Source organism: Streptomyces poonensis (assembly GCF_014650915.1).
GTDB classification, from domain to species: domain Bacteria; phylum Actinomycetota; class Actinomycetes; order Streptomycetales; family Streptomycetaceae; genus Streptomyces; species Streptomyces poonensis.
Genome location: NZ_BMVW01000004.1, coordinates 349,227 through 463,740, shown reverse-complemented (window position 1 = coordinate 463,740; position 114,514 = coordinate 349,227). Strand labels below are relative to the sequence as shown.

The window sequence follows — 114,514 nt, the reverse complement described above, 5'->3', positions numbered from 1 at the left end:
GCAGGGCCTCGTCGAGGGCGGCTTCCGGGGCTAGGTGGACGAACAAGGGCATCCAGTAACCGCCGTCGGGCTGTTCGACTCCGATGACGAGGGACTCCTTGATCTCAGGGAGGCGTTCGACGACTTCGTAGATGTCCGCGGAACCCATGCGGACGCCCTGCCGGTTGAGTGTGGAGTCGGAGCGGCCGTGGATGACGACGGAGCCGCGGGAGGTGACGGTGATCCAGTCGCCGTGGCGCCAGACTCCCGGGTAGGTGTCGAAGTAGCTGTCGTGGTAGCGGCTGCCGTCGGGGTCGTTCCAGAAGTGGATCGGCATGGACGGCATGGGGTTGGTGACGACGAGTTCGCCGACCTCGTCGATGACGGGTTCGCCGCTCGGGTCCCAGGACTGCAGGTCGGTGCCGAGGCTGGGGGCCTGAAGTTCGCCGATGTGCACGGGGAGGGTGGGGACGGCTCCCGCGAAGCAGGAGCACACGTCGGTGCCGCCGCTGACGGAGGCGATCCACAGGTCCGCCCCGCTCTCCGCGAACTCGTCGTGCAGCCAGCGGAAGCCGTCGGGCGGCAGCGGGGAGCCCGTGGTGCCGACGCACCGTACGCGGGACAGGTCGTAGTCGCGCGCGGGATGGACGCCCGCCTTCCGGCAGGCCATGACGTACGCGGCGGAGGTGCCGTAGAGGGTGGCGCCGGTGCGTTCGGCGACGCGCCACTGGGCGCCCGTGTCGGGGTGGCCGGGGCTGCCGTCGTACAGGACGATCGTGGTGCCCGTGAGCAGGCCGGAGACGAGGAAGTTCCACATCATCCAGCCGGTGGACGTGTACCAGAAGAAGCGGTCGTCGGGGCCCAGGTCGCAGTGCAGGCCGAGTTGTTTGAGGTGCTCGACGAGGATGCCGCCCTGGGACTGGACGATGGCCTTGGGCAGGCCGGTCGTGCCGGAGGAGTACAGGACCCACAGGGGGTGGTCGAAGGGAACCTGTTCGAAGACGGGGTCCGGGTCGGCCGAGGTCAGGGAGGACCAATCGAGGGCGCCCTCGGGGGTCTCCGTGCCGAGCAGCGGGACGTGGACGACGGCGCGGAGGGTGGGCAGTTCGCGGCGGAGTTCGGCGACGGCGTCCCGGCGGTCGTGCTCCTTGCCGCCGTAGCGGTAGCCGTCGACGGTGAACAGGACGACGGGTTCTACCTGCTGGAAGCGGTCGAGGACGCTGCGGGCGCCGAAGTCGGGGGCGCAGGACGTCCAGACGCCGCCCACGGCTGCCGTGGCGAGGAGGGCGACGACGGCCTGGGGGATGTTCGGGAGGTAGCCGCTGACGCGGTCCCCGGGGCGTACTCCGAGGGCGCGCAGTTCGGCGGCGAGGGAGCCGACCTGGCGGCGCAGTTCGGACCAGGTCACCGGACGCGGTTCATGGGTCTCGTCGACGTACAGGAGGGCCGCTTCGTCGGCGCGGGTGTCGGCCGCGCGGAGGGCGTGTTCGGCGTAATTGAGGGTCCCCCCGGTGAACCACTGGGCGCCCGGCATGGAGCGGTCGCCGATAACGCGCGCGTAGGGGGTGGAGAACCGTACGTCGAACCACTCCGTGACGGCTTTCCAGAAGGTGTCCAGGTGGTCGACGGACCAGCGGTGCAGGGCCGCGTAGCCGCCCTCGGCCGGTGCGCCGTGGTACTCGGCGGCCCAGGCTTGGAACCGGGTGATCCGCGCGCGGGCGATGCCCTCCGGATCGGGCTGCCAGAGCGGTGAGGGGTGCGCTGAGGTCATGGGGCGGCTCCCGGGCTGTACGCGGTGTGTGCGTCTGGGCGCGCACGGGCTGGGGTGTGCGCGTGACGCGGCTGACAGGACGATGCCACGTGATCGATTCCCACACCAGGGGTCGCCGCACATGGTCGGCGTCGTGAAGATGTGGTCCGACCATGGGTGAACGGCAGTTGAACGACTCACGCCTGTGGGCGGGACAGTGGCAAGGTGACCCGCATGGAAGCTCGTGACCTGGTGCGTTCGGTGAAAGCGGTCGGTTCGGCGGGGGCAGCACAGGGACTGCGTGCCGTGCGGGCGGCATGGCGCAGAAGGCGTACGGACGCCGCCGGGTTGCCGGGACGGGGTGCGGAGCGTGCCCGGGTGCCCGGGGCGGTGCGGGAGGTGGAGCCGGGTCCCGGAGGCGGGATCGTCCGGTTCGCGCGGTCCGAGCTGAGGGTCACCGTGTGTGCGAACGGCGCTGTCTTCTGGGGCTGGGACGGAGCCGATCAGCAGCCGTCGTACGCCGTCGCGGGCCGGTGTCCGGAACCGGATCCGCGCGTCGTCCTGGAGCCCGACACGGACGGCGCCTGGCGGGTGGTCGCCGAGCGTGTGACGGTCGTCGTGTCGCGGCACGGTGCCGTCGAGGTCCAGACGCCGGGCGGGGTGACCCTGCGCCGGGACCTGCCGCCCCGCTGGTGGGAGCCTGCGGACGGGGGCGCGGCGCGCTGGATGCAGCGCGCCGAAGTGGGCGCGGACGCGCGGTTCTTCGGGCTGGGCGGGCGTGCGTCGGGTCCGAGGCTGCGGGCCGGGACGTACCGGCTGTGGAACACCGATCCCGGGCATGCGCCCGGGCCCGGTGACGACCCGCTGTACATCACCATGCCGGTGCAGATAGTGGTGGCCGACGCGGGGACGCATCTGGTGTTCCACGACACCTCGTGGGACGGCACGGTGACGCTGCGGGAGGGCGAGGAGGGCGCCGGCTCCGGGCACGACCGGGCGGGGACGGCCGAGGTGCGGATGGACGGCGGTCCCCTGCGCTGCTGGGTGGTGGTGGGTACTCCCGCGCGCGTGCTGCACACCTGGGCCGCGCTCACCGGTGCCCCGGCGCTGCCGCCGGCGTGGGCGCTGGGCCACCATCACGCACGGTCGGGAACCGGCGGCGAGCAGGAGGTGCGGCGGGTCGTCGCGGGCCACCAGGAGCACGGCCTGCCGCTCGACGCGCTCCACCTCGGCGTCGGCCACCAGGACGCCCGCCGGGTGTTCACGGTCGACGGGGAGCGCTTCCCGAAGCTGCCGGTGCTCGCAGAGGAACTGCGCCGGGGCGGGATCCGGCTGGTGTCGGTCGTCGATCCGGCGGTACGGGCGGAGCCGGGGAACCCCGTGTACGACAGCGGGGCGGCCGAGGACGCCTTTGTGCGGGACCCGGCGGGGCGGGTCGTGAAGGGCCTGGTGCGGGCCGGGGAGTCGGTGTACCCGGACTTCACGCGCGCGCGGGTGCGCGATGGGTGGGGCGAGCTGTACGCGGAGCGGCTGGCCCAGGGGTTCGCCGGGTTCTGGCACGACATGAACGAACCCACGTCGTTCACGGCCTTCGGGGAGAACACGCTGCCCCGGTCGGCGCGGCACGATCTGGAGGGCCTGGGCGGTGACCACCGGGAGGCTCACAACGTGTACGCACTGTGCATGGCGCGGGCCGGCCACGAGGGCCTGCGCGCACTCGCGCCCGGCGAGCAACCGTTTCTGCTCTCACGCTCCGGCTGGGCCGGTATGCAGCGCTACGGAGGCGCCTGGTCCCCGAACATGGCGACGGACTGGCCGGGGCTGCGGGCGTCGCTGTCCCTGGTGCTGGGGCTCGGTCTGTGCGGAGTGCCGTACTCGGGCCCCGACGCGGGCGGTCCGGACGGGAGTCCCTCGCCGGAGCTGTATCTGCGCTCGTTGCAGCTCGGTGCTTATCTGCCGCTGTTCCGGACGCACGCGGGTTCAGGTGCAGGAGGCGGGGAGCTCTGGGACTGCGGCGACGAAGTGCTGGCCCACGCGCGCGAGGCACTCCTCGGGCGGCGGCGTCTGCTGCCGTACTTCGTGACGCTGGCGCACCTGGCGCGCCGTACGGGGGCGCCCTACGTGCGACCGCTGTGGTGGAGCGCCCCGGAGGACCGGGCGCTGCGCGACTGCGAGGACGCCTTTCTGCTCGGTGACTGCCTGCTGGTGGCGCCCGTGCTGGGGCCGGGGGCGGACCGGCGTGCGGTACAGCTGCCGAGGGGGCGGTGGTACGACACGGTGACCGAGGAGGCGTACGAGGGGCCCGGGCAGGTGCTGGTCGGGGCGCCGCTGTCCCGTATCCCGGTGCTCGCGCGCGCGGGTGCCGTCCTGCCGGTCAGGGGTGCCGATGGCGGCCTGGAGCTGGAGGTGTGGGCGCCCGCGCGCGGACGGACGGGGGGCGGGGTCGTGGTGTCCGGCACGGGCGGCGGCCGGGGCGAGCCGGAGATCGAGCGTTATGTGTCCCGGTGGCGGGATCGCACGGTCGTGGTGGAGCGGCACGGCGACGACGGGCCGGGCGAGCTCCCGTGTCCCGTACGGGTGCGCGGGCTCGCCCGGCGATGACTCAGACGTACCGGCCCTCGAAGAAGGCCTGTACGGCCAGGGTGTGCAGGGGGAAGGCGAGTTCGGTCGGCCTGCGCAGCAGGTGCCAGCCCTCCGTCTCGTCGGTCGCGACGGACGGGGGGAGGTCCGCGGCGGACCGTTCCGGGAGGAGACCGAAGACCAGCAGATGGCCGTCGGGCGAGCTCATGGCGTCGGCGAGCCGGACGTCGCGCTCGGCGGCGTCGATGCCCGTCTCCTCCTTGAGCTCACGGACGACGGCGTTCCGCCAGTCCTCACGGTGGTCGATGAAACCTCCGGGCAGGGCCGTGCCCCCGCGCGCGGGTTCGATGGTGCGGGTGATGACGACCAGTGCGGTGCCTATGGCGTCGTACACGGGCTGAAGGGCCACCGCGACCGGCAGCGGGTTGCGGTAGGCCACCGTGTGGCAGGCCGCGCAGGTGCGGGGCCAGCCGGAGACGTCCTCTCCGTAGGGCTCTCCGCAGCTCGAACAGTGGCTGTCCGGGGCGGAGTTGTCGTGGGGAAGTTCGGTTGCGGACACGCGGCGGACTGTAGCCGATCACGTCGAGGACGTTCTCCGGGACGACTCAGTGGGTCAGTGGCTCGATGAGTCAGCGGCTCTGGGAGCGGACGCGAGAGACCTCCTGGACACCGGGAAGTCGAAGTAGGTGTCCGGGTGGGGTTCCGGCTTGTAGGTGAAGTGCCACCACTCCTCGGGGAGATTCACGAACCCCACGGCCTCCAGGGTCCCCTTCAGGAGCTGCCGGTTGGCGCGCTGCACGTCGCTGATGCGCGGGTCGTCGGTGTGCGACAGCGTGTCGAAGCAGTCGTACCCCGTGCCCATGTCCACGGAGTTGTCCGGGAAGCGCTCGTCGCGCGGTGCGTGACAGGGCACAAGGGGCTCTCCCGGGACGTACGGACGGGTCGGCCGGGCGGGGAGTCGTACCACGGTGAGGTCGACCGTCGAGCCGCGGCTGTGGCCGGACTTCTCGGCGATGTAGCCGTCGGCGAACAGGCGGGTCTTGTCGACCCCGGGGTAGAACTCGGTCTTCATCCGCTGGTCGTCCAGGTCCTCGGCCCAGCGGACGAAGTGGTCCACCGCGCGCTGCGGGCGGTAGCAGTCGTACACCTTGAGCGTGTAGCCGCGCTTCAGGAGCTTCGTCTGTGCCTTGTGGAGGGCTTCGGCGGCGGGCCGGGTGAGGATGCACAGCGGCTGCCGGTAGCCGTCGACGCGGTCGCCGACGAAGTTGTGCGCGGTGAAGTAGCGGATGTCGTGGAGGATCGTCGGGTCCACGCTTCTCAGGGCGACGAAGTCCTCGGGTGCTCTGGGTCCGGGGGTCGCCCCGGCCGGTGCGGCCGTCGTGGTGAGGGCGAGCAGTGAGGTGGCGGCGATGATCAGTGTGCGCAGCCGGGACACGAGTCTTGTCATGTCTCCTCATCTACCCACGGAGAAGTGGGTCGGCGGCAGAGCGCTCGGAGGGCGTACGCCCGGGGGTGACCGGGACCGTCCGCTCGCCCCTCGCGAGCCGTACCGCCCTGTGGGACGGTGGCAGGACCGGACCGTCGGGCGGGTCCTCGTCTACGGGAGGTCTCGATCATGGGCATCTCAGCGGAGCGCACTCCGGACGCCGGGGCGTTGGCGGAGGAGATCTTCAACGGGCTGCGCACGGCGCTGGAGGTGTTCGCCGTCGACGTCGGGGTCCGCCGTGGGCTGTACCGGGCACTGGCCGCGCACGGCCCCCTGACGCCCCGTGAGCTGTCGAAGACGGCCGCTGTGCATGACCGGTACGCGCGCGAGTGGCTGGAACAGCAGGCGGTGGCCGGGATCCTGACGGTCTCGGGGCCGGACACGGAAGGCGGTCACGCGCGGCGCTACGAGCTGCCCGCGGAGCACCGGCGGGTGCTGGTCGACCAGGAGGACCCGCTGTACCTGGCGACGGGCCCGCAGTTCATCGTGTCCATCGCCGGGGCCCTGCCCGAGCTGCTGGAGGCCTTCGGTACGGGCGCGGGAGTGCCGTACGAGCGCTACGGACGGGGCACCCGCGAGGGCATCGCGGGGCTGAACCGGCCCCTGTACCGCCCGGAGACGGTGCGTTCCTGGGTGACCGCCCTGCCGGACGTGCACCGGCGGCTCGCCGACGCGCCCCATGGCCGGGTCCTGGATCTGGGCTGCGGTCTCGGCTGGTCGACGATCGCCCTGGCCCGTGCCTTTCCCGCCGCGCGGCTCACCGGGATCGACCTGGACGCCGCCTCCGTGGAGGAGGCCCGGCGCAACGCCCGGGAGGCCGGCCTCGGCGGGCGGGTGTCGTTCGCCCGGGCCGATGCCGCCGGAGTCCGTCCGGACGATCCGGTGGACCTCGTCACGGTCTTCGAGGCCCTGCACGACATGGCGGACCCGGTCGGGGCGCTCGCGGCGGTGCGCGGGCTGCTGGCTCCCTCGGGAGCCGTACTCGTCGCGGACGAGAAGGTCAGCGAGGAGTTCACCGCCCCGGGGTCCGAACTGGACCGCCTCAACTATGCGTTCAGCGTGCTGCACTGCCTGCCCGCCACCCGCGCGGAGGGTGCCCGGGTGGAGGCGGGCACCGTACTGCGGCCGGACATGGTGCGCGCGTACGCGCGCGAGGCCGGGTACGGCGCGGTCGAGGTGCTGGACATCGAGCACGACCTGTGGCGCTTCTACCGGATCACTCCCTGACCCGGTTCCGGCCGCTCCTCGCCGTGAGCCGCTGTCACCACCCGCCCGTGAGCCGCCCTCCCTGGGCCGCCCTTGCGCTGATCGGGCGCCCCGGAGGACAGGTGGGTTGTCCGACATTCGCCCCCTCGAACCGGCGCTCCCTCCCCCGCAGGTCACACGCGGCCCTCGCCCTCGTGCCGCCCCCAGGCGTCGCCGTCCGGCGACCTTGACGCTCCCTGACCGCGGGTTGACACTTCCGGTGTCAGTCGGCATCGCCGCATTCACACGGCTTCGTACCCGCACGGCACCGCTCGGGTGTCCCGCCCGCGCAGTCTGCGCAGAGGGCCGTTCCCACGGGCGATCCGGCTGCGACGGCACGCTCGTCACGGGCGCCGGGCGGGGCGCGGAACCTGCCCGCCTCCGGCTGAACCGGAGCGGCCACGGGAAGCGCGCACGAAGGACCCGGAAGGCACCACCCCGGCCAGGGCCTAGGAGCCGCCATGAGCAACGGAGACATCTTCGTCGGTGAGGTCATCGGTACGGCGATCCTGATCCTCTTCGGCGCGGGTGTGTGCGCCGCCGTCACCCTCAGGTACTCGAAGGCGAGGGCCGCCGGCTGGATCGTCATCGCGTTCGGCTGGGGCCTCGGTGTGCTGGCGGGCGCGTACACCGCCGCTCCCCTGTCGGGCGGCCAGCTCAACCCGGCCGTCACCCTCGGGATCGCCGTCGACACCGGGGTGTGGGGCAAGGTCTGGGTCTATCTGCTGGGCCAGATGGTCGGCGCCATGCTGGGCGCGGTCCTCGCCTACCTCGTGTACTTCGCCCAGTTCCGGGCCAATGTCCGTGATGTCGGCACCACGGAGGGGACGGCGGACGAACCGGTGCCGACCATCGGCATCTTCTCGACCGTCCCGGAGATCCGGAACCCGGCCGCCAACCTCATGACCGAGATCATCGCGACGACGGCCCTCGTGCTGCCGATCCTCGCCTTCGGGCTCACCACGGGCCTCGGCAAGTCCGGCACCCTGGTACTGATCGTGTCCCTGCTGGTCGTCGGCATCGGCCTCTCCCTGGGCGGACCCACCGGCTACGCGATCAACCCGGCGCGCGACCTCGGCCCGCGCATCGTGCACACGTTCCTGCCGATCCCGCACAAGGGCACCTCCGACTGGGGATACGCCTGGGTCCCGGTCGTCGGCCCGCTGATCGGAGGGGCGCTCGCGGGCCTCATCTACAACGCGGCCTTCTGACCGCCTTCCGACCGCCTTCCGTCTTGCCCACCGACCGCCCTCCGGCTTCTGCCGCATCCGACGTAAGGGGACGTCATGCCGGACACCGCCCAGAAGTACGTCGCCGCCATCGACCAGGGCACGACCTCGAGCCGCTGCATCATCTTCGACCAGGACGGCGGGATCGTCGCCGTCGACCAGCGCGAGCACCGGCAGATCTTCCCCAAGCCGGGCTGGGTGGAGCACGACGCCACCGAGATCTGGTCCAAGGTGCAGGCCGTGGTCGCGGGGGCGCTCGCCAAGGCGGGCCTGCGCGCCGACCGGCTCAGCGCCCTCGGCATCACCAACCAGCGGGAGACGACGGTCCTGTGGGACCGCGCGACGGGCAAGCCCGTGCACAACGCGATCGTCTGGCAGGACACCCGTACCTCCGCGCTCTGCAACGAGCTGGGCGGCGCCGACGGGCAGGACCGTTTCCGCGCGCGGACCGGTCTGCCGCTGGCGAGTTACTTCTCCGGGCCGAAGGCGGCCTGGCTGCTGGACAACGTGCCGGGCCTGAGGGCTCGCGCCGAGCGCGGCGAGATCGCCTTCGGCACGATCGACTCCTGGCTGATCTGGAACCTCACCGGCGGGACCGCCGGCGGCCGGCACGTCACCGACGTCACCAACGCCGGGCGCACCATGCTGATGAACCTGGAGAGCCTCCAGTGGGACTCCTCGATCCTCTCCGCGATGAACGTGCCCGAGGCCGTCCTCCCGGAGATCAGGTCGTCGGCCGAGGTGTACGGCACCGCCGTCGGCCAGCTCGCGGGGGTGCCGGTCGCCTCCGCGCTCGGCGACCAGCAGGCGGCGGTGTTCGGGCAGGCCTGCTACGACGTGGGCACGGCGAAGAACACCTACGGAACCGGCAGTTTCCTGCTGCTCAACACGGGCAACCGGCCCGTGCCGTCGAAGAGCGGGCTGCTCACCACCATGGGCTACAAGATCGGCGACCAGGCTCCCGTGTACTGCCTGGAGGGGTCGATCGCGATCACGGGCGCCCTGGTGCAGTGGTTCCGCGACCAGCTCGGCATCATCCGCACGGCCGGCGAGATCGAGTCGCTGGCGGCGAGCGTCGACGACAACGGCGGCGCGTACATCGTGCCCGCGTTCTCCGGCCTGTTCGCCCCGTACTGGCGGTCCGACGCGCGCGGCGTCGTCACCGGGCTCACCCGGTACGTCACAAAGGCGCACCTCGCGCGCGCGGTGCTGGAGGCCACGAGCTGGCAGACGCGCGAGGTCGTGGACGCCATGGTGCAGGACTCCGGGGTGCGGATCACGACCCTCAAGGTCGACGGCGGCATGACCGGGAACAACCTGCTGATGCAGCACCAGGCCGACGTCCTCGACGTGCCGGTGATCCGTCCCAGGATCGCGGAGACGACCTGTCTGGGCGCCGCGTACGCGGCCGGACTCGCCACCGGCGTGTGGAACGACCTCGACGAGCTGAAGTCGCACTGGCAGAAGGACGCCGAGTGGACGCCGTCCATGGACCCGTCCGTCCGTGACCGCGAGTACCACAACTGGCACAAGGCGGTGGAGAGGAGCTTCGGCTGGCACGAGGACGGAACCGGCTGAGGACGTCCGCACGCGCGCGCGTGCCTGTATCGCGGTCGACGGGTACGGGCCGCGCTCGCGTGCGTCAGGTGGTGACGCTGCGGTCGCGGTCGGCCGCGTACGTCATGGCGTGCCGTACGACGGTGACCAGGACCTCCTTGACGGACTCCCGCTCGCGCGCGTCACACAGGACGACCGGCACGTCCGGGTCGAGGTCGAGGGCCTGACGGACGTCCTCGGCGGGGTGACGGGCCGCGCCCTCGAAGCAGTTGACGGCGACCACGAACGGTATGGAGCGCCGCTCGAAGTAGTCGACGGCGGCGAAGCAGTCCTCCAGGCGGCGGGTGTCGACCAGCACGACCGCCCCGAGAGCACCGCTCGCGAGCTCGTCCCACAGGAACCAGAAGCGGTGCTGCCCGGGGGTGCCGAAGAGGTACAGCACCAGGTCCTCGCGGAGCGTGATGCGCCCGAAGTCCATCGCGACGGTGGTGGTGTGCTTGCTCTCCACGCCGCGGGTGTCGTCGACCGGGCGTCCCGCCTCGGTGAGCACCTCCTCGGTGCGCAGCGGTCTGATCTCGCTGACCGCGCCGACGCAGGTCGTCTTGCCCACGCCGAAACCGCCGGCCACCAGGATCTTGAGCGTGACGGGCTCGACCGGGGGCTTGCCGCGTTCTGAACGCCCGAGGATCATCGGTTTCTTCCTCTGTTCTTTGTCGGTGATCGCACGCCCGATGGGCGGTGAGGCAGGGCGTCAGAGCGCCCGGAGGCCGTTGATCACGTCGCGCAGAATGCTTTCGTCCACCAGCTCCGCGGGCGGCACGGGACGGGTCACATGCACCAGTTCCCCGTCCACGAGGTCGCCCACGAGGACACGTACCACTCCGATGGGCAGGTCGAGTTCCGCGGCGAGTTCGGCGACCGACTGCGGGCTGTCACGGCAGAGTTCGACGATGTGCAGGTGCTCCGGGGACAGCGAGCCGTCCGCCTCCGTGTCGTCTGCGTGTGGTTCCGTCACGACCAGCGCGATGAGGTCGAGGCGGTGCTGGACCGCATGGCTGGTGCGGCCCCGCGTCATGGCGTACGGACGGACCACCGGTCCGGCATCGTCATCGAACCAGTGGTCGTTCCCCTGAACGTCTCCGCTCATGTCATCCCACTACCCGCCTCAGGGCACATCGGTGCGCGGAGCGGCGCCCAGATGCACCCCGACGCGCTTGACCAGGAGTGTCATCTCGTAGGCGACCTGCCCGACGTCGGAGTCGGCGTCCGACAGAACGGCCAGGCAACTGCCGTCGCCGGCGGCGGTGACGAACAGGAAGGCGCCGTCGAGTTCGACGACCGTCTGCCGGACGCTGCCCGCGTCGAAGTGCCGGCCGACGCCCTTGGCGAGGCTGTGGAAGCCGGAGGAGACGGCGGCCAGGTGCTCACTGTCCTCACGGGTCAGATCCTTGGAGACGCCCGTGGGCAGTCCGTCGCTGGACAGCACGAGCGCCTTGCGGATGCTGGCGACGCGGTCCACGAGATCGTCGAGGAGCCAGTTCAGCTCCTTGGACCCCGTGCCGGCGGCGGTGGACCCTGGGACCTTCGGTGCGGTCATCGACCGTCCCCCTTGTTCGTTCCTTGTGCTGCGCCGTCCTGGGCCTGATCGCCCACGGCGTTCTCCTGGCGGCCGCGTTGCCAGCCCCGCTGGAGCGAGGCCATCCGGCTGCGTACCTCTTCGGCGTCGCGGTCCGCGAGGGCCGCCTCTTCCCTGCGGGCCCCGCCGGGCTCCGGGTGCCGTGCGGGGCCGCCCCTCAACTGCGGGGCCAGACTGGCCTGCCGGACGCGGCGGGGCAGCGCGCCGTCCTCCGATTCTGCCTCGCCGCCCCGAGCGCCCGCGCGCGGGGTGTCTTTCCCGGTGCCCGCGCGCGGGATGTCCTTTCCGGAGTCCGCGCGCGGGATGTCCTTCCCGGAGCCCTCGCTGCCGAGTGGGTCCGTACGACGGCGCCTGGTCAGTACGGACGGTCCCTCCCCGTCGCGGGCGGCGGACTCGGGGTGTCCGGCGGACCGGACGCGGGAGGGGGCGGAGCGGCCGGGGCGCGCCGGCGGCTGATCCGGCTCCTCGGTTCCGGACATCGCCGGCCCGCTGTGCTGCGGCAGTTCCTCGTCCTCCTGCGGCGCCCCTCCCGTCACCGGGCGGCCGTGCGAGCTGACGAGCTTGGGCTTCCGGCGCCGGGGCAGCGGCACCGGCCCACCGGTGTCTGCGAGGGTGTCACGGTCGTCGGGCGCCTCCAGCTCGACCGGGCCGTCCAGCGGCGGGGCCGGCAGGCCGGGGAACCGCACCGGTACCTCGGCGAGGGCCGCCCGGCGCTCCGCCTCGATCTCGGCCTCCCTGGTGGGGTGGGCACGGTCGAGACGGAACCCGATGCCGTTGGTGTCGGGCACGTCGTCGCTGAGCAGCGCGTCCGGGATGAAGACCACGGCCGTGGTGCCGCCGTACGGCGAGGGCTGCAGGGAGACGCGGACGTTCTGCCGCTGGGCGAGCCGGCTGACCACGAACAGACCGAGCCGGTCGGTGTCGGACAGTTCGAACTCGGGAGTCTCGGCGAGCCGCAGGTTGGCGTCGAGGAGCGCCTCGGCCGACATACCGAGGCCGCGGTCGTTGATCTCCAGGGCGAAGCCGTTGGCGACGCGCTCGCCCAGCACCTGGACCGCCGTGTGCGGCGGGGAGAACACCGTGGCGTTCTCCAGGAGTTCGGCCACGAGGTGGGTGAGGTCGGCGACCGCCGGGCCGGTGACGGCGACGCGGGGCAGCCGGCGCACCTCGATGCGCTCGTAGTCCTCGACCTCGGCGACGGCGGCCCGTACGACGTCCATGAGCTGGACGGGCTTGCGCCACTGCCGGGAGGGCGCGGCGCCGGAGAGGATGACGAGGCCCTCGGCGTGGCGGCGCATGCGCGTGGTCAGGTGGTCGAGGCGGAAGAGATCGGCGAGCTCCTCGGTGTCCTCGGTGCGACGCTCCATCGTGTCGAGCAGGGTGAGCTGCTTGTGGAGCAGCACCTGGCTGCGGCGGGCCAGGTTGACGAAGACCTCGGAGATGCCGTCGCGCAGTTCGGACTGCTTGACGGCGGCTTCGACGGCGGCGTGCTGGAGGGTGTTGACGGCCTGGCCGACCGCGCCGATCTCGGTCTTCTCGTACTCCAGGAGCGGGGCCTCGGTCTCCACGTCGACCTTCTCGCCCGCCGACAGCCGGCGCATCACGCTGGGCAGCCGGACCTCGGCCGCCTCGTGGGCCTCCTGACGCAGCCGGCGCAGATCGCGTATGTGGGCGCGTCCGACGCGCACGGACAGGAAGAGCGAGATCAGGACGGCGGCGAGGCCGAGGAGGCCCGGGACGGCGGCCTTGACGATGACGGCGACGACGAGGGGACGCACGCGCTCCTGGAACCGGTCGCCCGACTGGACGCCCAGGTCGGCGAGTTCGTCGAGCACCTGTCCGGCCGCGGCGTCCCAGCTCTTCGCGGTGACGCCGGTGGGTGTGCCGGGACCGGAGTCGATGACGGCCCGTTCGGCGATGCGCAGGGGGGTGGTACCCGCGTTCGTCCAGTAGCGCTCGAAGCGTTCGCGCTCCGCCGCGGGCAGCAGCGGCAGGTTCACCTCGTACGTCAGGCGGCGCTGGGCCACCAGGTCGGTGACCTTGCGGACCTCGTCACGGGTGAGCCGGCCGGAGACCAGGGCGGAGCTGAGGAGGGCGTCCTCCCGGGCGAGCAACTCCCGCGCGCGGGCGACGTTGACGAGGGCGCGGCCCTGCTTGTCCAGCTCCACGTTGTCCAGCGTCTGGAGGTTGACCAGCAGCAAGTAAGCGGGGTCCACGAGGGAGTTGTAGAGGTCGTAGGCCTGGGAGACGTCGACCGTGCCCTCCTGGACGCTGCTGCGCAGGGACGGCAGGCCGTCGAGGGCGTCCAGGACGGCGGTGAGGCGCGCGGAGGTGCCCTCGCCCATCTTGTCCCGCAGCCCGCCGTCCGCACCGCTCTCGCGTATCTCGGTCACGGCCCTGTCGGTGGCGGCCCGGCTGCGCCTCAGCGCGGTGAGCGCATCGGAGGCGCGGGGGTCGGCGAGGTGGACGAGGGTCTGGCGGCGCTCCTCCTGGAGCACCTGGACGGTGTCCTCCGCCGGATACCCGATCTTCTCGACCACGTCCGACACTTCGAAGAGCCGGTCGACGTCACGAACCGTGAGAAACGTGGTGAAGCCCCAGATCGCGGTCAGGGAGAGCAGAGGCACGAGCAGCAGCGCCACGATCTTCCTGCGGATGGACTTCCCGCGAAAGGGCATGGCCTCCCCCAGCTCGGCCCCCACGCAACGGGGGACACATGTGCGTCAACAAACGGCGTGAGCCTACTACCGTCACACAGGTAACTCGAAGAGCTGTCCGAGTGCACGCCTCTCGACCAGGGAACCGGACATGGGGAGTTGTCCGTTCATTGGGGGAGATCGCCTCCTGCCCTCCGGCATGACGGCGACCGCGTCCCGGCTGCGAAGTCCGACGACTGGCCGGAATTCTCCGCGTGTCGGGAATCTTCGGCGGACGTCCAACGTCCTTCTGTACAGAGATCGGGGGCGGAATCGGCTGCAGGCGCCGCATGCCGCGCTCAGGCGGCGTAATACTGCGCAAGCCGGGCAGCCGGAGGGGTGCCGGGAGCTGGTGGTCCCGGAGCGAGTCGGCTGCCGGCAGTGGGGAGTGACGGTTGATGGACACGGCGGAGCGGAACGGGGCGCCCGGCGGCATGGTGGACCACCTCGCGGCAGACGGGCGGTACGAGTCGGGTGTGGCGGGCCGGCAGCCGTACTACCGGCCGTTGTGGGTGGAGGAGCCCGCGAAGAGACGGCGCATGCCGGATCCCGTACGGACCGCGGCCGTGCGTGCGGTACTGATCATTTCTGTGACCCTGATCCAGGCGATGACAGCCTTCCTGTGCACGTTGGCCGGTTCCTGGCTCGCCTTCCCCATGGTTCTCAGCAGCGTGGCCAGCACGGTGGTGGCGACGTGGAGCGTGCTGGACGTATGGGTCACCCGGCAGGTCTGGAACCAGCGGAACGGCGTGGTGTCCGCGCCGAGCAGCACGGCTCGCGCGTTGCGCCGGGAGCGCCGCCAGGCCCGGCGGAAGGCACGGGCCGCAGAGCGCTCCCGGCAACGAATACGCCGACAGCGGGGCAGGGCCGGGCAGTTGTCGCACCCGTGATCGGCTTCGCTTCGCTCCGGTCGGCTCCGCTTCAGCCGAGTGCTGTCCGGCCCGGGGGTGAGCCGGGGATGAGCCGGGGATGAGCCGGGTATGACCCGTGTCCGCCGGTGAGACGCCTGCTGAGAGGCTGTCCGACAGACCCGGACGAGCAGCGACAGCGCAAGGAGCAGCCCTCATGTCTCCCACCTATGACGTGATCGTGGTCGGTCTCGGCGGCATGGGCAGTGCCGCCGCCCACCATCTGTCGGCACGTGGTGCGCGCGTGCTCGGCCTGGAGAAGTTCGGTCCCGTCCACCAGCAGGGCTCCAGTCACGGCGGCTCGCGGATCACCCGGCAGTCCTACTTCGAGGACCCGGCGTACGTCCCGCTGCTGCTGCGCGCCTACGAGCTGTACGAGGAGGTGGAGCGCGCCACCGGCCGGGAGATCGCCACCCTGTGCGGCGGCGTGATGGTCGGGCGGCCGGACTCCCGTGCCGTAGCCGGATCGCTGCGTTCCGCCGAGCAGTGGGGCCTCGCCCACGAACTGCTGGACGCGGGGGAGCTCCGCCGCCGCTTCCCGACCCTGAACCCCCGCGACGACGAGGTCGCCCTCTTCGAGGAGAAGGCCGGTCTGGTCCGCCCGGAGAGCATGGTCGCCGCCCATCTCGAACTGGCGGACCGGCAGGGCGCCGACCTGCGCTTCAACGAGCCGATGCTGCGCTGGGAGCCGTACCGCGACGGGGTGCGTGTCCGTACCGCCGAGAACACCTATACCGCCGGCCAGCTGGTCGTCTGCCCGGGGGCGTGGGCGCCGCGGCTGCTCACCGACCTCGGTGTGCCGTTCACGGTCGAACGGCAGGTCATGCACTGGTTCCAGCCGGTGAACGGGGTGGGCTCCTTCCTCCCCGAGAACCACCCGATCTACATCTGGGAGGACACCGAGGGCGTCCAGGTCTACGGCTTCCCCGCCATCGACGGCCCGGACCAGGGCGCCAAGGTCGCCTTCTTCCGCAAGGGAGGGATCACCACCCCGGAAACCATCGACCGGACGGTCCACGACCACGAGGTGGCGGAAATGGCGGAGCGCATGTCGCGCTGCATCCCGGATCTGCCCGGCACCTTCCTCAAGGCCGCCACCTGCATGTACACCAGCACCCCCGACGAGCACTTCGTCATCTCCCGCCACCCCGCGCATCCGGAGTCGGTGACCGTGGCGTGCGGGTTCTCCGGGCACGGCTTCAAGTTCGTGCCCGTGGTCGGTGAGATCGTCGCCGATCTCACCCTGACCGGCACCACCGCTCACCCGGTCGGTCTGTTCGACCCCCGCCGCTTCGCCGCCACGCCCGCTTGAGGAGTGCCCCGGCCCCTCAGGGGGCGACCGGGCCGGTGCCGGCCGCCCCTCGGGGTCAGGAGGCAGCCGGTGCCGGCCGCTTGTACATCCGAGTCGCCGTGATCTCGCTGTGCACCGCCTCCCCCGCCTGGGGCGGCTGCGGCAGGCCCGGGCGGAGGTGCTCCTCCACGCTGATGTACTTCAGACCGGCCCGCAGGTCGGCGTCGTTGCGCAGCCGGATGACCAGCGGGAACTCGGCGAGTGCGGTCGTGTCGAACAGACCGGTGGTGTAGAGCAGCTGCACCCCGAGGGCGTCCGACACGGCCCGCTGGAGCTCCAGCAGATACGTGGCGTTGGCGCGCCCGATGGGGTTGTCGAGGAACAGCGTGCCCGCGTGCCGGTGCTTGTCGCGACCCCGGTCGTTGGAGCGCAGCGCCGCCATCGTGCAGTACAGCGCGATCGCCGCGGTCAGCAGCTGTCCGCCGGAGAACACGTCGCCCATCTGCCCGACGGGCACCCGCTCGGCGCGCAGCACGGCGTCGGGCTTGAGGATCTCCACGGCGACGCCCTTGGGCTGGAGGGCCGCGGCGACCCCGCGCAGCAGCAGGGACATGCCGTCGCGCCGCAGATCGGAGTTCTTCCTCACGGCCGCGCGGGTGGCCTCGTCGATGACCTCGCCGAGCCGTTCGACCAAGGTGGCCTGGTCGGGTTCCTCGAAGCGGATGCGCAGGAACTCCTGCCCGGACCACTCCCCCAGCCCCTCCGGCAGCCGCGACAGCCGCTGGGCGGACCGCAGCGTGGCGAGGGCCGACTCCACGAGCCCGCGCAGCCGATCCACGATCGAGTCCCGGTTGCGCTCCAGCTGCTCCAGCTCGTCGGTGAGGACCCGCAGCCGGGGCGCGAAGGCGTCCGCCCACTTCTGCGCGTGCTCGGGCAGCGCGGACGCGGGCAGCTCGCGGATCTGCTGCCGGGCCGGGGTGCGGACCTGCTCGTAGCGGGTGGAGTTGGCGTGCCGGACGAGGATGTCGCTCGCCTCGCGTACGGCGGCCTCGGCGGCGGACAGGTCGGCGGCGCAGCCGCGCAGCGAGCGGCGGGTGTCGGCGGCGGCCTTGCGGGCCTCCTCCAGGCTGCCGGGGTACGGCTCGGGCGCTTCCTGCTCCTCGGCCGGGGCGTGCTCGCGCAGCAGGTCGCGGAGCAGGGCGGCCGTCTCGTCGAAGCCGCCGGCCGCGTCCTCGGCGGCACGGTGGGCCTCCAGCAGGTTCGCGTGGGTCTCGCGGGCCTGGTTCAGCGCCTCGGTGCGGGAGGCGAGTTCGGCGGTGGCGTTGCGCAGGAGGGCCTGGGCGTGCTCGGCGCCGACCGGGAACAGGTCCGCGGGCAGCTCGGTGTGCGCCTCCTCGCCGTCCTCGGGGGCGAGCCGCTCGGCCTCGCCGCGCAGCCTCCCGAGCTGCTCGCTCGCGGTGGACATACGGGTCTCCAGGAGCTGCACGAGCTCCTCCGCGCGCGCGGCGGCGGCCTGCCGGGAGGGCCCGTCGGAGCCGTCGGGTGACTGGAGGAGCTGCTCGGCGCGGTTGCGGACCTTGTTGCTGAGCCGGTCGAGCTCGGCGCGGGCAGCGGACTCGTCGCTCTCGGCGCGGGCCTGTTCGGCGCGCAGGTCGGCGCCGACGCCGACCTTCTCGTACACCTGGGAGGCGGCCCGGTAGGCCTCGCGAAGGGCGGGCAGGGACGCCTGCGGCGGCTGCGCCGGGGAGTCGTTCTCCGGTACGTCGTCGGGGGCGCCCGCGATCTCGGAGCGCTCGCCGCGCAGGGCGCGGGCCGTGCGGCGGGCGTCGTCGGCGGCGCGCTGGGCGGCGCGGCGGTCCTCGTCGGCGGCGCGGGCCCGTTCCAGGCAGGTCTGGGCGCGGGCCTCCGACTCGGCGGCCTCGTCCGCGAGCTCGCGCAGCCTGACCTGCCAGGTGGCGCGTTCCCGCAGCCGGGAGGCGAGTCCGGCGAGGGCGTCGGCGGCACGCCGGGCCCGCTGTGCGGCCTCCTGGCGTTCGTCGCGCACTTGGGCGGCCTCGGCGGCGGCCTCCTCGGCCTCGGCGCGCACGGTGCGCGCCTCCGCGAGTTCGGCCTCGGTCTCCTCGGCGAACGCACGTGCCTCGTGGGCGGCGGCGGCGAGTTCGGTGAGGCGTCCCGCCGGGCAGCCGGTGCGCCAGGAGGTGAGCCGTGCCGCGAGCTCCCGGTCCTTGCCGAGGCGCGCGGCGAGCGTACGGATCTCCTCGTCGCGCTCGGTCGCCCGCGCGCGCAGCGCCTGCCGCTCCTCGTCGGCGGCGTGCTCGTCGTGCATGGCCGGGTTCGGCGGGACGAGGAAGACGCCGGTGTCGCTCCCGTCCAGGGCGGGGGTGGGCGCGAGCAGCGCGGCGGCGGTGCCCACGGCCACCGTGGAGCGGGGCAGCAGCGCGGCGCCGGAGAGCGCCTCACGGGCCCGGACGTGGCTGTCCGGGTCGGTGATGATCACGCCGTCGACCAGCTCGGGCCGGGCGGCGAGCACGCGCGCGTGGTCGGCCGGGTCGACCGCCTGGGCGAGGTAGCGCCAGCCGGGGAGGGCCGGGATGCCGTGCTCGCCGAGGAACTCCACGGTGGCGAGCACGTCCGGACCCGGCGGGAGCAGTCCGCCGTCGCCGAGGGCGCCGAGGATCCGGGCGTCGTCGGCGGCTGCGGTGCGCAGCTCGAAGAGGTGCCGTTCGGCGGCGGCGACGTTCTCGTCCAGCAGCTCGCGCAGTTCGTCGGCGCAGCGGTCCAGTTCCTCGGGGGTGAGGGGGCCGTCGGCGAGGTCGCGGACGGCCGCGCCGCGAGCGGACGTCCCGGCCGCGCCGTCCTGCGCCCCGCTCGCGCCGTCGGTGCCGCCCTCGCGCTCACCGTCGGCGTCGCCGCGCCGCGGCGCCGGCACCCCGCCTGAGGCGCCCGGCAGGCTCAGCAGCTCCGCGAGCCGCTCCTCCGCGGCCAGCGCCTCGGCCGTACGGCGCTCCGCCTCGTACGCGCGCTCGGCCGCCGTGGCCGCGTCCGCCGCGCGGGCCGCGGTCAGCTCGGCGCGCGACTCGGCGGAGGCGGCTTCCCGGGCGTGCTCGGAGGCGCGGCGGGACGCCTCGCGCGCGGTGTCCCAGGCGGCGACGGCCGTCTTCTCCGCGTCACTGGCGGCGAGCGCGGCCCGCGCCGGGTCGGCGTCCGGCGCGCTGTCGTCGAGCCAGCCCGCCCGTACGGCCTCGGCGGTCTCCTGCTCGGCCTCGGCGAGCCGCTGCCGCAGGTGCCCGGCCTCGCTGCGGGCACGCTGGGCCTCGGTGGCGGCGGTCGTGGAGTCCCGGTACGCGGTCTCGCCGGCCTCCTGGAGCGCGGCGGACCGCTCGTCCCCCTCGTTGGCGAGGGACTCGGCGCTCTCGGCGGCGCTCTGCAGGGCGCGTACGAGGTCGACGGCGGCCTTGGCGCGGGCGGCGAGCGCGGGGGCGGCGTCCCGCTCGGCCTCCTGGATCGCGGCGGCCACGCGCGCGACGCGGTCGGCGGCGGCGCGGTGGCGCAGTACGGCCTCGGCGGCCTGCCAGGCGGAGTGCAGGGTGCGTGCGTCGGCGAGCTCGCGCTTCTGCGCGGCGGCGGACTTCTCGGCGGCGGCGAGCGCCAGGGAGGCGTGCCGGTAGGCGAGTTCGGCCGCGATGAGCGCGCTGCGCTCGCGGACGCTCTCGGCCTCCGTGACGGCGTGCGCGGCGGCGGTGACGCGCTGCGCGAGGTCGGCGCCCCGCTCCCGCTCCTGTCCGGCCCGGGCGGACAGCCTGCGGGCCAGCGTGCGGGTGCGGCGCTCGGCGGCGGCGTGGATGTCCCGGGCCCGCTGCCGTGCCTCGGCGGCGTCGACGATCCGGCCGAGCAGGTCCACGGAACCGGCCGTGAAGTCCCGCTCGGCGATCAGCTCGGCGCGCCGTCCCAGCTTGTTGCCGAAGCCGCCGACCAGGTCGGCGAGTCCGTCGGTGTCACGGGTGTCGGTGACGGCGCGCAGCAGCAGATCGGTGAAGTCGGAGTCCTTCTTGACCGCGAACAGGCCGGCGGCCTCGCCCTCGTCGGCGTTCATCTCCCGCTGGTAGCGGAAGAGTTCGGGGTCGAGGCCGAGGTCGGTGAGGTGCTCGTTCCAGCGGTCGTGGATCTCCTCCCAGTGCACCTCCAGGTGCGGGTAGGTCTTGCCCGCCTCCATGAGCGCGTCCCGGAAGCCCTTCATCGTGCGGCGCCGTCCACGCGCCCCGGAGACGCCCTCGACGGGCGGCCGTACGGCGGTGGACTCGGCGACCGGGAGGTTGTCCAGGCTGAGTCCGGGGCCGGGCCGGAAGGAGTACCAGGCCTCGGCGAACTTCCGCGGGTCGTTGGAGACCTGCCGCCCGCGCCACTCGCTGACCTTGCCGACCACGACGCACTCGCCGGTCAGCGTGTGCTGCCACTCCAGGGCCACGTGCCCGCAGTCGTCCGCGAGCAGGAACTTGCGCAGCACGCCGGAGCTGGCGCCGCCGAGGGTGTTGCGGTGGCCGGGCAGCATCACCGAGAAGATCAGCTTCAGCAGGACGGACTTGCCGCCGCCGTTCTCCAGGAAGAGCACGCCCGCGGGGGCCGGGCGGCGCGGCGGGCCGACGGGCTCCTCCTCGAAGAACTCCGCCTGCTGCGGCGCGGGGTCGGGCACGGGCTCGCCCACACCCCGCAGGTCCAGCACGGTGTCGGCGTAGCGCGCACCGGCCGGCCCGATGGAGTAGAGGCGGACCCGGGACAGCTCGTACATGGCGGCGGACTTTCGCGGTCGTGAGGGTGGTTCGGAGGCGGATCAGGCCGGGAGCCTGGTCAGGAGTGGAACGGCAGCCCGGCGTCGGCCACCAGCTCCAGGTCGTCGGTGTCCTCGGCGGGCAGCAGCGTGGCGGTGCCGTCGGTCACCGGGACGACGCCCAGCTCCAGCAGTTCGGCCAGGGCGGCGCTGCCCGCCATGTCGCGCACCTGGAGCTGGTAGCGGGCGGTCGTGCGGTAGGTGCCGCCGTTGTCGTCGCCGGTGCGCTGCAGGAACCCGGAGTCGGTGAGGAACGCGACGGCCTTGCCGACGATGCCGGTGGTCGAACCGGCCAGTCTGCGCGCGTCCTTGGTGGCCCCGGTGGCGCTGCGTCTGGCCCAGATGCGCCAGGCCGCCTCCAGTCCGGGGGCGTCGGTCGCCGGGTCGGTGTTCTCGCCCTGTTCCTCGGCCCGCTCCTCCAGCCGACGGCAGGCCTGCCGTACGAAGGAGTCGACGCCGTTGACGGACACGCGCCCGATGTACCCGTCGTCCGCGAGGTCCTCGGGGCGGGGGAACGCCAGGGCGGCGACGGCGAGATGGGCCAGTCCGTGCAGGAACCGGTCGCCCGCGTCGGACGACGTACGACGCGCGTAGTCGCTCATGCGTACGGCGAACACGGAGTCCTCGGCGGCCGTCACGGCCATCCCCGCGCGCGGGGACACCTCCAGGACCACCAGCCCCAGCCCGGTGGCCACGGCGTCGGCGAGCCGCGCGAACGGCGGGTCCTCCCGGTAGCGCCGCAGCAGCTCCCCGTACTCCTGGTCGCGGGCGGGCTGCAGCTTGGGCTGGAGGCCGAAGGCGACGAGCCGCGCCGCGTCGGCGGCGTCGGCGGGGGTGACGGCGGCGGACGCCGGAGCGGCGACGGCCTCCGGCTCACTCCACTCGACGTGCTCGGTCACGGCTGGGGCTCCTCGTTCGGTGGTACGGGTCGTTGCGTTGCGCTCAGTGGCGCGTGAGCTGCCGTTGCGCAGCTCGGCGGCGAAGCGGTCATGATCTGTCCGCCGCCATTCCCACCGCGTCCAGGAGCGCCGTCCCCACGATCAGATCCGCGCCCCCGAACTCCGCGTCGTCCAGCTCGGTCCCGTCGTCCACCGCGAACAGCAGCTTCTCCTCGCCCTGACGGTAGGCGGTGCCGACCGGCGGGCTGGCCGCGTGCACGGCCAGCAGGGCGACCAGATACGGCAGTTCGGGGTCCTGGCGGCGGGCCTCGGCGAGCAGGCCGGACAGCCGGCGGGGCGCGTCCGCGGGCAGGTCGAGCAGCTCCGTGGCGGCGGCCAGCTGCTCCTCGCTGAACCGGCTGTCGTCCGGGGTGGCGATCAGATCCGGCTCGGGCATCTCGGCGCCGAGGTGCTCGCGCTCCACGGGCGGCGTCAGCAGCAGGTCGACGAGGTCCCCGACACGCACGGAGGCCCGTGTACGGAATCCCGTCCCGCGCGCGAAGAACGCGTCCGTCACACGGACCGCCTGCTCCAGGGGCATCGGGAGCACGGGCGCGACCAGATGCCCGTACAGGTCTATCCCCGATTCCGCGGCAGGCGTGGCGAAGGCCTGGCGGTCCTGCTCGGCACGGAAGAGGGGGCCGGCCTCCAGCAGGCGGGACTGGAGCTGGGTGTGCCGGCGGATGCAGTCCTTGACGATGTCGACCAGCTCGGCGGCGCGCCGCTTGTGCTCGGGTTCCTCGGACTCGTCGCGGGCCTTGCGGATGTTGGTGAGGATCGCGTTCTCGTGGCGGTAGCGGTCGGCCACGTGGTCGAGGGCCTCGGCGATCATGTCCGGCACCGCGTGCAGCCAGTCCACCGCGCGGACGTTGCGGCGGGTGGCGTCCAGGGCCTTCCTGAGCGTCTCCGAGTACTGCACGGTGCGGTAGCGGGCCTGTTCGGCGGCGAGCTGGGCGTCGGCGAGCCGGCCGCGGCTGATCAGCACCTCCAGCTTGACCTCGGCGGCGATCTGGGCGCTGGTGACATCGGTGTCGAGGGCGCCCACCAGGACGTTGACGGCCTCGTCGGTGGTGCGCAGGTAGACGCCGCCCCCGTACCCGGGGACCTCCTCGATCAGCTTGAAGTCGTAGTCGCGCCGGACATAGGTGCCGTCGGGGGCGAACGTGCCGTACACGGCCCGGAAGCCGCGGTCCACGCTGCCGACGTTGATCAGGTTCTCCAGTACCCAGCGGGCGACGCGCTCGTGCTCGGCGGCGGGGCGCTGGGGGGCCTGCGCGGCGATGCGCGGGACGAGCCGGGCGACGATCTGCTCGTGGTCGGCGCCCGTGTCGAAGTCCATGTTGAGCGTGACGAGATCGATGGCCGCGAGGGCGATCTCCGCCATGCCGTACACCGAGTACTCACCCGCGAGGTTGGCCTTGCGCGCGTCGAGGTCGTGCAGCGGCGCGGTGCAGGCGAGCGCGCGCAGCCGCCGCGCCAGCCCCTCGTCGGCGGCCGGGCCCGGCGCGGGCCGCGGCCCCGCGCTGAGCTGGGGCGGAACGCTGTCCGTCGATGCAGGCGAAGTCACGGTGCACAGATTAGGTCCTCGCTCTGACAACGACCCAAACGGCGGGGGCGCTCCGCGCGGGAGCGGGAGGCGGGGGCGGGGATCGCAGCGGGGAGGACCGCGGATTCCGGGCCGGGTGCGGGCCCACCGTTCCGACACCGGCCGCGCCCACGCCGCGAACCGCGAAGCCGCGAGGGAGAGGTGCGCGGCCGCGCACCTCTCCCGACACCCCCAGGCACGGCCCCACACCCACGCGAAACCCTCAGGCACGGCCCCACACCCTCCCGAAACCCTCAGGCACGGCCCCACACCCTCCCGAAACCCTCAGGCACGGCCCCACACCCTCCCGAAACCCTCAGGCACGGCCCCACACCCTCCCGAAACCCTCAGGCACGGCCCCACGCCCACGCGAAACCCTCAGGCACAGCCAGCCCCACGCCCACGCGAAGCCGCCTGCCTGGAGCCCCGGACTCCGCCCGGCGGCGCGCCCGGTCGTCAGCCGATCCCGAAGCCGATGCCCTGCCCGGCGTCGGCCACCCGTCGCCCGTACACCTCGACCAGCCCCCTCAGCGAGTCGTCGAGGTAGCCGGCGAGGAGCCGCTCCGCGCCGTCGCGGTCGCCCGACTGGAGGGTCTGGAGGATCTGCCGGTTGCGGGCGAGGTACGGCTCGTGGAGGCGGCGCGGGTCGTCCACCACGTGGAAGGCGAGCCGCAGTTCGGCGAAGACGCTGCGCATCAGCTCGTCGGTGCGCTCGCTGCCGGCGAGGGCGACCAGCTCCCGGTGGAAGTGGATGTTGGCCGTGGACACACCCTTCCAGTCGCTCTCGCGGGCCGACCGCTGCCCGTCCGCAACGGCCTTCGCGAGAGCCTCCACCGCGTACGGGGGCTCGCCGAGGCCGCGGACCACCGCGCACTCGACGAGGCTGCGGGTGCGGTAGATGTCCTCGACGTCCTCCACGGTCAGCACCCGTACGAAAACGCCGCGGTTGAGCTCGTGCACGAGCAGCCGTTCATGGGTGAGCAGGCGGAACGCCTCGCGCAGCGTGTTGCGGGAGACGCCGAGCGCCCCGCCGATGCTGTCCTCGGACAACCGGGTGCCGGGCGGGAAGAAGCCCTCGGCGATCCGGCTTCTGAGGATGTCCGAGACCCGCTCCGCCGTGCTGGTGCGGCCCAGCAGTGCCCGGTCGTCGGCCAGTCCCGTCAGTTCTGCCATGCCGGGAATCTAAGCGTAGGGACAAGAACGAAACAACATGGGTATTGAGGGATTGTTCAACGATCCTCTACCTTGCTGGAAGGAGTCGGACACCCGCTCAGCTCCGGCAGGCGCCGGCTTCCCCGCACGGCACGGCTCAGTTCGCACGCGCCCTCCGTCCTCATTGCGAGGTGCCCATGAGCACGAACCCTCCCCCTCACGCCCCGACAGCCCGCGCCCGGCACCGCGCCGATGATGCGGGCACCGACGACCACGCGTCCGGCAGCGCGTCCGACGGCGCTCTCGGCTGGCTGCGCGCCCTCGGCCCGCGCGGCCGCCGCGCCTTCGCGGGCGCCTTCGGCGGCTACGCCCTCGACTCGTACGACTACTTCACGCTGCCGCTGAGCATGGTCGCGCTGGCCGCCTCCTTCGGCCTGGACAGCGGCCAGACCGGACTGATCACCACGGTCACCCTGGTCGTCTCGGCGATCGGCGGAGCGGGCGCCGGAGTGCTCGCGGACCGCGTCGGGCGGGTGAAGGCACTGATGATCACTATCGCCGTGTACGCGATCGGCACCGTGGCCTGCGGTTTCGCTCCCGACTACGAGACGCTGCTGGTCTTCCGGGCCGTGCAGGGACTCGGCTTCGGCGGTGAGTGGGCGGTCGGCGCGATCCTGGTCGCCGAGTACGCGAGCGCCAAGCACCGGGGTCGTACGCTCGGCGCGATCCAGAGCTCCTGGGCCGTCGGCTGGGGTCTGGCCGTCGTCGTCTACACGCTGGTCTTCGAGTTCCTGGACGAGGACCTCGCCTGGCGTGTGATGTTCTGGACCGGCGCGCTGCCCGCGCTCCTCGTCGTGTGGGTGCGCCGCCGGGTCGAGGACGCGCCGGAGGCGGCCGCCACGCGCGAAAGAAGCAGCGCGAAGGGCTCCTTCACGGCGATCTTCAAGCCCGGCACCGCCGGCGTTCCGGGCCTGCTGCGCACCACGGTCTTCGCGACGTTGCTCTCGACCGGTGTCCAGGGCGGCTACTACACGCTGGCCACCTGGGTACCCACGTATCTGAAGACGGAGCGCGATCTGTCGGTGGTCGGCACCGGCGGTTATCTCGCGCTCCAGATCTCCGGGGCGTTCATCGGCTACATCACCGGCGGGTACCTCACCGACCGGCTGGGCCGCCGGCGCAACATCTGGCTGTTCGCGGTCCTGTCGGCGCTGTGCATCTGGGCGTACACGAACATCCCGAGCGGCGCCGACGGGCTGCTCCTGGCGCTCATGTTCCCCCTGGGGTTCTGCATGTCGGCCATCTTCAGCGGCTTCGGCTCGTACCTCAGCGAGCTGTACCCGGCGGCCGTGCGCGGCACGGGGCAGGGCTTCACGTACAACGCAGGACGCGCCGTGGGCGCCGTCTTCCCCACGACGGTCGGCTTCCTGGCCGGCAGCTGGGGTGTGGGCGGTGCGCTGGTCTTCGGCGCGATCGGTTACGGCCTGGCGGCACTCGCGCTGCTCGGGCTTCCGGAGACGCGAGGGAAGGAGCTCGTGTGAACCCCTCCACCACTCAGGGTCACCTCACGGACCTGACGACCCGGAACATTCCCACGACCCCCGGCGTACCCGAGGCGGAGCACGCGCGCGCGTGGACCCCCGGCGAGGCACGGGCCCGGTTCCGTGCCGGCCTCACCGGTCCCACCACCGGCATCGCCGCCGGGCGCACCCAGGCGAACCTGATCTCGGTGCCGGCCGACTGGGCGTACGAGATGCTGCTGTTCTGCCAGCGCAACCCCAAGCCGTGCCCGGTGCTGGACGTCACCGACGCCGGTTCCTGGACCACCCCGCTCGCCGAGGGCGCGGACCTGCGCACCGATCTTCCGCGCTATCGGGTGTGGGAGCACGGTGAGCTGGTCGCGGAGCCCACGGACGTGGTCGACGTCTGGCGCGAGGACCTGGTGTCCTTCCTGATCGGGTGCAGTTTCACCTTCGAGTGGGCGCTCGCCGAGGCGGGCGTGCCGCTGCGCCACATCGAGCAGGGCCGCAACGTGTCCATGTACGTGACGCGCCGCGCGTGCCGTCCCGCGGGGCGGCTGCGCGGCCCCATGGTGGTGTCGATGCGGCCGGTGCCACCGGAGCACGTGGCGACCGCGATCCGGGAGACGAGTCTCCTCCCGGCCGTGCACGGCAGCCCGGTGCACTGCGGTGAGCCGTCGGGCCTCGGCATCGCGGATCTGGCCCGCCCGGACTTCGGCGACCCGGTGGACGCCGGACCGGACGACATCCCGGTGTTCTGGGCCTGCGGGGTGACGCCGCAGGCCGTGGTGATGGCCTCGCGCCCGCCGTTCGCCGTCACCCACGCCCCGGGACAGATGTTCCTCACCGACGCCCGGGACGAGCAGTACCGGGTGGCCTGACGCACCGGCCCCCCTCCGAGCACCACCGGACCTGGCGCACCGGGCCTGACACAGTGGGCCGGGAGCGCCAGGCTGGAAACAGCGGGTTCGCGGGTCCACGGGCCCGCGGGCCTGCCGCGCACGGCCCGCACGACAGAACGGAACCACATGACCTCGATCGACCTGAACGCCGACCTCGGCGAGGGCTTCGGCCGCTGGCGGCTCACCGACGACGAACAGCTGCTGTCCGTGGTGACCAGCGCCAATGTGGCCTGCGGCTTCCACGCGGGCGACCCGGTCACCATGCGGCGGGTGTGCGAGCTGGCGGCCGGGCGCGGCGTACGGATCGGCGCGCAGGTGTCCTACCGGGACCTGGCCGGGTTCGGGCGCCGCGCGATGGACGTGCCGCCCGGCGAGCTGGCCGCCGAAGTGGCCTACCAGATCGGCGCCCTGGGGGTGTTCGCGCGCGCGGCGGGCACGCGCGTGTCGTACGTGAAGCCGCACGGCGCGCTCTACAACCGCATCGTGCACGACGAGGAGCAGGCCCGGGCGGTGGTCGACGGCGTCCGTCTGGCGGATGCCGGACTCCCGGTCCTGGGACTGCCCGGTTCACGCTTCCTGGCCCTTGCCGGGGAGGCGGGGCTGCCGACGGTCACCGAGGCGTTCGCGGACCGCGCCTACACCGACGAGGGCACGCTGGTGCCGCGCGGCCGGGACGGTGCCGTGATCACCGACGGCGACGCCGTGGTCGAGCGGTCGGTGGGTCTCGCCCGCTCCGGCACGGTCGTCTCCCGCTCCGGGAAGCGCGTTCCGGTGCACGCCCGGTCGCTGTGCCTGCACGGGGACACCCCGGGCGCCGTGGAGCTGGCCCGCCGGGTCCGCGCGGCGCTCACGTCCTCGGGCGTCCGGGTGGAGGCGTTCGCATGAGGGTCCTGCCGGCCGGGGACCGCGCGCTCCTGATCGAGGTGGCGTCCGGCGAGGAGGCGCAGGCGCTCCACGCCGAGCTGCTGCGCCGCCGCGCCTCGGGCGAGCTCACGGCCGCCGAGATCGTCCCCGCCGCCCGGACCGTCCTCCTCGACGGCCTGGACGCCCCCGCGCGCCTGGCCGAGCGGCTCGTCTCCTGGGAGGTGCCGCCCGCGCCCCCGCGCGCGGAGGACGTCGTCGAGATGCGCGTACGGTACGACGGCCCCGACCTCGCGGACGTCGCCGCGCACTGGGGGGTGGCCCCGGACGAGGTGGCCCGCATCCACGCGGCGGCCGAGTTCCGGGTGGCCTTCTGTGGCTTCGCGCCCGGTTTCGGCTACTTGACCGGGCTGCCCCGCGAGGTCCCGCGCCGGGCGACCCCGCGGACGGCCGTCCCGGCGGGTTCGGTGGCGCTGGCGGGCCCGTACACGGGCGTGTACCCGCGGTCCTCCCCCGGCGGCTGGCAGCTGATCGGGACGACCGACGCGGTGCTGTGGGACCACACGCGCGAGCCGGCCGCCCTGCTGACGCCGGGCACCCGGGTCCGCTTCGTCCCGGTGGGGGCGCCGTGACCGACCGTGCCCTCGTCGTCGTGCGCGCCGGGGCCCTCACGACCCTGCAGGACCGGGGGCGGCCCGGCCACGCCCATCTCGGCGTGCCCCGCTCCGGAGCGCTGGACGCGCCCGCCGCCGCACTGGTCAACCGGCTGGTGGGCAACCACGCGGACGCCGCGGTGCTGGAGACCACGCTCGACGGCTGTGCCGTACGGCCGCGTTCGGCGGTCACCATGGCCGTCGGGGGCGCGCCCTGCCCGGTCACCCTGGACGGGCGGCCGGCAGCCTGGGGGACCCAGCTGTGGGTGCCCGGAGGGGCCCTGCTCGACCTCGGGCCCGCCCGCTCGGGAGTGCGCAGCTATCTCGCCGTCTCCGGTGGCGTGGCCGTCGAACGCGTACTGGGCAGCCGTTCGACCGATCTGCTGTCCGGGCTGGGACCCGCCCCGCTGACCGACGGGACCGTACTGCCGCTGGGACCTCCGGCGATGGTCCACGCGCGCGTGGACGTCGTTCCGCACCCGGCGCCGCCCACCGAGCTGGTGCTGCGGGTGACCCCCGGGCCCCGCGACGACTGGTTCACCGCGGCGGCCCTGCGGACCTTCACGACCCACCCGTACACCGTGTCCAGCGCGAGCAACCGCATCGGCCTGCGCACAGAGGGACCCGCCCTGGAACGGGCGGTCACGGGTGAACTGCCCAGCGAAGGCATGGTCCTGGGCGCGGTCCAGGTGCCGCCGGACGGCCGCCCGGTCGTCTTCCTCGCCGACCATCCGACGACCGGCGGCTACCCGGTGATCGCGGTGGCGGATCCGGCCGACCTGTCCGCGGCGGCCCAGGCCGCACCGGGGACACCGGTGCGGTTCGTGGCGGTACGGCGGCGGGGCTGAGAGGGCGGCCGTACGGCTCTCGCGGCAGCCGTACGGCGCAACCCGCCGTACGGCCGCCCTCACCGGCCCGTACGGCCCCCCTGCAGCCGTCCGCGGGCACGCCGGGCTCAAGCCGCGTCCGCCCGTTCGGGTGCCGTCAGCGCGGCCAGCGCCGACGCCACCGCGCGCGAGGCACCGAGGTCCAGCCGGGCGCTCGTGCCGCGGGCCTGGTGGCGGACCTCCGCCGCGGCGAGGGCGAGGAGCTGCGGCAGCAGATCGGTGCACCGCCGGGCGACCCAGGCGGTGCCCTGCGTGGCCAGCCACCGCAGGACGGCCGACCGGGAGGGTTCGGGAAGCCGGGGCTCGGCACCGGGTGCCGCCCCGGTGGCGATGCCCGCGTCCGCGAGCAGCGCGTGGAAGCGCACCGCGAGCTGCCGGTGGCCGCGCTCGCCGGGGTGCAGCCGATCGGCGCTCCACATCCCGGGGTCCGTCACCCAGGCGCCGTCGCAGGCGTGCAGATGGACCGCTCCGTACCGCTCCGACAGGGCGTGGACGACGGTGTTGACCCCCTGCTGCCGCCGGGCGAGCGGCCTGGCCAGCGCGCCGGGCAGCCCGAGCAGCGCGCCGGGGTCGGGCAGGCAGGCGGTGAGCAGGACGGCATCCCGCGCGCGGAAGGCCGCGTACACCGCGTCCAGGCGGGCGGCGACGGCGTGGATGTCGAACGTGCGGCGCAGGGTGTCGTTGACGCCCACGACCACGGACACGACGTCCGGGCGCAGCGCCAGTCCGACGGGGGTCTGCCGTTCCAGGACGTCACGGGTCTGGGCACCGCTGACGGCGAGGTTGGTGAACTCCGCGCCGGGGCCCAGTCCTTCGGCGAGGAGGGCGGCCCAGCCGCGCCAGCCGTTCCCGACGGGATCGCCCACGCCCTCCGTCAGCGAGTCGCCGAGCGCCACGAACCGCGGCGCTCTCATCGGACGGCCCCTTCGACCGCTTTCTCGACGGGCGCCTCGACACCCTTCCGCACCGGCTCCGGTTGCGTCACCGGCTGCTCCCCCACCGGCCGTCGTACGGGCGCGTCGTGCGCCGCCAGGAAGGCCTCCACGGCGGTGCGCCACCCGAAGAGCTCAGCACGCGCGCGTGCGGCCTCCCGGCGTTCGCGCTCAGGGCGCCCGAGCAGCAGTTCCACCGCGTCGGCGAACGCCTCCCCGCTGTCCGCCGCGGTGGCCCCGGCCGCTCCGACGACCTCCGGCAGCGCGGACGAGGCGCTGGCCACCACGGGTGTGCCGCAGGCCATCGCCTCCAGCGCGGCGAGCCCGAACGTCTCCGCGGGCCCCGGCGCCAGGCACACGTCGGCCGAGGCCTGCAGGGCGCCCAGCTCGGTACGGTCGGCCAGGTGCCCGAGGAACGTCACGGGCAGCCCGCGCGCCCGCTGTTCCAGGCGTCCGCGCAGCGGCCCGTCCCCGGCGACGACCAGCACCGCACGCCGTCCGCGCCGCAGCAGCGCCTCCAGCGCGTCCAGCGCCGTCCCGGGCCGCTTCTCCACGGACAGACGGGAGCACATCACCAGCAGCGCGTCCTCCACGCGCGCGTGCCGGGCGCGCACCTCCGGGTCCCGCAGCGCGGGGTGCCGTCCGGCGAGGTCGACGCCGAGCGGCGCCCGGACGACGTTGCGCGCACCGATCCGCACGAACTCGCGCTCCGCGAACTCGGTGGTGCACACCACGCGCGCGTAGGTGTGCGCCGTACGGAGGTTGAGGGCGTCGGCGGCCCGCCGGGCGAGCCCTTCCGGCAGTCCCCAGGTGCGTAGCACCCCGTCGGCGGTCTCGTGGGAGACCATCACCGCGGGCACCCTCGCCCGCCGGGACCACGCCCCGGTCCAGCGCAGGGTGGTGCGGTCGGACACCTCCAGGCGGTCGGGCGCGAGCGACTCCAGGAGCGCGGCGACGCGCCGCCTGTCCGTGAGGACGCGGTAGCCGCCGGTGCCGGGGAGCAGCGGTCCGGGCAGGGTGATGACCCTTCCCTGCTCGGTCTGCCGGTCGGTGTACCGCTCGCCGGGCACGACGAGCACCGGGTCGTGCCCGGCCGCCGCGTACCCCGTGCCCAGTTCGCGCAGGGCGGTGCGCAGCCCGCCGGACGCGGGCGCCACGAAGTTGGCGAGCCGCACGATCCGCAGTCCCCCGCCACCGCCGTACGACCGCGGCACCTGTGCACCGGCCGGCGCACCGGACGGATGCGAGCCGGCGCCACCGCTTCCTCCCACCGCACGCCCGCTCACGCCGCCACCACCGACCGCGCCGCCAGCACCTCCGCGTAATGCCCGAGGAGCATCTCCCCCACGGCCTCCCAGGTGCGTCCCTCGACGGCGGTCCGCGCCGCCGCGCCGTAAGCGGCCCTCAGCTGTGCGTCGGCGGCCAGGGACCACACGGCGTCCCGTACGGCGGCCGCGTCGCGCGGGGGGACGAGCAGGCCGGTCCGCCCGTGGGCCACCAGGTCGAGCGGGCCGCCCGCGGCGGGCGCCACGACGGGAACCCCGCTGGCCATGGCCTCCTGCACGGTCTGGCAGAAGGTCTCGTAGGGCCCGGTGTGCACGAAGACGTCCAGGGAGGCGAAGATTCGGGCGAGTTCGTCCCCGGTGCGGCGCCCGAGGAAGACGGCGCCGGGCAGCGCCTCGCGCAGCCCCGGTTCACTGGGCCCGTCGCCGACGATTACGACCCGTACGCCGGCCATGCCGCACACGCCCGCGAGCAGCTCCACCTGTTTCTCGGGGGCGAGCCGGCCGACGTAACCGACGAGGAGCTCGCCGTTCGGGGCCAGTTCGCGGCGCAGCTCGGCGTCCCGGCGGCCGGGGCGGAAGCGGACGGTGTCCACGCCGCGCGGCCAGAGCCGGACCCTGGGCACCCCGTGCGCCTCCAGGTCGTGCAGGGCGGCACCGGAGGGTGCGAGGGTGCGGTCGGCGGCGGAGTGGACGGAGCGGATGCGCCGCCAGGCGGCGGCCTCCCCGGCGCCCATGTAGGTGCGGGCGTATCCGGCGAGGTCGGTCTGGTAGACGGCGACGGCGGGGATGCCGAGCCGGGCGGCGGCCGCCATGCCGCGCACCCCCAGGACGAACGGGCTCGCCAGATGGACGAGGTCGGCGCGGTGCTCGGTGAGCGCCGTGACGAGCCGCCGGCTGGGGAGGGCGACGCGGACCTGGGGGTAGCCGGGGAGCGGCAGGGAGGGAACGTGAACAAGGGGGACAGCGGGACACGGCACCTCGGCGGCGGCCGGGGTGCCCGGGGCGGGTGCCGGGGCCACGACGAGGGGGGCGTGACCGCGCGCGGTCAGGTGCCGCACGGTCTGGAGGGCGCAGTGGGCCACGCCGTTCACATCGGGGGGAAAGGATTCGGTCACGATGACGACACGCATACGGGTGTTGTCCTCGCGCTGGACGTGGACGCGTCAACGTCGATCTTTCCGGGCGGGAAACGGTCCATGAGCGTTGCGCTCCGTGACCGTTCCGCTCCGCGACCCTTTCCCCCGGGTCACCCGGTGTTCACACGGCGGGCATGTCGGGCCCGATCCGGCTGCGTACGGCCGTCTGGACCTCCGCCTCCTCGGCGGGATCGGCGGCGAGCCGGCGCAACTGGTCGACCACGCGCGCGTCACCCGTCTCGGCGTGCCGTGCGGCGACCTCGCGCGTGGACTCCTCGCAGTCCCAGAGGCATTCGACGGCGAAGCCGGCCGGGAAGGAGGGGTCGGTGGCGGCGAGCGCCCGGGCGGCGCGGCCACGGAGATGGGAGGAGGCGGTCTCGCGGTAGATGTGCCGCAGGACGGGTGCGGCGCAGGCGATGCCGAGGCGCCCGGTGCCGTCGACGAGGGTCCACAGGGTGGGCGCGTCGGGCCCTTCGCCCCGTACGGCCTCGCGGAGCGCGGCGAGCACCAGATCGCTGTCCTGGGCGCCGCCGCGGCAGGCCAGGACACGTCCGGCGGCGGCACCGAGCGCGTCGGGGCGGTGCGCCCAGCGGCGCGCGCGCTCCACGGCGGCGACGCTGCGCATCCGCTCGAAGGCGTCGACGGCGGCCTCCACGACGGCCGCCGAACCGTCTGCCACGGCGCCCTCGATCAGGTCGAGGGCATCGGGATCGTTGCCGTCGGCGAGGTAGCGCAGGGCGGTGCAGCGGGCGCCGTCACCGCCGGCGCGGGCGGCGTCGAGGATCTCGGCGCGGTCCTCGGGGCCCGCTACGGCCATGAGGCAGCGCGCGGCCGGGACATGGAGCGCGGCGCCGCGGTCGAGGCCCTGCTGGGCCCAGTCGAAGACGGCCCGCACGCTCCATCCCGGGCGCGGTCCGGAGGAGTCCATCTGCCGCTGCCAGCGGTCGAAGCAGCCGGTCTCCTGGGCGGCGCGCACGCGCGCCGCGATCGCCGTACGGGAGTCCTCGGCCCACAGCCGCCACGGACGGGGCTCGAAGGCGTCGCGGACGGCGGCGGCGAGCTCGGCCTCGCCCTCGGCATCGGCGGGGAAGCGCGCGAGCACGGGTGCGGCGAGGGCGCGCAGGCCCGCGTCGTCGTCCCTGAGGGCGAGCTCGTCGAGGGCCCAGGCCCAGTTGGTGCCGGACGCGGCGTACCTGCGGAGCAGTACGAGGGCGTCCCGCCTGCCGTACGAGGCGAGGTGGCCGAGGACCGCGAGGGCCAGACCGGTGCGCGACTCGCAGGTGTCGAGCACGTCCTCGGGGGCGAAGAGGTGCCGCTCGATCTCGTCGAGCCCACCGTGCAGGTCGAGGTAGAGCCGGGCGTAGTAGAGCGAGCGGTTCTCCACCTGCCAGTCGTGGCGGGGGTCGCTCAGCACACAGTGGTTCAGGGCCGCGAGTGCCTCGGCCCGCGGGGCGGTGAGCGCGTGCAGCGTGCCGTCACCACGGCCCCGCTGCAGCAGGCCGAGCAGCGTACCGCTGGGCGCTATGACCGGTTCGAACATGGGAAACAGCCTCACATCAAGCGTCGACGCAACCGGGGATCGTGCTTTACCTGGCCGCGTGACAACACGTCGGAGCGCCCGCCGTCTCTTGCTTGCTGTAGACCATCTTCCTCTGCCTCTCGTCGGTGGCCCATGCGGGCCGCATCACGGCCCGCGCGGTGCGGCAACACCTGCCCGGCCATCGCGTCCGTGAATCACGACGTCATGATGACCCGGCGGTTCTTCCCGCCGCGACCGATATTTCCGGCGGCCCCGTACCGCCTCCCCCGTTTTCCGTGTTCTACCTGCTCAGGACAGTCGGATCAGTGTGCGCCGAACAGTTCCAGCAGCTCCGCCTTGCCGAACATCCGGGCCGTGTCGACGGCCGACGGCGTGCCCGCGAGCGGGTCGGCGCCCCCGTCGAGGAGGGCCTGGATGACCTCCTGCTCACCCTTGAAGACCGCTCCGGCGAGCGGGGTCTGGCCTCGGTCGTTGGCGCGGTCGGCCTCGGCGCCGCGCTCCAGGAGGGCGCGTACCGCCTCGGCGTGGCCGTGGTAGGCCGCGAGCATCACGAGGGTGTCGCCCCGGTCGTTGGTGAGGTTGGCCGGAACGCCCGCGTCGACGTACGCCACGAGCTCCTCCGTACGACCGCGGCGGGCCAGGTCGAAGATCTTGGTCGCGAGCTCCACGACCTCGGGGTCGGGGGCTTCACTCATGGCCGGACCGCCTCTCGCAGCGAGCAGTTCCGAGCTCGGGCGAGCTCGGCGGACAACGTGGGGTGCGCACGGTGGCGGGTCGCTGCCGCCGTACGGGTGAATCGTCAGCGTACTGGGCTCCGGACACACATGACCGGAGCCGACCGAGGCAAAGATCACAGCTGTCCCGGTCGGGCGCAACATCGCTGATCAGACGGCCCTGGGACGGCTGCGCCGGGAAGGTGAAACCGTCCGATATTCACCCAGTTGCACCTTTTGTCGTATGGATACATCCTGTGACCCTGGAAGAACTCAAGGTGACTGTCCCCCTCGACCAGGAGAGCACAAATGATTCTTTCGATCTCAGGCGTCGTCCTGCTCGGCATCATCGTCTTCCTCTTCTTCCGCAAGGACGGGCTGAAGGCCTCGCACGCCATCGTGGTCACGCTGTTCGGCTTCTACCTCGCCAGTACGGCCATCGCGCCGAGCATCAAGGCGGGCGGCGAGAGCCTCGCGAGCCTTCTCGGCGGAATCAACTTCTGAGCCGTCCCCGTCCGCGCGCGATCCGCGTCCGCCGGACACACCCGTCCCCGCATCCGCACCCGCATCCGCACCCGCATCCGTAGGAGACCGCAGTGGTCCGGCGTCCCCTCCCCCGCATTCTGCGCAGCGGCGGCGCGCACCTCGCCCGGAGCCGGGAGCTGGCCCGGACAGCGGCCGACGGCGCCTCCGACGTCCTCCACCCGCTGATCACGATCACCCGCGGACTGCGCCGGCTCGTGGCGGCCGGACGGCGCAAGTGGGCCGACACCCCGAAGGACAAGCGCGGCTCACTGCTCTTCCTGGTGGCGTCGGTGGTCCTGGTCGTCGCCCTGGTGCCGTACGGACCGCTGCTCGCCGTCGCCGGGCTGATGGCGGCGGCGGCCTGGCACGGCCGCGAACGTGCCGCGCCGTCGCCCACGGGTCCGGACGAGGCCCAGGCGCAGCGCCTCCAGTCGCTGTACGAGGCCCTGGTGCCGTACTTCACGGCCGCCGCCGACCCGGAGCCCCTGTACGTCCACGGCGGCGAGTGGAACAAGGCGTTCCCCGCGTACGGGTTCGACGACACCGGCCGGGTCCGTCACCTGGAGATCCGTTATCCCGCGTACTTCACGGACGGCGAACCCGAGTCCCGCGCGCGGATCGAGCATCTGCTGCACGCCAAGGCCGGCCGCGGCCGCGAGTACCGCTTCGACTGGGACGAGGAGGGCAACCAGCTCACGGTCACGGTCCTCGCCCCGCTCCCCACCGACATCACGGCCCAGCACTTCGTCACGACCTCGGGCGAGACGGTCCTCGGCTTCACGGACGCGACCACCGTCCGGCGCACGCTGCCCCTCGACCGCGACGGCGACGACGGCGGGCAGCGCGACGTTCCCGCGGTCGTCTGGCGCACGGGCCCGCGCTCGACGGAACCGCATCTGCTGGTGGCGGGCCGGCCGGGCAGCGGTACGACGACCCTGCTGCGCTCGATCGCGCTCCAGGCCCTGCGGCACGGCGACGTCCTGATCGTCGAGGGCGGTGGGACCGGGGAGTACGCGTGTCTCACCGGCCGGCAAGGCGTCCTGGCCGTGGAGTGCGGCCTGGCGGGCGCGCTGGCGAGCCTGGAGTGGGCGGCGCACGAGACGGAGCGCCGGCTGATCGCCGCCAACCGCGCACGCCAGGCGGGCCACCCGCCGCCCGACGACATCAGGCGCCCTCTGTGGATCCTGCTGGACCGGCCGGGCGCACTCGGTCACCTGGCCGCCGCCGACGGCGGCCGGGACCCGCAGTCCCTGCTCCAGGTGCCGCTGCGGCACGGCCGACCGGCGCACGTCACGATCGTCGTGGCCGAGCAGTTCGACGGCCTGGACGCCCTCTCCGACGCGGTACGCCAGCACACACACGCGCGTGTGGTGCTCGGCCCCGCGTCCCCGGAGCAGGTCGAGGCGGTGCTCGGCGCGCCGCCGCAGACCACGCCCGCCTGGGACGTCCCGCCCGGCCGCGGGTACGCCCGCCTCGGTGCGGGCCCGGTGCACCGTCTCCAGGTCCCGGCCACTCCGGACCCGTACGACGACGCCACCAGCGACAACGACCGCCAGGCGGTACTGGCCCTGCTGCCGGAACGCACGGCTCCGGCCGACGCGACGGCCGCGGAGGCCGCCCCGGCGGACGCGGGCGTCGTACCGCCGAAGCCCGACCGGGAGCCCGATACAAACTCCGATACAACCTCCGGTACGAACCCCGGCGCGAAAACCGCCGAGGTCGCGGTCGCCGAAGGCTGACGGGCGGATCCGCGGGAAGCCGCCACTGACACCACCTGACGCCACTCCTGACACCGCCGCTGACACCGTCACCGGCATGCCCCGGCCGGTCTCACGCCACGAACGTCCGCGGCGCCTCCGCACCGCCCCCGGAAGCGCCCGTCCGCACCAGGTGCGCCGCCGCAGCGAGCCGTACGGCCGCCTCGTCGGCCACCGCGCCGCCCACGGTGAACGGCAGCCGGACGTATCCCTCGAAGGCGCCGTCCACCCCGAAGCGGGGCCCCGAGGGAACGCGCACCCCGACCCGTTCCCCCGCCTCGGCGAGCCGCGAGCCCGACAGGCCCCCGGTGCGCACCCACAGCGTGAGTCCTCCCCGGGGCACCGAGAACTCCCAGTCGGGCAGCTCCCGGCGCAGGGCGGCGACGAGCGCGTCCCGGTTCTCGCGCGCCTGCGCCCGGCGCACGGCCACGGCCTGCTCCCACCCTCCGGTGCTCATCAGCCAGTTGACGCCCAGCTGCTCCAGCACGGGGGTGCCGAGGTCGGCGTACGCGCGGGCCGCGACCAGGCTGCGGATGACGTCCGGCGCGGCGCGCACCCAGCCGATCCGCATACCCGCCCAGAACGCCTTGCTCGCCGAGCCGACCGTGATGACGGTCGAGCCGGCCGGATCGAAGCCGCACATCCGCCGGGGCATCTCCACGTCCGCGTCCAGGTGCAGCTCGCTCATGGTCTCGTCGACGACGAGCACGGTCCCGGCGGCGCGGGCCGCGTCGACGAGCCGGCGCCGCTGGTCCTCGTCGGCGAGCGCGCCGGTCGGGTTGTGGAAGTCGGCCACCACGTACGCGAGCCGGGGCGCCGCCTCGCGCAGCACCTGCCGCCAGCGGTCCAGATCCCACCCGGCGAGGTCCTCCGCCATCGCGACCGGCACCAGCCGGACGCCCGCCTCGCGCATCAGCTGGAGGATGTTGGCGTAACTGGGGGACTCCACGGCGATGCGCTCGCCGCGCCCCGCGAACAGGTGGCAGATGGCGTCGATCGCGCCCATCGCCCCGGTGGTGACCATGATCTGTTCGGGCATGGTGGGGATCCCGCGCGCGGTGTAGCGGTCGGCGAGCAACGCGCGCAGCGCGGGCAGCCCGGCCGGGTAGTCGCCGTGCGTGTGCGCGTACGGGGGCAGCTCCTCCAGCGCTCCCCGCACGGCCCGGGTGAGCCAGGGCTCGGGGGCGGGCAGGGCCGCGGTGCCGAGGTCGATGACGGAGCCGAGCGCCTCGGGCGGCAGCGGCTCCAGCCCGCGCGCGGGCAGTGGGTTACCGGCCGGAACCGCGGTCCAGCTGCCCGCTCCCCTGCGTGACTCCAGGAACCCCTCGGTACGCAGGGCCTCGTAGGCCGCCGCGACCGTCGTACGGCTGACGGACAGCGAGAGCGCGAGCTCCCGCTCGGCGGGCAGCCGGGCGGCGACCGGCACCCGGCCCTCCAGCACGAGCAGCCGGACGCCGTCGGCGAGCGCGCGATAGGCGGGCGGACGGCGGGTGCCAGGGCCGGAGGGGCGCTCCTGCTGGGAATTGAGCAGCCGGGCGAGCTGTGCAGCACCCACCGCCGAGGTCCACTGCGCCATGATTTCCAGTCCACCTTCCCCGAATTGGCCATGGATGGCGTGCGCCACCAAGCCACAGAGTGACATGCGTCAGGCCACTGCCACCAGCTGAGGGGGAACGTCTTGTCCACCGTCCCGAACCCGCCCCGCCGCCTCGGACGACGGCTGCTCCAGCTGTACGCGGGTCTCACGCTGTACGGCGCGAGCTCGGCGCTCCTGGTGGAGGCCGGCCTCGGTCTGGAGCCCTGGGGCGTACTGCACCAGGGGCTGGCCGAGCTCACCGGGCTGACGATCGGCGTGGTGTCGATCGTGGTCGGGGCGGTGGTGCTGCTGCTGTGGATCCCGCTGCGCCAGCGGCCGGGCCTCGGCACGGTGTCCAATGTCTTCGTGGTGGGCCTCGCGATGGACGCCACGCTCGCGGCGGTGCCCGACACGCGTTCCCTGATCGCGCGTGTGCCCCTGCTCCTCGCCGGCGTCCTGCTGAACGGCGTGGCGACCGGCCTCTACATCGCGGCCCGCTTCGGCCCCGGCCCGCGCGACGGGCTGATGACGGGTCTGCATCAGCGCACCGGGCGTTCGATCCGGCTGATGCGGACGGCGATCGAGGCGGCCGTCGTGGTGACCGGTTTCGCCCTCGGCGGCACGATCGGCGCGGGCACCGTCCTCTACGCGATCAGCATCGGCCCCTTGGCCCAGCTCTTCCTGCGGGTGTTCTCCGTTCCCTCGGCGCACGGCAGTACCGTCGTCGCCTCGGGTCCACCGGAGCGGGCGATACTGCGGAGGTGACCATGACGACGACTCCCGCGCGCCACCCGTACCTGGACCATCCCGGCCCGATCGCCTTCGCCCACCGGGGCGGCGCGGCGGACGGCCTGGAGAACACCGCGGCCCAGTTCCGGCGCGCGGCCGAGGCCGGCTACCGGTACATGGAGACCGATGTGCACGCCACGGCCGACGGGAAGCTCGTCGCCTTCCACGACGCGACCCTCGACCGGGTCACCGACGGCACGGGCCACATCGCCGACCTCTACTGGAAGGACGTCCGGCACGCGCGCGTGGCGGGCGTCGAGCCGGTCCCCCTCTTCGAGGAACTGCTGGAGACCTTCCCCGAGGTGCGCTGGAACGTCGATGTGAAGGCGGAGGCGGCCCTCCATCCGCTGCTCAACCTGATCGCGCGCACCAGGGCCTGGGACCGGGTCTGCGTCGGCTCGTTCTCGGAGCCGCGCGTCGCCCGCGCCCAGCGCCTGGGCGGCCCCCGGCTCGCGACCTCGTACGGCACCGGCGGCGTCCTGGGGCTGCGGCTGCGTTCCTGGGGCCTGCCGGCCGCCCTGCGCCGCTCGGCGGTCGCCGCGCAGGTGCCCGAGTCGCAGTCGGGCGTCCCGGTGGTCGACCACCGGTTCGTCCGGGCCGCCCACGCGCGCGGGCTGCAGGTCCACGTGTGGACCGTGAACGAACCGGAGCGGATGCACCGGCTCCTGGATCTGGGTGTAGATGGCATCATGACCGATCACATCGACACGCTGCGCGAGGTCCTCCAGGAGCGGGGCACCTGGGTCTGATCCCCACGAATCCCCCTCGCGCGGCTGTTCACGGGGACACGGGGAAGCGAGGGCACGGGTGGGCACGGACACCCTGCGGGCGGGCGCCCATGGCGAGGCCGCCGAACGACGGCGCGAACAGCGCGGCTGGTACTTCTACGACTGGGCGTGCTCGGTCTACTCGACGAGCGTGCTGACCGTGTTCCTCGGCCCGTACCTGACGTCGGTCGCCGAGGCGGCGGCGGACGCCGACGGCTATGTGCACCCGCTGGGCATCCCGGTCCGCGCGGGCTCCTTCTTCGCGTACTCGGTGTCCCTGTCGGTGATCCTCGCGGTTGTGATCATGCCCCTGGTGGGCGCGGCCGCCGACCGGACGGGCCGTAAGAAGCCACTGCTCGCGGCCGCCGCCTATCTGGGGGCCGCGGCGACGGCGGGCATGTTCTTCCTGGACGGCGAGCGCTATCTGCTGGGCGGCCTGCTGCTGATCGTCGCCAACGCCGCCCAGTCGGTCGCGATGATGCTCTACAACTCCTACCTGCCGCAGATCGCCCCGCCCGAGGAGCGCGACGCGGTCTCGTCCCGGGGCTGGGCCTTCGGGTACGCGGCCGGTTCGCTGGTCCTGGTGGTGAACCTGGTCCTGTACACGGGACACGACTCGTTCGGCGTCTCGGAGAGCACGGCGGTGCGCATCTGCCTGGCCTCGGCCGGGCTCTGGTGGGGCGCCTTCACCCTCGTACCGCTCCGGCGCCTGCGCGACCGCCGGGTGCCGGCCGGCCAGGTCACCGCCCCTGGGCTGCGCCGGCTCGCGGCCACCGTCCGCGACATGCGCCGCCATCCGCTCACCCTCTCCTTCCTCCTCGCCTACCTCGTCTACAACGACGGCATCCAGACGGTGATCTCGCAGGCCTCGGTGTACGGCTCCGAGGAGCTCGGGCTCGGGCAGTCCACGCTCATCGTGGCGGTGCTGCTGGTGCAGGTGCTGGCGGTGGCCGGGGCGCTGGGGATGGGGCGGCTGGCCCGGAGGTACGGCGCCAAGCGGACGATCCTGGGCTCACTGGTCGCCTGGACGCTGACGCTGGCCGCCGGGTACTTCCTGCCGGCGGGCGCACCCGTCTGGTTCTTCGCGCTGGCCGCCGGGATCGGCCTGATCCTCGGCGGCAGCCAGGCGCTCTCCCGCTCGCTGTTCTCGCATCTGGTGCCGCCCGGCAAGGAGGCCGAGTACTTCTCGGCGTACGAGATGAGCGACCGCGGTATGAGCTGGCTGGGCCCGCTTCTGTTCGGCGTGACCTACCAGCTGACCGGGAGCTACCGCGACGCGATCATTTCTTTGGTGATCTTCTTCGTGCTGGGATTCGCTCTGCTCGCGCGGGTACCCGTCCGCCGGGCGATCGGCGACGCGGGCAATCCGGTGCCCGAAAGGATTTAGCGCGGGAGGCGAAAGGGCTGTAGTGTACGCGTTTGGCCTGCCAGGCGGACCGTTACTGCGCGTCAAAGATGACGAAACGCTGTGTGACATCTGCTGTCAGATGTGACAAACCGGGCGTCGGTGGGTACAACAAGGGCGGCTACGACGGCGACGCATGACCCGGAACGGACTCGAGACGGGAATCTTTACCGCCGACCGGACGTTGACCGGATGACGACGACAGCGACACCTGTCCTGTGGGCGACAAGCCCGGGAGGCACGATTCATGAGTGAGCGAGCTCTTCGCGGCACGCGCCTCGTGGTGACCAGCTACGAGACGGACCGCGGCATCGACCTGGCCCCGCGCCAGGCCGTGGAGTACGCATGCGAGAAGGGGCATCGTTTCGAGATGCCCTTCTCGGTCGAGGCGGAGATCCCGCCGGAGTGGGAGTGCAAAGTCTGCGGGGCCCAGGCGCTCCTGGTGGACGGCGACGGCCCGGAGGAGAAGAAGGCCAAGCCCGCGCGTACGCACTGGGACATGCTGATGGAGCGGCGCACGCGCGAGGAGCTCGAAGAGGTCCTCGAGGAGCGACTGGCCGTCCTCCGCTCCGGCGCGATGAACATCGCTGTTCATCCCCGGGACAGCCGCAAGTCAGCGTAACCCCTCCGGGGAGCAGGGCGGCCGGCGAGCACAGCACAGCCGAAGACCGCGGGTGCCGTACGTGAATGTCACGTACGGCACCCGTGGTTTTCGCGTTGGGGTGAAGTGGACCGGCGCTGGGTGAACCAGCTCGGGGTGAACCGGCTCGGGGTGAACCGGCTAGAGCTGGGAGGACCGGTTCCGCACGGGCCATCCTCGTGGCAACCGGAGGAACCGGTACACCGGTCTCCCACGGGGACGACCGGAAAGCGACCCACAAGAACCGGCCCCGGCCTTCCCACGGAGCCGCCCCGAAGCGCCCGGAGGCACCGGCAACCGGCAACCGGCAACCAGCCGTCACGGGGCCGCCACAGCGGCTCAGCCGCTCGGCGACAGTGGGCTCGGCGCTTCAGCGGTTCAGCGCTTCAGCGGTTCAGCGGCGGGCGCGGACCCTGCGGGGCGCCGGTGTCACCCACGTCGCCCCTGTCGTCCCTGATGACCTCGCCCTGGACGACCTTGCCGTCCGGGCGGTGCATGCGGGCCTGCTGGAAGACGCCGCCGAAACCGCCGTCCGCCGCCGCCTCGCGGAGCTTGCGTTCGAAGGTGCGCTCGGCGTAGCGGCCGACGGCCTTCTGGACCGGCGGGATCAGCAGCACCAGGCCCACCGCGTCCGAGATCAGGCCCGGCAGCATCAGGAGCAGGCCGCCGAGCATCAGGAAGCCGTTGCCGTCGCTCCTGGCGCCCGTGGGCGCGGTGCCGGACTGCTGCTGCTGGAGCGTCTCGGTCAGATTGCGGAAGGCCCGGCGCCCGGCCCGCTTGACCACCACAGAACCGAGGACGAACCCGGCGACCAGCAGCAGGAAGACCGTGAAGCCACTGGCCGCGCCCGCGACCAGCGACAGCAGCCAGATCTCCAGCACCAGCCACGCGGCGAGGCCGAGCGGCAGGAACGTCCGCAGCCGGGAGCGCCGCGGCCGTGCGGTGTACGGGGGAGTCTGAGCGCCAGTCATGCTTCCAGTGTGCCCGGACCGGGCTCAGCACGGCATAAAGGGGTGATCAGGCGCTGTTCGGCCGCTCGGGGCGTACCGGCTTGTCGTCCCGGCTCAGCGCCTTGCCGACCCGCTCCCCCACCCCCCATGCGGTGACCCGCCACAGGGCCTCCACCAGGATGTCGCGGCTCATCTTGGAGTCGCCCAGTTCCCGCTCGACGAAGGTGATGGGCACCTCGACGACGTGGTAGCCCGCCTTGATCGCGCGGCGGGCGAGGTCGACCTGGAAGCAGTAACCCTGGGAGGCGACCTCGTCGAGGCCGAGACCTTGGAGGGTCTCGCGGCGGAAGGCGCGGAAGCCTCCGGTGACGTCGCGGATCGGCACATCGAGCAGGACGCGCGAGTAGAGGCTGCCGCCGCGGGAGATGAACTCACGGGACTTCGGCCAGTTCACCACCCGTCCGCCCGGCACCCAGCGGGAGCCGAGGACGAGGTCGGCGCCCTTCAGCGCGGTGAGCAGGCGGGGCAGCTCCTCGGGCTGGTGGGAGCCGTCGGCGTCCATCTCGATCAGGACGCCGTAGCCGTGCTCCATGCCCCAGCGGAAGCCCGCGAGGTAGGCGGCGCCGAGCCCCTCCTTGCCCTGGCGGTGCAGCACCTGGACGTGGTCGTCGCCGGCGGCCAGCTCGTCGGCGAGCTTGCCCGTGCCGTCGGGGCTGTTGTCGTCGGCCACCAGGACGTGCGCCTCGGGCACCGCCGCCCGTACCCGGCCGACGATCTTCTTGATGTTCTCCGCCTCGTTGTAGGTCGGAATGATCACCAAGGCCGTGCCGAGCGGGCCGAACTGCCTCCCCTGGGCTGTTGCCGCGAGGGTCCCGTCGCCGTCGTTCACTGCTGCCCCTTCAAGTCCGTACGCAGGGGTCCACCATAGTGGGCGGGCCCTGCACCGCCGCGGCAGCACGTGCGTACGGGGGTGTCGGCCGCGCGCGAGCGGGGCGGAACCGTGTCGAGGGGGTCCACGGCGCCCGGATCGTCCGCCCGGGTCGCACGCGGTGGCGCCGCGGACGGGGGCCCGGCGCCCTTGCCCTTCGGGCGCCCTGGCCACCGCGCCGAACCGGGATCACTCGCCGGGTCGGGCGAACACCGTCTCCCCGCCCACGACGGTGCGCAGACAGACCGGAAGGTCCGTGCCGGGGCCGAGATCGGGCAGCCCCGGAGTGCCCGAACGGGGGTCGGTCGACCAGCGGGCGACCCGGTCGTCGGGGGCCTGGACCACGAGCTCGCCGGTGCGCCACACGGCGTAGTCCGCGGGCGCGCCCGGCACGAGGACACCGGCGTCGTCCCGGCCGATCGCCCGCCAGCCGCCGCGTGTGTGCGCGGTGAACGCGGCGCGGACGGACACCCGGTGCTCCGGGGTGCGGTGGAAGGCCGCCGCGCGGACGGTGCCCCAGGGGTCCAGCGGCGTGACGGGGCTGTCCGAGCCGAACGCGAGGGGAACACCGGCGCGCAGCAGGGCAGCGAACGGGTTGAGCGTACGGGCGCGCTCGGCGCCCAGCCGCCGGGCGTACATGCCGTCCTCGCCGCCCCACAGGGCGTCGAAGGCGGGCTGCACGGATGCGGTGAGACCCAGCTCGGCGAAGGCCGCGACCGTCTCGGGGGTGAGCATCTCGGCGTGTTCGACCCGGTGCCGGGCGGCACGGACGCGGGCGAGGCCGACCTTGTCGGCGGCGGTGCGCACGCCCTCGACCACGGCGTTCACGGCGGCGTCGCCGATGGCGTGGAAGCCCGCCTGGAGCCCCGCCTCGGTACAGGCGACGACGTGGGCGGCCACGGCCGCGGCGTCCAGGTGGGCGGTGCCGGTGTGCCCGGCGTCGGCGTACGGCTCGTGCAGGCACGCGGTGTGCGAACCGAGGGCGCCGTCGACGAAGAGGTCACCCGCCGCGCCGATCGCGCCCAGCGCGCGGGCCCGCGCCACGCCCTCCTCGCCCCATTCGGCCCAGTAGCCCACGACGCGGGGACCCGGCTCCTCGGCCGCGAGCCGCAGCAGGGCGGTGAAGTCGTCCTCCGAGGAGATCTCCGGGCCGCCGCACTCGTGGACGGTCCCGATGCCGAGGGAGGCGGCGCGGGCGAGCGCGGCGCGCTGTGCCTCCGCGCGCTGGGCGGGGGTGACGGCGCCCAGCGCGGTGGCGCGTACGGCGTGGTGGGCGTCGCCGGTCAGCGGACCGTCCGGAAGGCCGGTGCCACCGGGGACCAGGTCGAGCAGCGCGCTGGTGACGACCGCCGAGTGGACGTCGATCCGGCTCAGATAGAGCGGACGGCCTCCGGTGGCCTCGTCGAGCTCCGCGCGCGTGGGCGGACGGCCGCCCGGCCAGCGGGAGGCGTCCCAGCCGTGGCCGAGGAGCACCCGGTCCGCCGGGCGGGCCGCGGCGAACTCGCGCACGCGCGCGAGGGCGGCCTCCAGGGAGGGCGCGTCGGACAGGTCGAGGCCGGTCAGCGCCAGACCCGTGGCCGTGGTGTGCACATGCGCGTCGGTGAACGCGGGGGTGACCAGGGCGCCGTCCAGGTCGATCACCTCGTCGGCGCCGTCCGCGAAGGCGTCGGCCGCGCCCTCGGAACCGACCCAGGCGATCTGCCCGCGCTCCACCACCATCGCGGTGGCGAAGGGGTCGGCGGGGCTGTGGACTTCTCCACCGCGCAGCAGCACGGTCTGTGACGAGGTGGTGCTCTCACTCATGGCACCAGTCTCGCGCCTCGCGGTCGGCGTCCCGCGCGCGGGTCGGCCGGAACCGCACCGGCCCGCCCCGCGCGCGACGGCCGCTCCCAGAACCGTGGGGCCGGCCACCGGTCCCCGCAGGGCCGCCCACCGGTTCCGTGGTCGCCGGCGCGGGTCCCCGGCGCACGGCTAGATACGCGGCGGCCTGGCCTCGTACGGCGTCGACAGCACCACCGTCGTACGCGTCGACACGCCCGCCAGCGTCCGCAGCCGGGCCAGCAGTTCCTCCAGCTCGTGCGGGGTGGCGACACGGACCTTGAGGATGTAGTTCTCGTCGCCCGCGACGCTGTGGCACGCCTCGATCTCCGGGACGCCGGCGAGCCGCTCGGCGATGTCGTCGGGAGCGCTGGGGTCGAAGGGTTTCACCGAGATGAAGGCGGTCAGCGGCAGCCCGACGGCCTCCGGGTCGACGACCGCGGCATAGCCGCGGATGACGCCGCGCTGTTCCAGCCGGCGCACCCGCTGGTGCACGGCTGACGTGGACAGGCCCGTCGCCTTGCCCAAATCCGTGTAGCTCATCCGCCCGTCCTCGACGAGCAGCTGCACGATCTGTCGGTCCAGCTCCTCCATGGAGCAAGAACCTACAGGGCGGCTGATCTCCTCGGATACCCGAGCGACGCAGGTCATAGCCGGTTCGTGATGTCTTCGGGAGTTGCCCGTGCGCTGTCCGTGTGCCGTCCGGGTGAGAAACGCTCCTCAGCGACCGCCCACCATCGGAGTGTGACGAACGCCACAGTTCCGGAACAGGCTTCGTGATGTCCCCGTGATTACCGCGGGAATCGGACGGGAAGTGGTTGGTGTGGTCGAGGCCGCAGCGCCTTCACGGCCCAGCCCGAGGGGGAGTAACCCATGCAGAATCCCAAGCGCCCTGGTCGTACCGCACCCAAGCGCCCGCAGTTGGTCGTCGAGCCCGAGCCGGAGGGTGTCGAACCCGACGACGAGTTCGACGCGTACGACACCTTCGAGATGTACCGGGTGATCTGCCCGGACTGCGCACAGCCCATCGCGCTCCTGGCGGACGAGGAGGTCCTGCCCGAGCACGCGCTGTGCGCCTCGCCGTGGAATCCGTTCGGGCTCACGGTCTGCGCCGGTACGGGCCGCGCGGCGGCCGACGCCCGGCCCGCGGACGCGTCCACGGAACCCCACGAGCAGGATTCCGCCCTCCTGCTGACGCTCCCTCAGGGGCTCGACTGGCGGATGCAGCCCTTCTCGCACATCGGCGGCCCCGGTTCCCGCCCCATGCGGATGCCGGTGATCCACCGGCAGGCCGCGTAGCGGCTGCGCCCGTCGCGCTGGGCGCACGTCCCGTTCACCCCGCCGGCTTCCCGGTAACTGCCCTGCACCATGGCCCATGTCTGCCGTGGTGCAGGTTCGGTATGTCCGGTGTTCCGATGTTCCGGTGTTCCGGTGTCCGGCGTCCCGTACCTGGTATCCGATGTCCGGCGTCCGGTGCGGGATCTGCGGTCGCCGTGACATCCGCGGTGACGAGCCGTCAACCCCGCGTGCCGCCCGGCCGGTTGCTCAGGTACCGCGGTACGAGCCCCCTACAGGCCCCGTACGGGTCCGCCCTGACACACAGGCTCGAATCCCGGGGCGGGTGACCGTGTCGGCGGTGTGCACGTTGTCCCGGTATGACCCTCACCTCTGCAGTGGCCGGGCGCCGTCTTCACATCACCGTCCCGGCGTCGTCCGCGGGAACGGTGCCACGGCGGCCCGGGACGTCACCCCAGGATCCGCCCATCTACCGGGCCATGATGCGCAATTGGGCGGAACGCGGGCGCACGCTTCCCGGCTGCCACGACCCGGAGTGGGCCCGGCTCGCGACACCTCCGCACGAGGCCGACCCGTTCACGGCACCCGCGGACCCGTACGGTCCGGGCACCGTCCTCAGCGCGAGTCGGGACCCGCGAGGTGACGGGCGATGACCATCCGCTGGATCTGATTGGTCCCCTCGACGATCTGCAGCACCTTGGCCTCGCGCATGTACCGCTCGACCGGGAAGTCCGCCGTGTAGCCGTACCCGCCGAGGACCTGGACGGCGTCCGTGGTGACCTTCATCGCCGTGTCGGTGCAGTGCAGCTTCGCCATGGCGGCCTGCTTCGAGAACGGCAGGCCGGCGTCCCGCAGCCGCGCCGCGGCCAGGTACAGGGCCCGGCCCGCCTCGATCTGCGTCGCCATGTCGGCCAGCAGGAAGCGCAGTCCCTGGAAGTCGGAGATCGGGCGCCCGAACTGCTGCCGCCCGGTGGCGTACGCGACCGCCTCGTCGAGTGCCGCCTGCGCCAGGCCGATCGCGCAGGCCGCGATGCCGAGCCGTCCGGAGTCCAGCGCGGACAGAGCGATCGCGAAGCCCTGCCCCTCCTCGCCGATGCGCCGCTCGTCGGGGATCCGCACCCCGTCGAAGTGGACCTGCGCGGTGGGCGAGCCCTTCATCCCCATCTTCTTCTCGGGCGCCGCGGCGCTCAGCCCCGGGACGTCACCGGGGACCAGGAAGGCCGTGATGCCCCGGGGACCCTCGGCACCGGTGCGCGCCATGACCGTGTAGAAGTCGGCGATCCCGCCGTGCGTGATCCAGGCCTTGGTGCCGTTCAGCACCCAATGTCCCCCGCCTTCCCGTACCGCTTTCGTACGGAGGGACGCGGCGTCCGAGCCCGAGGACGGCTCGGACAGGCAGTACGCGCCGAGGAGACCGCCGCCCAGCATCGCGGGCAGATGCTCGACCTGCTGCTGCTTGGTGCCGTAGGTCGCGAGCGCGTAGCAGGACAGGGAGTGCACGCTGACGCCGAGGCCGACGGTGAGGCGGGCCGCGGCCAGCTCCTCCAGAACCTGTAGGTAGACCTCGTACGGCTGGTCACCGCCGCCGTATTCCGCGCCGTACGGCAGGCCGAGCAGTCCCGACTGTGAGAGCAGGCGGAAGAGTGCGCGGGGGAAGCGGCCGGCGTCCTCCTCCTCGGCCGTATGGGGGACGATCTCTCGCTGGGCGATCTCACGGACGAGCGAGATCAGCTCCCGGGCCTCGTCCGTGGGCAGCTGACGGTCCACCGGCGGTACGGCGCGGTCGAGCATGGCGGCGCTCTCCTCCCTGTCGGGCGCTCTCGGTGGACGCGCTCCGGGATGAGAGGCGCCACCGGGTCTCACAGGCCTGGCCGGCAACGCCCTTCCGGGTCTCGGAAGCTGCTGGTCAGCGGCCATGGCGGTTGCAGTATGCCCGCTTGGGAGCAGCACGTCACCGGTTAACGACCGTTTATTAGGACACATCTTCCGGGACCTGTCACCGCTCCCCCCTCCGCCCGCGCGTCCACTCGCGCGCCCGCCCTCACGTCATGGTCCGCACCATTGACCGAAGTGGTCTAGTCCTTCTACCGTTCACGCGACCGCCTTTTCGCGTTCATGCCAATCGGCGGGCCAGTACAGCGAGCCCAGTACAGCGAACCCAGAAACAGCGAACCCAGCACAGCGAGTCCAGGCACCACACCCCCACGTTCCCCCACGCTCCCCCACGGAGACAGGATGCTCAGACCACACCGCTCACTCGTCCGCTCACTGATGTCCGCCCTGTGCGCCGCCGCCCTCGGCGCCGGGCTGCTCGCCGGCGCGGGCACCGCCGGCGCCGCCGGGACCACGGCCGAGGCGCCCCAGCGGGCCGCGGCGGGCTCCAAGGTGATCGGGTACTTCACCGAGTGGGGCACCTACGACCGCAAGTACTACGTCAAGAACATCAAGACGTCCGGCTCGGCGGCGAAGCTCACCCACATCAACTACGCCTTCGGCAACGTCACCGGCGGCAAGTGCGCGATGGGCGACGCCTACGCGGCGACCGACCGGGCGTACACCGCGACCGAGTCGGTGGACGGCGTCGCCGACACCTGGGACCAGCCTCTGCGGGGCAACTTCAACCAGCTGCGGAAGCTGAAGAAGCAGAACCCCGGCCTCAAGGTGCTGTGGTCCTTCGGCGGCTGGACCTGGTCGGGCGGCTTCGGCGAGGCGTCCCGCAACCCGGCGGCCTTCGCCCAGTCCTGCTACGACCTGGTCGAGAACTCGAAGTGGGCGGACGTCTTCGACGGGATCGACATCGACTGGGAGTACCCGAACTCCTGCGGCGCCACCTGCGACACCAGCGGCCGGGACGCCTACCCGAAGCTGCTGTCGGCGCTGCGCGCCAAGTTCGGCGCCGACTACCTGATCACCTCCGCGATCCCGGCCGACGCCACCGCCGGCGGCAAGCTCGACGCGGCGGACTACGCGGGTGCCGCCCGGTACGTCGACTGGTACAACCCGATGACGTACGACTACTTCGGCGCCTGGGACGCGACCGGCCCCACGGCCCCGCACTCCGCGCTGACCTCCTACAGCGGTATACCGAAGGCCCAGAACCACACCTCGGCGACGATCGCCAAGCTCAAGGGCCTCGGTATCCCGTCCTCGAAGCTGCTGCTGGGCATCGGCTTCTACGGCCGCGGCTGGACCGGGGTCACGCAGTCGGCACCCGGTGGCACGGCCACCGGCGCGGCGGCCGGCACGTACGAGGCCGGGATCGAGGACTACAAGGTCCTCAAGACGAAGTGCCCGGCGACGGGCACGGTCGGCGGCACCGCGTACGCCAAGTGCGGCAGCAACTGGTGGAGCTACGACACCCCGCAGACCATCGCGGGGAAGATGACCTACAAGAACGCGCAGGGCCTGGGCGGCACCTTCTTCTGGGAGCTGAGCGGCGACACCGCGGGCGGTGAACTGATCAAGGCGATCAACTAGCCGCACGGGAACGGTGCCGGGGGCGGGGGCGGGTCCACGATCCGGACCCGCCCCCGGCATGCGGCGTCCTCACGCGCTCAGGCATCGCGACGCTCAGGCATCGCGACGCGCGGGCATCAGCGGCGCGCAGAAATCAACAGCGCTCAAGCATCGCGACGCGCGGGCTGCGGGGCGAGGTAGGCGGGTTCGAGTTCCTCGATGACGCGCATCGTGCCGCCCAACGTCTTCACCAGCAGCTCCCGCATGGCCTCGCGGGACAGCTCGGGGCGGTCGATCCAGTCGAGGGTGGCGCCCTCGACACCGCACACCCAGCCGAGGAGCCCCATGCGGGGCAGCGCCCCTATGTCACGCCGGCCGTACGCCCCCTCGGCGATGGTGGCGACGATCGTCTCGCGCACCGCGTCCCGGATGGCCTGGACCTGGGTGTCGAAGCCGACGCCGCCGCTGACGATGGTGCGGTACGCCTCCTGATTGCCCTCGGCGTAGCGCAGATAGCCGTCGACGGTCCGGTGCACCCGCTCCACGGGCGGCGCCTCCAGGCCGCCGGCCGCGAGGGTGACGAGGTCGGCCACCGAGTCCTCGACGATCGCGAGGTAATAGCCGCGCTTCGACTTGAAGTAGTAGTAGATCAGCCCTTTGGCGACATGCGCCTGCCGTGCGATGTCGTCCATCGACAGCGCGTCGTACGAGGTGTCGGCGAACAGCTTCCGCCCGATGGCTATGAGTTCGGCGCGGCGGGCGAGGGAGCGGCCGGTGCCGCGCGTCCCCGCTCGCCCGGTCGTGCGTGGTGGACTGTCAGTCAATGTGGGCCCAAGTCTCCAGCCGCCAGCGGGACATCGGCAGTATGGCAGACCGGTACCACTTGTTTGTTCGACTGAAGATCGACAGAGCCGACGGCCCGGAGGCCGGCCACCGAGGTCCGGTCCGGTGGACCGGCCGCTCAGGTCACAGCAGGCCGACCTGCGTGACCAGCATCGCCAGGACCACGACGAAGGTCCAGCCCATGATGTGCTCGAAGATCTTGGGGCCGTCGTCCTTGGGGCCGCCGGTGCGGGCCCGGGTGCCGGTGGCGGTGGCGGATGTCGCGGTCATGGCTTCTCACTGATCCCGTCGTGCGGTGGACTCCCCCCACCCGTCCGTCCACCTTGCCACCGAATGGGGCGATTGCCGCGGAGACGTTGGTCACAACGCTACGGCCCCCGGTCGTACCGGGGGCCGTAGCCGTCGATGCGACGACGGAGGTCAGCACATACCGACCGCCGCCAGCGCCCTGCTCTGCCGGGCGCTGGGACGTGCCGGGTAGTACAGGTAGCAGACCCCACCCGTGCCGGAGACGACCTTGCCGGCGGCGTTGTACCGCTTGGTTCTCAGCCAGATGTTCTCGAATTCCCGCCGCTTGTAGACCCGGCGCACGGCCTGGTTGCTGGGCGACGCCGGATCGTTGGCGATCACGTCACCGGCGGCGGTGAAACCGATCACGGTCATCAGATGGCCGGCCGTGCCGTAGCCCGCGCCGGTCAGCTCCGAGGCGAGGAACGACTGCGAGGTGATCACGGGGATCCCGGCCGCGATCAGTTTCTCCACGTCGGTGAGCGAACCGAGCCGGGTCACCACCGCTTCGAGGTCCTTGTACGTGGCGGCGTACGCGGCGTTGAAGGGCCAGTTCCCGCAGCCGCCGTACTGGTGGTCGAAGGTGAACCGGGCCGCGTGGCACACCTGCGGGTCCGCGTACGCGGGGTCGACCCAGGCCAGGTCCTGCGCGGTGGGCCGCCGCCCCCAGTACTCGATGATCATCTGCGAGGAGGTGGGGCTGCACCAGGCCTCGCCACCGTTGTCGTACTCGGGGTACTGCCCCTTGTGGATCTCCTGCGAGTAGCGCGGGACGACCAGCTCCTTGGCGAGCCGTGGGGTGGAGGCCGGGACGGTGAAGCGGTCGGGGACGTCGGAGCCCATCGCGCCGATCCGCCACACGGTGGGGGTGAGCGCACTGCCGGGCCGCCGGTAGAGGGTCAGCCGCAGCCGGTACGCGGCGATCCGCAGCCCCGAGGCCGGGGCGTCGATCGCGAGGGTGTCCGTCCAGACACTGCTCCTGCCGTCGCCCTGGCCGTCGACGGAGGTGCGCTTGATGTCCTGGTCGCCGGCCGCCCACCGGGCCAGCACGTACCAGGGCGTCTCGGCGCCGTCGGAGTACGTGCCGCGCACCTCGGCCTGGAGCCAGGAACCGGCCGGGGTGTGCGCGTTCCAGGAGGCGATCACCTCGGTGGCCGGGACGGTGAGCTTGTGGGCGGGGGACGTCCAGGTGGCGTACTCCCAGGCGGAGGTGGTGGCGGTGTGCGGGTCGGCGTAGTCGGTGGTGCCGGCCGGCCGGTCGATCACCAGGCCGGGGCGGGCGCCCGCCACCGCGCGCGTTCCCTGCGCGCTGCCCGAGCGCCAGTCGTCGTACGAGGTCCAGGCGCGGTTGTCCACCGTGGGGGCGCGGAGCCTGCCGGCCGAACCGCGCCCCGGCGCCTCCAGGAGGAGGGCGAGGTCCTGCGGGGAGCGGCCGGCGGCCGCGGCGGGTCCCGCGGCTCCACCAGCGGCCGCGGCGACAGCCGCGGCCAGAACGGTTCTGCGGGACAACTGCGAAGCTCTGCTCATGGGTGGGTGACCCCCAGTGGTCCGGACGGCGGGGTTCGAGCGACGGCTGTGCGCCAACTATGAATGTCGTACCCCGACTTCTGCCAGCACCCCGCACGCGGCGTCACACCAATATTGGACGGGACCACTGGCAGCCCGCGGGGGCGGCGGAGGTGACGCGGGTTCCCTGGGTAGAGTCGGCCACCGCACCGTCTCCCCCACCACCCCGGGAACCGTCATCCACCAGCTCGCCACCCGTCTGCGCCGCCTGACTCCCTCCTGCGGCCCTGTCCGGCTGATCGGCGTCGACGGGCACGCGGGCTCCGGGAAGAGCACCTTCGCCGGCCGGCTGTCCACCGTGCTCGACGGCGCCCCCGTGCTCCATCTGGACGACATCGCCACCCACGAGGAACTCTTCGGCTGGACCGGGCGACTGCTGGAGCAGGTGATCGAGCCGCTCGCCCACGGCGGCCGCGCACGCTATCTCCCGTACGACTGGAACGCGCGCGGCTTCGGGCCCGCCCGGACGCTGCCCGCGGCACCCGTGGTGCTGATCGAGGGGGTCGGCGCCGGCCGCCGTGCGCTGCGGCCGTATCTCGCGGAGCTGCTGTGGATGGACGTGCCGCGGGAGGAGGCGTGGGCGCGCGGGCGGTCGCGGGACGGGGAGGCGCAGCGGGACTTCTGGACGGGATGGGTCGCCGCCGAGCGCCGGCACTTCGCCGAGGACCCCTCCCGGCCGTTCGCCGGCCTTCTGGTGCGACAGTTCCCCGAGGGATACGAGGTCCTGCCGGGACCGGCCGGGACCAGTGATGCGCCCCTCTCCCTCACGCACCGTGACGGGCCGTCCGCGGTGTGCTGAACTTGTGAAGGCCCTTGCGTGAGAACTTCCGTCAGTGCTCCAACTCGGCTTGACCCGGGGGCCGTACAGGACTTACGTTCTCAATGTGCGGCCTTTCGAAGCCGCCGTAGACGCGAAGCCCCCGGTTGTTCCCCCGTGATCGGGGGCTTCGTTCTGCCCTTCATCCCCTCTCTCCGGCGCCTCCGGGGCACGATTCGTTCACCCTGGGTCACCGAGCACGGCGCCCGCCGTCCGCCCCCACCTCGGAAGACGGGCCCTGCGGCACTCTTCGGCGGGCCACTCCCCCGCAGGTACGATGCCCTCGGTGCGACCTTCGGACGGCTGCTTGAGCGCACCGTTACAACTCCCGTCCGCAGCACGACGGTTCGACGAACGCTGCCGACGGCACTGGTCGGTGACAGTCGATGGCATACCGACGGGGGCACGGTTTGTGGGGGACGTGATGGACTTCGGCACGCGGGGCCCCGAGGCTCCCGCCGACCTCGCCTGGGTGCGAGGCGTGGACGCCTACACGATGGGCGCCTATCCGCAGGCGGAGGAGGAGTTCCGTACCGCGGTGCGGATGGACCCCGGGATGGCCGACGGCTGGCTCGGCCTGCACGCCCTGCGGGTGGACACGACCACCGCGCTGCTCAGAATGTTCCGGCACCGGGACCGCTTCGGGGAGCAGCGCGCCCGCCACCGGCGCACCCTCAACTCCTGGTACTGGCTGGGCTGGTGGGTGCAGCCGGTACTGGAGAGCCCGCGCGACCTGCTGCTGGCCCACGCCTCGCACTGGCTGGACGGCCGGCACGTCCCCGAGCTGGACCGCGCCCTCGCGGGACTGCCCCCCGTCGACGCCGATCCCCAGGTCCGCTTCCTGCACGCCTGCCGCGCCTACCTCGTCAAGGACTGGGAGCAGCTGGTCCGGCACACCGACCCGCTGGTCAACGACCCGATGCTGGGCATCGAGGCCGGGCTGTTCGGCGGCATGGCCCGGGTCCGGCTGGAGATGTACGGCCAGGCGGAACCGTTGCTCTCGGCCGCGCTGATGCGCTGCCGCAGCGAGCAGCCGCAGCGCAAGGAGCTGCGGTACTGGCTGGCCCGCGCCCACGAGGGCACCGGCCGGTCCGCGGCGGCGCTGCCCCTGTACCGGGCCGTGCACCGGGTGGACCCGGCCTTCATGGACACCTCCGCCCGGCTCGCGGCGATCGCCGACGGGGACGGGTACGACGAGGCGGCCGACCTCGCCGCGATCGCGCTGAGCGGGGGCGGGCCGGACCTCCTGGAGGGACCGGACGGCGTCGACCCGCTCTTCGGCTTCGAGGAGCGCGACCTGAAGATAGAGCCGGATCTCCCGCCGCCGGGCGGTCTGCCGCCGGAGACGGGCGACACGGTGGTGCGCGAGAAGGCCGCCGCGGCGCCGGCACAGCCCTTGCCCACAGGCCCCACCGATCCGGCCCTGCTGGAGGACGCGCTCGCGCAGCTGGAGCGGATGGTGGGCCTGGAGCCGGTGAAGCGCCAGGTCAAGGCGCTCTCGGCGCAGCTGAACATGGCGCGGCTGCGGGCCGGCCAGGGGCTGCCCGTCCAGCCGCCCAAGCGCCACTTCGTCTTCTCGGGTCCCTCCGGCACCGGCAAGACGACGGTCGCCCGTATCCTCGGCCGCGTCTTCTACGCACTGGGGCTGCTGGGCGGCGACCACCTGGTGGAGGCCCAGCGCGCCGACCTGGTGGGCGAGTATCTGGGCCAGACCGCGGTGAAGGCCAACGAGCTGATCGACTCGGCGATCGGCGGCGTCCTGTTCGTGGACGAGGCGTACGCGCTGTCCAACTCCGGGTACGGCAAGGGGGACGCGTACGGCGACGAGGCCCTGCAGGTGCTGCTGAAGCGCGCGGAGGACAACCGCGACCACCTCGTCGTCATCCTGGCCGGCTACCCGGAGGGCATGGACCGCCTGCTGGCCGCCAACCCCGGGCTGTCCTCCCGCTTCACCACCCGCGTCGACTTCCCCTCGTACCGCCCCCTCGAACTCACCTCGATCGGCGAGGTGCTGGCCGCGGAGAACGGCGACATCTGGGACGAGGAGGCGCTGGACGAGCTCCGCTCCATCAGCGGGCACGTCGTCGACCAGGGCTGGATCGACGAGCTCGGCAACGGGCGGTTCCTGCGGACGCTGTACGAGAAGAGCTGCGCGTACCGGGATCTGCGGCTGTCGGGCTATCCCGGCACCCCGACCCGCGACGACTTGTCGACCCTGCGACTGCCGGACCTGATGCAGGCGTACGGGGAGGTCCTGTCCGGGCGGGCGCCGCAGGATCCGTCGGCCATGTGAGCCAATCCCGTGGGGGCCGGGTGTCGTTCGCACCGGGTCTCGTCCGCAACCGGACCGGATTCCGTCCCCCGGTCAGCCGGTCAGCCGGTCAGCACCGCCTCCTCCGGGGGACCGCTGGTGCGGGGCTGCGCGATCCGGACGGGCTGGATCTGCCGGTGCGCCGGGTCGCGGACCTCGCCCACCAGCAGCTCCAGCACGTCCTCCAGGGCCACCAGACCCACGATCCGGCCCGAGGCGTCGGCCACCTGGGCGAGGTGGGTGGCGGCACGGCGCATGACCGTGAGGGCGTCGTCCAGCGGGACATCCGCGCCGAGGGTGGCCATGGGCCGCCATATCTGCTGCGGGACCGCGCGGCCGGTGTCCTCCAGGTCGAGGACGTCCTTGACGTGCAGGTACCGGCCCATGAAGGCGCCGTTCTCCGCGACCACCGGGAAACGGGAGTACCCGGTGCGGGCGGTGAGCTCCACGACCTGGGCCGGGGTCACCGCCGGCCCCACCGTGACCAGCGCCTCCCGGTCCAGCAGGACGTCCGTGACGGGGCGGGAGCCCAGCTCCAGGGCGTCCTCCAGGCGCTCCTGCTCCTCGGGGTCCAGCAGCCCGGCCTGACCGGAGTCCTCCACCAGGCGGTTGAGCTGCTCACTGGTGTAGACCGCCTCGACCTCGTCCTTGGGCTCGACCCGGAAGAGCCTCAGCACCAGGCGGGCACAGGCGCCCAGCGCGACCGTGACCGGTCCGCACAGCCGGGCGAAGGCGACGAGCCCCGGGCCGAGCCACAGCGCCGTCCGCTCGGGGGCCGCCATCGCCAGGTTCTTCGGCACCATCTCGCCGATGACGAGGTGGAGGAAGACGACCGCGGCGAGCGCGATCACATACCCCAGGGGGTGGATGGCGCCGTGCGGCAGGTGGATCGCCTCGAACACCGGCTCCAGCAGCCGCGCCACGGTCGGCTCGGCGACCGCTCCCAGCGTCAGCGAGCAGACGGTGATGCCGAACTGGGCCGCCGCCATCATCCGCGGCAACCGCTCCAGGCCGTACAGCACCTGCCGTGCCCGCGCCGTCCCCAAGGGCTCGATCTGACTGCGGCGGACGGACACCAGGGCGAACTCCGCGCCGACGAAGAATCCGTTCGCCAGCACGAGCAACAGCGCGAACAGCAGCCGCAGCACGCTCATCGGGCGGCCTCCGTGACAGAAGCGGCCGCCATGGCGGGAGCGGTTTCCACGGCACGGGTGGGCTGCACGCCCCGGACGGGCTGCGGAACGGGGGCAGGCCGCGTCCCGGGCTCCGTTCCGAGGACGAGCTCCCCACCGCCGCCGGGACCCGCCTCCGCGGCCGGAACGAGCCGTACGAGACGTACGCGCTCCGCCCGGTAGTGGCCGACCTGCACGACCGACAGCCGCCAGCCCGGGAGTTCGGCCCGGTCACCGGGGACCGGGATGCGGTCCAGCAAGTCGGCGACGAGGCCCGCCACGGTCTCGTACGGTCCCTCGGGCACGACCAGTCCGATGCCGCGCAGGGCGTCGACGCGGCAGCCGCCGTTCACGTCCCAGGCAGGCAGGCCGTCCTCGGGCGGAGCGGGGGCGAGTGCGGGCACGTCCTGACCGTCGTGCTCGTCACGTACCTCGCCGACCAGTTCCTCGACGATGTCCTCCAGGGTCACCACACCGGCGGTGCCGCCGTACTCGTCGATCACGACGGCGATGGGCTGTTCGCTGCGCAGCCGGGCCAGCAGCAGCTGCACGGGGAGCGTCCCGGGGACCAGGAGCGGTGTCTGCGCGATGGTGCCCACCGGGGTGCGCAGCCTTTCGTGCGCGGGCACGGCGAGGGCGTCCTTCAGATGGACCATGCCGACCATCTCGTCGATGCGCTTCCGGTAGACGGGGAAGCGGGACAGGCCGGTGGCGCGGGTCAGGTTGACGACGTCCTCGGCCGTCGCGGACGACTGCAGCGCGTTCACCCTGACCCGCGGGGTCATCACGTGCTGCGCGGTCAGCCCGGCCAGGGACAGGGTGCGGACGAAGAGGTCCGCCGTGTCCTGTTCCAGCGCTCCGGCGCGGGCCGAGTGCCGGGCGAGGGAGACGAGCTCACCGGGGGTGCGGGCGGAGGCAAGTTCGTCGGCGGGCTCGACGCCGAGGGCGCGGACGAGGCGGTTGGCGACCGCGTTGAGCCCGGCGATCACGGGCCGGAACAGGCGGGAGAAGACGTACTGCGGGCCGGCCACGAAGCGGGCGACCTGCAGCGGCCGGGACACCGCCCAGTTCTTGGGCACGAGCTCGCCGATCACCATCTGCACGGCCGAGGCCAGCAGCATGCCGACGACCACGGTGACTCCGGACACCGCTCCCCGGGGTATGCCGACCGCCGTGAACGGGCCGTGCAGCACCTGGGCGAGCGCCGGTTCGGCCAGCATGCCGACGACGAGTGAGGTGAGGGTGATGCCGAGCTGGGTGCCGGAGAGCTGGAAGGACAGCTCCTTGTGGGCGTCCACCACCCTGCGGGCCCGCCGGTCGCCCTCGGCGGCGGCCTTCTCCGCGTCCGGCCGCTCGACCGTCACGAGGCCGAACTCGGCCGCCACGAAGAATCCGTTGGCGAGGATCAGCAGGAGCGCCGCCCCGAGGAGCAGCAGGGGGAGGGTCATGATGCCGCCGTCCGGGCCGGGGCACGGAGCGGGTCCGTGCTATGTCGGCAGGGGGCGGCGCAGGTACTGCAGGACGATCCGTCCATCGCCGGAGGGTGTCACTCCTCGGGTAGCAGGAACCCCTGCGCACCGGGAGCGGATACGGCAGGAGCGGTGGCGTGGGGGGACGCCTCCGGCACCAGAGTAATCAAGACAGCGGCCTGTACGGCAGGGTCACATGCCCTGATCCGTCCCTGAACATCCGGTGGCCTCGCCCCTGAGTCCGCCCTGGGCATCCGGTGGCTTCGGCATCGAGCCGGCCCCGACACCCGGTGCATCAGCATCCGCGTCCGCGTCCGGCCCCGACCCGACTCACGGCCGTCTCACGGCCGTCTCAGGGGCCGGCTGAGCGAGCGGCTCAGGACCGGCCCGGACCGGCTCAGTCCTCGCGCGGCTCGCGCGCGGCGGTCCCCCGGGCCTCGGTGAGCGCCCGCAGCGCCCGTGCGTCCTCGATCGCGTGCTGCTTGGAGATGCCCGGCTGGATGCCGAGCGCGGGCAGGCTGGTGCCGTCGCTGAGGTCCAGGAAGACCCAGGGGTCGCCGGGACGGAGGTTCACCCGGAGGATCTCCGCCCAGGCGAGGCGCCGCTTGCCCGCGATGTTCACGACGGTCACCCCGGACTCGTCCGCGACGACCTTGGGCCGGGCGAGCAGGAACAGCACACCGGCGAGCAGCGCCGCGGTGAACACGAAGCTGAGGCGCTCCCCCGTGCCGAGCTGTTCCAGCAGCAGCGCGACGGCCGTGATCACCACGAAGATCGCGACACCCGCGGTGTGCAGGACGGCACGGGTGCGACCCGGCCGGAACGTGACGGGGAGGGCAGGCAGATCCGACATCGGGAAACGGTTCCTCGAACCTCTGGAGAGGGACGGGCTCGCAGGGCGCGGGCGGGAGCGGACGGGGTACGGACGGCGGCCGGGCTCAGAGCCGGCAGGCGTGGATGGCCGTGGTCAGGATGGCCCGGGCACCGATCTCGTACAGGTCGTCCATGATCCGCTGGGCCTCCTTGGCCGGGACCATCGCGCGGACGGCGACCCAGCCCTCGTTGTGCAGCGGGGAGACGGTGGGCGACTCCAGGCCCGGAGTGAGCGCGACGGCCTTCTCCAGCTGCTCGACGCGGCAGTCGTAGTCCATCATCACGTACGTCCGGGCCACCAGGACGCCCTGGAGGCGGCGCAGGAACTGCTGGACCTTCGACTCGGCGGTCTCATCGGTGTCCGCGCCGGTACGGCGGATCACGACCGCCTCGGACTTCATGATCGGCTCGCCGAAGACCTCCAGGCCCGCGTTGCGCAGCGAGGTGCCGGTCTCGACGACATCGGCGATGACCTCGGCGACGCCCAGCTCGATGGCGGTCTCCACGGCGCCGTCGAGGTGGACGACGGCGGCGTCGATGCCGTTGTCGGCGAGGTGCTTGGCGACGATGCCCTCGTACGAGGTGGCGACCGTCATGCCGGAGAGGTCCTCGAGGCCCTTCGCCGTGCCCGGCTTGGTGGCGTAGCGGAAGGTGGAGCGGGCGAAGCCGAGGGGGAGGATCTCCTCGGCGTCGGCACCGGAGTCGATGAGCAGGTCGCGGCCGGTGATGCCGATGTCGAGGCGGCCGGAGGAGACGTAGATCGCGATGTCGCGGGGGCGGAGGTAGAAGAACTCGACCTCGTTCTCCGGGTCGACGATGCGCAGTTCCTTGGACTCGCGGCGCTGCTGGTACCCGGCCTCATGCAGCATCTCCGCCGCAGGGCCGGACAGTGAACCCTTGTTCGGGACGGCGATGCGCAGCATGAGTGGGGCTTCCTTCGGGTGAGAGGGGTGTACGGGGGAACGGGTGCTTACAGGTGGGCGTAGACGTCGTCGAGGGAGATCCCGCGCGCGACCATCATCACCTGGACGTGGTAGAGCAGCTGGGAGATCTCCTCGGCGGCGGCGTCCTTGCCCTCGTACTCGGCGGCCATCCAGACCTCGGCGGCCTCCTCGACGACCTTCTTGCCGATGGCGTGCACGCCCTTGCCGACCAGTTCGGCGGTGCGCGAGGTGGCGGGGTCGCCGTGGGTCGCCTTGTGCTGGAGCTCGGTGAAGAGCTCCTCGAACGTCTTATTGGACATGGTGAGCCCTACCCTACGCGCACCCTCGGGTGTCTCAGCGCCAGGGCTCGGATACCGAGCGGAGCGTGGCGGCGGTCGCCACGGCCGCGGTGACCGCTTCGTGCCCCTTGTCCTCGGTGGAGCCGGGCAGGCCCGCGCGGTCCAGGGCCTGCTCCTCGGTGTCGCAGGTCAGCACGCCGAAGCCGACGGGCACCCCGGTGTCGACGGAGACCTGGGTGAGGCCCTGGGTGACGCCCTGGCAGACGTAGTCGAAGTGGGGGGTGCCACCGCGGATGACGACGCCGAGGGCGACGATCGCGTCGTACCCGCGGCCCGCGAGGACCTTGGCGACGACGGGGAGCTCGAAGCTGCCGGGGACCCGGAGCAGGGTCGGCTCGTCGATCCCCAGCTCGTGCAGGGCGCGCAGGGCGCCCTCGACGAGGCCGTCCATGACCTTCTCGTGCCACTGGGCCGCGATGACCGCGACGCGCAGGTCGCCGCAGTTGCGTACGGACAGTTCGGGTGCGCCCTTGCCGCTCACGTCTCTCCTAGGGGTGTCGCTGCTTGCCGTTTTCGTTCGTTACTGGTTGCCGCAGGTGGACGCGGAGCCCGTGTCCAGCCAGGGCAGGTCGTGCCCCATCCGGTCCCGCTTGGTGCGCAGGTAGCGGAGGTTGTGCTCGCCGGCCTGGACGGGCATCGGCTCCCTGCCGGTGATCTCCAGGCCGTGGCGGGTGAGCGCCTCGGTCTTCTCGGGGTTGTTGGTCATCAGGCGCAGGCTGCGTACGCCGAGGTCCTTGAGGATCTGGGCGCCCGCGGCGTAGTCCCGGGCGTCGGCGGGCAGGCCGAGCTCCAGGTTGGCGTCGAGGGTGTCACGGCCGCGCTCCTGGAGCTCGTACGCGCGCAGCTTGGACAGCAGGCCGATACCGCGTCCCTCGTGGCCGCGCAGATAGACGACCACGCCCCGGCCCTCGGCGGCGATGCGCTCCAGCGAGGTCCCCAGCTGGGGGCCGCAGTCGCAGCGCAGGGAGTGGAAGACGTCGCCGGTCAGGCACTCGGAGTGGACGCGGGCGAGGACGTCCTCGCCGTCGCCGATCTCGCCGTGGACGAGGGCGACGTGCTCGACGCCGTCGACGGTGGAGCGGTAGCCGTACGCGGTGAACTCGCCGAACGCGGTGGGCAGGTGGGTCCTGGCCTCGCGGCGGACGGTGGGTTCGGAGGTGCGGCGGTAGGCGATCAGATCCTCGATGGAGATGATCGTCAGGCCGTGCCTGCGGGCGAAGCGGAACAGTTCGGGCAGGCGCAGCATGCGCCCGTCCTCGCCGGCGATCTCGACGATGGCGCCCGCGGGACGCAGTCCGGCGAGCCGGGCGAGGTCGACGGCGGCCTCGGTGTGGCCGTTGCGCACGAGGACGCCGCCGGTACGGGCGCGCAGCGGGAAGATGTGCCCGGGACGGACGAGGTCGCCCGCCTGCGCCGTGCCGCTCGCCAGCAGCTGGAGCGTGGTGGCGCGGTCGGCCGCCGAGATGCCGGTGGTGACGCCGTGGGCGCCGGACGCGTCGACCGAGACGGTGAACGCGGTCCGCATCGACTCGGTGTTGTCGCTGACCATCTGCGGCAGGTCGAGGCGGTCCAGTTCGTCGCCCTCCATGGGCGCGCAGATCAGGCCCCGGCACTCGCTCATCATGAAGGCGACGATCTCCGGGGTGGCCATCTCGGCCGCGATGACGAGGTCGCCCTCGTTCTCCCGGTCCTCGTCGTCGACGACCACGACGGGGCGGCCGGCCGCGATGTCCGCGATGGCCTGCTCCACCGGGTCGAGGGTGAGGCCGTCGAGGCTGTCGGTGCTGTAGAGGACCCGCATCGAGGGCTTGGTCTCGGGTTCCTCGGGGAGGGGGCTGCTGGTGCGCTCTCGGGGCGGCGCGGGCGACGGGCGGGCGGTCATGCGGGGGCTCCTTCCATGGCGGGCTGCCGGGAGCGCAGCCACCAGTCGCGCATGCCCCACAGGACGAGCGCGCCGTAGATGACGTAGACGAATCCGGAGAAGGCGAAGCCGTTGGCGAAGTTGAGCGGGACGCCGACGACGTCGACGAGCAGCCAGGCGAACCAGAACTCGACCATGCCGCGGGCCTGGGCGTACATGGCGACGACGGTGCCGACGAATATGTACGCGTCGGGCCAGGGGTCCCAGGACAGCGCCGGGTAGGCGGTGAACAGCGCGCCGACGGCGAGGGTGCCGAGCGCGGCGGCGGCGACGAGCCAGGCGCGCTCGCGCCAGGTGGCGAACCGTACGGCGATGCCGCCGTCCTGCGCCTGGCCCTTGCCGCGGTTCCACTGCCGCCAGCCGTAGACGGCGACGAGCATGACGACGATCTGCTTGCCCGCGCTGCCGGAGAGGTGGGCGGTGGCGAAGGCGGCGAAGAGGACGACGCCGGACAGGAACTGCACGGGCCAGCTCCACACGGAGCGGCGCCAGCCGAGCGCCAGGCCGATCAGACCGATGACGTTGCCGATCATGTCCGACCACTTGATGTGCTGGTCGAAGAGGACGAAGGCCTCGGAGTTGAGCCAGTTCACTTGTCTGCCCCCTGTCCCGCGAGCAACCGCTCGACGTACTTGGCGACGATGTCGACCTCGAGATTGACAAGATCGCCGCGCTGCTTGTTCCCGAGCGTGGTGAGGGCGAGCGTGGTGGGGATCAGGCTGACGGTGAAGTGGTCGGCGCCGGCGTCGACGACGGTGAGGCTGATGCCGTCGACGGTGATGGACCCCTTCTCGACCACGTAACGGGCCAGGTTCGCGGGGAGTGAGATCTTCACGATCTCCCAGTGCTCGGACGGCTCGCGCTCCAGGATCTCGCCGGTGCCGTCGACATGGCCCTGCACGATGTGGCCGCCGAGCCGCGCGCCCACGGCCGTCGGTCGCTCCAGGTTGACGCGGGAGCCGACCCCGAGGGCACCGAGGCTGGAGCGCTGGAGCGTCTCCGCCATGACATCGGCGGTGAACTCGTCGCCCTCGTGCTCCACGACGGTGAGACAGACGCCGTTGACGGCGATGGAGTCGCCGTGCCGGGCGCCCTGCGTCACGAGGGGGCCGCGCAGGCGGAAGCGGGAGGAGTCGCCGAGGTTCTCGACGGCGGTGATCTCACCCAGCTCTTCGACGATTCCGGTGAACACTTCCCGGGTCCTCCTGCCTCATGGGGCTCGGATCGGACTCCGGGGCTGTCGAAAGACGACAGATGTCAGCGAAGCTGCGGCACACAGGCGACGACGCCGCGTGAGAGGCCCGTCCCCTGAAGGGCGGACCGACAACAGACGGCGGCGCGCACGTATGCCCGCCCGCCGCGCACTGCCTCCCATCCGGACTTTAACCGTCGGTCCAGGAATTTCACCTGGTCAACCGGCCGCTGGAAGCGACCGGGTCGCGGACTGTAACCGCCGGTTCGGACTTTCACCGACCCCGGAGTGCGCTGCTTCTGGTACATGGCCAGTGTGCCACGCCTGATCGGCACCCAGAGAGCCGGCTGCTGTGGAGTGGCTCACAGACCGTGCCGCCGGGCTTCCCCGGGGGCCGATGAAAGGGCCAACTAGGAGGACGGCAAGCCCTCTTGAGTACCTGAACGACGCATGACGGCGCACGACGATGCGTTCTTCCGCATCACTCCTCGGCAACCGATCCGGACCCATTGACCAATTGGTCTAGTCCTTTTAGGGTCTGCGATCACGGCATCCGCCCCAGAGCGGCCCGGCGGCGGTGACGAAGGCCCTTGCCCCGCCGCCGGGTCTTCACCACGGCGAGGTTCCCGTCAGCTGCTCCGTACGTACGAGCCAGGTCCTACGCCCGTTCCTCAGGTCTGGACGACGGCGCGAAGAGCTCGTCCTGGGCCGCCTCCCGGGCCATCAGCAGCGCCCCGCGCACGACGGCGCCGCCACCGAGTTCGCTCACCCGCACCTCGGCCGACAGCGGTGACATCCGGAGCAGCCGCTCCTCGACACGAGCGGCGAGGACGGCGCCGCCCGCCTGCCCGATCTCGCCGCCGAGCACGACACAGCCGGGGTCGAGGACGGCGACGACGGAGGCGGCGCCGACGGCGATCCGCTCGGCCAGGGCGTCGAGGAAGCCGGAGGCGGCGGAGCTGTCCGGGCCATCTCCATGACCACTCCCATGACCATCCCCATGACCCACCCGGTCCGCCCGGTCCGCCCCTCCCCCGGCCGCGCTCACGGCCTCCCCGACCAGCTCGGCCGCATACGGTCCGGTGGCCGTGCGCCGCGCTCTCAGTCCGTGTTCCTCCGCCAGGCGCACCACGGCCGCGTCCGCCACCAGCGCATGGAAGCCGCCCGCACAGTCGGTCGCCGAGGGCAGCGCCCCCGTACCCGGCACCGGCAGGAAGCCGATCTCGCCCGTACCGCCGGAGGCTCCGCGCCGCAGGCGCCCGTCGAGGACGACGGCCGCCCCCGTCCCCATGCCGAGCCAGAGCAGCACGAACGTGTCGCGGTCGCGGGCCGCGCCGTCGCGCTGCTCGGCGAGCGCGGCGAGGTTGGTCTCGTTCTCCACGAGCACGTGGGCCGTGAGGCGCTCCCCGAGGGCCGCGACCAGGCTGCGGTGCCATGCGGGCAGCCCGGTGGAGTCGCGGAGTTCGCCGGTGCCGGGGTCGATCAGGCCCGGCGCGCCGATGCCGACCGTGTGGAGCCGGTCGGCGCCCGCCTCCCGGGCCGTGCGCTCCACCAGCGCCACCGCCCGCTCCACCGCGGGCCCGGTGCCCGTGCCGTCGGCGACCGGCAGGGACGCCCGGGCGAGCTCCGTGCCCAGCAGGTCGCAGACGACGACGGTGACGCCCTCGGTGCGTACGTCGAGGGCGGCCAGGTGGGCACGGTCGGCGACGATGCCGTACAGGCGCGCGTTCGGGCCGCGCCGCTGCTCGCCCGACTCCCCCACGACCGCGATCAGTCCGGCGGCCGTGAGCCGCTCCACGAGGTCGGCGACCGTCGGCCGGGACAGGCCGGTGAGCTGCTTCAGCTGGCCGGCCGTCAACGGGCCCTCCTGCTGGAGCAGGCGCAGGGCGAGCCGGTCGTTGATGACCCGGGCGGTGCTCGGTGATGCGGGCATGCCGGGATCCTCCCAGGTCGGCGGGGCACCAAACAGGGGGGTCACCGGGTTGCTGCCGGGCGACCGATCAGGCGGCCGATGTGCCGTCTATCTATTAGGAAGCCTTCCTGATAGTTTACGCGCGGCACGGCCCCGAGGGGTGCACCGAGAGGGCGTACCCCGGATGCGGTCGGCCGGAGGTGGGGAGGATGACAGAAGCATGAGCGAAGTGGCCTACGATCCGCGCACCGTGCGGCGCGCCCGCTACGCCGTGGCCGCCGTGTTCGCGGTGCACGGCGCGGTCACCGGGTCGTTCGCGACGCGGGTCCCCTGGATCCAGGACCACGCGGAGGTCGGCGCGGGCCAGCTGGGACTCGCCCTCGCCTTCCCCGCGCTCGGCGCGTCCGTGGCCATGCCGCTCGCGAGCCGGATCAGCCATGTCCTCGGCGCCCGTACGGCGCTGCGCGTGCTGATCGCGCTGTGGACGCTCGCCCTGACCCTGCCGTCCCTCTCGCCGAACCTGTGGACGCTGTGCCTGGCGCTCTTCGTGTACGGCGCGACCGCGGGCATGGCGGACGTCGCGATGAACGCGCTCGGTGTCGAGGTGGAGGCCCGGCTGCACAAGTCGATCATGTCCGGGCTGCACGGCATGTGGAGCGTGGGCGCCCTGATCGGCTCGGCGGCCGGCACGCTCGCCGCGCACCTGGGCTCGGACGCCCGGCTGCACCACGCGCTGGCCGCGGCGGCCCTCACGGTGCTGGGGGTGACCGCCTGCCGGTGGGTGCTCGACCTCCGACCGGCGGAGGACGAGGAACCGCCGCCCCGCTTCGCGCTGCCGCCCAGGTCCGCGCTGCTCATCGGCGCGGTCGGGTTCTGCGCGGTGTTCGCGGAGGGCGCGAGCCTGGACTGGTCCGCGGTCTACCTGGAGGACCGGCTCGGCACCTCGGCGGGTCTCGCTGCGGCGTCCACGACCGGCTTCATGCTGACCATGGCGCTGGCCCGGATCGCGGGCGACACCGTCGTGAACCGCTTCGGCGCGGTCCGTACGGTGCGCGTCGGCGGGGTGCTGGCGGTGCTCGGCGGACTGCTCGTCGTCCTGGCGGACCACCCGGCGGCGGCGATGGCGGGCTTCGCGCTGCTCGGCCTCGGCATCGCGGTGGTCGTACCGCTGTGCTTCGCGGCGGCCGGGCGCAGCGGCCCGAATCCGGCCCAGGCCATCGCGGGCGTCGCCACCGTCACGTACACCTCGGGTCTGGTGGCCCCGAGCGCGATCGGCACGCTGGCCCAGGCGACGAGCCTCGTGGTGTCGTTCGGGCTGGTCACGTTTCTGGCGGGCGGGCTCGCCGTCTTCGCGGGCGTACTGCGCGCCGGCGACCGGAACCGGGACGGGACCCGTCCGGAGGTCAGCTCTCCGGACGCAGCAGTTCCCGGCCCAAGGCCCTGAACCGCTCGCTCCACGGCGTGGGCCGCAGGGTGGTGGCGTCCAGCCGGACGAGGACGCGGCTGCCCTGCGCGTACGTCACCGCCCCGTCGGCCGAGCAGAACCGGAACCCGTACGTCAGGCCGGTGTTCCCGAGCCGCTCCAGCCACAGGTGCACGGCGTACGCGCCCGGCCGGTCCACCGGCGCCTCGTAGCTGATCCGCAGCTCCCGGACCGCGTTGCAGAAGTCCCCCGCCGCCTCCCAGTCGCCCGCGTACCCGACGAAGCCCCGCTCCTGCCACAGCTGCGCCCAGGCCCGCTCGACCATCACCGGGTAGCGGGCGTTGTGCAGCAGGCCGAGCGCGTCCAGGTCGTCGAAGTGGACGGTGACGGGGACCAGCCGGCCGTACTCGGGGGCGGACGGATGAGCGGCGGGCGCGGTCGGGGCTTCGGCGGTCATGGGCGGGACTCCAGCGGACGTACGGAATGAGCGGCTCCATCCTAAGCGGTCGCTCATCTCCGCAGGCCGGACCCCTGAGCGGACGCTCAGAACGAAGCGGACGCTCAAGGTCCTTTTTGCCGTGACAATGTTCCGGACAGACGCACGCACGACGAAAGCGAAACCCCACCATGGATCTCGGCGTCCGCTGGAAGCTGCACGGAGACGGGCGCACCCCCGCGCCCGGAGCGGTCGTCCGCCCCGACGAACGGCTCTCGTGGCCGCGCACCGCCGGGCTCGGCGCCCAGCACGTGGTCGCGATGTTCGGGGCGAGCTTCGTCGCGCCCGTCCTCATGGGCCTCGACCCCAACCTCGCGATCATGATGTCGGGCGTCTCGACCATGATCTTCCTGCTCGCCACCCGCGGCCGGGTGCCCAGCTACCTCGGCTGCTCACTGTCCTTCGTGGGCGTCGCCGCGGTGATCCGCGCGCAGGGCGGCAGCAGCGCGACGGTGACGGGCGCGGTGTTCGTCGTCGGTGCCGCGCTGTTCCTGGTGGGACTCGCCGTGCAGAAGTTCGGCGCTCGGATCATCCACGCCGCGATGCCGCCGATCGTGACCGGCGCGGTCGTCATGCTCATCGGCTTCAACCTCGCCCCGGTCACCGCCGCCACCTACTGGCCGCAGGACCAGTGGACGGCGCTGCTGGTGATGCTGTTCACCGGACTGGCGGTGGTCTGCCTGCGCGGTTTCTGGTCCCGGATCGCGATCTTCCTGGGCCTGATCTTCGGGTACGGCATCTCGTGGGTCTTCGACCTGGTCTTCGGCAAGATCAACTCGATGGACGCGAGCGGCAAGGTCACCGACCACTGGCGGCTCGACCTCTCCGGCGTCGGCGACGCGGCCTGGATCGGCCTGCCCGACTTCCACGGCCCCACGTTCGAGTGGTCGGCGATCCTCGTCGCGCTGCCGGTCGTGATCGCACTGGTCGCGGAGAACGCCGGGCACGTCAAGGCGGTCGGCGAGATGACCGGCGACAAGCTGGACGACAAGCTGGGCACGGCGATCTCGGCGGACGGCGTGGGCTCCATGCTCTCCACGGCGCTCGGCGGCCCGCCCAACACCACGTACTCCGAGAACATCGGCGTCATGGCGGCGACCCGCGTCTACTCGACGGCCGCGTACTGGGCGGCGGCGGTCTTCGCGCTGCTCTTCGGCCTGTGCCCGAAGTTCGGCGCGGTCGTGGCCGCGATCCCGGGCGGCGTCCTCGGCGGCATCACGGTCATCCTGTACGGCATGATCGGCCTGCTCGGCGCCCAGATCTGGATCAACGCCAAGGTGGACCTGCGCAATCCGCTGAACCTGGTGCCGGCCGCCGCGGGCATCATCATCGGCGTCGGCAACGTCTCCATGGACTTCACCGACAACTTCTCGCTGAGCGGCATCGCGCTCGGCACGATCGTCGTCATCACCGGCTACCACGTACTGCGGGCCCTGGCCCCCGAACACCTGAAGACGCAGGAGCCGCTGCTGGACGAGGGGACCTCGTCGTACGACTCGGGCGCGGACCCGGACGGCCCGGGTGAGAGCACCGGCTCCCGGCGCACCAGGCCGTAGGCGCGCCAGGCCGTAGGCGCGGCCGGGCGAGAACCTGCCCGCCGCACCCCGGCAGCCGTCGGACTCGCCCGGCAGCTCGATCCACGGACGGGCGTCGGCACGGCTCCGTTCCCCCGTTCCGGGGAAGCGTCCCGCACGGCGGCTCCCCCGTCGGCGCGGGGCTGGGACTCTGCCCCCATGACGCGGTTCGACCCTCTCACCACTCCTGTGGACACGGTCCTCTCCCGCATGCGTGCCCTGGACGCAGCCCTGCCGCGGCGGGACGGGGTCGCGGTGTTCAACCGCGTCTATCTCGCCGTCACCGAGGCGGTCGACCGGCACGTGGACGCGGGACGCTTCCCGGACGCCGAGGCCGCGATCACGCTGGACGTACGGTTCGCCGAGCGCTATCTGACCGTGGCCGAGGGACGTCACCCGCCCGCCTGCTGGCGGCCGCTGCTGCAGTTCCGGCGCCACCCCGGCGTACGTCCCCTGCAGTTCGCGCTCGCGGGCATCAACGCGCACATCGGGCACGACCTGGCGCTCGCCGTCGTCGACGCCTGCCGGACGCTCGGCTGTGCGCCCCCCGAGCTGGAGGACGAGTTCGACCGCGTGGGAGACATCCTCGTCTCGCTGGAGGAGCGCATCCGCGAGGACCTGATGCCGGGTCCCGACCTGCTCCAGATCGCCGATCCGCTGACCCATCTGCTCGGCGCGTGGAGCCTGGAGCGGGCGCGCGACGCCACCTGGTCGGCGGCCCGGGCGCTGTGGGCGCTGCGCGGACTGCCGGATCTCGCCGAGGAGTTCGCCGGGCGCCTGGACACGGCGGCGGGCTTCGCGGGCCGGATGCTGCTCACACCGCTGCCTGACTGATATAGCCCTCAACTTCCCCTCCGCGGAGGTACGTTCGAGGCCCGGACCTCTTCGCGAAGGAGCGCAGGGCATGGCGACACGACTCGGACTCGGTCTCCCGCAGATGCGGCAGTACGACCTCGGCAAGGACGTTCCCGACGTGGCCCGGACGGCCGAACGGATCGGTTACGAGAGCCTGTGGGTGTTCGAGCGGATCCTGTTCCCCGAACCGGCGACCCAGGGCCTGTACGGCATCGAGGGCCTCCCCTGGCCGGACCAGTACCGCGGGGTGGCCGACCCCCTGGTCACCCTCACGCTCGCCGCCTCCGCCACGGAACGGGCCGCCCTCGGCACGAGCGTGCTGGTCGCCCCGCTGCACGGGCCGTTCCAGCTGGCCAAGGCGCTGGCCTCGCTGGACGCGGCGAGCGGCGGCCGCGTCGTCGCGGGCCTGGGCACGGGCTGGTCCCTCGACGAGTACGCGGCCGCGTCGGCACGGCCCTTCGAGGAGCGCGGCCGGGTCCTGGACGAGGTGATCGGGGTGTGCCGTGCGGTGTGGGGCCCCGATCCGGTGACATACGACGGGGAGCACACGAAGATCGCGTCCGCCGTGGTCGGGCCCAAGCCCGCCCGGCCGATCCCGATCCTGCTCGCCGCGAACACGCGGAGGGCGCAGATCCGGCTCGTCGACCGGGCCGACGGCTGGCTGCCGGTCGGCATGGGCGTCGAGCAGATCACCGCGCAGTGGCGGGCGCTGCGGGATCTCGCCGCCGAGCGCGGACGTACGGAGCCGCTCCGTACGGTGCTGCGGGTCAACACGCAGTACAGCGCCAAGCCGTACTCCGGCGCCGACCGCCGCCCCTTCCAGGGCGACGCCGACCAGATCGTCGAGGACCTCGCGGCCCACGCCGGTATCGGCCTGGAGGAGATCCTCATCGATCTGCAGGGCTCCACGCGCGACGCCCGGGAACTCGAAAACGTGGCGGCCGAGGTGTACGAGAAGGCGCGGGCGGCCGGGGTCTGAGCCCGCCGGCCGCCCCTGTCCGTCGGACCCCGGGTCAGTCCTCCGGCAGTTCCACCGGCGCGATCTCGTCGTACACGTCGCCGGGCCCGGGGTTGGACGGGTCGGTCGTGCCGCCGAAGTGGTGCATGACGCCCCAGACCGCGTTGAGCGCGGTCTGGACGGCGCCCTCGGCCCAGCCGGCCGTCCAGGAGATGTCGTCGCCGGCGAGGAAGATGCCGCGCTTGTCCTCGGGCAGCCGGTCCTGCACGAAGTGCGTGAACAGGCGCCGCTGGTAGCGGTAGTGGCCGGGCAGGTTCGCCTTGAACGCGCCCATGAAGTACGGCTCGTTCTCCCAGGACACGGTCACCGGGTTGCCGATGATGTGCTTCCGGATGTCGACCTTCGGATAGATCTCGCCGAGCGACTTCAGCATCACCTCCATCCGCTCGTTCGCGGACAGCGGCAGCCACTTCAGGCTGTCGTCGCACCAGGTGTAGGAGAGGCAGATGACGGCGGGCCTGTCCGGGCCGTCGTCGAGCAGGTACGTCCCGCGCGTCATCCGGTCCGTCAGCGTCATCGACATGACGTCCCGCCCGGTGTCCTCGTCCTTGTCCAGCCAGAACGGCCGGTCGACGGGCACGAACAGCTTGCTGGACTCCATGTAGTGCGTGCGCTCGATGGCGGTCCAGTGGTCGATCGGGAAGAGCGCGTCGTCACAGGCGATCTTCGACAGCAGCATCCAGGACTGAGCGGTGAAGATCGCCGCCTGGTACGTACGGATGTCGCCGTGCGCGTCCGTCACGGTGATCCGGTTGCCCGCGGTGCGGTGCAGCCGGGTGACGGCCGGGCGGGGCTCGCCCCCCTCGTGCAGCGCGGCCAGCGAGGTGCCGTACGGCCAGTGCACGATCTTCTCCGGCTCGCGCTCCCACAGCCGCAGCGGGAGCTGCTGGGAGCCGCCGACGATGCCGCGGTGGTGGTCGTCGGCCTCGGTGTAGACGACGCGGAGGATCTCCAGGATGGAGTTCGGGAAGTCGGTGTCCCAGCCGCCGGTGCCGAAGCCGACCTGGCCGAAGATCTCCCGGTGCCGGAAGGACTTGAAGGCCGGCGAGTCGCAGAGGAAGCCGTAGAAGGTCTGGTTGTCGAGCTTCTCGACGAGCCGGGACCAGATCTCGCGGATCCGCGGCACGTCGCGCTCCCGCATCGCCCGGTTCATGTCGGAGAAGTCGGCACCCTCCTCCAGGCACCGCGCCCAGGCGTCCGCCACGTCCCGGTAGACCTGGGGCAGGTCGGCGAGGGTCTCGGCGTAGTGGGTCTCGCCCTTGAGGTCGACGACGGTCGAGGGCGTGGCCGGCGAGAGGGGGTTCGGGAAGGGCCGCGTCTCCAGCCCCACCAGGTCGATGTAGCGCTGAAGGGCCGTGGAGGACGGCGGGAACCGCATGGCGCCCATCTCGGCGGTCAGCGACGGGTCGCAGCCGTCGAAGCCGACGGTGCGCAGCCGCCCGCCGATCCGGTCGGCCTCGTACACGACGGGCTTCAGGCCCATCTTCATCAGCTCGTACGCGGCCACGATGCCGGACAGCCCGCCGCCGATGACGGCGACCTCGGTACCGTGCTCGGTCGCGGGGACCTGCCCGAGGCCCGCCGGGTGGGCGAGGAAGTCGTCGTACGCGTACGGGAAGTCCGGGCCGAACATGGTGATCGGCGGCTGGGCGTCGGTGTGCTGGACGGCGTTGGGCACCGTGGACGTCATGGGGTGCGGACTCCTTGCACGAAGAACCGGGGAGCTGACAAGCGTGTGGGGAGGAACGGACCGTTACCGCGTCACCGTCGGGCGAGCGATCCGTAGAGACCGGGCCTGCGGTCCTCCAGATACGGGTTCGCCCTGCGCGAGGCGGCCAGGAACTCCGCGTCGACGTCGGCGAACACGAGGTCCTCGCCGCGTCCGGCGCGGGTGCGGGCGACCCCGTCCGGTCCGGCGAGCGTGGAGAGCCCGACGAAGTCGAACTCGCCCTCCCGGCCGACCCGGTTGACGTACGCGATGTACATCTGGCTCTCGAAGGCGCGCACCGGGACGAGGCTCTCGGCGACGAACTGGAAGGGGTGCATCTGCGCCGTGGGCACGAGCAGGAGGTCCGTGCCCGCGAGGGCGTGGGCGCGGACGTTCTCCGGGAACTCCACGTCGTAGCAGATCATCAGGCCGACGCGGAGGCCGTTCAGCTCCGCCTGGACGACCGGCTGCTCGCCCGGGGTGAAGTGGTCGCGTTCGAAGCAGCCGAAGAGGTGGGTCTTGCGGTAGTCGGCGAGGCGGGCGCCGTCGGCGGAGACGAGCTGCACGGAGTTGAAGACCGCCGCACCCTCGTCCGTGCCGGCCCGCTCCGGGTAGCCGTAGGCGATCGCGAGGCCGTGCCGTCCGGCGATCTCCGCGACCGCGTCCGCCGACTCGCCGTCGGCGGGCTCGGCCAGCCGGCCGACGCCGTCGCCGATCGCGTACCCGGTGAGGAACATCTCCGGCGCGACGAGCAGCCCGGCCCCGGCGGCCGCGGCCCGGCCCGCGGACTCGTCGAGAACCTTCAGGTTCCCGGCGACCGAGCCGGGGCGGCCGGAGCTCTGGAGCAGGGCGATGCGCATGGGTGGTCCTCACCGGTACGTACGGGGCGAAAATCAAGCGAAGGGGAAGGGCCGACGGGCCAGATAGACCGTACGGTCGGGCCGTTCGGCCGGACAAGCGGGAGCCGTTGCGCACCGGTGGGCGAATCGTTGCGTGCTCAACCGGTCCGGCGGCGATTCATTGCGTGTCCCCGTCGGCCCTCCGTCGAACCACCAGCAGCAGAGCAGTGACCAGGTACGGCAGCGCGAACACGGCGAAGGCCGAGCCGTGCGTCAGGTGCGACGCGGCCACCCCGTAGGCGCCGTACACGCAGATGGTGGTCAGCTCGGTGCCCACCCCGGCCACCGAGGTGAGGGTGGCGCGGCCACTGCCCTCGATGCGCCGCTGCAGCCGGGCGTCGGCCAGCACGTGCGCCAGCTGGAAGCCGCCGAAGGCGAGGGCCACCAGCGTGATGCCGACCGGTGTCCCCGCCGCCGCGCCCGCGGCCAGGGCCACCGCGGAGCCCGCGAGCAGCGCGGCCAGCCCGGTGCCGTCGAGGCGCTCCCCCGCTCCGGCCAGCAGACCGCCGGCCGTGGCTCCCGCCCAGACGAGGAGCAGCAGCCAGGGAACGGTGGTGTCGGCGACGCCGGTGTCGCGCACCAGCAGGGGTGTGTACTCGTCCAGCGCGCCCCACACGGCGGCGACGGCCGGCACGAGCAGCAGCGCGCCGCGCACGGACCGGTTGCCTCGGGCCTCGGCGAGACCGGCGCGCAGGGTGGCGGCCCAGCCGTCGCCCGCACCGCGGTTCTTCTCGCCGTCCCGGTGCTCGGGGAGCCGGGCGGCGAGCGCCGCGGTGAGCAGGCAGGCGAGCACGCTGGCCAGCCCCACGGCCCCGTATCCGCCGAGGGCGAGGACCGGTCCGGCCAGCCCCATCGCCCCCATCACGCCCAGCAGCCCTGCGGCCTGGGCGCGGCCCATGACGCGGGCGTAGCGGCCGGCCGCGCCGAGCCGGTCGAGCTCCTCGTGGACGAGCGCCTCCAGCGCACCGGTGCCGAGGGCCCCGCGCACGCCCCACAGCACGAAACCGGCGGCGAAGGCCCAGTACGAGGGGAACAGCACCCATAAGCCGAAGCCCACGGCGCCCAGCAGCGGCCCGATCCACAGCAGCAGACGCCGCGAGACCGTGTCGGCCCAGACGCCGGACGGGACCTCGAGGAGGACACCCGTCAGGGACCAGAGGACGAAGAGGGAGGAGATCTGCCCGACCGAGAGACCGGTGTCGGCGAACAGCAGCGCGTACACCGGGTAGAGCAGGACGAGGTCGTCGAGGAACGCATAGCCGTACAGCGTGGCCGTCAGCCGCCGGACTTCGGTGCCGGTGCCGGGCACACGCGCAGGTGAGAGAGTCATGAGGCCTTCCCGTAGGGACAACATCTCGGACGCCGGAGTACGGCGTTCCGAGGCGGTCCTCGGGAGGCGGGGTCACGGGATCAATGTCGCCAGGTCATGGGACGGATGGTAGGCATCCGCGCCCGTTCCGCCCAGCGAATTAAGGAAGCCCCTGGCGCCCGGCAGGGCGACAGGGGCTTCCCCACACCGGGCTCTCACGCACCCCCGGAGGAAAACCTCCGCAACAGCGGCGACAGCACCAGCACCGACTTCGTCCGCTCCACGAACGGCTCCCCCGCGATCCGCTCCAGCACCCGCTCGAAGTGCCGCATGTCGGAGGCGAAGACCTGGACGATCGCGTCCGCGTCACCGGTGACGGTGGAGGCGGACACGACCTCCTGGTACCGCTCGAGCCCGCGCTGGATCGTCTCCGGCGAGGTGTTGCTGCGGCAGTAGATCTCGACGAACCCCTCGGTCTCCCAGCCGAGCGCGGCCGGGTCCACGCGGACGGTGAAGCCGGTGATGGCGCCGGTGGCGCGCAGCCGGTCCACGCGCCGTTTCACCGCGGGCGCGGAGAGGCCGACCAGCTGGCCGATGTCGGCGTAGGAGCGGCGGGCGTCCTCGGCGAGGGCGTGCACGATGCGTTCGTCGAGATCGTTCAGCACAGTGGGTCGATCACTCTTCGGGCGTGGCGGTGGCGAGACGGGACCGGCGGTAGCCGTAGCTGAAGTAGAACACGAGCCCGACCACCATCCAGATTCCGAAGACCATCCAGGTGACGGCGTCGAGGCTGGCCATCATCCAGACGCAGAAGAGGAACCCGAGCGCGGGCAGCAGCGGCGACAGCGGCAGCCGGAAGGTGCGGGGCATGTCGGGGCGGGTCCGGCGCAGGACGACGACGGCCACGTTGACGAGTGCGAAGGCGAACAGCGTGCCGATGCTGGTCGCGTCGGCCAGCTGACCGAGCGGGACCGCGGCGGCGAGCACACCGCAGAAGAGCGACACGATGACCGTGTTGACGCGGGGCGTGCCGGTCTTCGCGTGGACGCGCGAGAACGCCTTGGGCACGAGGCCGTCGCGGGACATGGCGAACAGGATGCGGGTCTGGCCGTACAGCACGGTCAGGACGACGCTGGCGATGGCGATCACCGCGCCGGCCGCGAGCAGCGTGCCCCAGAAGGCGTCCCCGGTGACGTCCTTCATGATCCCGGCGAGGGCGGCCTCCGAGCCGTCGAACTGCTGCCAGGGCCGCGCCCCGACCGCGACGGCGGCGACGAGGACGTACAGCACGGTGACGATGAGCAGCGAGAGCATGATCGCGCGGGGCAGGTCGCGCTGGGCGTTCTTCGCCTCCTCGCCCGCGGTGGAGGCCGCGTCGAAGCCGATGTACGAGAAGAAGAGCGTGGCCCCGGCGGCGCTGACGCCGGCCATGCCGAGCGGCATGAAGTTCTCGTAGTTGCCGGAGCGGAAGCCCTGGACACCGATCACGCAGAACAGCAGCAGCGCGGCGATCTTCACGACCACCATGATCGTGTTGGCGCGGGCGGACTCACGGGCGCCGCCGAGCAGGAACGCCATCGCGAGCAGGACGACGATCAGCGCGGGCAGGTTGAAGATGCCGCCGTCGCCGGGCGGGGCGGACAGCGCGTCGGGGATGGTGACACCGATGGTGCCGTCGAGGAGCTCGTTGAGGTACTCGCCCCAGCCGACCGCGACCGCGGCCACCGACACGCCGTACTCCAGCATCAGGCACCAGCCGCACACCCAGGCGATCAGCTCGCCCATCGTGGCGTACGCGTACGAGTAGGAGGACCCGGAGACCGGGATGGTGCCCGCGAGCTCGGCGTACGACAGGGCCGAGAAGAGAGCGGTGAGACCGGCGATCACGAACGAGAGCGTGACGGCGGGGCCGGCGTCGGGGACCGCCTCGCCGAGCACCACGAAGATGCCGGTGCCGAGGGTGGCACCGATGCTGATCATGGTGAGCTGCCAGAGGCCGAGGGAGCGGCGGAGCGAGCCGCCCTCACCGCGGCCGCTCTCCGCGACCAGCCGCTCCACGGGCTTGCGCCGCATCAGGCGGGCGCCGGTGGAGGACGGGGCGGATGAGCTGGAGAACTGCGAGGGTGCGCCTGGATCGAGCACGCGTCGGCTCCTTGATCGCTGCCGATGGAAAGGGGATGGGAACGGGCGGCACCCTTGTTCAGGCAGGGGCCCACCGAGCAGGGAGTCCCTGCCACGCCGCGTCGCCGCGGACGACCCTATGAGCTGCGGCTTCTCGGGCGGAATGCAGCAACCTTGCGCGTCTGGGCAAGATCGTTGCGTTCATCGGGGGCTGGTGCATGTTTGTTGCGCGGACCGTTTCGGGTGTTGCACGGCCTTCATACCTATGAGGACCACTGCATAACCACTGCATACTGTACAACCCTTTGCATACGAAACGGCCCCCGTCCTCCCGGAAACCGGGATGACGGGGGCCACATCCGCTGCGGACGAGGGGTGCCGCTCAGCTCCAGCTGGCGTGCAGCGGCTTGCCCTCGGCGTAGCCGGCCGCGCTCTGGATGCCGACGACGGCCCGCTCGGTGAACTCCTCCAGGGAGGCGGCGCCCGCGTAGGTGCAGGACGAACGCACACCCGCGATGATCGAGTCGATCAGGTCCTCGACGCCCGGGCGGTCCGGGTCGAGGAACATGCGCGAGGTGGAGATGCCCTCCTCGAACAGGGCCTTGCGGGCGCGGTCGTACGCCGACTCCTCGCTGGTGCGGTTGCGGACCGCGCGCGCGGAGGCCATGCCGAAGGACTCCTTGTACAGGCGCCCGTCGGCGGCCTGCTGGAGGTCGCCGGGGGACTCGTAGGTGCCCGCGAACCAGGAGCCGATCATGACGTTGGACGCACCGGCGGCCAGCGCCATCGCCACGTCGCGCGGGTGCCGGACACCGCCGTCGGCCCACACGTGCTTGCCGTACTTCTTCGCCTCGGCCGCGCACTCCAGGACCGCCGAGAACTGCGGGCGGCCCACGCCGGTCATCATCCGGGTGGTGCACATGGCGCCGGGGCCGACACCGACCTTGATGATGTCCGCGCCGGCCTCGATGAGGTCCTTGACCCCCTCGGCGGCGACGATGTTGCCCGCCACGATCGGCACCTGCGGGTCGAGCGCCCGCACGGTCCGTATCGCGCTGATCATCGACTCCTGGTGGCCGTGCGCCGTGTCGATGACGAGGGTGTCGACGCCCGCGTCGAGCAGCTGCTTGGCCTTGCCGGCGACGTCGCCGTTGATGCCGACGGCGGCGGCGATGCGGAGGCGGCCCTTCGCGTCGACGGCCGGGGTGTAGAGAGTGGCGCGCAGGGCGCCCTTACGGGTGAGGATGCCCGCGAGCCGGCCGTCGGCGTCCACGGCGGGCGCGTAACGGCGGTTGGCGGCGTCGAGGGTGTGGAACGCCTCGCGCGGGTCGATGTCCGCGTCGAGCAGGAGCAGGTCCTTGGACATGACCTCGGCGAGCTGCGTGAAGCGGTCCACGCCGGACAGGTCGGTGTCGGTGACCACGCCGATCGGCTTGTGCGCGTCGTCCACGACGACGCCCGCGTTGTGGGCCCGCTTGGGCAGCAGGGCGAGGGCGTCGGCGACCGTCTGGTGGGGGCTCAGCACGATCGGGGTGTCCAGCACCAGGTGACGGCTCTTGACCCCGGCGATGACGTCGGTGACGACCTCGATCGGGATGTCCTGCGGGATGACGACGAGTCCGCCGCGGCGGGCGACGGTCTCCGCCATACGGCGGCCCGCGACAGCGGTCATGTTGGCGACGACGAGCGGGATGGTCGTGCCCGTGCCGTCCGGGGAGCTGAGGTCGACACCCTGCCGGGAACCGACCGCGGAGCGGCGCGGCACCATGAAAACGTCGTCGTACGTCAGGTCGTACGCGGGCTGGATGTCGTTGAGGAAACGCACGTGCTGCACATCCCAGTCGATCAAAGGTGGCCCCCGGGCAGGTCCGCCAGGGGGAAGAGCACGTACTTCATTGTCCCATGGGGACCGGTATGCACACCCCTGAATGATCATCCAGGCTGGTCAGGGGCCTCCTTGGAGGTTCCTCCAAGAGACAGCACCACCTGGAGCGGGGTGCCGGTGCCGCTCCAGTGGCCGGCGGCGTCCGCGAAGACCTCCAGGGCGATGGTCCAGTCGTTCGGCGCGGCGCCGGCGAACCCCTGCCAGCCGGTGAGGACGACCAGCCGCCCGCGCGCGGGCGGAGCCCAGGACAGGTCGGTGAGACAGTCGGCGAGGGCGTCCCAGTTGTGGCCGAACCAGTCCGGCAGACCCAGCGCGCGGGCGCAGCGGTCCAGGAACGCGGGCTTGTCGGTGACGCCGCCCAGGTCCAGCTCGACATGGACCCAGCCTCCGGCGGCGAGGACCTGGGCGAGCGTGCCGTCGCTCATGTCAGCACCGTCCGGAAGAAGGCGTGTCACGTGGTGTAGTGATCATCGGTTCAGTACATCCCGCCGCCCCGGCCGGTGACAATACGCCGCGCCCCGCACTCCGAGTGACCGGCATACGGGGCGAGGCGTACGGGGGCGGGGCGCGTCAGGGACCGTCCGGGTCCGCGCGGTTCAGCGCCGGCTTGGGCGCGGGGCCCGCCATCAGCAGATGGTCGGCGGCCGAGGTGTCCGTGACCAGGCTGGTCACCAGGCCCGACCGCAGAACGGCGTCGATCGCGGCCGCCTTGCGCTGTCCGCCCGCGATCGCGACGACCTCGGGGATACGGCGCAGCTGGTCGGCCTTGACCGTGATGCACCGCTCCCCCAGGTCGCGCCCGACCCGGCGGCCCTGGGCGTCGAAGAGGTGCGCGGACATCTCGGCGGCGACCCCGAGGGACGCGTAGTGGGCGCGTTCCTCGTCGCTGAGCATGTCGTGCACCGTGGAGATGCCCGCCTCCCAGGAGCCGATGGAGACACAGGCGACCGTGACCTTGTCGAAGTACTCGAAGGCGCGGGCGATGCCGGTCTGGTTGCGCAGCGCGGCGGCGGTGGCCGCGTCGGGCAGCAGCATCGGCGCGTAGATGGGGTGGGCGTCGCCGCCCGACACCTGGGCGGCCCGGCGGACCGCCTCCACCGAGCCGCGCTCGGCCGTGCCCGCGTCGTACACACCCGTCAGCTGCACCACCGTGCACGGCGGCAGCCGGTCGAGGGCGGCCGCCATGTGGATGGTGGAACGCCCCCAGGCGAGGCCCAGGACATCCCCCTCGGTCACCAGTTCGCCGAGGAGGTCCGCGGCGACCTCACCGAGATTCTCCGGGTCGGGCGACTCCTCGGCCTCGGCCGGGGACTCCACGACCACGGCGTGCCTGAGGCCGTAGCGGGCGCGCAGCGCGTCGGAGCGCTCGGCGTCCAGCTCGGCCGGGACGCGGATCTCGATGCGGACGAGATCCCGTTCGAGGGCGGTCTCCAGGACCCGGGCCACCTTGAAGCGGCTGACGCCGAACTCCTCAGCGATCTGGATCTTGGACTTGCCCTCCAGGTAGAAGCGGCGGGCCATGGCCGCCGCCTGCACCAGCTCAGCGGGTCCCATCCGCATGGCTGACCGGCCCGCCGACATACCCGACACGGCCATCTCCTCACTGCTGTTCACACTCTGGATTCGCCGTTCATCCTTGCAGATCCCACGTGTTCGATCCGCCCGGATGCGAGGCGTTCACGTTCCCTTGGCCCACAGGTCGCCCGTCCACCGGCCCATCGGGTCCGCTGATCGAACGTTCCGGCGGCCGCGCCGGGTTCCCGACCGGCCGTTCCGCGGGTCGCGGAGATCCGGGGCGCTTCCCACAAATTTCAGTGCGCGCTCCCGGCGTGGATCAATGCGCGCACGCCCAGCCGGCCGCCGCCGTGGCCGCCCGCGCCCGCTCACGCAGCGCGCGGACCGCTTCCGCCGGGTCCTCGGCGCCGTACACGGCCGATCCGGCGACGAAGACGTCGGCGCCCGCCTCGGCGCAGCGCTCGATGGTGGAGGCGGAGACGCCGCCGTCGACCTGCAGCCACATCTCCAGGCCGTGCTTGGAGATCAGCTCACGGGTACGGCGGATCTTCGGCAGCATGATGTCCAGGAACGCCTGGCCGCCGAAGCCGGGCTCGACCGTCATGATCAGCACCATGTCGAGCTCGGGCAGCAGATCCTCGTACGGCTCGATGGGCGTCGCGGGCTTCAGCGCCATCGAGGCCCGGGCCCCCTTCGCCCGGATCTCCCGGGCGAGCCGCACCGGAGCGGCCGCCGCCTCGGCGTGGAAGGTCACCGAACCGGCCCCCGCCTCGACGTACCGGGGCGCCCACCGGTCGGGGTCCTCGATCATCAGATGGCAGTCCAGCGGCGTGTCCGTCGCACGGGCCAGGGACTCTACGACCGGCACACCGAGCGTGAGGTTGGGGACGAAGTGGTTGTCCATCACGTCGACGTGGAGCCAGTCGGCTCCCTCGACCGCCTTCGCCTCCTCGGCGAGTCGGGCGAAGTCGGCGGACAGGATGCTGGGGTTGATCTGCACGGCCATGCCCCAAGCCTCCCATGCCCGGGCCCGGGAGCTCTTCCGGGCCCGGCCCCGGTGGGTGCGGACCGGGTACGTTCGGGGCGCGGGCGCGGGCGCGGGCCGGAGGTCAGGCAGTCCGCCGAAGTGAGTTCTCGTTTCTGCTGGCTTTGATCGGTGCGCCGGTCCGATTCCCCAGCCTTCACCGGTGCGCCGGTCCGATCCTCCGGCCGTCACCGGTGCGCCGGTCCGATCCTCCGGCCGTCACCGGTGCGCCGGTCCGATCCTCCGGCCGTCACCGCCGCCCTGGTCCGATGCCTCAGGTGCGTCTCACTCATCAGCCGGTCCGGTCCTGTCTCATGATCTCGGCCCTTGAGCCGAGAGACCGGCGTCAGCGCCCTTCCCGTCGCGCCCCCCGTGCGGCACGGCGGCGATCGTCCGACAGCAGCCATACCTCCGCGTCCTGCCGGATCCGCGCCGCGTCGAGGCTCTCGTACTCCCACATCACCGACCTGATCGTGCCTCGCTCGCGGTACTCGTCCATGATCGCGACATGCTCCGGCAGGCGTACGAACTCCGCCAGGGCCCGCCGCCCGGTCCACACCGAGACCGATCCGCAGCGCCGGGCCGAAGGCGCGGCCCACAGCCACATGCCGACCGCTCCTTCGAGATGCGGCCAGCGGCGTCGCAACGCCAAGCCGCGACGCACGATGCCGGGCAGGTCCCGGTACGCATCGCTGGTGAAGTCGGTGACGCTGACGATCAGCGATCCGCTCACGCGACCGCGCATGCCGTTGTCGATGCCGTTCGCCGCGACGCGGTCGCCGAGGGAGTCCCCGGCCGGGCCCGGGCACCAGCGGCTCCTCAGCACGGCCCCGGCGTCCAGGACGGGTCGCGGCCGAGCAGGGCGAGCAACCGGTCGCCCGGCGGGGCGTCGTCCGGGACGGCGATCCGTCGGCGGAACGCGGCACCGGCCCCACGGCCCTCGTCCGGGACACGGGCGGCGACGCGCAGCGCTGCGGCGGTGAGTTCGGTGTCGGGCTCCCACGGGGCGCCGATCGTCACCGCGACGTCCCAGGCGTGCGCCACGTAGTCGAGCAGGTGGAACCCGATCGCTGTCCGTCCGGGAACGGCGAAGCCCTCGCCCACCTCCGGCAGCGCGAACCGCCGTTCCAGCACCTCCTCGTCCGCGAACGCCGCGGTCACCTCGCCCACCGACGCCTCGTACGCTCCGGCCGGGTCATCGCCGAGGTCGCCGCCGCGCCATACGGCCCACGGCTCACCCGCGCCGCGGGCGGAGGCGGCGAACCCCTCGTTCTGGCTGACCAGATGGCGCAGCAGGCCGTACAGGGTCCAGTCCGCGCACGGCGTGGCCAACCTCAAGTGGTCGGTCTTCACCCGGGAGACCACCTCCCCGGTCAGCGACAGCGCCTGGCGGTCCAGTCGTCGTATGTCCATGGCCGGAGCGTAGGAACACACAGCGGTTCAGCTCCAGAGCCAATAAGCTGCCGGATGATTGAGCCAATCGGCGGGCCGGAAGCCGACAACGGCCGGGGCGGAGACGGAGAGCCGAGATGGACGTGCACGTCAGGCTCGACGGCCGGCGCGACCTGTCCGGCCAGATCTACCGCCGGCTGCGCGCCGCGATCCACGACGGGCTGCTGCGGCCCGGCGACCCGCTGCCCCCCACCCGGGAGTTGAGCCGCCGTCTCGCGGTGGCCCGCAACACCGTCGGCGTCGCCTACGAACGGCTCGTCGCCGAGGGCTACGCGGACAGCAGGGTCGGATCCGGGACCTATGTGCGGACCACGGGCCTGCCCACCGGCCTGTCCCCGCGCGGGCCCGCGACCGCCACCGACACCACCGGCTCGGGACTGCGCCCGCGCGCCCTGTGGGCGGATCTGACCCCATGGGCGGCCCCTAAGACCACGGGAGCGACCACGGCGGCCCACGACCTGCGGGTCGGCCTGCCGGACGCCCGGCTCTTCCCGTACCACGCCTGGCGTCCCCTGATCGCCCGGGAACTGCGCCACTCGGCGGCCGGGGCGGTCGGGTACGGCGATCCGGCCGGCCACGCCGGGCTGCGCGCCGCACTCGCCCGGCACATCGGACTCTCCCGCGGCGTGCGGACCTGCCCGGACGACGTGCTGGTGACCACCGGCACGCAGCAGGCCCTGGACCTCATCGGGCGCGTGCTGCTCGAACCGGGCGACCGGGTGGCCGTCGAAGAGCCCGGCTACCCACCGGCCCGGCTGGCGTTCCTGGCGCAGGGCGCCGAGGTCACGGGCGTACCGGTGGACGCCGAGGGCCTGCTGGTGGACGCCATTCCGCCCGGCACCCGCGCCGTGTACGTCACCCCCGCCCACCAGTTCCCGCTCGGCATGCCGATGTCCCTGCGGCGCAGAACGGCGCTGCTCCGGTGGGCGCGGCGGCACGGCGCGGCGGTGATCGAGGACGACTACGACAGCGAGTTCCGGTTCGGCGGGCGGCCGGTCGAGACGTTGCGGAATCTGGACCGGGACGGACACGTCATCTATGTGGGGTCGTTCTCCAAGGTGATGCTGCCCTCCCTGCGCGTCGGCTTCCTGGTGGCGCCCGCCCCGCTGCGCACGGCACTGCGCACCGCCAAGTACACCGCCGACTGGCACACGGCGGTCCCCACGCAGGCGGCACTCGCCCGCTTCGTCGACGACGGGTTGCTCGCCCGTCACATCCGCCGGATGCAGCACGCGTACGCGACCCGGCACCAAGCCGTCACCCGCGCGCTCACCGACCTCTTCGCGGACCTGGCCGAGCTGGTGCCGTCCGCCGCGGGCCTGCACGTGACCGCTTTCACCCGGGGCCGGCTCGCCGACCCCGACGCCCTCGCGGACCGGGCCGTCCGGGCCCGGGCAGCCGGCGTGGCGGTGCACACCCTGGCGGAGGTCGCCGCGAACCGCTCCGCGCGCCCGGGCTTCGTCTTCGGCTACGGCTCGATCAGCGCCCCGGACATCGAGCCGGGCCTGCACCGCGTACTCGGCCCGCCCGAGGACCACTGAACGCGGAAGGAAGTACCTTGACCTGTACCCGGCAGCGGAAGGTCCGCGACGCAAGCAGGTACTCGAGACCGTCAGCATCCGGGTGAGGCCGGCCGGCCCTCCGAGGAGGCCGTGCCGTCACCGCGGCACAGCCTCACCGAGGCACGAGCGTCGTCCCCCTGTGCACAGGGCCAGGTCAGGCAATCCGGCGGATCAGCGCCAGGTACATGGCGTCGGTCCCGTGCAGATGCGGCCACAGCTGTACGTCCGGGCCGTCACCGAGGGCCGGTACGCCCTCCAGCAGCGGCCGGGCGTCGATGAGTTCGGCCGCGGGACCGTACTGCTTGAGCACGTCGCCGACGACCGCGCGGGTCTCGGCGAGGTGCGGCGAGCAGGTCGCGTAACCGACGACGCCGCCGACCCGTACGGAGTCGAGCGCCGTGCGCAGCAGCGAACGCTGCAACGGAGCGAACCCGTCCAGGTCCTCCGGCCGTCGCCGCCAGCGTGCCTCGGGCCGGCGCCGCAGCGCCCCCAGCCCCGTGCAGGGCACGTCCATGAGGACCCGGTCGAAGCTGCCGGGCCGCCACGGCGGCCGGGTGCCGTCGGCGGCGATCACCTGGTACGGGCCGGGGTTCCCGTCCAGCGCCTTCGCGACCAGGCCCGCCCGGTGCGGCTGCTTCTCCGAGGCGAGCAGCACGGCACCGCGCTGAGCGGCGAGCCCGGCGAGCAGCGCGGCCTTGCCGCCGGGGCCCGCGCAGCCGTCCAGCCACGCCCGGTCCGGCCCGTCCAGCGGAGCGTTGGCGAGGGCGAGCGCCACCAGCTGGCTGCCCTCGTCCTGCACGCCCGCGCGGTTCTCCCGTACGGCGTCGACGGCGCCCGGTTCGCCGCCCTCGCTGAGCCTCACGGCGTACGGCGACCAGCGGCCCGGGGCCGCGGACTCCTCGCCGAGCGCGTCCAGGAGCTCCCCGGCGGTGACCCGTCCGGGGCGGGCGACCAGGGTGACCTCGGGCCGCTCGTTGTCGGCCTCGAGCAGGTCCTCGATGCCGTTCCGCCCGCCGCCGAGGGAGTCCCACAGCGCGGAGACGACCCAGCGGGGGTGCGAGTGCACGACGGCGAGGTGGTCCTCGGGGTCCTCGTCGTAGGGCGGGGCGACCCGCTCGAGCCACGCGTCGAGGTCGTGCTGGGCGACCTTCCGCAGCACGGCGTTGACGAACTTGGCGCGCCCGTCGCCGAGCACCACGCGCGCGAGCTCCACGGACGCGGAGACGGCGGCGTGGGTGGGGATCCGCGTCCCCAGCAGCTGGTGCACGCCGAGGCTCAGCACGTCCAGCACCGGCGGATCCACCTCACGCAGCGGCCGGTCGACGCAGGCGGCGATGACGGCGTCGTACGTGCCCTGCCGGCGCAGCGTTCCGTAGACCAGCTCGGTGGCGAGCGCGGCGTCGCGCGCGTCGAACTTCTCGGGCCCCTCCTTCTCGCGCGCCTTGCGCAGCAGCGGCGGCAGAACGAGGTTCGCGTACGCGTCCCGCTCGTCCACCGCCCGCAGCGCCTCGAAGGCGAGGATACGGACGGGGTCCTTCTGGGGCCGACGGTAGGGCTTGCCGGGCCTGCGCGGCCGACGGGACTGCTCACTCACGAAAAAGGTGCTCCGGAAGAAGAATGGAAGACAGGAAGTGCCTCCCAGCGTACGTCGTGGGGCCGGGCGGCACGTCGTGGCCGCCGACGGGCCACCGGGGCACACGACGGCCGGGTCCCGGAGGCCTCTGTGAGCGCCCAGGAAGGCCCCAGGCTGCAGGAATCTCCTCCCCGGCACAGACCGGAGCCTCACTGGCCTCCAGAGGCCCGGGGCCTCCCCGGTGTCCGAGGCCCGGGGCCTCACCGGCACCCCGGGGCCCGGAGCCTGCCTCGCGTCGGCGACACGCGCGCCACGCCGCGGGTGGGACCGCCCTCTGCGGCTACGCCCCGAGGGTCTCCCCCTGTGCGATCCGCACCCCACGGGCCCAGTCGGCCGCGCGCATCGGCTTCTTGCCCTGGGCCTGCACCCACAGCAGCTCGACGGCGTACGAGCCGGTCCCGGCGTGCACGCTGTTCTTGCCGACGTCGAGGGCGCCCGGGGCCAGGTCCGTGCGCTCGGGCACGGGCGCGACCTGGACGAGCTTGAGGCGCTCGCCGCGGAACGTCGTCCACGCGCCGGGCGCGGGCGTGCAGCCCCGCACCACCCGGTCGACCCGCAGCGCGGGCGCCGACCAGTCGACCTGTGCGTCCTCCACGGTGATCTTCGGGGCGAGGGAGACGCCGTCGGCGGGCTGCGGCACGGCCTTGAGGGTGCCGTCCTCGATCCCGTCCATCGTCGCGGTCAGCAGCCCGGCCCCGGCGAGGGCGAGCCGGGTGAGGAGGTCGCCGCTGGTGTCGGTGGGCCGGATCTCCTCGGTGACGGTCCCGTAGACGGGCCCGGAGTCGAGCCCCTCCTCGATGAGGAAGGTCGACGCCCCGGTGATCTCGTCCCCCGCCATGATCGAGTGCTGTACGGGGGCGGCACCGCGCCAGGCGGGCAGCAGCGAGAAATGCAGGTTGACCCAGCCGTGGGCGGGGACGTCGAGCGCGACCCGGGGCAGCAGGGCCCCGTACGCCACCACGGGGCAGCAGTCGGGGCCGATCTCCCGGAGCCGGGCGAGGAAGTCCTCGTCCCGCGGCCTGTTCGGCTTGAGCACCTCGATGCCGGCCTCCTCCGCCCGCTGCGCGACGGGGCTCGCGACCAGCCTCCGGCCCCGTCCCGCCGGCGCGTCGGGGCGCGTGACGACGGCGGCCACCTCGTGCCGTTCGGAGGCGATCAGGGCGTCCAGAGCGGGAACGGCGACCTCGGGCGTACCGGCGAAGACGAGCTTCATGAGTGACTGTCGGCCTCTCGGGCGGGAGTGCGGAACGGCCCCACGGACCCGGACACCGGGCCGGGGGGCGGCGCAACAGTCTATGGGGCGGGGCGCGGACGGCCCCCTCCCGCTCCCGCGTGAGCGATTCCTCCCCGGTTCCGCGCCCGTGGGCTCCCGTCGCGCGCCCCGGGCGCGCGGAGCTGTCGTAACTGCGCCCTCGCCGCCTGCCTCACGACCCGCCGGAGCACGCCCGTACGGCCCCCGATTCCCACGTCCCGCCCCCTGTCACCGACAGCGTCAACGTCACAAGCGCACGCGGGCCACGCAGGGGCGTATGCATATGCCCCTACGCCCCCGCAGCGTGACCACAAACCAAAAGGCGCGTTGGTCAAGAAAGAGTTGACCAAACAGGCCGCAGTCGCGGCCCATCCTTTTCAACGCCGGTTCGAGAGGCTTGTTCATGGCCGACCACGCAACCCACGACGCCCAGGCCCGGGCCAGCCTGCACTTGCTGGTGCGGGACATCGAGCGGGTCCGCCGGCAGGTGGACGCACTGCGCACCCTCACCGCTCAGCTGGGCAACGTCTACCGTCCGCGCCGCTCCGGCCCGTCCACGGGCTTCGTCGTCTACGGACGCGCCCCCGCCCCGACCGTCCGCCTCGCCCAGGAGCTGCGCGACAGCGTGGAGACCCTGGTCACGGCGGCTGTGGACTTCGATCGCTCACTGGGCTTCTCGTGGGACGCGGTCGGCTCCGCACTCGGGGTCACCAAGCAGGCGGTGCACCGCCGCTACGGCGCCCGCCGCGCCGCCTCCCCGAGCTCGGCCGAGGGCGAGCGCGCCGCGGAACCATCGGGCACCCGCACGGTCAATGTCGGCGCCGCCCTTCCCTCCGTACCCACGGTCCCCGCGGCCCGTTCGATGCCGACCGCGATGCCGGCCCAGCTGCCGACCCAATTGCCGGCCCAATTGCCGGCCCAGATGCCGGCCCAGATGCCGACCCAGCCGACGGCGGGCAGCCCGACGCTCCGCGACGAAGCCAGACCGACGGCCTTCCCCGGCCCCCGCAACGGCTGACCGATCTTCCCGATGGCCTGCCTCCCGGCGCCCGGCCGGGAGGCAGTCGCATGCCGCACGACGGCAGCCCCTGCCCCGCACACACCGGACAGGTCAGGTACACCTCAGGTACACCGAGCACGCCAGCACCCCGGACTCCGTCCAGGCTCCGGGCCCGGGGCGGCCACCCCCTCACCCGATGTCCGGCGGGTCGATCCGGATCCGCACCGTCTCGCTCCCCCCGCGCGCCAGCCGAGCCGCCTGTGCGCTCTTCAACGCGGTGGCCAGCGCGGCACCGCTGCCCGGCGGCACCCGGACGAGCGCCCGCTCCCACCGCTCCCCCGGCGGAGGCGCCCCGACCTGCCGCGGTCGTCCGGCATCCGTGACCGGCAGCGGAACGGGCCCCAGCACCTCGGCGTCCGACGGCAGCCGGACATCGGCGAGGAACCCGGCCAGCGCCTCCGCCGTCCCCGACACCGCGGCCATCCGTGACACGGGAGGGAATCCCAGTTCGGCCCGCTCGGCGAGCTCCCGTACCGCGTGCCCCACCGGGTCCCACCGGACGAGTGCCTGCACGGGCCGCAGCGTCGGCTCGGCGACGATCACGACCGTGCCGCCGGCCCCCTGTCCCCGTACCAGCGCCGCCGCTCCGATCCAGCGCCGCAGCGCGTCCTCCCCGGCCCGCAGGTCGGGCCGACCGAGCATCGCCCATCCGTCCAGGAGCAGCGCGGCCGCGTAGCCGCCCTCGGCGACCGGCTCTGCGCCGGGCGTGCTCACCACGAGCGCGGGCGCGGCCGGCACGGTGTCGAGGATCTGCTCACGCCCGGACGTCCGCACCGGCACGGCGGGGAAGGCCCGCCCGAGTTCCTCGGCGGTCCGCCGGGCGCCCACGATCTGCGCCCGCAGCCGGAACCCTCCGCACTCCGGGCAGTGCCAGCCGCTCTCCTCACGCCCGCACCAGCCGCACCGCAAAGCCCCGGCGTCCTGGGCCTCCAGCGGCCCGGCGCAGTGCCGGCACCGCGCCGGCTCCCGGCACCGCGCGCAGGCCAGCCGGGGTACGTAGCCCCGCCGGGGCACCTGGACGAGCACCGGGCCCTGCCGCAGCCCGTCCCGCACCACCTGCCAGGCGAGGCTCGGCAGCCGGGCCGCCCGCGCAGCCTCGTCCCGGGCCAGATCGGTGTCACCGACGGTCCGTATCAGGGGGGCGGCCGCCCGCACCTGCTCCCGGTCGGCGACGAGCGGCGCCGCCCATCCGCTCTCGACGAGCTGCGCGGCCTCGACGGTGCAGCTCCAGCCGCCCAGCAGAAAGGCGCACCTGTCCCGGGTCGCGCGCAGCTCCAGCACTTCCCGCACATGCGGAAAGGGAGCGTGGTCGTCACTGTGACCGGCGTCCCCGTCGTCCCAGACGACCACCAGCCCGAGATCCCGCACGGGGGCGAACATGGCCGCGCGCGTCCCGACGACGGCCCGTACGGCCCCGCGCCGCACGGCGAGCCACTCCCGATAGCGCCGCTCCGGCCCGGCGCCGGCGGTGAGCAGGGCGTGCTGTCCCTCGCCGAGCAGACGGCGCAGCGCCGCGTCCACGCGGGCGGCGGGCCGCCCGGCCGGCACGACGACCAGCGCCCCGCGTCCCGACGCGAGCGTGGCCTGGACGGCCCGTCCGATCTCCTCGGCCCACTCGGGCCCGGGCAGCGCCGTCCACACGGCACGCGGCGCGCCCCCCGCGGCGAGCGCCCGCAGGAACCCGGCCCCCCGCCCGTACCGGACCCAGGTCCCGGGCTCCGGCGGGCCGGGCGGCGGAGGCGGCCCGGCCGTCTCCCGCGCCTCGGCCCGCGCGTGCCGCGGCGGCACGGCCAGCTGCAGCACATCGGCCAGGCTCCCGGCATAGCGGTCGGCGACGGCCCGGGCGAGTCCCAGCAGCTCGGGCCCGAGCACGGGCTCGGGCGAGACGACCTGCGCCAGCGCGGCCAGCGGCCCCGAGTAGTCGGACTCGGCGACCCGCTCGACGAGATACCCGTCGATCAGCGAGCCGCCTTCCCGCCGCCCCTGCCGGACGTTCCGCCCACCGGCCCCGAAGCGCACCCGCACCCGCACCCCCGGCTGCGCGACGGCGTCCAGCTCCTCGGGGACGGCGTAGTCGAAGTACCGGTCGAGATGCAGCACTCCCTTGTCGACCAGCACCCGCGCGACGGGCAGCTCCTTGGCCAGGGCGGCCCCCCGCCACGTCCGCGGCTTGGCCTTCGGCGCCTTGTTCTGCCGTACGGCCTCCCGGATGAGCGCGAGCTGCTCCGGCACCGCGCCCTCCGCGCCGCCGTTCCCCCGCCCGTTCTCGCTGCTCACGCTTGCATTCTTACCAAAGGTCACTGACAACACCGCCGCCCGGACGTCATGCTCGGACGCTCCCGGACACGACGGAGCCCGGCTCCCCGCGAGGCGGGAAGCCGGGCCCGTGGAAACGTTGCGGCAGAAGCGTTACAGCCCGACGGCCTTCTGCAGCTCCTCCACCCGGTCCGTGCGCTCCCACGTGAAGTCGGGGAGCTCGCGGCCGAAGTGGCCGTACGCCGCGGTCTGGGCGTAGATCGGGCGGAGCAGGTCCAGGTCGCGGATGATCGCGGCCGGGCGGAGGTCGAAGACCGTGGTGATCGCGTTCTCGATCTTCTCGACGTCGACCTTGGCGGTGCCGAAGGTCTCGACGAAGAGGCCGACCGGCTCGGCCTTGCCGATCGCGTACGCCACCTGGACCTCGCAGCGCGAGGCCAGACCGGCCGCGACGACGTTCTTGGCGACCCAGCGCATCGCGTACGCCGCCGAGCGGTCCACCTTGGACGGGTCCTTGCCGGAGAAGGCGCCGCCGCCGTGGCGGGCCATGCCGCCGTACGTGTCGATGATGATCTTGCGGCCGGTCAGGCCGGCGTCACCCATCGGGCCGCCGATCTCGAAGCGGCCGGTGGGGTTGACCAGCAGGCGGTAGCCCTCGGTGTCGAGCTTGATGCCCTCGTCCAGGAGCGCCTTCAGCTCCGGCTCGACCACGAACTCGCGGATGTCGGGGGCGAGGAGCGACTCCAGGTCGATGTCGGAGGCGTGCTGCGAGGAGACCACGACCGTGTCCAGACGGACCGCCTTGTCGCCGTCGTACTCGATGGTGACCTGGGTCTTGCCGTCCGGGCGCAGGTAGGGGATGGTCCCGTTCTTGCGGACCTCGGAGAGGCGCTTGGACAGGCGGTGCGCCAGGAAGATCGGCAGCGGCATCAGCGTCGGCGTCTCGTCCGTCGCGTAGCCGAACATCAGGCCCTGGTCGCCTGCGCCCTGCTTGTCCAGCTCGTCCTCGTCGCCCTCCACACGGCTCTCGTACGCCGTGTCGACGCCCTGCGCGATGTCCGGGGACTGCGAGCCGATGGACACCGACACACCGCAGGAAGCGCCGTCGAAGCCCTTCTTCGACGAGTCGTAGCCGATCTCCAGGATCGTGTCGCGGACCAGCTGGGGGATCGGCGCGTACGCCTTGGTCGTGACCTCACCGGCCACGTGTACCAGGCCGGTGGTGATCAGGGTCTCCACGGCGACCCGCGAGGTCGGGTCCTCGCGCAGCAGTGCGTCGAGGATGGCATCGCTGATCTGGTCGGCGATCTTGTCGGGGTGGCCCTCGGTCACGGACTCCGAGGTGAACAGGCGACGGGACACAACGCTCCCTGTGGTTGCAGCGGCTGCTGGCTGATCATTGGCGGACGGGACGGGGGCTGCGCCCGGCGTCGTCCGAGAACAGTTTATCGGTCACGCTCGGCCGCGGGCCCACCTGTCTCGTCTCTCGGATGCGCTGTGACCTGCGGCACGCGCATTCTGCACTCAGCGGATCGGGATGCGCCAGAGCCGCCGCGCCCGGATGTACGGGGCGCGAGGGGCCGGTGAAGCGTCCGGAGCGGTCAGCCGAGACGCTCCGCCACCTGATCCCACACGGTCTCGGCCAGCGCTTCCTTGGGGCCGTAGGGCACGGGAAGCTCGCTGCCGTCCGAGCCGAGCACCACGGCCTCGTTCTGCTCTGAGCCGAACGTCTTGCGCTCCCCCACCTCATTGACCACGAGGAGGTCGCAGCCCTTGCGGCGGAGCTTCGCCCGGCCGTTGGCCAGCACGTCGTCCGTCTCGGCCGCGAAACCGACGATCACCTGGCCGGCGCGGGGGCGGTCGGCCGAGATCTCCGCGAGAACGTCCGGATTGCGTACCAGAACGATCGGGTCGGGCTCCTGGCCGTCCTTTTTCTTGATCTTTCCGGTCGCGTACGTCTGCGGGCGGAAGTCCGCCACGGCCGCCGCCATCACGACCGCGTCCGCGTCGGCGGCCGCCTTCAGCACCGCCTCGCGCAGCTGCACCGCGGTGCCGACCTGGACGACGTCCACGCCCGCGGGGTCGGGCAGTGCGGTGTTCGCGGCGATCAGGGTGACCCGGGCGCCCCGGGCGGCGGCGGTGCGGGCCAGCGCGTAGCCCTGCTTGCCGCTGGAGCGGTTGCCGAGGAAGCGGACGGGGTCGAGGGGCTCGCGGGTGCCGCCGGCGCTGACGACCACGTGGCGGCCCGCCAGGTCGGGTTCGGTGACCCCGCGCGCGAGCACCCTGCGGCAGACCTCGAAGATCTCCGTCGGGTCGGGCAGCCGTCCCTTGCCGCTGTCGGCGCCGGTCAGCCGGCCGACAGCGGGCTCTATGACGACGGCGCCGCGGCGGCGCAGCGTCGCCACGTTCTCCTGGGTGGCCGGGTGCTCCCACATCTCGGTGTGCATGGCGGGGGCGAAGACCACGGGGCAGCGGGCCGTGAGGAGGGTGTTGGTGAGCAGGTCGTCGGCGAGGCCGTGGGCGGCCTTGGCGAGCATGTCGGCGGTGGCGGGGGCCACGACGACCAGGTCGGCCTGCTGGCCGATGCGGACGTGGGGGACCTCGTGCACGTCCGACCAGACCTCGGTTGCGACCGGGTGCCCGGAGAGCGCGGACCAGGTCGCGGCGCCGACGAAGTTCAGCGCGGACGCGGTGGGCACCACGCGGACGTCGTGTCCCGACTCCGTCAGCCTGCGCAGCAGCTCACAGGCCTTGTAGGCGGCGATGCCACCGCTGACTCCCAGAACGACCTTCGGCTTGCCCACCGGGCCTCCCCGTCTCTCGGCGTAGAGCTGTAGAGCTGTGAAGCTGACGTACCACTCCATGACACACCACAGGCCCGGCAGCCGCGCTGCCGGGCCTGTGGTGGAAGAACAGTGGTTACTGACCCGGGCCCTCGATGGCCTCGGACGTCAGCAGACCCGCGTTGATCTCGCGCAGGGCGATCGAGAGCGGCTTCTCGTGCACGTGGGTGTCGACGAGCGGACCGACGTACTCGAGCAGGCCCTCGCCGAGCTGCGAGTAGTACGCGTTGATCTGGCGGGCACGCTTGGCCGCGTAGATCACGAGGCTGTACTTCGAGTCGGTGGCCTCGAGGAGCTCGTCGATCGGCGGGTTGATGATGCCCTCGGGCGCGGAGATGGAAGAGGACACGCTCTACCTTCCGATGGATGGGAAAGATTCAGTCGGTGCGATCGGTACGATCAGGACAACGCCCGTCACGATCACACAACGTCCATCAAGGCTAGCAGCTCACGCGCCACGTCCTCGACGGAGGTGTTGACCAGGGTGGTGTCGAACTCCGGCTCGGCCGCGAGCTCGACCTTGGCGGCCGCCAGACGGCGCTCGATCACCTCGGGCGGCTCGGTGCCGCGCCCGGTCAGTCTACGCACGAGCTCCTCCCAGGAGGGCGGAGCCAGGAACACCAGCTGCGCCTCGGGCATGGACTCACGGACCTGCCGCGCGCCCTGGAGATCGATCTCCAGGAGCACGGGCTCGCCCGCCTCCAGCCGTTCGAGGACGGCGCCACGGGGTGTCCCGTAGCGGTTGCCGGCGAACTCGGCCCACTCCAGCAGCTCGCCGTTGGCGATCAGCTTGTCCATCTCGTCGTCGGTGACGAAGAAGTAGTGGACGCCGTGCTGCTCGCCGGGGCGCGGCTTGCGGGTCGTCGCCGACACCGAGAGCCAGACCTCGGGATGTTCCTTGCGCATATGGGCGACGACCGTGCTCTTGCCGACCCCCGAGGGGCCGGAGAGCACGGTCAGCCGCGGACGTTCGCTCATGCAGCGATTATTTCAGCAATCCCGGGGTGCCCGGGACTCAGGAGCCCGTGCTGCCGAACTCGCGCTCAAGAGAGGCGATCTGGTTGGAACCGAGGCCTCGCACACGGCGGCTCTCGGAGATCCCGAGTCGCTCCATGATCTGCTTGGCGCGGACCTTGCCCACGCCCGGCAGGGACTCAAGGAGGGCGGAGACCTTCATCTTGCCGATGACGTCGTTCTCCTGGCCCTGCTTGATGACCTCGTGCAGGGAGGCGCCGGAGTGCTTGAGTCGATTCTTGACCTCGGCCCGCTCCCGGCGAGCCGCGGCGGCCTTTTCGAGCGCGGCTGCGCGCTGTTCAGGGGTAAGGGGCGGAAGAGCCACGCCTACGTCACCTCGGATGTCGAACTGTCGGATACGGACCGGTGAGGAACCTAGTCGCCCCACACCTGGGGAGCCACGAGCAACACGCTCGCCTGTTGTCCCCCACTGCCTTGAGGGGCGTGGGAGGTGCCCCCACTCGTCGGAGACTAGCGGCCAAGTCCGCCAGAGTCAGCGAGAACAGCGGAAAAGTCCTGGTCAGCCTCCCTGGAGTCGGACATAACCGGCATAACGACCCTGTTTTGAGTGTGTATTCGGACTCGGCACGTCCGAGACCACACTCATCGGAGGTTTGAACCGGGGTCCCGGCCGAAAGCCCCAGATGGTCCCGGGGAGGTCTCGGGAGATGCCGGGGAGGTTCCGGGAAACCTCTCAGCCGGAGGCCACCGCGGAGGCGATCTCCGTCGCGAAGCGCTCCGCGGACGCGCGGAGCGCGGCGGCGTCCGGACCGTGACGAAGAACACCCCGGCTGACGTTCGGCACCACGTTCCGTACGGCCGTGCCGAACACGCCGGGCAGGTCCGCCGGGGTGGCCCCCTGGGCACCGATCCCGGGCGCCAGCAGCGGCCCGTTGATCTCCAGGTCGTACGAGGAGAGGTCGCCGAGCGTCGCCCCGACGACCGCGCCGAAGGAGCCCATGGGCTCCGCGCCCGCGTTCTCGGCCGCGAGCCGGGCCAGCATGGTCGCGCCGACGGTCCGCCCGTCCTCGCGGACGGCGTGCTGCACCTCGCGGCCCTCGGGGTTGGAGGTCAGCGCCAGCACGAACAGACCCGCCCCGTTCTCGCGCGCCAGGTCCACGGCCGGCTGCAGCGAGCCGTACCCGAGGAAGGGCGACACCGTCAGGGCGTCGGAGAACAGCGGCGCGTCCTTGCGCAGGTAGGTCTCGGCGTACGCGGCCATGGTCGAGCCGATGTCGCCGCGCTTGGCGTCCATGACGACCAGGGCACCGGCGGCCCGCGCCTCCTCCACGGACTTCTCCAGGACGGCGACGCCGCGCGAGCCGAAGCGCTCGAAGAACGCGCTCTGCGGCTTCAGCACGGCCACGCGGTCGGCCAGGGCCTCGACGACGGTGCGGCTGAACCGTTCCAGGCCCGCGACGTCGTCGTTGAGGCCCCAGTCGGCGAGGAGGGAGGCGTGCGGGTCGATGCCGACGCACAGGGGGCCGCGCTCGTCCATGGCGCGGCGCAGGCGGGCGCCGAAGGGTTCCAGAGCGGTGGTGCCGGTCATGCCGCTGTCCTGACGTCTGCGCCGACGGCGTCGGCGAGGGTGGCGTACGGGCTGGTCCGCAGGCGTGCGGCGAGCCCCTTGTGGATCGCGCGGGCCCAGAAGGGGCCCTCGTAGATGAAGGCGCTGTACCCCTGGACCAGGGTCGCGCCGGCCAGGATGCGCTGCCAGGCGTCCTCGGCGTTCTCGATGCCGCCGACGCCGACGAGGGTGATCCGGTCGCCCACGCGCGCGTAGAGGCGGCGCAGCACCTCCAGGGAGCGTGCCTTCAGCGGGGCACCGGACAGGCCGCCGGTCTCCTGGACCACGGCCGGGTCGGACGTCAGACCGAGGCCCTCGCGCGCGATGGTGGTGTTGGTGGCGATGATGCCGTCCAGGCCCAGCTCGACGGCCAGGTCGGCGACCGCGTCGATGTCCTCGTCGGCGAGGTCGGGCGCGATCTTCACCAGGAGCGGTACGCGGCGGCGGGTCACCGTGCGGTCGGCGGCCTCGCGGACGGCCGTGAGCAGGGGCCGCAGGTGGTCCACGGCCTGGAGGTTGCGCAGGCCGGGCGTGTTGGGCGACGAGACGTTGACGACCAGGTAGTCGGCGTACGGGGCGAGCCGCTCGGCCGACTTCACGTAGTCGGCGACGGCTTCCGCTTCCGGGACGACCTTGGTCTTGCCGATGTTCACACCGACCGTGGTCCTGAAGACCGGGTTGCGGGCGCCCAGGCGCGCCGCCACGGCCGCCGAACCCTCGTTGTTGAAGCCCATGCGGTTGATCAGCGCCCGGTCGGGCACGAGGCGGAACAGCCGCTTCTTGGGGTTGCCCGGCTGCGGCTCGCCGGTGACCGTGCCGATCTCGACGTGGTCGAAGCCGAGCATGGCCAGGCCGTCGATGCCGACCGCGTTCTTGTCGAAGCCGGCGGCGAGGCCGAAGGGGCCGTGCATGCGCAGTCCGAGCGCCTCGGTGCGCAGCTCCTTGTGGCGGGGCGCGAGCACGGCGGCGGCGAAGACGCGCAGCACGGGGATGCGGGCGGCCAGCCGGATCCAGCGGAAGGCCAGGTGGTGGGCGGCCTCCGGGTCCATCCGGGAGAAGAACAGACGGAAGAGATACGAGTACATGTGGTTGGGGTGTCCTCGGTGTCCTCATGAAGAGGGGGACACCGTTTCGGTGTCCCCCTCTAGTGGTCGGCCGGTCAGTCGCGGGCTGCCGTCAGATGTTCGGCGTGTTCCTGGAGGGAGCGGACGCCCACCCCTCCGTGGTGGAGCGCGTCGATGCCCTGCACCGCCGCCGCGAGCGCCTGCACGGTGGTCAGGCACGGCACGGCGCGGGCCACGGCCGCCGTACGGATCTCGTAGCCGTCGAGGCGGCCGCCGGTGCCGTACGGGGTGTTGACGATCAGGTCGACCTCGCCGTCGTGGATCAGCTGGACGATCGTCTTCTCGCCGTTCGGGCCGGTGCCCTCGCTCTGCTTGCGGACGACCGTGGCGTTGATGCCGTTGCGGCGGAGCACCTCGGCCGTGCCGGACGTGGCGAGCAGCTCGAACCCGTGGGCGACCAGCTCACGCGCCGGGAAGATCATCGAGCGCTTGTCCCGGTTGGCGACCGAGATGAACGCGCGGCCCTTGGTGGGCAGCGGCCCGTACGCACCGGCCTGCGACTTGGCGTACGCCGTGCCGAAGACCGAGTCGATGCCCATGACCTCGCCGGTGGAGCGCATCTCCGGGCCGAGGACCGTGTCGACACCGCGTCCGGAGGTGTCCCGGAAGCGGGACCAGGGCAGCACGGCCTCCTTGACGGAGATCGGCGCGTCGAGCGGCAGGGTGCCGCCGTCGCCGTTCTTCGGCAGCAGGCCCTCGGCGCGCAGCTCGGCGACGGTCGCGCCCAGCGAGATACGGGCGGCGGCCTTGGCGAGCGGCACCGCGGTCGCCTTCGAGGTGAAGGGGACGGTGCGGGACGCGCGCGGGTTGGCCTCCAGGACGTAGAGGATGTCGCCTGCCAGCGCGAACTGGATGTTGATCAGGCCGCGGACCCCGACGCCCTTGGCGATGGCCTCGGTGGAGGCGCGCAGGCGCTTGATGTCGTACCCGCCGAGGGTGATCGGGGGCAGGGCGCACGCCGAGTCGCCGGAGTGGATGCCGGCCTCCTCGATGTGCTCCATGACGCCACCGAGGTAGAGCTCCTCGCCGTCGTACAGCGCGTCGACGTCGATCTCTATGGCGTCGTCCAGGAACCGGTCGACGAGGACCGGCCGGGAGGGGCTGATCTCGGTCGACTCGGCGATGTAGGACTCCAGCCGCGCCTCGTCGTACACGATCTCCATGCCGCGGCCGCCGAGCACGTACGACGGCCGGACGAGGACCGGGTAGCCGATCTCGTCGGCGATGGCCTTGGCCTCGGCGAAGGTGGTGGCGGTGCCGTGCTTCGGGGCCGGCAGCCCGGCCTCGGCGAGCACCCGCCCGAAGGCGCCCCGGTCCTCGGCCGCGTGGATGGCCTCGGGCGACGTGCCGACGACCGGCACGCCGTTGTCCTTGAGCGCCTGCGACAGGCCCAGCGGGGTCTGGCCGCCGAGCTGGACGACCACACCGGCGATCGGGCCGGCCTGCGCCTCCGCGTGGACGATCTCCAGCACGTCCTCGAGCGTGAGCGGCTCGAAGTACAGGCGGTCGGAGGTGTCGTAGTCGGTGGAGACGGTCTCCGGGTTGCAGTTGACCATGACCGTCTCGTAGCCCGCGTCGCTCAGCGCGAAGGAGGCGTGGACACAGGAGTAGTCGAACTCGATGCCCTGGCCGATGCGGTTCGGGCCGGAACCCAGGATGATCACCGCGGGCTTCTCGCGGGGCGCGACCTCGGTCTCCTCGTCGTAGGAGGAGTAGAAGTACGGCGTCTTGGCCGCGAACTCGGCGGCGCAGGTGTCGACCGTCTTGTAGACCGGGCGGACCCCGAGGGCGTGCCGGACCTCGCGCACGACGTCCTCGCGGAGCCCGCGGATCTCCGCGATCTGCTGGTCGGAGAAGCCGTGCCGCTTGGCCTCGGCCAGCAGCTCGGGCGTGAGCTCCGGCGCGGCGGCCAGCTCGTCCGCGATCTCCTTGATCAGGAAGAGCTGGTCGACGAACCACGGGTCGATCTTCGTGTAGTCGAAGACCTCCTCCGGGGTGGCCCCGGCGCGGATCGCCTGCATCACGGTGTTGATGCGGCCGTCGGTCGGGCGGACGGCCTCCCGCAGCAGCTCGTCCTTGTCGCCGGGCTCCCCGACGAACGTGAACTGGCTGCCCTTCTTCTCCAGCGAGCGCAGCGCCTTCTGGAACGCCTCGGTGAAGTTCCGGCCGATGGCCATGGCCTCGCCGACCGACTTCATGGTGGTCGTCAGGGTCGAGTCCGCCGACGGGAACTTCTCGAAGGCGAAGCGCGGGGCCTTCACGACCACGTAGTCGAGCGTCGGCTCGAAGGAGGCCGGGGTCTGCTCGGTGATGTCGTTGGGGATCTCGTCGAGCGTGTAGCCGACGGCCAGCTTGGCGGCGATCTTGGCGATGGGGAAGCCGGTCGCCTTGGATGCGAGGGCGGAGGACCGGGAGACACGGGGGTTCATCTCGATGACGATGACCCGGCCGTCCTCGGGGTTCACCGCGAACTGGATGTTGCAGCCGCCGGTGTCCACGCCGACCTCGCGGATGACCGCGATGCCGATGTCGCGCAGGATCTGGTACTCGCGGTCGGTGAGCGTCATCGCCGGGGCGACGGTGATCGAGTCACCGGTGTGGACGCCCATCGGGTCGAAGTTCTCGATGGAGCAGACGACCACGACGTTGTCGTTCTTGTCGCGCATCAGCTCCAGCTCGTACTCCTTCCAGCCGAGGATGGACTCCTCCAGGAGCACCTCGGTGGTCGGGGAGAGCGTGAGGCCGGTGCCCGCGATACGGCGCAGCTCCTCCTCGTCGTGCGCGAAGCCGGAGCCGGCGCCGCCCATGGTGAAGGAGGGGCGGACGACGACGGGGTAGCCGCCGAGCGTCTCGACGCCCTTCAGCACATCGTCCATGGAGTGGCAGATCACGGAGCGGGCGGACTCGCCGTGCCCGATCTTCTTGCGGACCTCCTCGACGACGTCCTTGAAGAGGTCGCGGTCCTCGCCCTTGTTGATGGCCTCGACGTTGGCGCCGATGAGCTCGACGCCGTACTGCTCGAGGGTGCCCGCCTCGTGCAGCGAGATCGCCGTGTTGAGGGCCGTCTGACCGCCCAGGGTGGGCAGCAGCGCGTCCGGGCGCTCCTTGGCGATGATCTTCTCGACGAACTCCGGGGTGATCGGCTCGACGTACGTGGCGTCGGCGATCTCCGGGTCGGTCATGATCGTCGCCGGGTTGGAGTTCACGAGGATGACCCGGAGGCCCTCGGACTTCAGCACACGGCACGCCTGGGTGCCGGAGTAGTCGAACTCGGCGGCCTGGCCGATGACGATCGGGCCGGAGCCGATGACCAGGACGGACTGGATATCGGTGCGCTTAGGCACGCTGGCCCTCCATCAGGGAAACGAAGCGGTCGAACAGGTAGGCGGCGTCGTGCGGGCCGGCTGCCGCTTCGGGGTGGTACTGGACGCTGAAGGCCGGCTTGTCGAGAAGCTGGAGGCCCTCCACCACGTTGTCGTTCAGGCAGACGTGGGAGACCTCGGCGCGGCCGAAGGGGGTGTCGGAGACCTCGTCGAGCGGGGCGTCGACGGCGAAGCCGTGGTTGTGCGCGGTGACCTCGACCTTGCCGGTCGTACGGTCCTGCACCGGCTGGTTGATGCCGCGGTGGCCGTACTTCAGCTTGTAGGTGCCGAAGCCGAGCGCACGCCCGAGGAGCTGGTTGCCGAAGCAGATACCGAACAGCGGGGTGCCGCGCTCCAGGACGCCCTGCATCAGCGCGACCGGGTGGTCGGCGGTGGCCGGGTCGCCCGGGCCGTTGGAGAAGAACACGCCGTCCGGGTTCGCCGCGTAGATGTCGTCCAGCGTGGCGGTGGCGGGCAGCACGTGCACCTCTATGCCGCGCTCGGCCATGCGGTGCGGGGTCATGCCCTTGATGCCGAGGTCCACGGCGGCGACGGTGAACTTCTTCTCGCCGACCGCGGGGACGACGTACGCCTCCTCGGTGGTGACCTCCTCGTACAGGCTCGCGCCCTTCATCTGAGGGGCCTCCTGGACGCGGGCCAGCAGCGTGGCGTCGTCCCTCACGGCGTCCCCGCTGAAGATGCCGACGCGCATGGCGCCGCGCTCGCGCAGGTGCCGGGTGAGGGCGCGGGTGTCGATGCCGGAGATGCCGACGACGCCCTGGGCGGCGAGCTCCTCGTCGAGGGTGCGCCGGTGGCGCCAGCTGGAGGGCACGCGCGCGGGGTCGCGGACGACGTACCCGGCGACCCAGATCTGCTTGCTCTCGGGGTCCTCGTCGTTGACGCCGGTGTTGCCGACGTGCGGGGCGGTCATCACGACGACCTGACGGCGGTACGACGGGTCGGTGAGGGTCTCCTGGTAGCCGGTCATGCCGGTGGAGAACACGGCCTCGCCGAAGGTCTCCCCCACGGCCCCGTAGGCACGGCCACGGAAGATCCGGCCGTCCTCCAGGACGAGTACGGCGGGAGTCTTCGAAACTCCCCTGGTGGAGGTGGTCATCGTGCGCCTTCCGTTTCCTTCTTGTGGACCTTCTCGGTCTCTTCGACCTTCTGGATCATCTGGTTGAGGGTCTCGACCCATTCGTTGTGCTCGGCCGCGCGGTCGGAGCGGAACCCGGAGTCGAGCAGCTTGCCGCCGTGCTCCCACGTGACGATCAGCAGACCGCCCTCGGTGAGGACCTTGCCGGCGATGCCCTTGTCGAGGCGGGCCTCGCGCAGAGCGGCCACGGGGATGAAGAAGTCGGCCGCCCCGGGGCGTACGACGTCCACTCCCGCGTCCGTCAGCGTGAGCTCGGCCCGGCTGCGGGTGCCCAGGCCGTGCGCCACGATGCGGTCCAGCCACTGCCCGGCGGTGGTGGAGCCGTGGTAGCGGCCGCTCATCTCCAGTTTCGCCGGACCGGGGTCGTCGGGCGTGGCAGGCAGCTCCGGCAGGTCGCCCTGGAGGGTGCCGCGCCACTTCCAGCCCTCGCGCATCAGCCAGTAGACGAGGGCGACGAACAGGGCGAGGCCCACGAGCCAGCCGATACGGGCGGCCCAGTCGGTCACTTCGGCCGACTTCTGTTCGGCTGCGAGTACGGCCGCGCCTGCGGCGGCCGACAGATCAAGAGGTGTCACGTGAGCTTCCCGTCGACGAGCGTGGCCTTGCCCCGGAGCCAGGTGTGCGTGACACGGCCCGGCAGCTCGCGGCCCTCGTACGGGGTGTTGCGGCTGCGCGAGGCGAAGCCCGCGGGGTCCACCGCTCCACGGTATGCCGTGTCGACGAGGGTGAGGTTGGCGGGCTCACCAGCCGAGACGGGACGGCCGTGACCGGTGGCCTGTCCGATGCGCGCGGGCTTGAAGGACATCCGGTCGGCGACGCCGGCCCAGTCCAGCAGGCCCGTGTCGACCATCGTCTCCTGGACCACCGACAGCGCGGTCTCCAGGCCGACCATGCCCATGGCGGCCGCGGCCCACTCGCAGTCCTTGTCCTCGTGCGGGTGCGGGGCGTGGTCGGTGGCGACGATGTCGATCGTGCCGTCGGCGAGCGCCTCGCGCAGGGCCATCACGTCGCGCTCGGTGCGCAGCGGCGGGTTGACCTTGTAGACCGGGTTGTACGACCGCACCAGCTCGTCCGTGAGGAGCAGGTGATGCGGGGTGACCTCGGCGGTGACGTCGATGCCGCGGGACTTGGCCCAGCGCACGATCTCCACCGACCCGGCGGTCGACAGGTGGCAGATGTGGACGCGCGAGCCGACGTGCTCGGCGAGCAGCACATCGCGGGCGATGATCGACTCCTCGGCCACCGCCGGCCAGCCCCCGAGGCCCAGCTCGGCGGAGACAACGCCCTCGTTCATCTGGGCGCCCTCGGTCAGCCGCGGCTCCTGCGCGTGCTGGGCGACCACGCCGCCGAAGGCCTTCACGTACTCCAGCGCGCGGCGCATGATCACCGCGTCGTCCACGCACTTGCCGTCGTCGGAGAAGACGGTGACACCGGCCGCGGACTCGTGCATGGCGCCCAGCTCGGCGAGCTTGCGGCCTTCGAGCCCGACGGTGACGGCGCCGATGGGCTGCACGTCGCAGTAGCCCGACTCCTGGCCGAGCCGCCAGACCTGCTCGACGACACCGGCGGTGTCGGCGACCGGGAAGGTGTTGGCCATGGCGAACACGGCGGTGTACCCGCCGGAGGCCGCCGCGCGCGTACCGGTCAGCACGGTCTCGGAGTCCTCGCGGCCCGGCTCGCGCAGGTGGGTGTGCAGGTCGACGAGGCCCGGCAGGAGCACCTTGCCGTCGGCCTCGACGACCTCGGCGCCCTCGGCGGACAGCCCGGTACCGACGGCCTCGATGGTCCCGCCGTCGATCAGGACGTCCTGGGGCTCGCCGCCGAGCACCTTCGCACCGCGGATCAGGGTCTTGCTCATGTTCTTCACTTCTCCTCGGTACGGCTATGGGTGACGGCGGGCTCGTTGCCGCCCAGCAGCAGGTACAGGACCGCCATGCGGATGGAGACGCCGTTGGCGACCTGCTCGACGACCGTGCAGCGGTCGGAGTCGGCGACCTCGGCGGTGATCTCCATCCCGCGGACCATGGGGCCGGGGTGCATCACGATGGCGTGCTCGGGCATCTTCGCCATGCGGTCGCCGTCGAGGCCGTAGCGCCGGGAGTACTCGCGCTCGGTCGGGAAGAACGCCGCGTTCATCCGCTCGCGCTGGACGCGCAGCATCATCACCGCGTCGGACTTGGGCAGCGTCGAGTCGAGGTCGTAGGAGACCTCGCAGGGCCAGGTCTCGACGCCGACCGGCAGCAGGGTGGGCGGGGCGACGAGGGTGACCTCGGCGCCGAGGGTGTGCAGCAGGTCGACGTTGGAGCGGGCGACCCGGCTGTGCAGGACGTCGCCGACGATCGTGATGCGCTTGCCGGCGAGGTCCTGGCCGAGCCCGGCGTCCCGGCCGACCAGGCGGCGCCGCATGGTGAAGGCGTCCAGCAGCGCCTGGGTGGGGTGCTGGTGGGTGCCGTCACCGGCGTTGATCACGGCGGCGTCGATCCAGCCGGAGGTGGCCAGGCGGTACGGGGCACCGGAGGCGCCGTGCCGGATGACGACGGCGTCGACGCCCATGGCCTCCAGTGTCTGAGCGGTGTCCTTCAGGGACTCGCCCTTGGAGACGCTCGACCCCTTGGCGGTGAAGTTGATGACGTCCGCCGACAGCCGCTTCTCGGCGGCCTCGAAGGAGATCCGGGTGCGGGTCGAGTCCTCGAAGAAGAGGTTGACGACGGTACGGCCGCGCAGGGTCGGCAGTTTCTTGATCGGCCGGTCGGCGACCCGGGCCATCTCCTCGGCGGTGTCGAGGATCAGGACGGCGTCGTCACGGGTGAGGTCGGCGGCCGAGATGAGATGACGCTGCATCTTTTCAGGCTCCGTAAGGCGGTTCTGTTCGGGAGGCATGGGCCCGCCGCGTGGGCGCGGCCGGGCGTGCGGGCGCGCGCGGGCGCACGGGTGGCGTACGAGGGCCGGGTACGCCGGAGTGCTAGCGCTGCGCGTCCGGGGCGGCGGTCGGCTTCGCACCGAGCAGGACGGTGTCGCGACCGTCCTCCTCGGCGAGCTGGACCTTGACCGTCTCCCGCAGCGACGTGGGGAGGTTCTTGCCGACGTAGTCGGCGCGGATCGGCAGTTCGCGGTGGCCGCGGTCGACGAGGACGGCGAGCTGCACCGCGCGCGGGCGCCCGATGTCGTTCAGCGCGTCGAGGGCGGCCCGGATGGTGCGGCCGGAGAAGAGGACGTCGTCGACGAGGACGACGAGGCGGCCGTCGAGGCCGTCACCGGGGATCTCGGTGCGGGCCAGCGCACGCGGCGGCTGCAGGCGCAGGTCGTCGCGGTACATGGTGATGTCGAGGGAGCCCACCGGGATCTGCTTCTCGGTGATCTGCTCCAGCTTGGCGGCGAGCCGGCGGGCGAGGAAGACGCCCCGGGTCGGGATGCCGAGGAGCACCACGTCGTCGGCGCCCTTGGCGCGCTCGACGATCTCGTGGGCGATGCGGGTCAGTACCCGCGCGATGTCGGGGCCCTCGAGAACGGGCCGCGCATCGGACGCTTGCGTGTCCAGCTTGTCCATAAGAAACGGACCTCCTTCTCCGCCTCACGGGACGGACCTTAAAGGACGTCGGAATTGCGCCATCCACGGTAGCAGGCTCGAACAACCGCCCTGATCACCCCCCTGGCGTAACAGACAGCGGTTACCACGGAAGAGTCGGTACGGACCATTCGGCTTGACGGGGAAGAGTCACGCTGCGTAACCTCACAGTGAGTCACCAGCCGCGCGGCGTCGCCGCGCGATGACACAGTGTCCGGGAGCTATATGTCCAGCGAATACGCCAAACAGCTCGGGGCCAAGCTCCGGGCCATCCGCACCCAGCAGGGCCTTTCCCTCCACGGTGTCGAGGAGAAGTCCCAGGGACGGTGGAAGGCGGTCGTGGTCGGTTCGTACGAGCGCGGCGACCGCGCCGTGACCGTACAGCGCCTTGCCGAGCTGGCGGATTTCTACGGGGTTCCGGTGCAGGAGCTGCTGCCGGGCACCACCCCCGGCGGCGCCGCCGAGCCGCCGCCGAAGCTGGTCCTGGACCTGGAGCGCCTCGCCCACGTGCCGGCCGAGAAGGCGGGCCCCCTGCAGCGTTACGCGGCCACGATCCAGTCGCAGCGCGGCGACTACAACGGCAAGGTGCTCTCGATCCGCCAGGACGACCTGCGCACCCTCGCCGTCATCTACGACCAGTCGCCCTCGGTCCTCACCGAGCAGCTGATCAGCTGGGGCGTCCTGGACGCGGACGCGCGCCGCGCGGTCTCCCACGAGGAGGCCTGACCGCTCCGCGGGCTCAGCAGAAACGTGCCGCCAGGGTGGTCGGAACCAGAAGGCCCGGCCACCCCGGCGGTTTGTGCATACCCGGGCAGCACCTGAAACGCTGGAGGGCCCGCAGCATGTGTGCTGCGGGCCCTCCAGCGTTGAAGAACGGCGCGCCCCTGCAAGGGGCGCGGGGAACTGCGCGACCAGCCACGAACGACCCGCGGCCGACATCGCACAGCAACCCCTACGGCGCTCCCCCGCTGCCTACTGCTCGCGGCGCAACGAAGGCTTCAGCTCCTTCAGCCGACCGAGCAGCCCATTGACGAACGAGGGCGACTCGTCCGTCGAGAACTCCTTCGCCAGCTGCACCATCTCGTCCAGGACGACGGCGTCCGGGGTCTCGTCGACCCAGATCAGCTCGTACGCCCCGAGACGCAGGATGTTGCGGTCGACGACCGGCATCCTGTCGAGCGTCCAGCCGACGGCGTACTGCGCGATCAGCTCGTCGATGCGCCGCGTGTGCTCCGCGTAGCCCTCGACCAGCTGCATCGTGTACTCGCTCACCGGCGGCTGCCGGGTGTCGCTCCGGGAGTGCCGGACCCAGTCGGCGAGGACCGTCAGGACGTCGGCCCCGCGCTGGTCGCCCTCGAAGAGGATCTGGAAGGCGCGCTTACGGGCCGTGTTACGGGCGGCCACGGTTAGCTGTTCACCCGGCCGAGGTAGTCGCTCGTGCGGGTGTCGACCTTGATCTTCTCACCGGTGGTGATGAAGAGCGGGACCTGGATCTGGTGGCCGGTCTCCAGCGTGGCGGGCTTGGTGCCGCCGGTGGAACGGTCGCCCTGGACGCCCGGCTCGGTCTCCTGGATGACCAGCTCGACGGCGGCGGGCAGCTCGACGAAGAGCACCTCGCCCTCGTGCTGGGCGACGGTGGCCGTGAAGCCCTCGATCAGGAAGTTGGCGGCGTCGCCGACGGCCTTGCGGTCGACCATGAGCTGGTCGTACGTCTCCATGTCCATGAAGACGAAGTAGTCGCCGTCCATGTAGGAGAACTGCATGTCGCGCTTGTCGACGGTGGCCGTTTCGACCTTGACGCCGGCGTTGAAGGTCTTGTCGACGACCTTGCCGGAGAGCACGTTCTTGAGCTTGGTGCGCACGAAGGCCGGGCCCTTGCCGGGCTTGACGTGCTGGAACTCGACGACGGACCAGAGCTGGCCGCCTTCGAGCTTGAGCACCAGGCCGTTCTTGAGGTCGTTCGTGGAAGCCACGGTTGCGGAATCTCCTGGACTGACGTGTACGACCGGGAAGACACGCGCTACAGCGCGAGCAGCTCCTTGGTCGTGATGGTGAGTAGCTCGGGTCCGCCATCCGCCTCGGGGCGGACGACGAGCGTGTCATCGATCCGGACGCCGCCCCGGCCCGGGAGGTGGACCCCCGGTTCGACGGTGACCGGCACGCAAGCGTCCAGTTTACCCATGGCCGCCGGGGCCAACTGCGGGTCCTCGATGTTTTCGAGGCCCACCCCGTGGCCCATCCGCGGAGCGAGTCCTTCCGCGTACCCCGCCGAGTCCAGGACGTGGCGGGCCGCGCGGTCCACGTCACGGTAGGCCACTCCGGGCGCGAGGGCCTGGCGGCCGGCGCGCTGGGCCGCGAAGACCAGGTCGTAGAGCTCGATCTGCCAGTCTGCGGGGGACGTGCCGATGACGAAGGTGCGGCCGATCTCGCAGCGGTAGCCGCGGTACGTGGCGCCGAGGCAGACGGAGAGGAAGTCGCCCTCCTCGACCCGCCGGTCGGTGGGCCGGTGGCCGCGGCGGCCGGCGTGGGGGCCGGTGGCGACGGAGGTCGCGAAGGCGGCGCTGTCGGCACCGTGGTCGACGAGACGGCGCTCCAGTTCGAGGGCGAGGTGGCGTTCGGTGCGGCCGACGAGGATCGACTCCAGCAGCTCCGCGAGCGCCTGGTCGGTGATCTCCGCGGCGATCCGCAGACAGGAGATCTCCTCCTCGTCCTTGACCACGCGCAGTTGCTCGACGGAGCCGCCGAGGTCGGTGAGGCGCAGCAGGGGGGCCACGGATACGAGGGCGCGGTGCCGGGTGACGGTGAGGTGGTGCTCCTCGACCGCGAGCGACTCGGCGCCCCGGCCCGCGGCGAGGTCGGCGGCGGCGACCGCGGGGTCCCCGCCCGAGCCGGGCAGGGAATGCACCCGCAACGCCTCGTCGGGCCGTCCGTCCTCGGACCGCTCGCCGGGCGTGCCGCGGCACAGCAGCAGGTCCTCGCCGGCGCCCAGCAGGAGGACGGCGTCCTGGATCGCCGTTCCCGCGAGGTACCGCACATTGGCCGGGCGGGTGACGAGCGCCGTCGCGCTGCCGCCCGCGTTGCAGCACTCCCGAAGCCGGGCCCGGCGGGCCGCGTACACCTCTGACATGGGCCGAGCCTATGAGCGGTGGCCGGAAACCGCCGGTCCAGAGGGTCCGGACGGGCGGCGGCTCGTCCGTACGGGGCGGGCCACGACACGGCCGGGACGCGCTGTCGTGACGCCCGCTGCCCGCCGTACTCACGGGGCGACGGCGCGCCCCCTCACGCCTCGCGGGGGCCGCGCACGCCCCCTGTCATGTCACCACTTCGGCGGGCTGGCGATCGACCGCGCCAGGATGTCGTCCAGGACACGGGCCGTCGCGGGGACGTCCAGCTGGGAGTTGTCGATGATCGGCAGGCCGGATCCGTACCAGCCGGCCATGCGGCCGTGGATGCGGGCGACCTCCTCGTCGGTGAGGCGGCGGTTGCCCGTGCGCTCCGCGTTGCGCTCCAGCACGATCTCCAGGCCGGGGAGCAGCACGACGGGCAGCAGCCCCGGGCCGACATGCCGTTTCCAGCCACCCAGCCCGACGACCGGGCGGTCGGGGAAGACGGCGTCGTCGAGGATGCAGGAGATGCCGTTGGCCAGGAAGTTACGGGCGGCGAAGCCGCAGGTCCGGCGGGCGAGACGATACTGCGCCTCGGAGTTGTCGTTCCAGCCCGACTGGGGATCGGCGAAGCCCGAGCGCACCCATTCCCGTACGTCGTCCAGGCTGATGTGGGCCGTGGGGACACGGCGGTGGTCCGCCCAGAACTTGGCGACGCTGGTCTTGCCCGCGCCCGCCGGGCCGATCAGCAGCACCGCGAGCGTGGCGGTGGTCGCGTCGGGCGTGCTCGGGGCGGGCGGTGCGCTCGGCGCGGTGACGGGGCCGCCGGGCGGAAGCTGCACATGCCCGGTGGTGTCCCGCGACGGCGGCGAGGACGCGTGGTGGGGTGCCGTCTGGTGCGGCGGGGCCTGGTGCGGCGGCGCCTGATGCGAAGGAGGGTGATGCGGAGGAGGCTGGTGCGGCGGGACCTGTGGGGCACCGGGCGGGAGCGGTACTCCGGCGAAGCCCGCACCGGGGGGAGTCGTCGGCGCACCGCCAGGGTGGCCCGGTGGCCCTGGATGACCTGTGTTGCCCGGATGGTGCGCGGCTGTGGACCAGGCGGCCGCGTTCCCGTGCCCCGGCTGATGGGGCGGCGGCAGCGGAGCTCCCACTGCGTGCTGCATCCGGTGCCACTCCGTCTCGTTCAGTCGCGTTGACGCTGGCCAGGACGGGGCGTCGGGCCCCGTTCCCTACCGAACGGTACCGTCCCCGGCCGTTGTTCGGTGAACGGCCGGGGACGGCCCGAAGTGCCCATGCCCGCACGGCGGGTCGGGCCGGGGTGCCGTACGGGCGCTACTGCCCGACCTCGCCGTAGGCGGCGAGCAGGACGGCCGGGTCGGGCCCCTCCAGGACGGTGGGCTTGGCGAGGCCGTCCAGAACGATGAAGCGCAGCAGGTCGCCGCGGGACTTCTTGTCCACCTTCATGTTCTCCAGCAGCTTGGGCCACTGGTCGTAGCGGTAGGTCAGCGGCAGCCCGACCGCCTCCAGGACCGTGCGATGGCGGTCCGCGGTGGCGTCGTCCAGCCGGCCCGCGAGACGGCCGAGCTCGGCGGCGAAGTGCATGCCCACCGCGACGGCCGCACCGTGCCGCCACTTGTAGCGCTCGTTCTTCTCGATGGCGTGGCCGAGGGTGTGCCCGTAGTTGAGGATCTCCCGCAGCCCGGACTCCTTGAGGTCCGAGGAGACCACTTCGGCCTTGACCCGGATGGCCCGCTCGATCAGCTCGGCGGTGTGCGGTCCCGCCGGGGTGCGGGCGGCCTCGGGGTCGGCCTCGATCAGGTCCAGGATCACCGGGTCGGCGATGAAGCCGGCCTTGATGACCTCCGCGAGCCCGGACACGTAGTCGTTGACCTGGAGCGAGTCCAGCGCGGCCAGGTCGCACAGCACGCCGGCCGGCGGGTGGAAGGCGCCGACCAGGTTCTTGCCCTCGGCGGTGTTGATGCCGGTCTTGCCGCCGACGGCCGCGTCCACCATGGCCAGCACCGTGGTGGGGATCGCGATCCAGCGCACCCCGCGCAGCCAGGTGGCCGCCACGAACCCGGCGAGGTCGGTGGTGGCGCCGCCGCCCACGCCGACGATCACATCCGTGCGCGTGAAGCCGGACTGGCCGAGCGCCTTCCAGCAGTAGGCGGCGACCTCGGCGGTCTTGGCCTCCTCGGCGTTCGGCACCTGGATGGCGACGGCCTCGTAGCCCTGCTCGGCCAGGTCGGCGCGGAGCGCGTCGCCGGTCTCGGCGAGCGCCTCGGGGTGGATCACCGCGACCCGCTTGGCCTTGGGCCCGATCAGCCCGCCGAGCTCCGCGAGGAGCTGCCGGCCGACCAGGACCTCGTACGGGTCGGTGCCCGCCGTACCGGCGACCTGGATCCGGGTGACTGCCTGCTCGCTCATGCCTGCTTCAACTCCATGGCGTCGAGGACCGCCTGGGCGACCTCTTCGGGGGTGCGTCCGTCGGTGGCCACGACCGCGCGGGCGACTTCGGTGTAGAGGTGGCGGCGGGCCTCCATCAGCTCCCGCCACTGCTTGCGCGGATTGACCGCGAGGAGCGGCCGGGCGGCGTTCAGACCGGTCCGCTGCGCCGCCTCCTCCACGTCCATCGACAGGTACACGACCTGGTGGGCGGCGAGCAGCGCGCGCGTGTCGGCGTCGAGGATCGCGCCGCCGCCGAGGGCGAGCACGCCGGTGTGCCCGGCCAGCGCGGCGGCCACCGCCCGCTTCTCCAGCGCGCGGAAGGCCGCCTCGCCCTCGTCGACGAAGATGTCCGCGATGCTGCGGCCCTGCTCGGCGACGATGTCGTCGTCGGTGTCCCGGTACGCGCAGCCCAGTCGCTCGGCCAGCAGCTGCCCGACGGTGGACTTGCCCACACCCATCGGGCCCACGAGGACGATCGACGGAGCGCTCGTCGGACGGCTCATCGGATGGCCAGGTTGTCGAGGTACGACGTGACGTTGCGCCGCGTCTCGGCCACGCTGTCCCCGCCGAACTTCTCCGCCACCGCGTCCGCCAGCACCAGCGCCACCATCGCCTCGGCCACGATCCCGGCCGCCGGCACCGCGCACACGTCCGAGCGCTGGTGGTGCGCCTGGGCGGCCTCACCCGTGCTGACGTCGACCGTGCGCAGCGCGCGCGGCACGGTCGCGATCGGCTTCATCGCCGCCCGGACGCGCAGCAGCTCACCCGTGGTCAGACCGCCCTCGGTGCCGCCGGAACGGCCGGAGGACCGCTTGATGCCCTCGTCCGTCGCGAGGATCTCGTCGTGCGCCTTCGAGCCCGGCACCCGGGCCAGGTCGAAGCCGTCGCCGACCTCGACACCCTTGATCGCCTGGATGCCCATCAGCGCGGCCGCGAGCCGGGCGTCGAGGCGGCGGTCCCAGTGCACGTGCGAGCCGAGGCCGACCGGCACGCCGTACGCCAGCACCTCGACCACACCGCCGAGGGTGTCGCCGTCCTTGTGGGCCTGGTCGATCTCCGCGACCATCGCCTTCGACGCGTCCTCGTCCAGGCAGCGCACCGGGTCGGCGTCCAGCTTCTCGACGTCGGCCGGGGTCGGGTACACGCCGTACGGGGCCTTCGCCGCCGCCAGCTCCACGACATGGCTGACGATCTCGATGCCGGCCGTCTCCTTCAGGTACGAGCGGGCCACGGCGCCCAGCGCCACACGGGCGGCGGTCTCCCGGGCCGAGGCGCGCTCCAGGATCGGGCGGGCCTCGTCGAAGCCGTACTTCTGCATGCCCGCCAGGTCGGCGTGGCCGGGCCGGGGGCGGGTCAGCGGCGCGTTACGGGCGAGCCCGTCCAGCGTCTCCCGGTCCACCGGGTCGGCCGCCATGACCTGCTCCCACTTGGGCCACTCGGTGTTGCCCACCATGACCGCGACCGGGGAGCCGAGGGTGAGGCCGTGCCGGACGCCGCCGAGGAAGGTGACCTCGTCCCGCTCGAACTTCATCCGGGCGCCGCGACCGTAGCCGAGCCGGCGCCTGGCCAGGTGGTCCGCCACCATCTCCGTGGTGATCGGCACGCCGGCGGGCAGACCCTCCAGCGTCGCGACGAGTGCGGGACCGTGGGACTCCCCCGCGGTCAGCCAGCGCAACCTGCTCAACGGTGCTCCTCATGCTCGCGCCCGGTACTGCGTCTGCCGCGGTGTACACGCGTCCTCGCGTACGGCAACGGCGTGACCGGGTGCGCGGCCCTGGCCCGCCAGGGACGATCCTCCCATGTCCGGGCGCCGGGACCGGCCGGAGGTCCATCAGGCGGGACGGAACCTGCCCTTCAGCGGGCCGCGAGCGCGTCCTCGCCCGCCTTGCGCATGACGTCCACCGGCGCCGGGACACGCCCCGTCATCTGCTCGACCTGCAGCACCGCCTGGTGCACCAGCAGGTCGAGGCCGCTGACGACGGCGCCGCCGTACATGGACCAGCGCGCCGCCAGCTCGGTCGGCCACGGGTCGTACAGCACGTCGAACAGGGTTGCGGGCATCTCCGGGACGGCGGCCGCCAGCGCGTCCGTCGTGCCGGCCGGGGTCGTCGCGACGACCAGCGGCGCGCGCAGCGCCTCGGCGGCGTCCGCCCAGTCGGCCGTGCGCACCTCGACGCCGAGCCGTTCGCCCCACTGCCGCATCTCGGCGGCGCGTGCCTCGCTGCGTACGTACGCCACGACCTCGCCGGTGCAGATCCGGCCGAGCGCGGCCAGCGCGGAGGAGGCGGTGGCGCCCGCGCCGAGGATCGCGGCCGAGTCGACCTGCTCGATGCCCCGCTCACGCAGGGCGGCGACCATCCCGGGGATGTCGGTGTTGTCGCCGGTACGCCGCCCGTCCTCGGTGAACACGACGGTGTTGACGGCCTCGACCGAGGCCGCCGTCTCGCTG

General features: G+C 72.6%; 99 protein-coding genes and 1 riboswitch (2 of these 100 only partly in view). Of the genes, 28 read left to right on the top strand and 71 right to left on the bottom strand.

Going from position 1 to position 114,514, the window contains the following annotated elements; genetic code table 11:
• Window positions 1-1,750, bottom strand: the 5' portion of a protein-coding gene (locus IE242_RS14920) for an acetoacetate--CoA ligase (RefSeq protein ID WP_189859237.1). It extends 227 nt beyond the left edge of the window; the window shows 1,750 of its 1,977 coding nt (coding positions 1-1,750); the start codon lies at window positions 1,748-1,750; the stop codon falls past the left edge of the window.
• 213 nt (window positions 1,751-1,963) lie between these two features.
• On the opposite strand from IE242_RS14920, the gene IE242_RS14915 reads away from it, so the two are divergent.
• On the top strand, window positions 1,964-4,330 hold the full coding sequence (locus IE242_RS14915; protein ID WP_189859235.1) for a glycoside hydrolase family 31 protein: 2,367 nt from the start codon (window positions 1,964-1,966) through the stop codon (window positions 4,328-4,330).
• A 1-nt stretch (window position 4,331) separates the two neighbouring features.
• Here the strand turns inward: IE242_RS14915 and IE242_RS14910 are convergent, their stop codons facing one another.
• Both IE242_RS14910 and IE242_RS14905 read right to left on the bottom strand, forming a co-directional pair.
• Complete coding sequence (locus IE242_RS14910; protein WP_189859233.1) at window positions 4,332-4,868, bottom strand: NUDIX domain-containing protein; 537 nt, start codon at window positions 4,866-4,868, stop codon at window positions 4,332-4,334.
• 54 nt (window positions 4,869-4,922) lie between these two features.
• Window positions 4,923-5,756, bottom strand: coding sequence for a M15 family metallopeptidase (locus IE242_RS14905; protein ID WP_189859232.1), 834 nt, complete (start codon window positions 5,754-5,756; stop codon window positions 4,923-4,925).
• A gap of 168 nt (window positions 5,757-5,924) precedes the next feature.
• On the opposite strand from IE242_RS14905, the gene IE242_RS14900 reads away from it, so the two are divergent.
• The 3 genes from IE242_RS14900 (at window position 5,925) to glpK (ending at window position 9,847) form a co-directional block, all read left to right on the top strand.
• Window positions 5,925-7,022, top strand: a complete 1,098-nt coding sequence (locus tag IE242_RS14900) for a class I SAM-dependent methyltransferase (RefSeq protein ID WP_189859230.1) — start codon at window positions 5,925-5,927, stop codon at window positions 7,020-7,022.
• Between the two features lie 479 nt (window positions 7,023-7,501).
• Window positions 7,502-8,251, top strand: a complete 750-nt coding sequence (locus IE242_RS14895; RefSeq protein WP_189859228.1) for an MIP/aquaporin family protein — start codon at window positions 7,502-7,504, stop codon at window positions 8,249-8,251.
• A gap of 75 nt (window positions 8,252-8,326) precedes the next feature.
• Window positions 8,327-9,847, top strand: a complete 1,521-nt coding sequence (gene glpK, locus IE242_RS14890) for a glycerol kinase GlpK (protein ID WP_189859226.1) — start codon at window positions 8,327-8,329, stop codon at window positions 9,845-9,847.
• Window positions 9,848-9,911: 64 nt separating this feature from the next.
• Here glpK and IE242_RS14885 read toward each other — a convergent pair whose 3' ends face one another.
• From IE242_RS14885 to IE242_RS14870, 4 genes are read right to left on the bottom strand one after another with little or no spacing between them, the layout of a single operon-like run.
• Window positions 9,912-10,517 carry a GTP-binding protein gene (locus IE242_RS14885; RefSeq protein WP_189859224.1) on the bottom strand — a complete coding sequence of 202 codons (606 nt, stop codon included), beginning with the start codon at window positions 10,515-10,517 and terminating at the stop codon, window positions 9,912-9,914.
• Window positions 10,518-10,577: 60 nt separating this feature from the next.
• The gene (locus IE242_RS14880) at window positions 10,578-10,973 is read right to left on the bottom strand and encodes a DUF742 domain-containing protein (RefSeq protein ID WP_189859223.1); all 396 of its coding nucleotides are present in this window, start codon (window positions 10,971-10,973) and stop codon (window positions 10,578-10,580) included.
• A gap of 18 nt (window positions 10,974-10,991) precedes the next feature.
• Entirely contained in the window at window positions 10,992-11,423 is a 432-nt protein-coding gene (locus tag IE242_RS14875) for a roadblock/LC7 domain-containing protein (RefSeq protein ID WP_189859221.1), read from the bottom strand.
• Window positions 11,420-14,140, bottom strand: coding sequence for a sensor histidine kinase (locus IE242_RS14870; protein WP_189859219.1), 2,721 nt, complete (start codon window positions 14,138-14,140; stop codon window positions 11,420-11,422). The genes IE242_RS14875 and IE242_RS14870 overlap by 4 nt, the downstream gene beginning before the upstream one ends.
• A 452-nt stretch (window positions 14,141-14,592) precedes the next feature.
• On the opposite strand from IE242_RS14870, the gene IE242_RS14865 reads away from it, so the two are divergent.
• Both IE242_RS14865 and solA read left to right on the top strand, forming a co-directional pair.
• A complete protein-coding gene (locus tag IE242_RS14865) occupies window positions 14,593-15,048 on the top strand; it encodes a hypothetical protein (RefSeq protein ID WP_229858945.1) in 456 nt (151 codons plus the stop codon).
• A gap of 175 nt (window positions 15,049-15,223) precedes the next feature.
• Window positions 15,224-16,378 (top strand): N-methyl-L-tryptophan oxidase, encoded by a 1,155-nt coding sequence (gene solA, locus IE242_RS14860; protein WP_189859215.1) that lies wholly within the window; start codon window positions 15,224-15,226, stop codon window positions 16,376-16,378.
• A 55-nt stretch (window positions 16,379-16,433) separates the two neighbouring features.
• Here the strand turns inward: solA and IE242_RS14855 are convergent, their stop codons facing one another.
• The 4 genes from IE242_RS14855 to IE242_RS14840 all read right to left on the bottom strand — a co-directional run bounded on the left by IE242_RS14855 (window position 16,434) and on the right by IE242_RS14840 (window position 24,878).
• On the bottom strand, window positions 16,434-21,143 hold the full coding sequence (locus IE242_RS14855; protein WP_189859213.1) for a coiled-coil domain-containing protein: 4,710 nt from the start codon (window positions 21,141-21,143) through the stop codon (window positions 16,434-16,436).
• Window positions 21,144-21,202: 59 nt separating this feature from the next.
• Window positions 21,203-22,081, bottom strand: coding sequence for a hypothetical protein (locus IE242_RS14850; RefSeq protein ID WP_189859212.1), 879 nt, complete (start codon window positions 22,079-22,081; stop codon window positions 21,203-21,205).
• An 88-nt stretch (window positions 22,082-22,169) separates the two neighbouring features.
• A complete protein-coding gene (locus tag IE242_RS14845) occupies window positions 22,170-23,687 on the bottom strand; it encodes a hypothetical protein (protein ID WP_189859210.1) in 1,518 nt (505 codons plus the stop codon).
• 474 nt (window positions 23,688-24,161) lie between these two features.
• Entirely contained in the window at window positions 24,162-24,878 is a 717-nt protein-coding gene (locus IE242_RS14840) for a GntR family transcriptional regulator (protein ID WP_189859208.1), read from the bottom strand.
• Between the two features lie 176 nt (window positions 24,879-25,054).
• On the opposite strand from IE242_RS14840, the gene IE242_RS14835 reads away from it, so the two are divergent.
• The 5 genes from IE242_RS14835 to IE242_RS14815 all read left to right on the top strand — a co-directional run bounded on the left by IE242_RS14835 (window position 25,055) and on the right by IE242_RS14815 (window position 29,641).
• Window positions 25,055-26,398 (top strand): MFS transporter, encoded by a 1,344-nt coding sequence (locus IE242_RS14835; protein WP_189859206.1) that lies wholly within the window; start codon window positions 25,055-25,057, stop codon window positions 26,396-26,398.
• A 32-nt stretch (window positions 26,399-26,430) separates the two neighbouring features.
• On the top strand, window positions 26,431-27,258 hold the full coding sequence (locus tag IE242_RS14830) for a putative hydro-lyase (protein ID WP_189859288.1): 828 nt from the start codon (window positions 26,431-26,433) through the stop codon (window positions 27,256-27,258).
• Window positions 27,259-27,405: 147 nt separating this feature from the next.
• Window positions 27,406-28,164 carry a LamB/YcsF family protein gene (locus tag IE242_RS14825; protein ID WP_189859204.1) on the top strand — a complete coding sequence of 253 codons (759 nt, stop codon included), beginning with the start codon at window positions 27,406-27,408 and terminating at the stop codon, window positions 28,162-28,164.
• A complete protein-coding gene (locus IE242_RS14820; protein WP_189859202.1) occupies window positions 28,161-28,772 on the top strand; it encodes a 5-oxoprolinase subunit B family protein in 612 nt (203 codons plus the stop codon). The genes IE242_RS14825 and IE242_RS14820 overlap by 4 nt, the downstream gene beginning before the upstream one ends.
• On the top strand, window positions 28,769-29,641 hold the full coding sequence (locus tag IE242_RS14815; protein ID WP_189859200.1) for a 5-oxoprolinase subunit C family protein: 873 nt from the start codon (window positions 28,769-28,771) through the stop codon (window positions 29,639-29,641). The genes IE242_RS14820 and IE242_RS14815 overlap by 4 nt, the downstream gene beginning before the upstream one ends.
• Before the next feature lie 107 nt (window positions 29,642-29,748).
• On the opposite strand, the gene IE242_RS14810 is transcribed toward IE242_RS14815, so the two are convergent.
• From IE242_RS14810 to IE242_RS14790, 5 genes are all read right to left on the bottom strand, one after another.
• Complete coding sequence (locus IE242_RS14810; protein ID WP_189859198.1) at window positions 29,749-30,594, bottom strand: SGNH/GDSL hydrolase family protein; 846 nt, start codon at window positions 30,592-30,594, stop codon at window positions 29,749-29,751.
• The gene (locus tag IE242_RS14805) at window positions 30,591-31,826 is read right to left on the bottom strand and encodes a glycosyltransferase (protein ID WP_229858927.1); all 1,236 of its coding nucleotides are present in this window, start codon (window positions 31,824-31,826) and stop codon (window positions 30,591-30,593) included. The genes IE242_RS14810 and IE242_RS14805 overlap by 4 nt, the downstream gene beginning before the upstream one ends.
• A 68-nt stretch (window positions 31,827-31,894) precedes the next feature.
• Window positions 31,895-33,028, bottom strand: a complete 1,134-nt coding sequence (locus tag IE242_RS14800) for a glycosyltransferase family 4 protein (RefSeq protein WP_189859196.1) — start codon at window positions 33,026-33,028, stop codon at window positions 31,895-31,897.
• A 127-nt stretch (window positions 33,029-33,155) separates the two neighbouring features.
• Window positions 33,156-34,574, bottom strand: a complete 1,419-nt coding sequence (locus IE242_RS14795) for a HEAT repeat domain-containing protein (RefSeq protein ID WP_189859194.1) — start codon at window positions 34,572-34,574, stop codon at window positions 33,156-33,158.
• A gap of 302 nt (window positions 34,575-34,876) precedes the next feature.
• A complete protein-coding gene (locus IE242_RS14790) occupies window positions 34,877-35,269 on the bottom strand; it encodes an ankyrin repeat domain-containing protein (RefSeq protein WP_189859192.1) in 393 nt (130 codons plus the stop codon).
• Between the two features lie 327 nt (window positions 35,270-35,596).
• Between IE242_RS14790 and IE242_RS14785 the strand changes: the two genes are divergently transcribed.
• Both IE242_RS14785 and IE242_RS14780 read left to right on the top strand, forming a co-directional pair.
• Window positions 35,597-35,791, top strand: coding sequence for a hypothetical protein (locus IE242_RS14785; RefSeq protein ID WP_189859190.1), 195 nt, complete (start codon window positions 35,597-35,599; stop codon window positions 35,789-35,791).
• Window positions 35,792-35,883: 92 nt separating this feature from the next.
• Window positions 35,884-37,551, top strand: coding sequence for an ATP-binding protein (locus IE242_RS14780; RefSeq protein ID WP_189859188.1), 1,668 nt, complete (start codon window positions 35,884-35,886; stop codon window positions 37,549-37,551).
• Window positions 37,552-37,642: 91 nt separating this feature from the next.
• Here the strand turns inward: IE242_RS14780 and IE242_RS14775 are convergent, their stop codons facing one another.
• Entirely contained in the window at window positions 37,643-39,145 is a 1,503-nt protein-coding gene (locus tag IE242_RS14775) for an SCO1417 family PLP biosynthesis transcription factor (protein ID WP_189859186.1), read from the bottom strand.
• 102 nt (window positions 39,146-39,247) lie between these two features.
• On the opposite strand from IE242_RS14775, the gene yczE reads away from it, so the two are divergent.
• The 4 genes from yczE to IE242_RS14755 all read left to right on the top strand — a co-directional run bounded on the left by yczE (window position 39,248) and on the right by IE242_RS14755 (window position 42,728).
• A complete protein-coding gene (yczE, locus tag IE242_RS14770) occupies window positions 39,248-39,910 on the top strand; it encodes a membrane protein YczE (protein WP_189859184.1) in 663 nt (220 codons plus the stop codon).
• Between the two features lie 2 nt (window positions 39,911-39,912).
• The gene (locus IE242_RS14765; RefSeq protein ID WP_189859182.1) at window positions 39,913-40,683 is read left to right on the top strand and encodes a glycerophosphodiester phosphodiesterase family protein; all 771 of its coding nucleotides are present in this window, start codon (window positions 39,913-39,915) and stop codon (window positions 40,681-40,683) included.
• Between the two features lie 58 nt (window positions 40,684-40,741).
• Window positions 40,742-42,088, top strand: coding sequence for an MFS transporter (locus tag IE242_RS14760; RefSeq protein ID WP_189859180.1), 1,347 nt, complete (start codon window positions 40,742-40,744; stop codon window positions 42,086-42,088).
• 265 nt (window positions 42,089-42,353) lie between these two features.
• Window positions 42,354-42,728, top strand: a complete 375-nt coding sequence (locus IE242_RS14755; RefSeq protein ID WP_003977404.1) for an RNA polymerase-binding protein RbpA — start codon at window positions 42,354-42,356, stop codon at window positions 42,726-42,728.
• A 404-nt stretch (window positions 42,729-43,132) separates the two neighbouring features.
• On the opposite strand, the gene fxsA is transcribed toward IE242_RS14755, so the two are convergent.
• From fxsA to IE242_RS14735, 4 genes are all read right to left on the bottom strand, one after another.
• Window positions 43,133-43,717 (bottom strand): FxsA family membrane protein, encoded by a 585-nt coding sequence (gene fxsA / locus IE242_RS14750; protein WP_189859178.1) that lies wholly within the window; start codon window positions 43,715-43,717, stop codon window positions 43,133-43,135.
• A 46-nt stretch (window positions 43,718-43,763) separates the two neighbouring features.
• Window positions 43,764-44,585: a polyprenol monophosphomannose synthase gene (locus tag IE242_RS14745; RefSeq protein ID WP_189859176.1), complete on the bottom strand. Its 822-nt coding sequence runs from the start codon at window positions 44,583-44,585 to the stop codon at window positions 43,764-43,766.
• A gap of 228 nt (window positions 44,586-44,813) precedes the next feature.
• Window positions 44,814-46,427: an amidohydrolase gene (locus tag IE242_RS14740; RefSeq protein ID WP_189859175.1), complete on the bottom strand. Its 1,614-nt coding sequence runs from the start codon at window positions 46,425-46,427 to the stop codon at window positions 44,814-44,816.
• Between the two features lie 168 nt (window positions 46,428-46,595).
• The gene (locus IE242_RS14735; RefSeq protein ID WP_189859173.1) at window positions 46,596-47,036 is read right to left on the bottom strand and encodes an Lrp/AsnC family transcriptional regulator; all 441 of its coding nucleotides are present in this window, start codon (window positions 47,034-47,036) and stop codon (window positions 46,596-46,598) included.
• A 279-nt stretch (window positions 47,037-47,315) separates the two neighbouring features.
• Between IE242_RS14735 and IE242_RS14730 the strand changes: the two genes are divergently transcribed.
• On the top strand, window positions 47,316-47,741 hold the full coding sequence (locus IE242_RS14730) for a hypothetical protein (protein WP_189859171.1): 426 nt from the start codon (window positions 47,316-47,318) through the stop codon (window positions 47,739-47,741).
• Window positions 47,742-48,353: 612 nt separating this feature from the next.
• On the opposite strand, the gene IE242_RS14725 is transcribed toward IE242_RS14730, so the two are convergent.
• The gene (locus IE242_RS14725) at window positions 48,354-49,529 is read right to left on the bottom strand and encodes an acyl-CoA dehydrogenase family protein (RefSeq protein WP_189859169.1); all 1,176 of its coding nucleotides are present in this window, start codon (window positions 49,527-49,529) and stop codon (window positions 48,354-48,356) included.
• A gap of 444 nt (window positions 49,530-49,973) precedes the next feature.
• Between IE242_RS14725 and IE242_RS14720 the strand changes: the two genes are divergently transcribed.
• Window positions 49,974-51,215: a glycoside hydrolase family 18 protein gene (locus IE242_RS14720; RefSeq protein ID WP_189859168.1), complete on the top strand. Its 1,242-nt coding sequence runs from the start codon at window positions 49,974-49,976 to the stop codon at window positions 51,213-51,215.
• Between the two features lie 143 nt (window positions 51,216-51,358).
• Here the strand turns inward: IE242_RS14720 and IE242_RS14715 are convergent, their stop codons facing one another.
• The 3 genes from IE242_RS14715 to IE242_RS14705 all read right to left on the bottom strand — a co-directional run bounded on the left by IE242_RS14715 (window position 51,359) and on the right by IE242_RS14705 (window position 53,852).
• The gene (locus IE242_RS14715) at window positions 51,359-52,018 is read right to left on the bottom strand and encodes a TetR/AcrR family transcriptional regulator (RefSeq protein ID WP_189859166.1); all 660 of its coding nucleotides are present in this window, start codon (window positions 52,016-52,018) and stop codon (window positions 51,359-51,361) included.
• Window positions 52,019-52,160: 142 nt separating this feature from the next.
• Window positions 52,161-52,307, bottom strand: coding sequence for an SCO1431 family membrane protein (locus tag IE242_RS14710; protein ID WP_189859164.1), 147 nt, complete (start codon window positions 52,305-52,307; stop codon window positions 52,161-52,163).
• A gap of 150 nt (window positions 52,308-52,457) precedes the next feature.
• Window positions 52,458-53,852 (bottom strand): C39 family peptidase, encoded by a 1,395-nt coding sequence (locus IE242_RS14705; RefSeq protein ID WP_189859162.1) that lies wholly within the window; start codon window positions 53,850-53,852, stop codon window positions 52,458-52,460.
• A gap of 166 nt (window positions 53,853-54,018) precedes the next feature.
• On the opposite strand from IE242_RS14705, the gene IE242_RS14700 reads away from it, so the two are divergent.
• Window positions 54,019-54,690 (top strand): uridine kinase family protein, encoded by a 672-nt coding sequence (locus tag IE242_RS14700; RefSeq protein WP_229858943.1) that lies wholly within the window; start codon window positions 54,019-54,021, stop codon window positions 54,688-54,690.
• 442 nt (window positions 54,691-55,132) lie between these two features.
• Window positions 55,133-57,001, top strand: a complete 1,869-nt coding sequence (locus IE242_RS14695) for an AAA family ATPase (RefSeq protein ID WP_189859160.1) — start codon at window positions 55,133-55,135, stop codon at window positions 56,999-57,001.
• 80 nt (window positions 57,002-57,081) lie between these two features.
• Here IE242_RS14695 and IE242_RS14690 read toward each other — a convergent pair whose 3' ends face one another.
• From IE242_RS14690 to IE242_RS14645, 10 genes are all read right to left on the bottom strand, one after another.
• Window positions 57,082-58,173: a hemolysin family protein gene (locus IE242_RS14690; RefSeq protein WP_189859159.1), complete on the bottom strand. Its 1,092-nt coding sequence runs from the start codon at window positions 58,171-58,173 to the stop codon at window positions 57,082-57,084.
• Window positions 58,170-59,639, bottom strand: a complete 1,470-nt coding sequence (locus IE242_RS14685) for a hemolysin family protein (RefSeq protein ID WP_189859157.1) — start codon at window positions 59,637-59,639, stop codon at window positions 58,170-58,172. The genes IE242_RS14690 and IE242_RS14685 overlap by 4 nt, the downstream gene beginning before the upstream one ends.
• Before the next feature lie 418 nt (window positions 59,640-60,057).
• Entirely contained in the window at window positions 60,058-60,513 is a 456-nt protein-coding gene (locus IE242_RS14680) for a PH domain-containing protein (protein ID WP_189859155.1), read from the bottom strand.
• 85 nt (window positions 60,514-60,598) lie between these two features.
• The gene (gene hisG, locus IE242_RS14675; RefSeq protein WP_189859153.1) at window positions 60,599-61,456 is read right to left on the bottom strand and encodes an ATP phosphoribosyltransferase; all 858 of its coding nucleotides are present in this window, start codon (window positions 61,454-61,456) and stop codon (window positions 60,599-60,601) included.
• Window positions 61,457-61,503: 47 nt separating this feature from the next.
• Window positions 61,504-61,776, bottom strand: coding sequence for a phosphoribosyl-ATP diphosphatase (locus tag IE242_RS14670; RefSeq protein ID WP_030577467.1), 273 nt, complete (start codon window positions 61,774-61,776; stop codon window positions 61,504-61,506).
• Between the two features lie 34 nt (window positions 61,777-61,810).
• Window positions 61,811-62,296: a 6,7-dimethyl-8-ribityllumazine synthase gene (ribH, locus tag IE242_RS14665; protein ID WP_189859151.1), complete on the bottom strand. Its 486-nt coding sequence runs from the start codon at window positions 62,294-62,296 to the stop codon at window positions 61,811-61,813.
• 39 nt (window positions 62,297-62,335) lie between these two features.
• Window positions 62,336-63,616 carry a bifunctional 3,4-dihydroxy-2-butanone-4-phosphate synthase/GTP cyclohydrolase II gene (locus IE242_RS14660; protein ID WP_189859282.1) on the bottom strand — a complete coding sequence of 427 codons (1,281 nt, stop codon included), beginning with the start codon at window positions 63,614-63,616 and terminating at the stop codon, window positions 62,336-62,338.
• A gap of 77 nt (window positions 63,617-63,693) precedes the next feature.
• Window positions 63,694-64,329 carry a nicotinamide mononucleotide transporter family protein gene (locus IE242_RS14655; protein ID WP_189859149.1) on the bottom strand — a complete coding sequence of 212 codons (636 nt, stop codon included), beginning with the start codon at window positions 64,327-64,329 and terminating at the stop codon, window positions 63,694-63,696.
• Window positions 64,326-64,928 carry a riboflavin synthase gene (locus tag IE242_RS14650; protein WP_189859147.1) on the bottom strand — a complete coding sequence of 201 codons (603 nt, stop codon included), beginning with the start codon at window positions 64,926-64,928 and terminating at the stop codon, window positions 64,326-64,328. The genes IE242_RS14655 and IE242_RS14650 overlap by 4 nt, the downstream gene beginning before the upstream one ends.
• A gap of 165 nt (window positions 64,929-65,093) precedes the next feature.
• Window positions 65,094-65,224: riboswitch (FMN riboswitch) on the bottom strand.
• A gap of 362 nt (window positions 65,225-65,586) precedes the next feature.
• Window positions 65,587-66,861 carry an ROK family transcriptional regulator gene (locus IE242_RS14645; protein ID WP_189859145.1) on the bottom strand — a complete coding sequence of 425 codons (1,275 nt, stop codon included), beginning with the start codon at window positions 66,859-66,861 and terminating at the stop codon, window positions 65,587-65,589.
• Between the two features lie 199 nt (window positions 66,862-67,060).
• Here IE242_RS14645 and IE242_RS14640 point away from each other — a divergent pair, with 199 nt between their 5' ends.
• Window positions 67,061-68,284 carry an MFS transporter gene (locus IE242_RS14640; protein WP_189859143.1) on the top strand — a complete coding sequence of 408 codons (1,224 nt, stop codon included), beginning with the start codon at window positions 67,061-67,063 and terminating at the stop codon, window positions 68,282-68,284.
• Here IE242_RS14640 and IE242_RS14635 read toward each other — a convergent pair.
• Window positions 68,244-68,720 (bottom strand): acyl-CoA thioesterase, encoded by a 477-nt coding sequence (locus IE242_RS14635; protein ID WP_189859141.1) that lies wholly within the window; start codon window positions 68,718-68,720, stop codon window positions 68,244-68,246. The two genes, IE242_RS14640 and IE242_RS14635, sit on opposite strands and share 41 nt — an antisense overlap.
• A 170-nt stretch (window positions 68,721-68,890) precedes the next feature.
• Here IE242_RS14635 and IE242_RS14630 point away from each other — a divergent pair, with 170 nt between their 5' ends.
• The 3 genes from IE242_RS14630 to IE242_RS14620 all read left to right on the top strand — a co-directional run bounded on the left by IE242_RS14630 (window position 68,891) and on the right by IE242_RS14620 (window position 72,167).
• Window positions 68,891-70,315: a uracil-xanthine permease family protein gene (locus IE242_RS14630; protein ID WP_189859139.1), complete on the top strand. Its 1,425-nt coding sequence runs from the start codon at window positions 68,891-68,893 to the stop codon at window positions 70,313-70,315.
• Between the two features lie 177 nt (window positions 70,316-70,492).
• Window positions 70,493-71,167 (top strand): DUF5995 family protein, encoded by a 675-nt coding sequence (locus IE242_RS14625; RefSeq protein WP_189859138.1) that lies wholly within the window; start codon window positions 70,493-70,495, stop codon window positions 71,165-71,167.
• A gap of 70 nt (window positions 71,168-71,237) precedes the next feature.
• Window positions 71,238-72,167, top strand: a complete 930-nt coding sequence (locus IE242_RS14620; protein WP_189859136.1) for an LLM class F420-dependent oxidoreductase — start codon at window positions 71,238-71,240, stop codon at window positions 72,165-72,167.
• 34 nt (window positions 72,168-72,201) lie between these two features.
• Here the strand turns inward: IE242_RS14620 and IE242_RS14615 are convergent, their stop codons facing one another.
• The 11 genes from IE242_RS14615 to IE242_RS14565 form a co-directional block, all read right to left on the bottom strand.
• Entirely contained in the window at window positions 72,202-73,896 is a 1,695-nt protein-coding gene (locus IE242_RS14615) for a flavin monoamine oxidase family protein (protein ID WP_189859134.1), read from the bottom strand.
• A 71-nt stretch (window positions 73,897-73,967) separates the two neighbouring features.
• Entirely contained in the window at window positions 73,968-74,774 is an 807-nt protein-coding gene (locus IE242_RS14610) for a carbon-nitrogen hydrolase family protein (RefSeq protein ID WP_189859132.1), read from the bottom strand.
• A 157-nt stretch (window positions 74,775-74,931) separates the two neighbouring features.
• Window positions 74,932-76,143, bottom strand: a complete 1,212-nt coding sequence (locus IE242_RS14605) for an MFS transporter (protein WP_189859130.1) — start codon at window positions 76,141-76,143, stop codon at window positions 74,932-74,934.
• Window positions 76,144-76,337: 194 nt separating this feature from the next.
• Entirely contained in the window at window positions 76,338-76,787 is a 450-nt protein-coding gene (locus IE242_RS14600) for an Lrp/AsnC family transcriptional regulator (protein ID WP_189859128.1), read from the bottom strand.
• Window positions 76,788-76,797: 10 nt separating this feature from the next.
• On the bottom strand, window positions 76,798-78,264 hold the full coding sequence (locus tag IE242_RS14595) for an amino acid permease (RefSeq protein WP_189859126.1): 1,467 nt from the start codon (window positions 78,262-78,264) through the stop codon (window positions 76,798-76,800).
• Window positions 78,265-78,625: 361 nt separating this feature from the next.
• The gene (locus IE242_RS14590) at window positions 78,626-80,068 is read right to left on the bottom strand and encodes a GuaB1 family IMP dehydrogenase-related protein (protein WP_189859280.1); all 1,443 of its coding nucleotides are present in this window, start codon (window positions 80,066-80,068) and stop codon (window positions 78,626-78,628) included.
• Window positions 80,069-80,175: 107 nt separating this feature from the next.
• Entirely contained in the window at window positions 80,176-80,553 is a 378-nt protein-coding gene (locus IE242_RS14585) for a barstar family protein (RefSeq protein ID WP_189859124.1), read from the bottom strand.
• Window positions 80,554-80,698: 145 nt separating this feature from the next.
• Entirely contained in the window at window positions 80,699-81,742 is a 1,044-nt protein-coding gene (locus IE242_RS14580; protein WP_189859122.1) for a sugar-binding transcriptional regulator, read from the bottom strand.
• 220 nt (window positions 81,743-81,962) lie between these two features.
• Window positions 81,963-82,649, bottom strand: coding sequence for a ribulose-phosphate 3-epimerase (gene rpe / locus IE242_RS14575; RefSeq protein WP_189859120.1), 687 nt, complete (start codon window positions 82,647-82,649; stop codon window positions 81,963-81,965).
• 364 nt (window positions 82,650-83,013) lie between these two features.
• Window positions 83,014-83,493, bottom strand: a complete 480-nt coding sequence (locus IE242_RS14570) for a hypothetical protein (protein WP_229858923.1) — start codon at window positions 83,491-83,493, stop codon at window positions 83,014-83,016.
• Complete coding sequence (locus tag IE242_RS14565; RefSeq protein WP_189859118.1) at window positions 83,487-84,080, bottom strand: TIGR03086 family metal-binding protein; 594 nt, start codon at window positions 84,078-84,080, stop codon at window positions 83,487-83,489. The genes IE242_RS14570 and IE242_RS14565 overlap by 7 nt, the downstream gene beginning before the upstream one ends.
• Before the next feature lie 116 nt (window positions 84,081-84,196).
• Between IE242_RS14565 and pdxR the strand changes: the two genes are divergently transcribed.
• Window positions 84,197-85,660, top strand: a complete 1,464-nt coding sequence (gene pdxR / locus IE242_RS14560) for a MocR-like pyridoxine biosynthesis transcription factor PdxR (RefSeq protein ID WP_189859116.1) — start codon at window positions 84,197-84,199, stop codon at window positions 85,658-85,660.
• Between the two features lie 175 nt (window positions 85,661-85,835).
• On the opposite strand, the gene IE242_RS14555 is transcribed toward pdxR, so the two are convergent.
• Window positions 85,836-87,275, bottom strand: a complete 1,440-nt coding sequence (locus tag IE242_RS14555) for an RsmB/NOP family class I SAM-dependent RNA methyltransferase (protein WP_189859114.1) — start codon at window positions 87,273-87,275, stop codon at window positions 85,836-85,838.
• 319 nt (window positions 87,276-87,594) lie between these two features.
• Window positions 87,595-88,527: a methionyl-tRNA formyltransferase gene (gene fmt / locus IE242_RS14550; protein ID WP_189859112.1), complete on the bottom strand. Its 933-nt coding sequence runs from the start codon at window positions 88,525-88,527 to the stop codon at window positions 87,595-87,597.
• A gap of 442 nt (window positions 88,528-88,969) precedes the next feature.
• On the opposite strand from fmt, the gene IE242_RS14545 reads away from it, so the two are divergent.
• Window positions 88,970-89,584, top strand: coding sequence for a hypothetical protein (locus IE242_RS14545; RefSeq protein WP_189859110.1), 615 nt, complete (start codon window positions 88,970-88,972; stop codon window positions 89,582-89,584).
• 171 nt (window positions 89,585-89,755) lie between these two features.
• Here IE242_RS14545 and IE242_RS14540 read toward each other — a convergent pair whose 3' ends face one another.
• The 14 genes from IE242_RS14540 to pyrR form a co-directional block, all read right to left on the bottom strand.
• Window positions 89,756-91,903 (bottom strand): primosomal protein N', encoded by a 2,148-nt coding sequence (locus IE242_RS14540; RefSeq protein WP_189859108.1) that lies wholly within the window; start codon window positions 91,901-91,903, stop codon window positions 89,756-89,758.
• A gap of 132 nt (window positions 91,904-92,035) precedes the next feature.
• Window positions 92,036-93,244, bottom strand: coding sequence for a methionine adenosyltransferase (gene metK, locus IE242_RS14535; RefSeq protein WP_189859106.1), 1,209 nt, complete (start codon window positions 93,242-93,244; stop codon window positions 92,036-92,038).
• A gap of 239 nt (window positions 93,245-93,483) precedes the next feature.
• Window positions 93,484-94,686 (bottom strand): bifunctional phosphopantothenoylcysteine decarboxylase/phosphopantothenate--cysteine ligase CoaBC, encoded by a 1,203-nt coding sequence (gene coaBC / locus IE242_RS14530; protein ID WP_189859104.1) that lies wholly within the window; start codon window positions 94,684-94,686, stop codon window positions 93,484-93,486.
• 115 nt (window positions 94,687-94,801) lie between these two features.
• Window positions 94,802-95,074, bottom strand: coding sequence for a DNA-directed RNA polymerase subunit omega (gene rpoZ / locus IE242_RS14525; protein ID WP_030577387.1), 273 nt, complete (start codon window positions 95,072-95,074; stop codon window positions 94,802-94,804).
• Window positions 95,075-95,145: 71 nt separating this feature from the next.
• Window positions 95,146-95,703 carry a guanylate kinase gene (gene gmk / locus IE242_RS14520; RefSeq protein ID WP_189859102.1) on the bottom strand — a complete coding sequence of 186 codons (558 nt, stop codon included), beginning with the start codon at window positions 95,701-95,703 and terminating at the stop codon, window positions 95,146-95,148.
• A gap of 37 nt (window positions 95,704-95,740) precedes the next feature.
• Window positions 95,741-96,064, bottom strand: a complete 324-nt coding sequence (locus tag IE242_RS14515; RefSeq protein WP_003977346.1) for an integration host factor — start codon at window positions 96,062-96,064, stop codon at window positions 95,741-95,743.
• A gap of 369 nt (window positions 96,065-96,433) precedes the next feature.
• A complete protein-coding gene (pyrF, locus tag IE242_RS14510; protein ID WP_189859101.1) occupies window positions 96,434-97,288 on the bottom strand; it encodes an orotidine-5'-phosphate decarboxylase in 855 nt (284 codons plus the stop codon).
• A complete protein-coding gene (locus IE242_RS14505; RefSeq protein WP_189859099.1) occupies window positions 97,285-98,391 on the bottom strand; it encodes a quinone-dependent dihydroorotate dehydrogenase in 1,107 nt (368 codons plus the stop codon). Before IE242_RS14505 ends, pyrF begins: the two co-directional genes overlap by 4 nt.
• Window positions 98,392-98,465: 74 nt before the next feature.
• The gene (carB, locus tag IE242_RS14500) at window positions 98,466-101,774 is read right to left on the bottom strand and encodes a carbamoyl-phosphate synthase large subunit (RefSeq protein WP_189859097.1); all 3,309 of its coding nucleotides are present in this window, start codon (window positions 101,772-101,774) and stop codon (window positions 98,466-98,468) included.
• Complete coding sequence (carA, locus tag IE242_RS14495) at window positions 101,767-102,909, bottom strand: glutamine-hydrolyzing carbamoyl-phosphate synthase small subunit (protein ID WP_189859095.1); 1,143 nt, start codon at window positions 102,907-102,909, stop codon at window positions 101,767-101,769. The genes carB and carA overlap by 8 nt, the downstream gene beginning before the upstream one ends.
• Window positions 102,906-103,523: a PH-like domain-containing protein gene (locus tag IE242_RS14490; RefSeq protein ID WP_189859094.1), complete on the bottom strand. Its 618-nt coding sequence runs from the start codon at window positions 103,521-103,523 to the stop codon at window positions 102,906-102,908. The genes carA and IE242_RS14490 overlap by 4 nt, the downstream gene beginning before the upstream one ends.
• Window positions 103,520-104,806, bottom strand: coding sequence for a dihydroorotase (locus IE242_RS14485; protein ID WP_189859092.1), 1,287 nt, complete (start codon window positions 104,804-104,806; stop codon window positions 103,520-103,522). Before IE242_RS14485 ends, IE242_RS14490 begins: the two co-directional genes overlap by 4 nt.
• Before the next feature lie 5 nt (window positions 104,807-104,811).
• A complete protein-coding gene (locus tag IE242_RS14480; RefSeq protein ID WP_189859090.1) occupies window positions 104,812-105,789 on the bottom strand; it encodes an aspartate carbamoyltransferase catalytic subunit in 978 nt (325 codons plus the stop codon).
• A gap of 121 nt (window positions 105,790-105,910) precedes the next feature.
• Window positions 105,911-106,495, bottom strand: coding sequence for a bifunctional pyr operon transcriptional regulator/uracil phosphoribosyltransferase PyrR (gene pyrR / locus IE242_RS14475; protein ID WP_189859088.1), 585 nt, complete (start codon window positions 106,493-106,495; stop codon window positions 105,911-105,913).
• A 243-nt stretch (window positions 106,496-106,738) separates the two neighbouring features.
• On the opposite strand from pyrR, the gene bldD reads away from it, so the two are divergent.
• Window positions 106,739-107,239 (top strand): transcriptional regulator BldD, encoded by a 501-nt coding sequence (bldD, locus tag IE242_RS14470; protein ID WP_015661809.1) that lies wholly within the window; start codon window positions 106,739-106,741, stop codon window positions 107,237-107,239.
• A gap of 246 nt (window positions 107,240-107,485) precedes the next feature.
• Here bldD and nusB read toward each other — a convergent pair whose 3' ends face one another.
• The 8 genes from nusB to IE242_RS14430 all read right to left on the bottom strand — a co-directional run.
• Entirely contained in the window at window positions 107,486-107,917 is a 432-nt protein-coding gene (gene nusB / locus IE242_RS14465; protein ID WP_189859086.1) for a transcription antitermination factor NusB, read from the bottom strand.
• Between the two features lie 2 nt (window positions 107,918-107,919).
• Window positions 107,920-108,486: an elongation factor P gene (efp, locus tag IE242_RS14460; protein ID WP_020938844.1), complete on the bottom strand. Its 567-nt coding sequence runs from the start codon at window positions 108,484-108,486 to the stop codon at window positions 107,920-107,922.
• Window positions 108,487-108,533: 47 nt separating this feature from the next.
• On the bottom strand, window positions 108,534-109,640 hold the full coding sequence (locus IE242_RS14455) for an aminopeptidase P family protein (protein ID WP_189859084.1): 1,107 nt from the start codon (window positions 109,638-109,640) through the stop codon (window positions 108,534-108,536).
• A 189-nt stretch (window positions 109,641-109,829) separates the two neighbouring features.
• The gene (locus tag IE242_RS14450) at window positions 109,830-110,780 is read right to left on the bottom strand and encodes a Pro-rich N-terminal domain-containing protein (protein ID WP_189859082.1); all 951 of its coding nucleotides are present in this window, start codon (window positions 110,778-110,780) and stop codon (window positions 109,830-109,832) included.
• 169 nt (window positions 110,781-110,949) lie between these two features.
• Window positions 110,950-112,044, bottom strand: coding sequence for a 3-dehydroquinate synthase (aroB, locus tag IE242_RS14445; RefSeq protein ID WP_189859080.1), 1,095 nt, complete (start codon window positions 112,042-112,044; stop codon window positions 110,950-110,952).
• Window positions 112,041-112,568: a shikimate kinase gene (locus tag IE242_RS14440; RefSeq protein WP_189859078.1), complete on the bottom strand. Its 528-nt coding sequence runs from the start codon at window positions 112,566-112,568 to the stop codon at window positions 112,041-112,043. Before IE242_RS14440 ends, aroB begins: the two co-directional genes overlap by 4 nt.
• Window positions 112,565-113,749, bottom strand: coding sequence for a chorismate synthase (aroC, locus tag IE242_RS14435; protein WP_189859076.1), 1,185 nt, complete (start codon window positions 113,747-113,749; stop codon window positions 112,565-112,567). Before aroC ends, IE242_RS14440 begins: the two co-directional genes overlap by 4 nt.
• A 170-nt stretch (window positions 113,750-113,919) precedes the next feature.
• Window positions 113,920-114,514: the 3' portion of a shikimate dehydrogenase gene (locus IE242_RS14430; RefSeq protein ID WP_189859074.1), read on the bottom strand. 242 nt of this gene lie beyond the right edge of the window; 595 of the gene's 837 nt are visible here — the last part of the coding sequence; its start codon lies off the right edge, out of view — the gene reads right to left on this strand; its stop codon occupies window positions 113,920-113,922.

Bases quoted from the DNA above. Each gene is read 5' to 3' on its own strand.
- IE242_RS14915 (WP_189859235.1), top strand. From the start codon at position 1,964: ATGGAAGCTCGTGACCTGGTGCGTTCGGTGAAAGCGGTCGGTTCGGCG.
- IE242_RS14905 (WP_189859232.1), bottom strand. From the start codon at position 5,756: ATGACAAGACTCGTGTCCCGGCTGCGCACACTGATCATCGCCGCCACC.
- IE242_RS14900 (WP_189859230.1), top strand. From the start codon at position 5,925: ATGGGCATCTCAGCGGAGCGCACTCCGGACGCCGGGGCGTTGGCGGAG.
- IE242_RS14895 (WP_189859228.1), top strand. From the start codon at position 7,502: ATGAGCAACGGAGACATCTTCGTCGGTGAGGTCATCGGTACGGCGATC.
- glpK (WP_189859226.1), top strand. From the start codon at position 8,327: ATGCCGGACACCGCCCAGAAGTACGTCGCCGCCATCGACCAGGGCACG.
- IE242_RS14885 (WP_189859224.1), bottom strand. From the start codon at position 10,517: ATGATCCTCGGGCGTTCAGAACGCGGCAAGCCCCCGGTCGAGCCCGTC.
- IE242_RS14880 (WP_189859223.1), bottom strand. From the start codon at position 10,973: ATGAGCGGAGACGTTCAGGGGAACGACCACTGGTTCGATGACGATGCC.
- IE242_RS14875 (WP_189859221.1), bottom strand. From the start codon at position 11,423: ATGACCGCACCGAAGGTCCCAGGGTCCACCGCCGCCGGCACGGGGTCC.
- IE242_RS14870 (WP_189859219.1), bottom strand. From the start codon at position 14,140: ATGCCCTTTCGCGGGAAGTCCATCCGCAGGAAGATCGTGGCGCTGCTG.
- IE242_RS14865 (WP_229858945.1), top strand. From the start codon at position 14,593: ATGGTGGACCACCTCGCGGCAGACGGGCGGTACGAGTCGGGTGTGGCG.
- solA (WP_189859215.1), top strand. From the start codon at position 15,224: ATGTCTCCCACCTATGACGTGATCGTGGTCGGTCTCGGCGGCATGGGC.
- IE242_RS14855 (WP_189859213.1), bottom strand. From the start codon at position 21,143: ATGTACGAGCTGTCCCGGGTCCGCCTCTACTCCATCGGGCCGGCCGGT.
- IE242_RS14840 (WP_189859208.1), bottom strand. From the start codon at position 24,878: ATGGCAGAACTGACGGGACTGGCCGACGACCGGGCACTGCTGGGCCGC.
- IE242_RS14835 (WP_189859206.1), top strand. From the start codon at position 25,055: ATGAGCACGAACCCTCCCCCTCACGCCCCGACAGCCCGCGCCCGGCAC.
- IE242_RS14825 (WP_189859204.1), top strand. From the start codon at position 27,406: ATGACCTCGATCGACCTGAACGCCGACCTCGGCGAGGGCTTCGGCCGC.
- IE242_RS14820 (WP_189859202.1), top strand. From the start codon at position 28,161: ATGAGGGTCCTGCCGGCCGGGGACCGCGCGCTCCTGATCGAGGTGGCG.
- IE242_RS14810 (WP_189859198.1), bottom strand. From the start codon at position 30,594: ATGAGAGCGCCGCGGTTCGTGGCGCTCGGCGACTCGCTGACGGAGGGC.
- IE242_RS14800 (WP_189859196.1), bottom strand. From the start codon at position 33,028: ATGCGTGTCGTCATCGTGACCGAATCCTTTCCCCCCGATGTGAACGGC.
- IE242_RS14795 (WP_189859194.1), bottom strand. From the start codon at position 34,574: ATGTTCGAACCGGTCATAGCGCCCAGCGGTACGCTGCTCGGCCTGCTG.
- IE242_RS14790 (WP_189859192.1), bottom strand. From the start codon at position 35,269: ATGAGTGAAGCCCCCGACCCCGAGGTCGTGGAGCTCGCGACCAAGATC.
- IE242_RS14785 (WP_189859190.1), top strand. From the start codon at position 35,597: ATGATTCTTTCGATCTCAGGCGTCGTCCTGCTCGGCATCATCGTCTTC.
- IE242_RS14775 (WP_189859186.1), bottom strand. From the start codon at position 39,145: ATGGCGCAGTGGACCTCGGCGGTGGGTGCTGCACAGCTCGCCCGGCTG.
- IE242_RS14765 (WP_189859182.1), top strand. From the start codon at position 39,913: ATGACGACGACTCCCGCGCGCCACCCGTACCTGGACCATCCCGGCCCG.
- IE242_RS14755 (WP_003977404.1), top strand. From the start codon at position 42,354: ATGAGTGAGCGAGCTCTTCGCGGCACGCGCCTCGTGGTGACCAGCTAC.
- fxsA (WP_189859178.1), bottom strand. From the start codon at position 43,717: ATGACTGGCGCTCAGACTCCCCCGTACACCGCACGGCCGCGGCGCTCC.
- IE242_RS14740 (WP_189859175.1), bottom strand. From the start codon at position 46,427: ATGAGTGAGAGCACCACCTCGTCACAGACCGTGCTGCTGCGCGGTGGA.
- IE242_RS14735 (WP_189859173.1), bottom strand. From the start codon at position 47,036: ATGGAGGAGCTGGACCGACAGATCGTGCAGCTGCTCGTCGAGGACGGG.
- IE242_RS14730 (WP_189859171.1), top strand. From the start codon at position 47,316: ATGCAGAATCCCAAGCGCCCTGGTCGTACCGCACCCAAGCGCCCGCAG.
- IE242_RS14725 (WP_189859169.1), bottom strand. From the start codon at position 49,529: ATGCTCGACCGCGCCGTACCGCCGGTGGACCGTCAGCTGCCCACGGAC.
- IE242_RS14720 (WP_189859168.1), top strand. From the start codon at position 49,974: ATGCTCAGACCACACCGCTCACTCGTCCGCTCACTGATGTCCGCCCTG.
- IE242_RS14710 (WP_189859164.1), bottom strand. From the start codon at position 52,307: ATGACCGCGACATCCGCCACCGCCACCGGCACCCGGGCCCGCACCGGC.
- IE242_RS14705 (WP_189859162.1), bottom strand. From the start codon at position 53,852: ATGAGCAGAGCTTCGCAGTTGTCCCGCAGAACCGTTCTGGCCGCGGCT.
- IE242_RS14695 (WP_189859160.1), top strand. From the start codon at position 55,133: ATGGACTTCGGCACGCGGGGCCCCGAGGCTCCCGCCGACCTCGCCTGG.
- IE242_RS14690 (WP_189859159.1), bottom strand. From the start codon at position 58,173: ATGAGCGTGCTGCGGCTGCTGTTCGCGCTGTTGCTCGTGCTGGCGAAC.
- IE242_RS14685 (WP_189859157.1), bottom strand. From the start codon at position 59,639: ATGACCCTCCCCCTGCTGCTCCTCGGGGCGGCGCTCCTGCTGATCCTC.
- IE242_RS14680 (WP_189859155.1), bottom strand. From the start codon at position 60,513: ATGTCGGATCTGCCTGCCCTCCCCGTCACGTTCCGGCCGGGTCGCACC.
- hisG (WP_189859153.1), bottom strand. From the start codon at position 61,456: ATGCTGCGCATCGCCGTCCCGAACAAGGGTTCACTGTCCGGCCCTGCG.
- IE242_RS14670 (WP_030577467.1), bottom strand. From the start codon at position 61,776: ATGTCCAATAAGACGTTCGAGGAGCTCTTCACCGAGCTCCAGCACAAG.
- IE242_RS14660 (WP_189859282.1), bottom strand. From the start codon at position 63,616: ATGCGGGTCCTCTACAGCACCGACAGCCTCGACGGCCTCACCCTCGAC.
- IE242_RS14645 (WP_189859145.1), bottom strand. From the start codon at position 66,861: ATGCCCGCATCACCGAGCACCGCCCGGGTCATCAACGACCGGCTCGCC.
- IE242_RS14640 (WP_189859143.1), top strand. From the start codon at position 67,061: ATGAGCGAAGTGGCCTACGATCCGCGCACCGTGCGGCGCGCCCGCTAC.
- IE242_RS14635 (WP_189859141.1), bottom strand. From the start codon at position 68,720: ATGACCGCCGAAGCCCCGACCGCGCCCGCCGCTCATCCGTCCGCCCCC.
- IE242_RS14630 (WP_189859139.1), top strand. From the start codon at position 68,891: ATGGATCTCGGCGTCCGCTGGAAGCTGCACGGAGACGGGCGCACCCCC.
- IE242_RS14625 (WP_189859138.1), top strand. From the start codon at position 70,493: ATGACGCGGTTCGACCCTCTCACCACTCCTGTGGACACGGTCCTCTCC.
- IE242_RS14620 (WP_189859136.1), top strand. From the start codon at position 71,238: ATGGCGACACGACTCGGACTCGGTCTCCCGCAGATGCGGCAGTACGAC.
- IE242_RS14615 (WP_189859134.1), bottom strand. From the start codon at position 73,896: ATGACGTCCACGGTGCCCAACGCCGTCCAGCACACCGACGCCCAGCCG.
- IE242_RS14610 (WP_189859132.1), bottom strand. From the start codon at position 74,774: ATGCGCATCGCCCTGCTCCAGAGCTCCGGCCGCCCCGGCTCGGTCGCC.
- IE242_RS14605 (WP_189859130.1), bottom strand. From the start codon at position 76,143: ATGACTCTCTCACCTGCGCGTGTGCCCGGCACCGGCACCGAAGTCCGG.
- IE242_RS14585 (WP_189859124.1), bottom strand. From the start codon at position 80,553: ATGAGCGACGGCACGCTCGCCCAGGTCCTCGCCGCCGGAGGCTGGGTC.
- rpe (WP_189859120.1), bottom strand. From the start codon at position 82,649: ATGGCCGTGCAGATCAACCCCAGCATCCTGTCCGCCGACTTCGCCCGA.
- IE242_RS14565 (WP_189859118.1), bottom strand. From the start codon at position 84,080: ATGGACATACGACGACTGGACCGCCAGGCGCTGTCGCTGACCGGGGAG.
- pdxR (WP_189859116.1), top strand. From the start codon at position 84,197: ATGGACGTGCACGTCAGGCTCGACGGCCGGCGCGACCTGTCCGGCCAG.
- fmt (WP_189859112.1), bottom strand. From the start codon at position 88,527: ATGAAGCTCGTCTTCGCCGGTACGCCCGAGGTCGCCGTTCCCGCTCTG.
- IE242_RS14545 (WP_189859110.1), top strand. From the start codon at position 88,970: ATGGCCGACCACGCAACCCACGACGCCCAGGCCCGGGCCAGCCTGCAC.
- gmk (WP_189859102.1), bottom strand. From the start codon at position 95,703: ATGAGCGAACGTCCGCGGCTGACCGTGCTCTCCGGCCCCTCGGGGGTC.
- pyrF (WP_189859101.1), bottom strand. From the start codon at position 97,288: ATGACCGGCACCACCGCTCTGGAACCCTTCGGCGCCCGCCTGCGCCGC.
- IE242_RS14505 (WP_189859099.1), bottom strand. From the start codon at position 98,391: ATGTACTCGTATCTCTTCCGTCTGTTCTTCTCCCGGATGGACCCGGAG.
- carA (WP_189859095.1), bottom strand. From the start codon at position 102,909: ATGACCACCTCCACCAGGGGAGTTTCGAAGACTCCCGCCGTACTCGTC.
- IE242_RS14485 (WP_189859092.1), bottom strand. From the start codon at position 104,806: ATGAGCAAGACCCTGATCCGCGGTGCGAAGGTGCTCGGCGGCGAGCCC.
- IE242_RS14480 (WP_189859090.1), bottom strand. From the start codon at position 105,789: ATGCAGCGTCATCTCATCTCGGCCGCCGACCTCACCCGTGACGACGCC.
- pyrR (WP_189859088.1), bottom strand. From the start codon at position 106,495: ATGGACAAGCTGGACACGCAAGCGTCCGATGCGCGGCCCGTTCTCGAG.
- bldD (WP_015661809.1), top strand. From the start codon at position 106,739: ATGTCCAGCGAATACGCCAAACAGCTCGGGGCCAAGCTCCGGGCCATC.
- IE242_RS14455 (WP_189859084.1), bottom strand. From the start codon at position 109,640: ATGTCAGAGGTGTACGCGGCCCGCCGGGCCCGGCTTCGGGAGTGCTGC.
- IE242_RS14450 (WP_189859082.1), bottom strand. From the start codon at position 110,780: ATGCAGCACGCAGTGGGAGCTCCGCTGCCGCCGCCCCATCAGCCGGGG.
- aroB (WP_189859080.1), bottom strand. From the start codon at position 112,044: ATGAGCGAGCAGGCAGTCACCCGGATCCAGGTCGCCGGTACGGCGGGC.
- IE242_RS14440 (WP_189859078.1), bottom strand. From the start codon at position 112,568: ATGAGCCGTCCGACGAGCGCTCCGTCGATCGTCCTCGTGGGCCCGATG.